Source organism: Clostridium neonatale, from assembly GCF_900465025.1.
Lineage (GTDB): Bacteria > Bacillota > Clostridia > Clostridiales > Clostridiaceae > Clostridium > Clostridium neonatale.
The window spans coordinates 980,414-1,095,756 of sequence record NZ_UICR01000002.1; the positions used below are offsets into that span (position 1 = coordinate 980,414).

121 protein-coding genes, 2 tRNA genes, 1 other RNA gene, 2 pseudogenes and 2 riboswitches (2 of these 128 running past the window's edge) are annotated in these 115,343 nt (G+C 29.1%); of the genes and pseudogenes, 18 read left to right on the forward strand and 108 right to left on the reverse strand.

From position 1 onward, the window contains the following. The 64 genes and pseudogenes from CNEONATNEC86_RS16025 to CNEONATNEC86_RS16320 all read right to left on the reverse strand — a co-directional run. Positions 1-136: the beginning of an ABC transporter ATP-binding protein gene (locus CNEONATNEC86_RS16025; RefSeq protein WP_125148485.1), read on the reverse strand. It extends 632 nt beyond the left edge of the window; the window shows 136 of its 768 coding nt (coding positions 1-136); the start codon lies at positions 134-136; the stop codon falls past the left edge of the window. Between the two features lie 36 nt (positions 137-172). Continuing rightward, a pseudogene (locus tag CNEONATNEC86_RS16030) lies at positions 173-745 on the reverse strand (ABC transporter substrate-binding protein); the annotation flags it as partial. 754 nt (positions 746-1,499) lie between these two features. Beyond that, on the reverse strand, positions 1,500-1,670 hold the full coding sequence (locus CNEONATNEC86_RS21335; protein ID WP_200848536.1) for a hypothetical protein: 171 nt from the start codon (positions 1,668-1,670) through the stop codon (positions 1,500-1,502). 1,119 nt (positions 1,671-2,789) lie between these two features. Next, on the reverse strand, positions 2,790-4,517 hold the full coding sequence (locus CNEONATNEC86_RS16035; RefSeq protein WP_159136373.1) for a GH25 family lysozyme: 1,728 nt from the start codon (positions 4,515-4,517) through the stop codon (positions 2,790-2,792). 65 nt (positions 4,518-4,582) lie between these two features. Further along, positions 4,583-5,020 (reverse strand): hypothetical protein, encoded by a 438-nt coding sequence (locus tag CNEONATNEC86_RS16040; RefSeq protein WP_125150215.1) that lies wholly within the window; start codon positions 5,018-5,020, stop codon positions 4,583-4,585. Between the two features lies 1 nt (position 5,021). Next, positions 5,022-5,255 (reverse strand): hypothetical protein, encoded by a 234-nt coding sequence (locus tag CNEONATNEC86_RS16045; RefSeq protein ID WP_125149986.1) that lies wholly within the window; start codon positions 5,253-5,255, stop codon positions 5,022-5,024. 102 nt (positions 5,256-5,357) lie between these two features. Further along, on the reverse strand, positions 5,358-6,113 hold the full coding sequence (locus tag CNEONATNEC86_RS16050) for a DNA adenine methylase (protein WP_159136374.1): 756 nt from the start codon (positions 6,111-6,113) through the stop codon (positions 5,358-5,360). A 184-nt stretch (positions 6,114-6,297) separates the two neighbouring features. Beyond that, positions 6,298-6,462, reverse strand: a complete 165-nt coding sequence (locus tag CNEONATNEC86_RS16055; RefSeq protein ID WP_243123038.1) for a hypothetical protein — start codon at positions 6,460-6,462, stop codon at positions 6,298-6,300. A gap of 1 nt (position 6,463) precedes the next feature. Continuing rightward, the gene (locus CNEONATNEC86_RS16060; RefSeq protein ID WP_159136375.1) at positions 6,464-6,745 is read right to left on the reverse strand and encodes a hypothetical protein; all 282 of its coding nucleotides are present in this window, start codon (positions 6,743-6,745) and stop codon (positions 6,464-6,466) included. A 23-nt stretch (positions 6,746-6,768) separates the two neighbouring features. Continuing rightward, entirely contained in the window at positions 6,769-8,184 is a 1,416-nt protein-coding gene (locus CNEONATNEC86_RS16065; protein ID WP_159136376.1) for a phage tail protein, read from the reverse strand. Positions 8,185-8,208: 24 nt separating this feature from the next. After that, on the reverse strand, positions 8,209-8,814 hold the full coding sequence (locus CNEONATNEC86_RS16070; protein WP_159136377.1) for a putative phage tail protein: 606 nt from the start codon (positions 8,812-8,814) through the stop codon (positions 8,209-8,211). Next, positions 8,804-9,850 carry a baseplate J/gp47 family protein gene (locus CNEONATNEC86_RS16075; protein WP_159116690.1) on the reverse strand — a complete coding sequence of 349 codons (1,047 nt, stop codon included), beginning with the start codon at positions 9,848-9,850 and terminating at the stop codon, positions 8,804-8,806. The genes CNEONATNEC86_RS16070 and CNEONATNEC86_RS16075 overlap by 11 nt, the downstream gene beginning before the upstream one ends. Beyond that, a complete protein-coding gene (locus CNEONATNEC86_RS16080; RefSeq protein ID WP_159136378.1) occupies positions 9,850-10,260 on the reverse strand; it encodes a DUF2634 domain-containing protein in 411 nt (136 codons plus the stop codon). The genes CNEONATNEC86_RS16075 and CNEONATNEC86_RS16080 overlap by 1 nt, the downstream gene beginning before the upstream one ends. Further along, positions 10,253-10,618 carry a DUF2577 domain-containing protein gene (locus CNEONATNEC86_RS16085; RefSeq protein ID WP_159136379.1) on the reverse strand — a complete coding sequence of 122 codons (366 nt, stop codon included), beginning with the start codon at positions 10,616-10,618 and terminating at the stop codon, positions 10,253-10,255. Before CNEONATNEC86_RS16085 ends, CNEONATNEC86_RS16080 begins: the two co-directional genes overlap by 8 nt. Before the next feature lie 2 nt (positions 10,619-10,620). After that, positions 10,621-11,592 (reverse strand): XkdQ/YqbQ family protein, encoded by a 972-nt coding sequence (locus CNEONATNEC86_RS16090; protein WP_159136380.1) that lies wholly within the window; start codon positions 11,590-11,592, stop codon positions 10,621-10,623. A gap of 9 nt (positions 11,593-11,601) precedes the next feature. Beyond that, positions 11,602-12,261, reverse strand: a complete 660-nt coding sequence (locus CNEONATNEC86_RS16095) for a LysM peptidoglycan-binding domain-containing protein (RefSeq protein WP_159136381.1) — start codon at positions 12,259-12,261, stop codon at positions 11,602-11,604. Next, positions 12,261-14,525: an autotransporter outer membrane beta-barrel domain-containing protein gene (locus CNEONATNEC86_RS16100; RefSeq protein ID WP_159136382.1), complete on the reverse strand. Its 2,265-nt coding sequence runs from the start codon at positions 14,523-14,525 to the stop codon at positions 12,261-12,263. The genes CNEONATNEC86_RS16095 and CNEONATNEC86_RS16100 overlap by 1 nt, the downstream gene beginning before the upstream one ends. A gap of 178 nt (positions 14,526-14,703) precedes the next feature. After that, positions 14,704-15,117 carry a phage tail assembly chaperone gene (locus tag CNEONATNEC86_RS16105; protein ID WP_159136383.1) on the reverse strand — a complete coding sequence of 138 codons (414 nt, stop codon included), beginning with the start codon at positions 15,115-15,117 and terminating at the stop codon, positions 14,704-14,706. A 22-nt stretch (positions 15,118-15,139) separates the two neighbouring features. Beyond that, on the reverse strand, positions 15,140-15,619 hold the full coding sequence (locus tag CNEONATNEC86_RS16110) for a phage tail tube protein (protein ID WP_159136384.1): 480 nt from the start codon (positions 15,617-15,619) through the stop codon (positions 15,140-15,142). A gap of 18 nt (positions 15,620-15,637) precedes the next feature. Next, positions 15,638-16,960, reverse strand: a complete 1,323-nt coding sequence (locus tag CNEONATNEC86_RS16115) for a phage tail sheath family protein (RefSeq protein ID WP_159116697.1) — start codon at positions 16,958-16,960, stop codon at positions 15,638-15,640. Continuing rightward, entirely contained in the window at positions 16,961-17,137 is a 177-nt protein-coding gene (locus CNEONATNEC86_RS21340) for a YqzN/YkzM domain-containing protein (protein ID WP_200847575.1), read from the reverse strand. It abuts the gene before it with no gap. Then, positions 17,127-17,552, reverse strand: coding sequence for a phage tail terminator family protein (locus CNEONATNEC86_RS16120; RefSeq protein ID WP_159116698.1), 426 nt, complete (start codon positions 17,550-17,552; stop codon positions 17,127-17,129). Before CNEONATNEC86_RS16120 ends, CNEONATNEC86_RS21340 begins: the two co-directional genes overlap by 11 nt. Further along, positions 17,553-18,080, reverse strand: a complete 528-nt coding sequence (locus tag CNEONATNEC86_RS16125) for an HK97 gp10 family phage protein (RefSeq protein WP_159136385.1) — start codon at positions 18,078-18,080, stop codon at positions 17,553-17,555. Further along, positions 18,080-18,469, reverse strand: a complete 390-nt coding sequence (locus CNEONATNEC86_RS16130) for a hypothetical protein (protein ID WP_159136386.1) — start codon at positions 18,467-18,469, stop codon at positions 18,080-18,082. The genes CNEONATNEC86_RS16125 and CNEONATNEC86_RS16130 overlap by 1 nt, the downstream gene beginning before the upstream one ends. Before the next feature lies 1 nt (position 18,470). Continuing rightward, entirely contained in the window at positions 18,471-18,815 is a 345-nt protein-coding gene (locus CNEONATNEC86_RS16135) for a phage head-tail connector protein (protein WP_159136387.1), read from the reverse strand. Between the two features lie 11 nt (positions 18,816-18,826). Next, positions 18,827-19,030: a hypothetical protein gene (locus CNEONATNEC86_RS16140; protein WP_159136388.1), complete on the reverse strand. Its 204-nt coding sequence runs from the start codon at positions 19,028-19,030 to the stop codon at positions 18,827-18,829. A 14-nt stretch (positions 19,031-19,044) separates the two neighbouring features. Then, positions 19,045-19,992 carry a major capsid protein gene (locus CNEONATNEC86_RS16145; RefSeq protein WP_159136389.1) on the reverse strand — a complete coding sequence of 316 codons (948 nt, stop codon included), beginning with the start codon at positions 19,990-19,992 and terminating at the stop codon, positions 19,045-19,047. Between the two features lie 20 nt (positions 19,993-20,012). Continuing rightward, the gene (locus CNEONATNEC86_RS16150; protein ID WP_159136390.1) at positions 20,013-20,621 is read right to left on the reverse strand and encodes a phage scaffolding protein; all 609 of its coding nucleotides are present in this window, start codon (positions 20,619-20,621) and stop codon (positions 20,013-20,015) included. A gap of 161 nt (positions 20,622-20,782) precedes the next feature. Continuing rightward, positions 20,783-21,106: a hypothetical protein gene (locus CNEONATNEC86_RS16155; protein WP_159136391.1), complete on the reverse strand. Its 324-nt coding sequence runs from the start codon at positions 21,104-21,106 to the stop codon at positions 20,783-20,785. Positions 21,107-21,144: 38 nt separating this feature from the next. Then, positions 21,145-21,414 carry a hypothetical protein gene (locus CNEONATNEC86_RS16160; protein ID WP_317051686.1) on the reverse strand — a complete coding sequence of 90 codons (270 nt, stop codon included), beginning with the start codon at positions 21,412-21,414 and terminating at the stop codon, positions 21,145-21,147. Beyond that, on the reverse strand, positions 21,414-21,788 hold the full coding sequence (locus CNEONATNEC86_RS16165) for an Acb2/Tad1 domain-containing protein (protein WP_159136392.1): 375 nt from the start codon (positions 21,786-21,788) through the stop codon (positions 21,414-21,416). Before CNEONATNEC86_RS16165 ends, CNEONATNEC86_RS16160 begins: the two co-directional genes overlap by 1 nt. A gap of 66 nt (positions 21,789-21,854) precedes the next feature. Next, a complete protein-coding gene (locus CNEONATNEC86_RS16170) occupies positions 21,855-22,103 on the reverse strand; it encodes a hypothetical protein (protein ID WP_159116703.1) in 249 nt (82 codons plus the stop codon). 1 nt (position 22,104) lies between these two features. After that, positions 22,105-23,619 carry a minor capsid protein gene (locus CNEONATNEC86_RS16175; protein ID WP_159136393.1) on the reverse strand — a complete coding sequence of 505 codons (1,515 nt, stop codon included), beginning with the start codon at positions 23,617-23,619 and terminating at the stop codon, positions 22,105-22,107. Then, a complete protein-coding gene (locus CNEONATNEC86_RS16180; RefSeq protein WP_159136394.1) occupies positions 23,612-25,018 on the reverse strand; it encodes a phage portal protein in 1,407 nt (468 codons plus the stop codon). Before CNEONATNEC86_RS16180 ends, CNEONATNEC86_RS16175 begins: the two co-directional genes overlap by 8 nt. A gap of 29 nt (positions 25,019-25,047) precedes the next feature. Then, positions 25,048-25,200, reverse strand: coding sequence for a hypothetical protein (locus tag CNEONATNEC86_RS16185; RefSeq protein WP_159136395.1), 153 nt, complete (start codon positions 25,198-25,200; stop codon positions 25,048-25,050). A 15-nt stretch (positions 25,201-25,215) separates the two neighbouring features. Next, the gene (gene terL / locus CNEONATNEC86_RS16190) at positions 25,216-26,616 is read right to left on the reverse strand and encodes a phage terminase large subunit (RefSeq protein ID WP_159136594.1); all 1,401 of its coding nucleotides are present in this window, start codon (positions 26,614-26,616) and stop codon (positions 25,216-25,218) included. Beyond that, on the reverse strand, positions 26,609-27,076 hold the full coding sequence (locus CNEONATNEC86_RS16195; RefSeq protein ID WP_159136396.1) for a transposase: 468 nt from the start codon (positions 27,074-27,076) through the stop codon (positions 26,609-26,611). The genes terL and CNEONATNEC86_RS16195 overlap by 8 nt, the downstream gene beginning before the upstream one ends. 158 nt (positions 27,077-27,234) lie before the next feature. Next, the gene (locus CNEONATNEC86_RS16200) at positions 27,235-27,687 is read right to left on the reverse strand and encodes a siderophore-interacting protein (protein WP_159136397.1); all 453 of its coding nucleotides are present in this window, start codon (positions 27,685-27,687) and stop codon (positions 27,235-27,237) included. A 105-nt stretch (positions 27,688-27,792) separates the two neighbouring features. Beyond that, on the reverse strand, positions 27,793-27,954 hold the full coding sequence (locus CNEONATNEC86_RS16205; RefSeq protein ID WP_159136398.1) for a hypothetical protein: 162 nt from the start codon (positions 27,952-27,954) through the stop codon (positions 27,793-27,795). Between the two features lie 378 nt (positions 27,955-28,332). Further along, on the reverse strand, positions 28,333-29,274 hold the full coding sequence (locus CNEONATNEC86_RS16210) for a hypothetical protein (RefSeq protein ID WP_159136399.1): 942 nt from the start codon (positions 29,272-29,274) through the stop codon (positions 28,333-28,335). Further along, complete coding sequence (locus CNEONATNEC86_RS16215; protein ID WP_159136595.1) at positions 29,271-29,528, reverse strand: sporulation transcriptional regulator SpoIIID; 258 nt, start codon at positions 29,526-29,528, stop codon at positions 29,271-29,273. Before CNEONATNEC86_RS16215 ends, CNEONATNEC86_RS16210 begins: the two co-directional genes overlap by 4 nt. Before the next feature lie 12 nt (positions 29,529-29,540). After that, positions 29,541-29,729, reverse strand: a complete 189-nt coding sequence (locus CNEONATNEC86_RS16220) for a hypothetical protein (RefSeq protein WP_159136400.1) — start codon at positions 29,727-29,729, stop codon at positions 29,541-29,543. Positions 29,730-29,763: 34 nt separating this feature from the next. Beyond that, entirely contained in the window at positions 29,764-29,976 is a 213-nt protein-coding gene (locus tag CNEONATNEC86_RS16225; RefSeq protein WP_159136401.1) for a hypothetical protein, read from the reverse strand. A gap of 95 nt (positions 29,977-30,071) precedes the next feature. After that, on the reverse strand, positions 30,072-30,746 hold the full coding sequence (locus CNEONATNEC86_RS21635; RefSeq protein WP_159136402.1) for an AbrB/MazE/SpoVT family DNA-binding domain-containing protein: 675 nt from the start codon (positions 30,744-30,746) through the stop codon (positions 30,072-30,074). Between the two features lies 1 nt (position 30,747). Beyond that, entirely contained in the window at positions 30,748-30,924 is a 177-nt protein-coding gene (locus tag CNEONATNEC86_RS16235) for a hypothetical protein (RefSeq protein WP_200848537.1), read from the reverse strand. A 193-nt stretch (positions 30,925-31,117) separates the two neighbouring features. Further along, positions 31,118-31,813 carry a DNA methyltransferase gene (locus CNEONATNEC86_RS16240; protein WP_230141569.1) on the reverse strand — a complete coding sequence of 232 codons (696 nt, stop codon included), beginning with the start codon at positions 31,811-31,813 and terminating at the stop codon, positions 31,118-31,120. A gap of 93 nt (positions 31,814-31,906) precedes the next feature. Further along, a complete protein-coding gene (locus CNEONATNEC86_RS21850) occupies positions 31,907-32,035 on the reverse strand; it encodes a hypothetical protein (RefSeq protein ID WP_268259266.1) in 129 nt (42 codons plus the stop codon). 38 nt (positions 32,036-32,073) lie between these two features. Further along, positions 32,074-34,671, reverse strand: a complete 2,598-nt coding sequence (locus CNEONATNEC86_RS16245) for a CHC2 zinc finger domain-containing protein (protein ID WP_159136403.1) — start codon at positions 34,669-34,671, stop codon at positions 32,074-32,076. Positions 34,672-34,684: 13 nt separating this feature from the next. Next, positions 34,685-34,936: a hypothetical protein gene (locus CNEONATNEC86_RS16250; RefSeq protein WP_058296212.1), complete on the reverse strand. Its 252-nt coding sequence runs from the start codon at positions 34,934-34,936 to the stop codon at positions 34,685-34,687. Further along, entirely contained in the window at positions 34,923-35,525 is a 603-nt protein-coding gene (locus CNEONATNEC86_RS16255) for an ERCC4 domain-containing protein (RefSeq protein ID WP_058296213.1), read from the reverse strand. The genes CNEONATNEC86_RS16250 and CNEONATNEC86_RS16255 overlap by 14 nt, the downstream gene beginning before the upstream one ends. Before the next feature lie 31 nt (positions 35,526-35,556). Beyond that, positions 35,557-36,528 (reverse strand): sigma-70 family RNA polymerase sigma factor, encoded by a 972-nt coding sequence (locus CNEONATNEC86_RS16260; protein WP_159136404.1) that lies wholly within the window; start codon positions 36,526-36,528, stop codon positions 35,557-35,559. Positions 36,529-36,615: 87 nt separating this feature from the next. Continuing rightward, positions 36,616-37,215: a hypothetical protein gene (locus tag CNEONATNEC86_RS16265; RefSeq protein ID WP_159136405.1), complete on the reverse strand. Its 600-nt coding sequence runs from the start codon at positions 37,213-37,215 to the stop codon at positions 36,616-36,618. A gap of 2 nt (positions 37,216-37,217) precedes the next feature. After that, complete coding sequence (locus CNEONATNEC86_RS21350) at positions 37,218-37,391, reverse strand: hypothetical protein (RefSeq protein ID WP_200848538.1); 174 nt, start codon at positions 37,389-37,391, stop codon at positions 37,218-37,220. 11 nt (positions 37,392-37,402) lie between these two features. Then, positions 37,403-38,044 (reverse strand): AAA family ATPase, encoded by a 642-nt coding sequence (locus tag CNEONATNEC86_RS16270; RefSeq protein ID WP_159136406.1) that lies wholly within the window; start codon positions 38,042-38,044, stop codon positions 37,403-37,405. Between the two features lie 11 nt (positions 38,045-38,055). Continuing rightward, positions 38,056-38,604: a hypothetical protein gene (locus CNEONATNEC86_RS16275; RefSeq protein WP_159136407.1), complete on the reverse strand. Its 549-nt coding sequence runs from the start codon at positions 38,602-38,604 to the stop codon at positions 38,056-38,058. A gap of 34 nt (positions 38,605-38,638) precedes the next feature. Next, the gene (locus CNEONATNEC86_RS16280; protein ID WP_159136408.1) at positions 38,639-38,785 is read right to left on the reverse strand and encodes a hypothetical protein; all 147 of its coding nucleotides are present in this window, start codon (positions 38,783-38,785) and stop codon (positions 38,639-38,641) included. A gap of 8 nt (positions 38,786-38,793) precedes the next feature. Continuing rightward, the gene (locus CNEONATNEC86_RS16285) at positions 38,794-39,306 is read right to left on the reverse strand and encodes a host-nuclease inhibitor Gam family protein (protein ID WP_159136409.1); all 513 of its coding nucleotides are present in this window, start codon (positions 39,304-39,306) and stop codon (positions 38,794-38,796) included. A 52-nt stretch (positions 39,307-39,358) separates the two neighbouring features. Next, a complete protein-coding gene (locus tag CNEONATNEC86_RS16290) occupies positions 39,359-39,499 on the reverse strand; it encodes a hypothetical protein (RefSeq protein WP_159136410.1) in 141 nt (46 codons plus the stop codon). A gap of 2 nt (positions 39,500-39,501) precedes the next feature. Beyond that, a complete protein-coding gene (locus CNEONATNEC86_RS16295; protein ID WP_159136411.1) occupies positions 39,502-39,657 on the reverse strand; it encodes a DUF6906 family protein in 156 nt (51 codons plus the stop codon). A gap of 118 nt (positions 39,658-39,775) precedes the next feature. Continuing rightward, positions 39,776-40,825, reverse strand: coding sequence for a BRO family protein (locus CNEONATNEC86_RS16300; protein WP_159136412.1), 1,050 nt, complete (start codon positions 40,823-40,825; stop codon positions 39,776-39,778). A 159-nt stretch (positions 40,826-40,984) separates the two neighbouring features. Continuing rightward, positions 40,985-41,149, reverse strand: a complete 165-nt coding sequence (locus CNEONATNEC86_RS16305) for a hypothetical protein (RefSeq protein ID WP_157065795.1) — start codon at positions 41,147-41,149, stop codon at positions 40,985-40,987. Positions 41,150-41,203: 54 nt separating this feature from the next. After that, the gene (locus tag CNEONATNEC86_RS16310; RefSeq protein ID WP_159136413.1) at positions 41,204-41,557 is read right to left on the reverse strand and encodes a hypothetical protein; all 354 of its coding nucleotides are present in this window, start codon (positions 41,555-41,557) and stop codon (positions 41,204-41,206) included. 20 nt (positions 41,558-41,577) lie between these two features. Continuing rightward, positions 41,578-42,273, reverse strand: coding sequence for a Rha family transcriptional regulator (locus CNEONATNEC86_RS16315; protein ID WP_159136414.1), 696 nt, complete (start codon positions 42,271-42,273; stop codon positions 41,578-41,580). Between the two features lie 34 nt (positions 42,274-42,307). Continuing rightward, the gene (locus CNEONATNEC86_RS16320; protein ID WP_157065796.1) at positions 42,308-42,478 is read right to left on the reverse strand and encodes a hypothetical protein; all 171 of its coding nucleotides are present in this window, start codon (positions 42,476-42,478) and stop codon (positions 42,308-42,310) included. A 164-nt stretch (positions 42,479-42,642) separates the two neighbouring features. On the opposite strand from CNEONATNEC86_RS16320, the gene CNEONATNEC86_RS16325 reads away from it, so the two are divergent. Together CNEONATNEC86_RS16325 and CNEONATNEC86_RS16330 are read left to right on the forward strand one after the other, a co-directional pair. Next, entirely contained in the window at positions 42,643-43,023 is a 381-nt protein-coding gene (locus CNEONATNEC86_RS16325) for a helix-turn-helix domain-containing protein (RefSeq protein ID WP_159136415.1), read from the forward strand. 363 nt (positions 43,024-43,386) lie between these two features. Next, positions 43,387-44,925, forward strand: coding sequence for a recombinase family protein (locus CNEONATNEC86_RS16330; protein WP_159136416.1), 1,539 nt, complete (start codon positions 43,387-43,389; stop codon positions 44,923-44,925). A gap of 18 nt (positions 44,926-44,943) precedes the next feature. Here the strand turns inward: CNEONATNEC86_RS16330 and CNEONATNEC86_RS16335 are convergent. The 5 genes and pseudogenes from CNEONATNEC86_RS16335 to CNEONATNEC86_RS16355 form a co-directional block, all read right to left on the reverse strand. Further along, a pseudogene (locus CNEONATNEC86_RS16335) lies at positions 44,944-45,351 on the reverse strand (ABC transporter substrate-binding protein); the annotation flags it as partial. A 277-nt stretch (positions 45,352-45,628) separates the two neighbouring features. Beyond that, positions 45,629-47,794, reverse strand: a complete 2,166-nt coding sequence (locus CNEONATNEC86_RS16340; RefSeq protein ID WP_125150150.1) for a type IA DNA topoisomerase — start codon at positions 47,792-47,794, stop codon at positions 45,629-45,631. Positions 47,795-47,966: 172 nt separating this feature from the next. Beyond that, positions 47,967-48,476, reverse strand: a complete 510-nt coding sequence (locus CNEONATNEC86_RS16345) for a TspO/MBR family protein (RefSeq protein ID WP_058296225.1) — start codon at positions 48,474-48,476, stop codon at positions 47,967-47,969. 116 nt (positions 48,477-48,592) lie between these two features. Beyond that, positions 48,593-50,341, reverse strand: coding sequence for an ABC transporter ATP-binding protein (locus CNEONATNEC86_RS16350; protein ID WP_159136417.1), 1,749 nt, complete (start codon positions 50,339-50,341; stop codon positions 48,593-48,595). Beyond that, positions 50,331-52,049, reverse strand: a complete 1,719-nt coding sequence (locus CNEONATNEC86_RS16355) for an ABC transporter ATP-binding protein (RefSeq protein WP_159136418.1) — start codon at positions 52,047-52,049, stop codon at positions 50,331-50,333. Before CNEONATNEC86_RS16355 ends, CNEONATNEC86_RS16350 begins: the two co-directional genes overlap by 11 nt. 379 nt (positions 52,050-52,428) lie before the next feature. Between CNEONATNEC86_RS16355 and CNEONATNEC86_RS16360 the strand changes: the two genes are divergently transcribed. Then, on the forward strand, positions 52,429-53,274 hold the full coding sequence (locus CNEONATNEC86_RS16360) for a Cof-type HAD-IIB family hydrolase (RefSeq protein WP_159136419.1): 846 nt from the start codon (positions 52,429-52,431) through the stop codon (positions 53,272-53,274). Positions 53,275-53,533: 259 nt separating this feature from the next. Here CNEONATNEC86_RS16360 and CNEONATNEC86_RS16365 read toward each other — a convergent pair. The 4 genes from CNEONATNEC86_RS16365 to polA all read right to left on the reverse strand — a co-directional run bounded on the left by CNEONATNEC86_RS16365 (position 53,534) and on the right by polA (position 57,739). Further along, positions 53,534-53,619 (reverse strand) — tRNA-Leu (locus CNEONATNEC86_RS16365). Between the two features lie 146 nt (positions 53,620-53,765). Then, a complete protein-coding gene (locus CNEONATNEC86_RS16370) occupies positions 53,766-54,395 on the reverse strand; it encodes a lytic transglycosylase domain-containing protein (RefSeq protein ID WP_058296229.1) in 630 nt (209 codons plus the stop codon). A 13-nt stretch (positions 54,396-54,408) separates the two neighbouring features. Continuing rightward, positions 54,409-55,008, reverse strand: coding sequence for a dephospho-CoA kinase (coaE, locus tag CNEONATNEC86_RS16375; protein WP_058296230.1), 600 nt, complete (start codon positions 55,006-55,008; stop codon positions 54,409-54,411). 127 nt (positions 55,009-55,135) lie between these two features. Then, positions 55,136-57,739, reverse strand: coding sequence for a DNA polymerase I (gene polA, locus CNEONATNEC86_RS16380; RefSeq protein ID WP_159136420.1), 2,604 nt, complete (start codon positions 57,737-57,739; stop codon positions 55,136-55,138). Positions 57,740-58,088: 349 nt separating this feature from the next. Between polA and CNEONATNEC86_RS16385 the strand changes: the two genes are divergently transcribed. Continuing rightward, positions 58,089-59,318, forward strand: a complete 1,230-nt coding sequence (locus CNEONATNEC86_RS16385) for an aminopeptidase (protein WP_058296232.1) — start codon at positions 58,089-58,091, stop codon at positions 59,316-59,318. 72 nt (positions 59,319-59,390) lie between these two features. Here the strand turns inward: CNEONATNEC86_RS16385 and CNEONATNEC86_RS16390 are convergent, their stop codons facing one another. Both CNEONATNEC86_RS16390 and CNEONATNEC86_RS16395 read right to left on the reverse strand, forming a co-directional pair. After that, entirely contained in the window at positions 59,391-59,858 is a 468-nt protein-coding gene (locus CNEONATNEC86_RS16390; RefSeq protein ID WP_125150145.1) for a DUF3284 domain-containing protein, read from the reverse strand. 416 nt (positions 59,859-60,274) lie between these two features. Then, positions 60,275-60,349 (reverse strand) — tRNA-Gln (locus CNEONATNEC86_RS16395). A 134-nt stretch (positions 60,350-60,483) separates the two neighbouring features. Between CNEONATNEC86_RS16395 and CNEONATNEC86_RS21855 the strand changes: the two genes are divergently transcribed. Both CNEONATNEC86_RS21855 and CNEONATNEC86_RS16400 read left to right on the forward strand, forming a co-directional pair. Continuing rightward, the gene (locus CNEONATNEC86_RS21855; protein WP_276508233.1) at positions 60,484-60,606 is read left to right on the forward strand and encodes a hypothetical protein; all 123 of its coding nucleotides are present in this window, start codon (positions 60,484-60,486) and stop codon (positions 60,604-60,606) included. Between the two features lie 18 nt (positions 60,607-60,624). After that, a complete protein-coding gene (locus CNEONATNEC86_RS16400) occupies positions 60,625-60,921 on the forward strand; it encodes a hypothetical protein (RefSeq protein ID WP_125150144.1) in 297 nt (98 codons plus the stop codon). Between the two features lie 665 nt (positions 60,922-61,586). On the opposite strand, the gene CNEONATNEC86_RS16405 is transcribed toward CNEONATNEC86_RS16400, so the two are convergent. Both CNEONATNEC86_RS16405 and CNEONATNEC86_RS16410 read right to left on the reverse strand, forming a co-directional pair. Next, the gene (locus CNEONATNEC86_RS16405; protein WP_125150143.1) at positions 61,587-62,795 is read right to left on the reverse strand and encodes an NADP-dependent isocitrate dehydrogenase; all 1,209 of its coding nucleotides are present in this window, start codon (positions 62,793-62,795) and stop codon (positions 61,587-61,589) included. A 206-nt stretch (positions 62,796-63,001) separates the two neighbouring features. Beyond that, positions 63,002-63,418 (reverse strand): GNAT family N-acetyltransferase, encoded by a 417-nt coding sequence (locus tag CNEONATNEC86_RS16410; RefSeq protein WP_058296236.1) that lies wholly within the window; start codon positions 63,416-63,418, stop codon positions 63,002-63,004. Between the two features lie 262 nt (positions 63,419-63,680). Here CNEONATNEC86_RS16410 and CNEONATNEC86_RS16415 point away from each other — a divergent pair. Further along, a protein-coding gene (locus tag CNEONATNEC86_RS16415) for an IS3 family transposase (RefSeq protein ID WP_230132317.1) occupies positions 63,681-65,104 on the forward strand; the annotation gives its coding sequence in 2 pieces (ribosomal slippage) (positions 63,681-64,170 and positions 64,170-65,104; 1,425 coding nt in all). Between the two features lie 109 nt (positions 65,105-65,213). Here the strand turns inward: CNEONATNEC86_RS16415 and CNEONATNEC86_RS16420 are convergent. From CNEONATNEC86_RS16420 to CNEONATNEC86_RS16450, 7 genes are all read right to left on the reverse strand, one after another. Continuing rightward, positions 65,214-65,507, reverse strand: coding sequence for a hypothetical protein (locus tag CNEONATNEC86_RS16420; RefSeq protein WP_058296237.1), 294 nt, complete (start codon positions 65,505-65,507; stop codon positions 65,214-65,216). Between the two features lie 215 nt (positions 65,508-65,722). Continuing rightward, positions 65,723-67,195 carry a glutamate synthase subunit beta gene (locus tag CNEONATNEC86_RS16425; RefSeq protein ID WP_125150142.1) on the reverse strand — a complete coding sequence of 491 codons (1,473 nt, stop codon included), beginning with the start codon at positions 67,193-67,195 and terminating at the stop codon, positions 65,723-65,725. A gap of 15 nt (positions 67,196-67,210) precedes the next feature. Next, the gene (gene gltB / locus CNEONATNEC86_RS16430; RefSeq protein ID WP_125150141.1) at positions 67,211-71,791 is read right to left on the reverse strand and encodes a glutamate synthase large subunit; all 4,581 of its coding nucleotides are present in this window, start codon (positions 71,789-71,791) and stop codon (positions 67,211-67,213) included. A 99-nt stretch (positions 71,792-71,890) separates the two neighbouring features. After that, a complete protein-coding gene (locus CNEONATNEC86_RS16435; protein ID WP_058296240.1) occupies positions 71,891-72,451 on the reverse strand; it encodes an ANTAR domain-containing response regulator in 561 nt (186 codons plus the stop codon). Positions 72,452-72,489: 38 nt separating this feature from the next. Next, positions 72,490-73,821: a type I glutamate--ammonia ligase gene (gene glnA / locus CNEONATNEC86_RS16440; RefSeq protein WP_058296241.1), complete on the reverse strand. Its 1,332-nt coding sequence runs from the start codon at positions 73,819-73,821 to the stop codon at positions 72,490-72,492. A 291-nt stretch (positions 73,822-74,112) separates the two neighbouring features. Further along, complete coding sequence (locus tag CNEONATNEC86_RS16445) at positions 74,113-74,472, reverse strand: P-II family nitrogen regulator (protein ID WP_058296242.1); 360 nt, start codon at positions 74,470-74,472, stop codon at positions 74,113-74,115. Positions 74,473-74,507: 35 nt separating this feature from the next. Then, positions 74,508-75,776, reverse strand: a complete 1,269-nt coding sequence (locus CNEONATNEC86_RS16450) for an ammonium transporter (protein WP_159136421.1) — start codon at positions 75,774-75,776, stop codon at positions 74,508-74,510. A gap of 436 nt (positions 75,777-76,212) precedes the next feature. Here CNEONATNEC86_RS16450 and CNEONATNEC86_RS16455 point away from each other — a divergent pair, with 436 nt between their 5' ends. Beyond that, complete coding sequence (locus tag CNEONATNEC86_RS16455; RefSeq protein WP_058296244.1) at positions 76,213-77,529, forward strand: aspartate kinase; 1,317 nt, start codon at positions 76,213-76,215, stop codon at positions 77,527-77,529. A gap of 88 nt (positions 77,530-77,617) precedes the next feature. Continuing rightward, positions 77,618-79,041 (forward strand): IS3 family transposase gene (locus tag CNEONATNEC86_RS16460; protein WP_230132317.1). Its coding sequence is split into 2 segments (ribosomal slippage): positions 77,618-78,107 and positions 78,107-79,041, totalling 1,425 coding nucleotides; the frame shifts between segments, so codons are not numbered across the junction. A 137-nt stretch (positions 79,042-79,178) separates the two neighbouring features. Here the strand turns inward: CNEONATNEC86_RS16460 and CNEONATNEC86_RS16465 are convergent. The 9 genes from CNEONATNEC86_RS16465 to hflX form a co-directional block, all read right to left on the reverse strand. Then, entirely contained in the window at positions 79,179-79,832 is a 654-nt protein-coding gene (locus tag CNEONATNEC86_RS16465; protein ID WP_058296245.1) for a DedA family protein, read from the reverse strand. Positions 79,833-79,981: 149 nt separating this feature from the next. Further along, positions 79,982-80,734, reverse strand: a complete 753-nt coding sequence (locus CNEONATNEC86_RS16470) for a prepilin peptidase (protein WP_125150139.1) — start codon at positions 80,732-80,734, stop codon at positions 79,982-79,984. A 53-nt stretch (positions 80,735-80,787) separates the two neighbouring features. Beyond that, positions 80,788-81,834: a type IV pilus twitching motility protein PilT gene (locus CNEONATNEC86_RS16475; protein ID WP_159136422.1), complete on the reverse strand. Its 1,047-nt coding sequence runs from the start codon at positions 81,832-81,834 to the stop codon at positions 80,788-80,790. 256 nt (positions 81,835-82,090) lie between these two features. After that, complete coding sequence (locus tag CNEONATNEC86_RS21640; protein WP_230131766.1) at positions 82,091-82,225, reverse strand: phage replisome organizer N-terminal domain-containing protein; 135 nt, start codon at positions 82,223-82,225, stop codon at positions 82,091-82,093. Between the two features lie 364 nt (positions 82,226-82,589). Further along, the gene (locus CNEONATNEC86_RS16485; protein WP_125150137.1) at positions 82,590-83,330 is read right to left on the reverse strand and encodes a YebC/PmpR family DNA-binding transcriptional regulator; all 741 of its coding nucleotides are present in this window, start codon (positions 83,328-83,330) and stop codon (positions 82,590-82,592) included. A 171-nt stretch (positions 83,331-83,501) separates the two neighbouring features. Beyond that, positions 83,502-84,152 (reverse strand): YigZ family protein, encoded by a 651-nt coding sequence (locus CNEONATNEC86_RS16490; protein WP_058296250.1) that lies wholly within the window; start codon positions 84,150-84,152, stop codon positions 83,502-83,504. 42 nt (positions 84,153-84,194) lie between these two features. Then, a complete protein-coding gene (locus CNEONATNEC86_RS16495) occupies positions 84,195-85,619 on the reverse strand; it encodes an aminotransferase-like domain-containing protein (protein ID WP_058296251.1) in 1,425 nt (474 codons plus the stop codon). A gap of 18 nt (positions 85,620-85,637) precedes the next feature. Continuing rightward, positions 85,638-86,537 carry a nucleotidyltransferase domain-containing protein gene (locus tag CNEONATNEC86_RS16500; RefSeq protein WP_058296252.1) on the reverse strand — a complete coding sequence of 300 codons (900 nt, stop codon included), beginning with the start codon at positions 86,535-86,537 and terminating at the stop codon, positions 85,638-85,640. A gap of 170 nt (positions 86,538-86,707) precedes the next feature. Next, the gene (gene hflX, locus CNEONATNEC86_RS16505) at positions 86,708-88,492 is read right to left on the reverse strand and encodes a GTPase HflX (RefSeq protein ID WP_058296253.1); all 1,785 of its coding nucleotides are present in this window, start codon (positions 88,490-88,492) and stop codon (positions 86,708-86,710) included. Positions 88,493-88,917: 425 nt separating this feature from the next. Here hflX and hpt point away from each other — a divergent pair, with 425 nt between their 5' ends. After that, entirely contained in the window at positions 88,918-89,442 is a 525-nt protein-coding gene (gene hpt, locus CNEONATNEC86_RS16510; RefSeq protein ID WP_058296254.1) for a hypoxanthine phosphoribosyltransferase, read from the forward strand. Between the two features lie 146 nt (positions 89,443-89,588). On the opposite strand, the gene yunB is transcribed toward hpt, so the two are convergent. Then, complete coding sequence (gene yunB / locus CNEONATNEC86_RS16515) at positions 89,589-90,245, reverse strand: sporulation protein YunB (RefSeq protein WP_058296255.1); 657 nt, start codon at positions 90,243-90,245, stop codon at positions 89,589-89,591. A gap of 110 nt (positions 90,246-90,355) precedes the next feature. Between yunB and CNEONATNEC86_RS16520 the strand changes: the two genes are divergently transcribed. Both CNEONATNEC86_RS16520 and CNEONATNEC86_RS16525 read left to right on the forward strand, forming a co-directional pair. Beyond that, positions 90,356-92,833 (forward strand): transglycosylase domain-containing protein, encoded by a 2,478-nt coding sequence (locus CNEONATNEC86_RS16520; RefSeq protein ID WP_058296256.1) that lies wholly within the window; start codon positions 90,356-90,358, stop codon positions 92,831-92,833. Positions 92,834-92,971: 138 nt separating this feature from the next. Then, positions 92,972-94,372 carry an alanine/glycine:cation symporter family protein gene (locus tag CNEONATNEC86_RS16525; RefSeq protein WP_058296257.1) on the forward strand — a complete coding sequence of 467 codons (1,401 nt, stop codon included), beginning with the start codon at positions 92,972-92,974 and terminating at the stop codon, positions 94,370-94,372. Positions 94,373-94,444: 72 nt separating this feature from the next. Here CNEONATNEC86_RS16525 and CNEONATNEC86_RS16530 read toward each other — a convergent pair whose 3' ends face one another. Continuing rightward, positions 94,445-95,305: a YcdB/YcdC domain-containing protein gene (locus CNEONATNEC86_RS16530; protein ID WP_125150136.1), complete on the reverse strand. Its 861-nt coding sequence runs from the start codon at positions 95,303-95,305 to the stop codon at positions 94,445-94,447. A 241-nt stretch (positions 95,306-95,546) separates the two neighbouring features. Between CNEONATNEC86_RS16530 and CNEONATNEC86_RS16535 the strand changes: the two genes are divergently transcribed. Genes CNEONATNEC86_RS16535 through CNEONATNEC86_RS16555 form a run of 5 tightly spaced genes read left to right on the forward strand, consistent with a single transcriptional unit; the run spans position 95,547 to position 99,848 of the window. Beyond that, positions 95,547-96,086, forward strand: a complete 540-nt coding sequence (locus CNEONATNEC86_RS16535) for a helix-turn-helix domain-containing protein (protein ID WP_058296259.1) — start codon at positions 95,547-95,549, stop codon at positions 96,084-96,086. 21 nt (positions 96,087-96,107) lie between these two features. Further along, on the forward strand, positions 96,108-97,157 hold the full coding sequence (potA, locus tag CNEONATNEC86_RS16540; RefSeq protein WP_058296260.1) for a spermidine/putrescine ABC transporter ATP-binding protein: 1,050 nt from the start codon (positions 96,108-96,110) through the stop codon (positions 97,155-97,157). Beyond that, the gene (locus CNEONATNEC86_RS16545; RefSeq protein WP_058296261.1) at positions 97,150-97,992 is read left to right on the forward strand and encodes an ABC transporter permease; all 843 of its coding nucleotides are present in this window, start codon (positions 97,150-97,152) and stop codon (positions 97,990-97,992) included. Before potA ends, CNEONATNEC86_RS16545 begins: the two co-directional genes overlap by 8 nt. Continuing rightward, a complete protein-coding gene (locus CNEONATNEC86_RS16550) occupies positions 97,986-98,768 on the forward strand; it encodes an ABC transporter permease (protein WP_125150135.1) in 783 nt (260 codons plus the stop codon). Before CNEONATNEC86_RS16545 ends, CNEONATNEC86_RS16550 begins: the two co-directional genes overlap by 7 nt. Before the next feature lie 24 nt (positions 98,769-98,792). Next, positions 98,793-99,848 (forward strand): ABC transporter substrate-binding protein, encoded by a 1,056-nt coding sequence (locus tag CNEONATNEC86_RS16555; RefSeq protein WP_058296263.1) that lies wholly within the window; start codon positions 98,793-98,795, stop codon positions 99,846-99,848. Positions 99,849-99,900: 52 nt separating this feature from the next. Here CNEONATNEC86_RS16555 and ndk read toward each other — a convergent pair whose 3' ends face one another. Continuing rightward, positions 99,901-100,311: a nucleoside-diphosphate kinase gene (gene ndk / locus CNEONATNEC86_RS16560; RefSeq protein ID WP_058296945.1), complete on the reverse strand. Its 411-nt coding sequence runs from the start codon at positions 100,309-100,311 to the stop codon at positions 99,901-99,903. A gap of 192 nt (positions 100,312-100,503) precedes the next feature. Here ndk and CNEONATNEC86_RS16565 point away from each other — a divergent pair, with 192 nt between their 5' ends. Next, complete coding sequence (locus tag CNEONATNEC86_RS16565) at positions 100,504-100,776, forward strand: acylphosphatase (protein WP_125150134.1); 273 nt, start codon at positions 100,504-100,506, stop codon at positions 100,774-100,776. 309 nt (positions 100,777-101,085) lie between these two features. On the opposite strand, the gene CNEONATNEC86_RS16570 is transcribed toward CNEONATNEC86_RS16565, so the two are convergent. The 12 genes from CNEONATNEC86_RS16570 to dnaG all read right to left on the reverse strand — a co-directional run. Next, the gene (locus tag CNEONATNEC86_RS16570; protein ID WP_058296265.1) at positions 101,086-102,525 is read right to left on the reverse strand and encodes an alanine/glycine:cation symporter family protein; all 1,440 of its coding nucleotides are present in this window, start codon (positions 102,523-102,525) and stop codon (positions 101,086-101,088) included. 197 nt (positions 102,526-102,722) lie between these two features. After that, a riboswitch (glycine riboswitch) is annotated at positions 102,723-102,848 on the reverse strand. Positions 102,849-102,850: 2 nt separating this feature from the next. After that, a riboswitch (glycine riboswitch) is annotated at positions 102,851-102,949 on the reverse strand. 261 nt (positions 102,950-103,210) lie between these two features. Continuing rightward, positions 103,211-103,942: a phosphatase gene (locus tag CNEONATNEC86_RS16575; protein ID WP_125150133.1), complete on the reverse strand. Its 732-nt coding sequence runs from the start codon at positions 103,940-103,942 to the stop codon at positions 103,211-103,213. 187 nt (positions 103,943-104,129) lie between these two features. Beyond that, the gene (locus tag CNEONATNEC86_RS16580; protein ID WP_125150132.1) at positions 104,130-105,089 is read right to left on the reverse strand and encodes a D-2-hydroxyacid dehydrogenase; all 960 of its coding nucleotides are present in this window, start codon (positions 105,087-105,089) and stop codon (positions 104,130-104,132) included. A gap of 420 nt (positions 105,090-105,509) precedes the next feature. Further along, positions 105,510-107,870: a glycogen/starch/alpha-glucan phosphorylase gene (locus CNEONATNEC86_RS16585; protein WP_125150131.1), complete on the reverse strand. Its 2,361-nt coding sequence runs from the start codon at positions 107,868-107,870 to the stop codon at positions 105,510-105,512. A gap of 433 nt (positions 107,871-108,303) precedes the next feature. Continuing rightward, positions 108,304-109,269 carry a PucR family transcriptional regulator gene (locus CNEONATNEC86_RS16590; RefSeq protein ID WP_125150130.1) on the reverse strand — a complete coding sequence of 322 codons (966 nt, stop codon included), beginning with the start codon at positions 109,267-109,269 and terminating at the stop codon, positions 108,304-108,306. A gap of 78 nt (positions 109,270-109,347) precedes the next feature. Continuing rightward, positions 109,348-110,457 (reverse strand): ABC transporter ATP-binding protein, encoded by a 1,110-nt coding sequence (locus CNEONATNEC86_RS16595; RefSeq protein WP_125150129.1) that lies wholly within the window; start codon positions 110,455-110,457, stop codon positions 109,348-109,350. Positions 110,458-111,222: 765 nt separating this feature from the next. After that, positions 111,223-111,564, reverse strand: an RNA gene (gene rnpB, locus CNEONATNEC86_RS16600) — RNase P RNA component class A. 67 nt (positions 111,565-111,631) lie between these two features. After that, positions 111,632-111,913 carry a hypothetical protein gene (locus tag CNEONATNEC86_RS16605; RefSeq protein ID WP_058296271.1) on the reverse strand — a complete coding sequence of 94 codons (282 nt, stop codon included), beginning with the start codon at positions 111,911-111,913 and terminating at the stop codon, positions 111,632-111,634. Positions 111,914-111,978: 65 nt separating this feature from the next. Next, positions 111,979-112,767, reverse strand: coding sequence for a Nif3-like dinuclear metal center hexameric protein (locus tag CNEONATNEC86_RS16610; protein WP_058296272.1), 789 nt, complete (start codon positions 112,765-112,767; stop codon positions 111,979-111,981). Positions 112,768-112,783: 16 nt separating this feature from the next. Then, a complete protein-coding gene (locus CNEONATNEC86_RS16615) occupies positions 112,784-113,476 on the reverse strand; it encodes a tRNA (adenine(22)-N(1))-methyltransferase (protein ID WP_125150128.1) in 693 nt (230 codons plus the stop codon). 73 nt (positions 113,477-113,549) lie between these two features. Beyond that, entirely contained in the window at positions 113,550-114,659 is a 1,110-nt protein-coding gene (gene rpoD, locus CNEONATNEC86_RS16620; RefSeq protein ID WP_058296274.1) for an RNA polymerase sigma factor RpoD, read from the reverse strand. Positions 114,660-114,696: 37 nt separating this feature from the next. Next, positions 114,697-115,343 carry the 3' end of a DNA primase gene (gene dnaG / locus CNEONATNEC86_RS16625; protein ID WP_058296275.1) on the reverse strand. 1,126 nt of this gene lie beyond the right edge of the window, so 647 of the gene's 1,773 nt are visible here — the last part of the coding sequence; its start codon lies off the right edge, out of view — the gene reads right to left on this strand; its stop codon occupies positions 114,697-114,699.

Sequence of the window (115,343 nt, forward strand, 5' to 3'; positions counted from 1 at the left end):
TCCCACATCCAGAAGGTCCTAAAATGGAAATAAACTGACCAAATTCAACATCAAAATTAACATTATCCAATGCTTTTGTTTCACCTTGAACTGTATGATAATTCATTGATATATTGGATATTTTTAATAATGTCATATATAATTCCACCACCTTATCATCTTTTTGTTTACACTATTTTATAGCTTTTTCTGCATAAGAGTTATCAACAATAGCGTTAAATGCTGGTTTTTGTGGAATTAAACTGCTGTCATATTCAATAATAATATCCATTAATCTATTTAAATCTTCTTCTTTAATTACTGGATTATGAGCCAAAGCATCGATTTTCTTATAATTATCTATAACTGTAACTATTGTATCTTTATCAGTACCAGGGAAATAGTCAATTATTTTATCTGCTATTTCTTCACTTGAATGAGAAAAATACCATTGTTGGCCTTTATAAATAGCATTTGTGAATTTCTGTATTACTTCTGGATTTTCTTTCATATATGAATTTGTAGCAAAGAAACAAGTATATGGTATGACACCTGATTCTTCACCTACAGAAGCAAGTATATGACCTGTTCCTTCTTTTTCAAGAACTGAAGCTGTTGGCTCAAATAAAGCAACGTAATCTCCAGTACCACCTTTAAATGCTCCTGCAGTAGCTGCAAAATCTATATTTGTAACCATATTTGCATCTGTCTTTGGAATGATTCCATTTTGCTTCATAGCATATTCTAGTGCCATAGCTGGAACTCCTGCAAGACTCTTCAAATACATATTAATTTTCCAATTGCTTGGATATTTGAATCTAATATAAAAAATGACAGTATAATTAACACCACCAAATAAATATAACATTCCCTAACAAACTAATAATAAAAGTGTAGTTACTATATCAATATTGACAGTAACTACGCCAAAAAATCGGCTCAGTCCAAAATTGGATTGAGCTTTTTCTTCCTTACCAGTAGGTGTCATAAGAACTGTAATAAAAATGTCGCAAAAACTAATTTAATTCTTGTTATCATCCTATTCCTCAACAGTTCTAGCTTTATAGCACTTTCTTTATTTTTGTAAAATTTTTCTTGTTACACTTTTTGTTACACCCTAAACCCTCTCTATTCCTTGCCTTTATATATATATTATATATATTGTAATAATAATATATAAATATATATATATAATAAGAGAGATACATATACATACATATATAATATAATATTATATATATAAAGATAAGCACGTGTAATTTCAACTCTTGTTACACCTAGTGGAATTATCTTTAAACCCTTGTAGTATCGGGACTTAAAGGCATTCAAAAGGGTGAAAATTCTTGTTACATAGGGGTGAAATTCTTGTTACTATATATAAAATAACTGTTTATTTTTATTAAATATTTGTTATAATATAAATAAGAAAAGCCTAGTGCGGGAACACTAAGCTTCTCCTAGAACGTTTTTAGTTTTAGGGCTATTAGATTCGAATATATTTTTTACAGAATTATGAACGCTTAGTCATTGCTAGATGGGGCGTTCTTTTCTGTTGTTTTAAAATTTATTTTAAAACCCTTTATGTTAACTTCTAAATTAAATTCGCAGCTCTTTGAACTGCTTCTTAAAGCTCTATTAATCAATATTACTAATAATACTAATATTGATAATATTAACATTCCAATTATCACAATCTAATACCACCCCCTTAGACTATTATTTTTAATAGCCCAAGGCGGAAAACGTACAACCACCGCACCCATCTTTGCGGAATATAGTGTTATTATATCATTATTTGTTTTTATGTGGAATATTTTTCTTTATATATGTCTATAATCTAAACAGACATGATATTAACCTACAAAAAAGGAGATAACTAAATTAATAGTTGTCTCCTTTTGATTATAAGTTTAATGTAATTATGTATAAGAAATTCCCTACGCAATTTAATTTCGACTTATTTTAAAATTACTTTAGCATACAGTAACTTTTTAATCTAATCTATCATAGTATTTTTTCATCTTTAGATATATTGGATAATAAAAAAATAAAAGAGATAGCACAAACAGGTAAATAAAGCTATCTCTTTTAAGGCTTTGGAAAAAGAGTTATTTCCAATTCATATTATACTATAACTTCCTTAATTTTTTCAATATTTTATATCATATTTTTTAAGTATTACTCAGTTAATGACTAAGTAAAAAGAGACAACTAAATTCATAGCTATCTCCTTTTTTGTTATGTAGTATATAGTAAATGTGAATATGTTATAAAGAGTGTCCCTCCCTACATATGTTATATCGGAATGTTTTAGAATAACTTTATTATTTCACTATAAAAGAGATGGTCAAAGGAGCTATCTTTAAACCATCTCTTTAGGGAATATTTGAACTAATTTGTATCTATTGCATATTTATAATATCATATTTTTTAACACTTTTCTACATAATGTCACATTTTTGTCACATTGCATTTATATAATAGCAGTATAGTGATAATAATTTTTTTCATTATTGTATCTCTCCATAATATAATTCAAAAAAGAGTAGCTTATACCCCCTTATAAGTTGCTCTTTTTTTGTATAAAAAAATGCAACACATAAGAAATTACTCTTACATGTTGCCTTTTATAATTGGTATTGGAATAACTATATTTTAACATATTTTACATAATGATAAAAGCCGATTAAAGAAATTAATCTCTAACCGGCTTTCATTGTTTTCTAACATTTATAGATATATAAAATTTTTGAATGGTATTATTATTTGTGAAAACATTATATCATACTATTAAATAATTTTTCAATTACTTAATTATAAATACTATTATTAAATTCATTTACATCTACAGAGCCTTGTATACCATTGACCTTTCCTTTCTCTGTATACTGGTGTCCAACTCTTGTATAAGAATTATTAGGTAATTTCCATGGAGTATTATTATAATTTGCTTCCCATAATAGGTACTCTGTAAATTTTCCTTTTAAATTACTTAAAAATCCTGTGTATGTGTAAATTCCTATTTTCATATTAGATAATTCTTTAAATTTCTTAATAAATCTTTCTGCATAATCTACTAATCCATTAAAATTAGTTTCTATATCTAACATAGGAATAAGATCATTGGATTTATTCTTAATAGCATTATAAAAATTAATTGCTTGTGTTTCGGGAGCACTTGTACCAACTAAAAAGTGATAGAATCCTGTTTTTAATCCTACAGAATGTGCATTATTATAGTTATAATCTAAATATCCATCTTTAAATGTAGTACCTTCTGTAGCCTTTATATAAATACACTCTACACCACTATTTTTTACTTTATTAAAGTTTATACTTCCATTGTTATTACTTACATCTATTCCCTTAAATATCTTTTTTTCTATCCATGCTCCAGAACTATCAAAAGAATAGTACTTTCCATCTATAAGAATAGTTGCAGAGCTATACATATACCCTTGGTCTAAATCTAGGTAATACCATTTACTATTAGAATCTTGGAACCAGCCTGTTAGCATAGAACCATCTTTCTCTAATCTATACCATTTGCCTTTATCTTTAACCCAGCAATTAGAAAGCATTTTACAAGTATCTTTTTCTAAGTAATACCACTTTTTACTTGTAGGAGATTGAATCCACTCACCATCTAAAGCATAACCTTTTTTATTGAAGTAGTAGTATTCTCCTTTTATTTGTTTCCATTCCTCTTTACAGTATGTTTCTCCATCTGTAGAGAACCACCAGCCTTTATTGTCTTTATTCCAGCCAACTTTATACTTTTTCTTTTCAGGCTCTTTTATTTGCTTTTTATCTTCTAAAGCCCAAAGTTCTTTTATAATGCTAGAATTAATATCTAAATAATATTTTCCTTTATCTCCATTATAATCTCCCCAGCTATTTATAAGAATAAGTGTATCTTCTTTATATCCTATACAAAACATAGAATGTCCACCCTTTTTACTTCCTGTAGGCTCTGCTGGTATAACTCCTTTATTAGTGTTTGCAGTATAAAAATTTTCGTAGATATTAACACTTACTAATATTGGTTTTTTATATTTAACTAAATATTCTTTAATATTTTCTGTCTCTAATTTAATGTAAGCCAAAGATTTGTGATCATCTGCCTCATCTATTAATTTGATTTTATCGTACTTATCTAACGTTTCTAATATATCTGGGTACTCCTGGTTTATTGGAAAAGAATATTTATAACAATCTCCATATTTAACAAGGTTTTTTAATGCTTCTCTTACAACCATTCCTGTACCTTGCCAATCATCTTCTTGTCTATTTGCATACAAAAAACCTACAGAATACATATTATTTATGCTTACACCATCTATATAAGACTTCATACAGCTTAATGCATGTGCTACGCATGAACCTATAAGTCCTTGATTAAGTATTGGATAATCATAATCTAATATAAATTCTTTGGGAATATCAACTTTATCTCCACTACATGAAATCATTGAATAGTCATAGTCTCTTAAATCTACTGGTGACTCTATTGCACCTAATACAAATTTATTTTCCATAAACAACTCCTCCTTAAATATAAAAAAATAAGCAGCCATTAAGACTGCTCTAAATTACTTTTAAATTAAACTGTTACTTGATTTTTTAATGTTCCTAAAGCCACCTCTATTTGTGCTTCTATATAACCACTTAAATCCTTTATTTCTAAGTTAATTAAATCCTGTGACTCTTTAGATAGCTGATTTAATACATTTTCCTTTACGGATTCAGCTATCTTCTGTAATTCCTCTTTCTTAATATCTCCATCCTCTGTTTTTTCCTTAATCTCTTTTACTAATGTTTGTTCCATTTTTACAACATTCTTAGTTACTAAGTCATTAGCTCTATCTATAGCTGAATTTATTAATAACTTTTGATTTTCATCTTTAACTTTATCTGTTTCTGCTTTGACCTTCTCTGTAAGCTTTTTAGTATAAAGTGTTACATAACCAGCTATTACACTTATAGCTCCACATGCAATAATAACAAATAATTCTGTTAAACTTTCTTTAATCATTTCCATTTTACATACCTTCTCTCTTATTATTTTCTTCAAGATCATCAATTCTGTTATTAGCAACCTTTTGTTTTTCTTCTATAACAGACAAATCTTTTTCAAGTTTATATGTTCTTTCCACTACATTGTTATGTTTATCTAGTTTCTGTTCAATGTAGTTTAATTTAGTTTTAATTATTCCTGCAGATACTCCAAAAGTAACTCCATAAATTATCATCTGAATCCAAAACTCTGTTGTCATATTTCACCTCCATTTCTCCAAGCGCTTGGAAATTTTAGATATATAAAAAAGTAAAGTATAAAGACTTTAAAAGTCTCAATTCATTACTTATCTTGTTTATAGTTAATAATTTGTGATTATTAATTCATTGTATTTTCCTCTTGCCTTCGCTTCTTTTGATACTGAATAATTAACTTGTACTTCTTTTAAGTTAAAATCCTTATACCATTCTCTAACTTTTTCATGAGCATTTATTGTTAATAAAAACTTCCCTTTCAAATTACTTAGCTTGTCTCTTAACAATAGTTGTTCATTTTCTCCGAATGTATTACCATATCCTGTTGTTTCAAAATATGGAGGATCACAAAAGAAAAAGCTATAATCTCTATCATACTTATCAATAATCTTTTCAAAGGACAGATTTTCAACATAAGTATTTCGCAATCTTTTTTTAAGTTCTCCTAATACATTTTTATAAAAAATTTGTTGTGATGGTTTTGTACTTGTTCCATATCCATATGCTCCACCTCGACCAGCAAAACTTTGTGTTATTAAATATAAAAACCTAACAGCTCTATGTATTTCTGTTAGGTATTCAATAGTACAATTCTTATATTCTTCAAAAACATCTCTTCCTGAAAACTCATACTCTAATTGTCTTTCAATTTCTGGGGAATGGTGTTTTATCATTCTAAATAGGTTAATAAGCTCTTTATCTATGTCATTTATCACTTCTACTTTGCTAGGTTCTTTTCCAAAGTACACCCAACCTGCTCCAAAGAATAACTCTATGTAACATGTATGGTCTGGTATCATTTCTATTATTGTCTTTCTTAATTTACTCTTTCCTCCCATACGACAAATAGGTGGTTTTAACATAAATATCACATCCTTTGTTAATCTCAAAAATTTTTAAAGTTCTAGGTTTATTTCTTTGTTTTAATTTTAGGTACTATTAGGCTTTTAAGATGTATCCATTTTAATTCACTCCTTCTTTCTTATCTAATATAAAAATAAGCAAAATAAAAACACCTTACTGGTGCTTAAATCTTGCTTTATAAAATTATGCTGCTATTAATTCGCTAAGTTCTGTATACTGTTCTACTGTTATTTTTCCTCCAGCTAGAAATATATCTAATGTACTAGATATTTCAGTAAATTCTCTTTCATTTTCCTCTTTCTTTAATTCTGCATTAATTCTGTTCTTTAAAATTTTGTATAGATTCATTTTACATTCCTCCATTTTCTATTTTATTTGATTCTATTTCTAAAATTGTATCTTCTACTTTAGAAATAGTACTATCATCTGTATTATTTAAATATTCTTGTATATCTGATACTCTAGTATCTTTTTCTTTTGTTATTACTTGTCCTGTAGATACATCTACAGATACTATCTCTTTATTTTCTTCTATGTCTGTTACTATACAAGAATAATTGTCTTTTATTTCTGTTCCTTGCATTGTAAATGCTAGATTTCCTTGCTCATCATGTAAAATCAATGTTTTCATATTAATATTTCCTTTCTATTCTCTTATTCATATGCACACCATGTAAGACCTGGAATTATACCTCCTTTTCCAGTGTTATATAATAAAAAACCATCATCTTTTAGTGAAATTGTAGCACAAACAGCCGCAGTTCTTACTGAGTATAATCCACCTCCTGCTGTTGAGCCAACTATGAAACTTAATACAGCCCATGAACCTGAATACCCAACAATAGCTGATGGTCTAAATCCAAAACTTGCTGTAACAGTTGCGTTGCTTGCAATTTCTCCGAACGACCCAGTTGCAAATTTCTTTCCGCCTAAACTTTGTACACTTGCGTTCCCATTAATTAAATTACCATTCACCCAAGCATTTCTTCCTGCTATTATTGTACTTGCATCTGCATTTGCTGGTGTTTGACTTGCTAAACTATTAGCTGTAATTCTTCCACCATTGGTATATCCTGCTGGGATATCTTTAGATTCTCCACAATTTAAGTTTGCATTTATTGCACCATTATTAGGTATATTCTGAGTTACTCTTCCATTACCATCATGATATCCTTTGGGTATAACCCACGTTTCATTTAATGCTAATGCTTTATTTGTTCCTGTATTATTTGACATAGCTCCAACTAAACCAGTATCATCATCTGTTGAAAAAATAGCGCCTGCTAGTACCTGCGCTACTGTTGCATCTCCTTCGGCACTAGCTTGCAAGAAAAAACAGTCTGACACACTATTGTACCAAACTGTATAAGCTTTTCCTGCTTTAATATTAGGCGCTGTTGTTGTTCCTGGTTTATAAAGTGGTTTACCATTTATAGTTGTTGCAGAGCCATTATTATTAGCTGTTGCTATAAATGTTTTTGAATATCCATTTTTTAATGTCAACATAGATAATGTTATAGCTGTTGCTGTTCCTCCTGCTTCTTGATATAGCGAATCATCTATATGCTTATTTAATTTATCTTCAATATCATTAACTATATTTTTCAATTCTTCAATTTCACTTTTTTTAGCAAAAATGATTGTTGGATCTATCTTTAGTGTGATATTTTCTGTATTAGAAACTGCTAATATCATTTTAATTAATAATTCTTTTGTACTTCCATCATCTGCAGTTGGCTTATATGTTTCAGCACATTTACTGATTGCAAGCATATTGCCTTCATCATCAAATGCACCGTATTCTCTAATTGTAAATCCTCCTACATTGGCAGGTACCATAACTTCAATAACAATCCAATTTGGATTTTTCTCATCTGTCCCTACATGAGTTATATTTCCTTCCCATTTTGTATTTACTAAATCTGTTTGTTTTTCAGTTGGATTATAATACGAGCCATTACCATCTCCTATTTTTAATTTAGTGAAATTGATCTTAGTTCCCATTACACCACTGTTTGCTATTTTTGCTTTTCCTATTTCAGTTAATATGGTATAAAATTGTGCTGCCATTAAAATATCATCTCCAATCTATGTCTATTTAGGATATGTTGTTATAGTTTCTAAATTTGAATAATTCACAATTGGTACATATATGTCTGCTTTACTCTCAATCTCAGTTTCCTGCCATGGGTATGTTGTTATAGTTTCACCAGTAAAAGATGTTGCTCCTATATAAAAATTAGATTTAGTTGTCGCAATTAATTTATACTTTACGCCTAAATGTGCTGGCTTTACTTCAGTTATTGTGTTATATAAAGATTCTATATCAGTTAAAAAACCATTATAACTTTCTAGCAATAATTCAAACCAATATTCTGATGTATGTTCAACAACTTCTGTATTATCTGCATAAGCATTGCAAATATTTTTTATGGCTTCTATTGTAGTTGTTCCTTGCCCTCTTATTTTTGCAAGCACTCTAGCTTTTCTTTCTTCTAAACTTTTAGATGAATCACTTAATATTCCTATAAATTTTTCCCATAATACTATTCCCCATGTACAAGTATTAACAGAAAATTGATTAAGTAAGTCGTGGATATCTACTTCAGATTTATCAAGTTGAACTTGTTGTGATTTATATATTTCTTCTATGTCCTTAATCTCAATAATTTCTCTTGGGACTAAATTTCTAAGTTGCAACCATAGCCACCACACTTTCTAGTATTGGGATATTATTCTCACCTAAATCTATATTTTCTTTATTTGAATTTACAGTTATTTCAGTATAATCAATAACCCCCTCAACTTCTAAAATACAGTTCACAACTCTGTTGTATCTTATAATAGTGGATTTTAGATTTATTTTATTAAAATAATTTTTAACATTAGCTGATATATTCTCTTTTATTGATTCAATATTATAATTTTTTTCTAAAAGCAAAGTACAACTAATTGTAATATTAGTTTCTTGAATTGGTGCAACTGTTACTGTCGCCCCTATTGGTCTATTTTCTTCTATAACATCCCTAACTTTTTTAACCAATTCATCTGTAGGAGCTCTATTTTCACTATTAGTTATAAGAACTTTTACTGTTCCATTCCCATTCCAAAGCGGCTTTACTAAAGCATTACCTACACCTTCAACACTTAATGCCCAGTTTAAATAATCATATACATTCCCACTAGTTGCAGGTGTCTGAACTTTTATCATTAATCTGTTAAATAAACTTAGATTATTTTCTATATCTGTTCCCTCTGAAATAACTTCTCCTATTGCTGCGCTAGCGAGCTTTTCTATATATTCAACTGGTAATAAATCTCCTATAGGACTATTACCTGTTATCCCTACAGTCTCACACTCCATCTTATATTTACCTTCTTCAATTTTTTCAATTGCTTTATAAAATAGTTTGTCTATTGAAAATCTAGAATTTAAAGGTATATCAATAAGATTACTATCTTCATCTTTAAAAGTTCCGAGTTTAATAGCATAGGTTGCCTTTTTTCTATTAATTCCAAAATCTCTACACTTATTATCTAAATATTCATCTGGAATATTGGGATCAGCAAAAGCATAGTTTAAAAATCTATCCATATCATATCTAAGTTTTGAAATTTGCATTGCTGTAGGAGCTAATGCATTATATACTAAGCTGCTATTTTCTCTTTTATCAATATCATTAGTAACTTGATTCATCATTTCTTTTAAAATATCTTTTTCGTCCTCATAAAACATTAGATCACTTCCTTCTCAATTTCTAAATCTCCATAAATACAAAAAACAGTGAATTTCACCAATACACTGTCTTCATCATAATTAAATATATAATTATCTGTACTCTCTATTCTATCATCTTGAATCAAAGCTTCATTGATTCTTCTTTTAAGTTCACTTTCTAATATATCTCTGTCTATATTAGGTACATTTTCAAATTCACTACCATAATTATCTGAATATATTAAATACTTGTATCTTTCAGTTGATAATATAAAAAATATAGTTTGTTCTAATGCTTCTTTACCATCACAAAACCCTATTACTTTTCCATCTTTGATTTTATACGTCTTAATTGCTTGTATTGTATTTTCTATTGTTTCTATATTACCTACTGTAGCACCTTGCGGCAAAATACTTACATTACTCATTAGAAATCACCTCATCTAATATTTCATTTGCTATCTTATCTAATATTAGATACTTTGAGCCTGCTTTTATTTTTAATAATACAACTCCATCACCATTTTTTAATCCTTCTCTTATAACTAATTTATCTAAACTATTTCCAGTAGAGCCATCTTTAGTTGAATGGATATGTTTTAAATCTACTTCATACCTAGTTAGACTTTCAGGAACTAAAAAGAATTCTTTAGGTAATGTTTTTTTCTGTTCTACTCTAATTGTTAAATTTTTTGAATCTATTACGGTTCCAAATTCAATATTTAATGGATTACTTGCATTGTATGCTCCCATACTAGCTTTTTTAATAGTTTGGATCATCCCCATAATTACACCACCTTTAAATCAAAATCCATAGTATGACCATCTTTAGAAAATTTGTGTGTAGCTTCTTCAATTAAATAGTACTGATTTATATTTCTTTTCTTTATAGATACATAAACGCCAAAACCACCTCTAAGGTTTAAATCTGAAGCAGTACCTGCTCCTAATACATCTTTTAATTTTAGTTTTTTACTTTCTTTGTTTTTAAGTTTAAGATTTCCATTAACCATTTCTTCAATTTGTGCTTTATTTAAATTATCATCAATTTTTTTAAATAATTGAAGCCTTCCCCATTTAGCAATACTATCACTATCCTGTGCAATATATACATCTCTGCCTTTACTATCTTCATTATCTTTTACGAATTTTATTCTATTGTAACTGTCTTCAATACTATTTTCCCAATCATAATCTCCTAGATTGTTATCATCACTAATAACAGTTTCTTGCTTTAAGTTGTTTATATCTCTTAAATTGATATACCCAAAATCATCATACAAAGTAAAAGTTCTGGTATTGGCAGTAACTGTTTTATTCAATGCACTATATATAATATCTAAATATTTTTTATCATCTTCTTGAAACGTTGGAATGACATATCCTGTATCTTCTATATTTCCAATTCTAAGTTCTAAATTATTTAGTATCTCATAAAGAATGTCACTTGCCTTTTTATTTACTCCAACATAAACATCATTATACATAAGATACTTAATCTGATCATAAGCTGTGAATTTTATTTCCGGCCCACTATCTCCACTATTTTTAAATACATAACCATAGAATACTTTATTTCCATTGACCCTAAAACTTATAACATCACCATTAGATATCGTTACTTGAGTATCTTCCAATAAACTCACCTCTAAGCTTGAAGGACTATCTTTCCTCTTTGTTTTCCAAGTAACTTCTTCAGTAAGTTCAGATAGATCATATACATTTCCTTTTTTATCATCAATTAATAATTGTATTTTCATATACTCTCCTTACTGTGGAATCTTTAAAACTTGACCAATAAATATTTTATCCGGATTAGAAATATTATTTAAATTTGCAATCTCAGTACATCTTTTACCATCCCCTAAAAATCTTTTAGCTATATACCAAAGAGTATCTCCACTAACTACTGTATAGTTTGTGATAGATTTCTTGTTGTCTTCCCTTGAACTATTTTGAGATATTGTAGTTACTGTTGCACCATTACCAGACGTTTGCACTATTACTTTTTTAGCTGCATATTGCTTATATCTTTTTAGTTCAATAGAAAAATATATATCTCCAACTTCTCCACCATTTTCATTATATTTAAAATTTTCAATAGAGAATAAATCATTAATCTCTATCGGACCACCAGTAAATATAAATCTAATCTTTTGTAAATTATTTCTCCACTCATTAATTTTCTTAATATAAAAGCTCGGATTAAATAATTGATCCGAGCTTACATATGGTCCATTATTTAAAGGGAAGTAACTTTCAAAAGATATATTGGTTAACTTAGGTAGTGCTATATTATTTACTTCCCCAAGATTTATAATATTATATGTTTTATTATCTCCATCTTCACTTATATCAATTTTTTCTGGCAATCTTGGTATAATAAAACCTTCTTCACCATTATTTATTCCTAAATACATCTTATACATTATGCATACAACCCTTCTGCACTATTCTGTAATTCATCTTCCATATAAGTTTCTATATCAGATATTATTTTATTTATATCAGCTTCTTGTCTTATATCCCCTGTAGTCACTTGTACTGTTGGAGTAAGTGTAACAAAATTAGATATACTTTTTTCACTAGCTAAATCTGTAAGCATTTCTAAATGTTCATTTGAAACGTCTATCTTATCATTAATATTCTTAAGATTCTTTTTATCATCATTTCCAAAAGCTAAATTTCCTGGTCCTTGTGCTTTATTCCATGAATCTAAATCTGCACCTAAACCACCACCATTTAAATTATCTAATGTTGATCCTAAGCTTCCAAACATTCCACCTACTTTACTATCAATACCAGCTCCAAAGTTATAACCAGTATTCCAAGAGTTACCATAATCAAATCTATCAAAGGTATAATTAGAAGCATCTAATTTCTCCATTACTGTAACAGTGCTATCTGCTGTTATGCCATTAACATAATCATCAACTTTCCCTTGGAATCCCGCTACTGCTCCACTTAAATCACTTCCTAGAACTGTGTCTATAAGGCTAGCTGCACTTTGAACTATTCCACATATTGTATCAAATAGTCCTACAAATAGATTAGCTATAGCTGCCACTGGATCATTAAATACTGTTGCAAAGAAATTAGCAAATGTAGCAATTAAATTATATAAAGTAATCCCAGATGTTATTATAAAATTAGCTATTCCAAGCACTGCATTTCCTATAAACGCTGCACCTGTAGCAATTATTCCACATATTATTCCAGTTGCTGACCATGTAGTACCTGCGAAGTGATTTACTGCTGCTACTGCTGCATAAAAAATAGCTATTACAGCAATTATTCCTATAATAATCCATGTAATAGGACATGCAAGCATTGCTGAATTTAAAGCCCATTGAGCAACTGTTAATTCTTTATCGGCTGCAACACTAGCTATTGTTGCTTCCGTTTTCACAGCTATAGCTATTGCTTGAATTGTCTGTAGTCCTGTGCTTATTCCTGTAACTATATTGAGAGCTAAAGTAACTGACTTCATCGTTAAAATTGCACCAATTACCCCAAATAATATTGGACTTATTATGCTCCAATTGTTCTTAACTCCAGTACCTATGCTTGTTATTATATTAAATAACCAAATTCCAGTATTTACTGCATTAGTTAATACTATAGATAGTGTATTAATACCATTTTGTACACTTCCATTTGAAAATGCTTGATTTAAACGAGTTATAACTGGATTTAGTGCTTCTAATGCTCCATTTCCAGCCTGCCCCATTGATGTAACTATATTAGATTTTAAGTTATCAAATTGAGCACTTGCTGATTGATTGTATTTAGCAAGCATATCTTCCGTAAAGCCTTTTTTGTTTAATAAACTATCAAATTGATCTAAGAATGAGCTCATATCTTTACTAGCTTTTAATATTTCTATGTCAGCTTTTCCAAATCCAAATCTTTCTTTAAGAGATGTCCCATCACCACTCAACATTTCTTTAAGGGCAAATCCTGCACCTTGTAACCCCTGTGTTGGATCAACTAATGTTAATCTTTCTGATAAGTTAGCAAGTTTATCAAGTGTATCAGTATTCTTTGTAAATTGCATATAGTTTCTAGCGTTTTGTGCAAAATCTTCAAATGCAAATACTGATTCATTAGCTTTTTTCTGCAAGTTATTAAAATAAGCTGTTCCTACTTCTGTATTACCCATGATACCTTGAATAGTAAACAATTGCTGTTGCATCTTCATAGCTTCACCTATAGTTGATGTAATACCATGTTTAATTACTTGAAAGCTTAAATAAGTTTTTAATAAATTACTTACTTTACTAGTTAATCCACTCATACTACTAGAGCCTTGATTAATAGTATTATTAAATCTTTCTTGTTGTTTGCTTGCCTTATCTAATGGTGGCTCTATATTTTTACCAGCATTAACTGTATTATTTAATGCATTTGCGGTTTTATACCCCATCTGTACTAATTCCTCTGTTGTATATATAGCCTCCATTGCAGACTTATCATAGTTTCCTATCTTATTAGTCCAGTTATCTATTTGATTGCTTAGATTACTTACTGAATTTGCCATATTATCTATAGAACTTGAATTAACATTCACCATATTTGCTGAATTCCCTAAATTATCAAAACTATTTGCTGCCTTTTCTGTAGCACTAACTGTTTTATTAATACCATTAGAAAAGTTATCAAAGAAACTAAGCATCACATTTATTCCATTCATTCTCAACATCCTCTCTTAGCTTTATCAGCATCTTTCTTTTCCTTTAGTGCTTGAAAATCAATTGAAGCATAAACAAATGCTCTTTCTTCTCTGGATAGATTCATTAATTCATGAGGAAATTTCTTAAGTCTATGGAGAGCATAGTGAGCATATACTGCTTCACTATCACCCCCCTTAATTAGTTTTTTGCTTCTTCCATAAGTTCATTCATGCTTTTATCATATCCATTAATTTCGCTTACAGTATTTGACCATTCTGAATATTCGCCATCTGTCATTTTAGCTTTCATAGCATTAAGCAATTCTATTCCACCAACTACTCCCCAAGCAGCTTGAAGTTCAGCATTCTTTAAATCTGGATAAGTAGTAGTTTCAACAATTAAATCTGCCAAATACTTATCTTGATCTGTTTCAACTATCTTTTGTCCTTTTACGAAAGATACTTTTCTATGTTTCTTTCTTATTTCATCACCCTTAGTAGCAGCCAAGGCCTTAAATTTCATTTTCTTTTTTCTACCACCAATAGTTAATTCTCTTTCAACCTCTGCATTATCATCAAAACTCTCCATTAAAAAATCTTCAAAATTATTCATTATATTAATCCTCCCTTGTATTCTACGATATTGTTGATTTATTAAATTTATCTAATAAGTCTACATCTTCAAAAGTAAATGCCATATCTTCTTCTAGTGCTTCACTATCTATATCAAACATAGCCATACTAACTTCGTCAAAATTGCATCTTTTTAATACTACTGTTTGTTTTCCAACGCTAGATGTTTCATCCTCATTGGTAACAGTAATATCGCAATAAACATCTTTACCTGTTTTCATATATTCAATCATCATTTCTCTGAATAATGATGTAACATAATAAACTGTTAGTGTCCCAGTACCTTCCCAGCCTGCTGCTTTATTTTGCTGTGCTCTATTGCCTAAAGTTTTTCCTGTTTTCTTAGTCTTTTTAGCTTTAGAATCTAATTTTTTAGCATAGAATAAATCTTCATTTCTACCATCTATAGTTATGAATCCTCTTGCTTCTGTTCCAGATATGGTGTCACTAAAATTAAAAAACTTTCTTGCTGTTTCACTCATACTTTAATTCCTCCATTCTTATATAAATACAGTCATATACAATTTTTCCATTGCATCTACTGGCTGAACTGCTACATTAGCAACTACTGATTCAATAGATTCACCTTCAAGTACCTCTATATCATCAATTGCTACGCTCTTTATAGCTCCATCAGATTGAAGTGTTTCTAAAATTTTTAATATATCTTTCTTAAATAAGTTTCTTCCATCTTCAGTATTATCTTCATTTCCAATATAAGCTTCTTCCCATCTAGCTTTAATACGATTATTGATTCCATCTAGAGTTCTTATAACTCTATTTTTCTTAAAGCTCTTATCTTTATCATCAGTAAAAGTCTTAAATGTATTTATATCCTGTTCTATTATTATCTTAGGTTGATTGTTTACTATGGTATTAACAAATACTATTTCACCATCATTAATAATTTCCTTAATTTCTTTATCAGTATATCTAGTATCAACATCAACAGCACCTTCATAAGATTTATAAGTATTTGATGTTGAATAGCTTGCACTTGCTGTTAATGCTGCAATATAAGCTGTCGCTTTTACTTTATCTATTTGAATATTATTTTCTATAAATACACCATTTTTAACGCTTATAATTCCTTCATAGTCGGCTTCTTTATAATTAGGTAATACTGCTTGAACTCTCTTTCCTTCATCTTCCCTAAGCCTTTTTATGAACTCTTTAACAACTAACTTAGTGCTACTATCATCAAAAGGTATTGCTACAGCATGGAAATTATATAATTCTAATTGCTTTAAGAAATCTGTATAGTCTTTTGCTGTAGCTGTTCCATCAGTACCACCTTCAAGATTAAATCCTGCTGTTAGTGTTGGTGCTCCTGTTCCTGAGAATTTAACAAATTCATTAGCTGCTAATTCATTAATAGTTTTAACTGTTTGAGTTTCAAATTTTGTATCACCTAAGTAAGTAATAACATCAAATGAACTAGGCTCGTCAACATTAGTTTGTATAACTACTTTAATACTATTTCCTTTAGTCCCACCCCAATTAGCGCTTACTGTTAAACTTTCTACTGTTTTAGTTGCCTTAGTACCTTCATTTAGCCTATACAATAGAACTTTTTGAGCTTTCTTTAAAGCTTCTTTAAGCATTAATACAGATTCATCTGCTTTTTCTAATCCTAGAGAAGCAAATAAGTCTGTATCATTATCAATCTCTATAATTTTCTTTTCAGGACCAAATGGTAATACTAATGGTAATCCTACAGTTCCTCTATCATTAACTAAATTAGTTTCTTTATTTTTGCTTTTAAAGTTAATATAAGCACCAGCTCTTACCTTATCTTGTTTACTCCAAGTACCTCCACTCATCTATTTCACTTCCTTTTTATAAAATGTTTCAATTACTGCCTTAGCTTCTTTTATGGAATACTGTTCAGTATCAAATAGCAAAGCATTAAGAATGTCCTTTTCATTCACATTGAAATGTTTCGAATTTACTAATTGATCTTTAGTAAACTTAGGCTCAATCTTATCTTTATTTCCCATTTACATTCACCTCTAATTCTTTCATCTTATTGTGTTCAATTACTTTCAAGATGTTATAGTTAAATTTCAGCATGAAGTGTAATACCCCATCTACAACTTTATGATTCATTTTTAGTGATCTATATTTATGCCCTTCAATTTCTACATACTCTAAGACCCTATACAAATTAACAGCTACATCTAAGCAGTCTTTATTTAAATCTTCTTCTTTATCGCTAAAGTAGTGTACATCAAAAAGTAATGATTGCTTATATCTATTATTTAATTGTTTATCTTGGTTGGAAGATATTAATTTAACAAAAAAACAAGGTACCTCAAAACCTTGTTCTATACTTTCACTGTATATTTCTATATTAGGATAGTCATTATCTAAAGCCTGCTGAATTGCTATTCTTATATCGTTAATAGATATCACCTACTTTCCAAACATCTGCTTTAATATATCTTCTTGTAGCTTTTTAACATAGATAGGTAATTCCTTTTCAATTTCTTCCATTGCAATTTCTACAAAGAATTTACCTTCAACCCATCCTAAGGTTCTTTTATTTTTATCAACTATTCTATGACCATTATTGACCCATCCTGCATATTCAGTATTATTTGCGAGTTCGATTACCCACTTATTGTTGACTTTTTTAACACTGACAATTCTCCAATTACGTCTTAAATTTCCGCCAACCTTGTTTTGAGCTGTTTCAAAATCCACATTAACATATTCACCTAAATTAAATCCATTACCTTTAGCTTTAACTTTAAAGGCTTTAAAATGAACACTATTAGAATAAACACCTACTGGAGTTTTCTCCTCCATCTTATCTAAAGCTCTATTAGCTATAAAATAAATAAAATCTTCTATCCTTTTATCAATATCTTTTTGTCCTAATTTTAACCCATTAAGAAATTTGCTAAATTCAGAATAATCAAATTCAATAAGCTTTGCCATTATGCTTTTTTATCCTTATTTTCTAAGACAACTTCTTGATGTGATGAATATATTGGAAGTGGTTCTCCTGCTATGTATTTAGTAATTGCACCAAATACATTTGTTTCTATTTCATCACCTTGATGTATTTCAATTTCAGGACTTATAAAAAGTTTAATCTCATAATCTTTATTATTAGTTGTGTCAGTTTGATTATTCTTTCCTAAACTACTCTTAGATACTTTACAAGGCTGATTTTCATATTTAGGTGATGGATTTAATCCAACCTTAGTTTCTTTAGTAATTGGATCTTTATATTTCCCATAACCTCTTATAGTGCAAGTATGTTCATAAAACATTTCTATAGCTTTTTTATGTGCTTTTCTTGCTTGTAAAATAGCTTTGTTCATATTACCACACCAACTTTCTATATCTATTCAGCTTAGATTTATATTCATTTAAAATACTATCCTTATAATCACTTTCTACACTTTCTCTAAAGCTAGTAGATGTATCTCCTTCGCTTATAGATGAAATAGAACCTATAGCAGTTTCTTCACTGCCTAGGTTCTCGTTTCTATACAATTTAACAGCCATTTTATAAGCGGTAGTTAGTAATCCTTTAGATATTTCTTCAATATGGCAATATTCTAATATTATATTAGTCACATCATCTATAATAAATTCAAGTATAGTATCTTTTAATGTATCATCTAATTCAATTCCTAAAAGAGCTTTAAGTTTATCTAACTCCATAAAATCACATCCTATTTATCTTGCACCATTTTTATTTTTTCTAATATACCAGATTGACTTGTAGCCTTCCCAATATCAATATTTCTTTTTTGTGCATATTCTTTAAGTTCATCAACTTTCATATCTGATAAGTCTTTTTCTGTCACTGAATTATTCTCTATTTTCTTTTTAAATGCTGCTTCTCTCCTCATTCTTTGAAATGCTGTAGCACTCATATAATCACCCTTTCCTATAGTTTATGAACAAACTTAACCATACGAATAGCTTTATCCTCATAAACTCTTGACCAATTAGTACCTGTTGCTAGTTCTGCATTTGTAGGTGATGAACCTGCTGCTGAACCAATCCATTTTACTCCTCTTGGATGTAAAATATAGTGTTTTCTATTTATTAAAATATCATCTCCAGCTAAGCTATCTCTATCTGTTTCAGTTGGAACTGGTGCTCCACCATTACCAAGACCAATTGCCCCTTCTCCAAATAAATATGTTGTATAATTACCAGTAGATACTGGGCAAGAATCATCAATTATTACTCTCTTCTCCATGAATAATGAAATTGGTTTATTATTAGAGTCAAGTTCTGTTTGAATTAAGTTATTCTTACGAAGTTGTGTTTCTGTAGCTGAATGCATTATAACACCAGTCAGTTTGTCTTTTGCATCTCCCATAAGTTGCAATGCATCAAGGAATGTTTCACCATTTATCTTAGCTTTATCATCTCCTAAGCTAGAAATATCTAGAACTTTATTTGTCATATTACTAGCAGCAAATGCTCCATCTAATAATTTTATAGCTGTAGCCTGCATACGTCTTGCCCAATATTCTGCAACTAAGTCACCAATTGCAGCCATAGGATCATCTCCAGATAATGCTTTTGCTAAATCATTTGCACTCCAAGCTTTACCTCTCATTAATAGAACAGCTATATCTTGACCAGCTGTAATTTTTGCTGGTGTTAATGCTCCATCATCTGAAAGTACTTCATCATCACCATTTAAATCTTCCCAATATGGCATATTAATTGTTGTTCCACCACTTGATGCTAGTCTATCTAATTCTGGATTATTTGATATAATCCCACTATTATATAATGCTGATAATTCCATTGTTCTTTGTACTACATAAGGATTAAATACCTCTGGTACAATTACATCACTAATCTTTGTTTTTGCCATTTTACATCACCTTTTCTTTCCTATAATTTAAATCCTGCTGCTGCCATTAATTCTTTAGCTAGTGCAGGATTCTCTTTTAATAATTTTCCTTGTTGTGTAAGATTGTAAGTTTCTTTTGCAAATGGATTAGCCCCTATTGGATCTCCTCCAGCTGCTGGATTATATTTTGGTTTTACTGTATCATTCTTAAAAACATGTGGAATTGATTCTTTATAGTGTTTAATAATATCTTCAACTCCTATTGGTTTGTTATCACCATCAAAATTAAATTTGTCAATACCACCATGCTTATAGATAAGATAATCTGCATCTGTTACACCTAAATCCTTAAGTTTATCTTTTAATGCATATTCTTTTTCAGTCTTAGTAGCATTATCTTTAAGAGTTTTAATGGTAGTTTCATGTTCCTTAATTGTTTGTTGTAATGCATCATTATCAACATTATTTTTCTTTAAATCTGTAATTGTTGAATTTGCAGTTTTAAGCTGTTCACTTACATCATTGTAAGTACTCTTAGGTACTGCATTCTTAGGAAATTCAGTATTAACTTGTTTCATTAAATCATCAATATCTATACTTCCATCTTCATTCTTTTTAGCACCTTCAATTAATTTTCTTAGCCATTCCATTTTACATTTCTCCTTTACTTCTAATAGATTTTTATACCTGCTCTCCAGGTACTGTAGAATTACCTTTGTTCTTTATGCCCTGCAAACCTGTAAAAAGGGCGAAAATAATAAGCCTTTTTACGCCTTGCTAATGGCAAAATAAAAAGCCTTATCACTAAGACTTAAATTTCAAATGTTTCTTTTAAACTTTCCTCTATCTTTTTCGCAAGTTCATCAATAACCCCATCTATGATATTTACTTCACTTTTTACTTTTATAGGTTTAACTGATTTAGTTGCCCTTTTAACTTCTTTCGTCACATCCATTATAAGTGAAACCTTTTTAGGATTTATCATTATTCTTCTATTATTAGTATCTGATATATCATTAATAAAACATCTATTTGAATAACTTGCATTTAAAATAAAATCCTGTAATGTTTCTGCTGTCTCTTTACAACCAAATACTATTTCTTTTCCATCACATATAATACAAATATAGTTCATCTTTCAATTCCTCCTAAAATAAGCCTTATTTCTAAGACTTATTCAACTAATTCATATGTTTTCTCAAATACATCTGGCTTACAAGCATAAAGCTCTCCTTTTACGCCCTTAATTATAAAATCGCCTATACTTGCCTTCATATCCCCTTCAAGAGTTTTAAGCTTAAGAATCGGACCATCAAAATATAATATTCCTTTCTTGTGAGCTTCAATTCCCCATTCAGGAATATAATAAGTACCTTCACTATTTTGAAAATCTCCATCATACTGAAATGCTTCAATTTCTACTGGCTTTTTTCTATACTTCATTATTTCTCATTCCTTCCTAATACATTTCTTTCAATTCTATCCTCAACTCTTCTATTAAGCCACATTAAAGCTTCTTCCACATGTTCAAGAGCCTTAGCATTGTACTCACTAGCAAATGGTCCATCTTGAAATGATTTTAATCTATCCCTTACTATTTCAAGTAAATCTTCGTTACCTACTCCATGTTGTGAATTTTTCTCTTTTATAGGTCCTTTTTGAAACTTAATAATAACAACATCATTAGCAATATCTTTTTCTTTTCCATCATTTATAACAATGTGATATTCATGATGTGCACCTCCTGGACCTATTTCATCTGCTACAAAAACTTGATTTAATTTTTCTCTCTTTTGGATTGTACTTAATTCTTTCATCTTTCAATTCCTCCTTAAATTTTTGCATAATAAAAGCACCTACTCTTTTTTCTAAGTAAGTGCTAATTACATTGAATATAATCCAATATCTTTCCATATATCTTTTAATAATTGACCATCTATTTTATGAGTGTTAACCATCTCTAAACCATTTCTATAATATACTGCATCTCCATTAGGACATTCACAGATAAAGTATTCATCATCTCCAGGAGATATATTATATCTAGTTCTGTAAAGATAAAATTCTATATCTAAGCCCATGTCAATTGAATCTATCAATTCTTGTAAGCTATTAAATTTTCCTAAATCCATACTAATCTCCTTTCAAAATCTCTTTATTAGCAATCATTTGAGCTTTAGTTAACGGTAAATCTTTAGGCCTTTTTATATCATCATGATTAGATTCATCTTTTAACCAATTGTGTTGGTGTGGAACTGTTTTATGTTGTGCAGCATTTCCATGATTAGTTAAATCAATATCTAATCGTGGCTTTCCAGTATTACCATAATATCTTCTAGACTCTAATTTTCCATTTTTATAATTATCAAAAACACTATTAGGTTCAGCATTAAAAGGTACTTTATGCTCGCTACCACTTACAATATTCGCTTGTGATTTAATCTGCCAATTAACATCTTTATATAATGTTCTTAAACCTTCATAATCTTTATTATTATTATACTTCAAATCTTGGAACTTATCAAAAGTTTTAGGAGCTTCATCTCCTAATATTTCTTTATATTTTTCATATTGGCTCTTATCACTAGATTTATTCTTAATCTTAAGTTCTGCTAATTCTTCTCTATGATTTCCTTTAACATACTTGTTATACCAGTCTTCATAACTCATATTCCTATCAACATAATAAGTTTTACCTTCACTATCTCTTGCAAGTCTTTCGCCAAACATCATGTCTTCAAAATATGCTACTGTTGTAGTTCTGCAATTAGGATGAAATGGAGGTGCTGTAACTCCTATTTCTTTATCTGATAGATTAAATATCTTAAGATCTAAACTCCTGCATAATTTACTTGTATGCAAATCCAATGTGGCAATAATTTGATACTGTTCAACTCCTGTAGCTTTATATCCATCAAAAGTAGCTTTCTGTGCTATATATGCACTTTCTGTATTAATAAGAGTTCTTGTCTTATTGAAGTCTGTTCCAAGTCTTCTTGCTACTGTTTTAGTGGTCTTATCAATGCTATCTCCACGAATAAAAGCTTGTGCAAGATTAGTCTGCAATTCTGTTAACAAAGATATTTTATCTTTCCATAACCTATCACTATAATTACTATCTAACCATTTTTCATTAATAACTTTATCTAAAGCAGTACTATCTGGCCTAGCAAAATCAACTCCTATGCCAGTGCCACTTTGAATATTATAAATATTTCTATAGTAAGTATCCTCATACGTATCTTTTAAAAGCTCTGTTCCTTCTTCTTGCTGATCTGTATATAATTGCTCTATTGCATTTCTTATTCTAATCTGTAAAGCTTCTAATCTGCTTATTCTAGTTTTTAAAGACACATTTACTAATTCTTTTTCCCAATCTGGATTAGCTTGTTTTGACATTCTTCTAAACTCTTCTAAATCCATTTTAAATTCTTCTAATTGGTCTGAATTTAGTAACTTTTTAGCTTCAAGTAATGAAATATCATTATTTTGTGCAAACCTTGCGTAAAAATTTTCTATATCCCTTTGTATACTTTTTAATGCATCCTTATACTCTAGCTGCATCTTTAGTTTATAATCCTCAACTTTTTTAAATTCTAAATCAGCAATTTCTTCAGCTCTCTTCTTCCAATACTCTTGACTATCCATTTAACTCACCATCTTTTGAGTTATCACCTAAATTATCTTTGTTGAAGTTTGGTGGATACACACTCTCTTTTTCTTCATCTTCTTTCTTCTTTTGCTCTGCTTCTTTGTCTGCATCCTCAACAAATGGATGATTCTTATATAAAGTCATATTACTTAAAAGACCAACACTTGAAGTACATATATCAGCTAATTCTGAATCATTCGTTATTGCTGTTCTGGTCCATGTTTGAATAATTGATTTACATTCAACATTTAGATATTTACATATCGCTCTAATAAACTCACCAAAACCTAATTTAAATTCTGTTTCTGTAAGTCCAGCTTTAAGCTCTAGTAAAGAATATAGGAACTTCAACGCAACACCTGAAGCATTTCCAAAGTCTTGTTGTTGTGGATCTACTCCTTGACCTTGTTCAAATATTGCTTTCCTTGTCATAGTCAAAAGTTTTTCTCTAGCTTCTATTGGAATATCTATTGTTAATGTCTGCAATCCACTTCTATCTCCAGCCCCACTATCATTCACCTTAACAGTCTTATATTTTTTAAGCTGAGACAAGAACTCTTTTGAGTCTTCTCCTTCATAATTAGTAAGTATGAATATTATTTCCTGGATATCCTCAAGATCATTAACAAAACCACTAAAGACTTTATCATACACGTCTATTAGTGGTTTTACATTATCTAAATCACTTGTCATTAAATTGTTATTTCCAAATGGTATAAATGGAACTCTTTCAAATCCATGGTTAAATTCATTACTTTGTTGATTTGCATTAGAATCTGCTATAAAATTACTAAACATTGTATAGATTTCTAATCCTTCCTCTATAGTAAGATCAGATTTCTTTCTAAATGCTTGACATTTAGTATCATTCCAGTATTCATAAATATCATAAGTTATACCTTTATCATCTGTATCATTGTAAACTCTTAATATTCCTAAAAGCTTTTTATTTAAACTACTAGACCATATAGGGATTATTTGCTTACTATCTACTACACCATATTCTAATTGTTTATCATCATTTAACCAATAATGTAACCATGCTATACCACTATTAGCAGCATTAATACATAAATCCTTACAAGCTTTAGCGTAGTTATCTCCTAATATGTCTGTAATTCTTTTATTAGACTCTTTATTTCCAACATCAAAAAGTGGTGGAGCCGTAAACATATATGATGCTTTTTGATTAACCAACAATCCATGAAAATTACTTGATATCCTATTATCTGCATTTCTTAATGGATTATCTGAATCATCATTTTTCTTTCTGTCATATATTAGAATATCATTCTTATTTCTGTAATAACTTTCTGCTTTAAGCGCCTTCCATACTATGTTAGTATGACATATTGTATGTTTCTTAATTAATTCTTTTATTACTTCTATTTCCAATTAATTCACCACCTCTTAAGTTATTAAATTTACTCACTAATAGATTTTCTTAATGCATCCAATGCTTTTAGTTTAGTTTCTTCATCTATAGCATCACAAAATATTCTTAAAATTTCTGTTATTATAAATCCTTCTGGACAATTATTATAACGTTCAATCATTTTCTCTAATGTTTCTTTCAAGTTAATTCACCACCTTTATTTAAGTACTGACATACCACTAGGTTTATTTATCATTTCTGCTATTCCAGTTGTAGCGTCTGGAGCATCATCATGTTTGTTCTTTCCTTCACGCTGATATTTAATCATGGCATTATAATATTCTGGCCATCTATCTTTCCAATTTGAAGGGAAATATATATGTTCCATTACCCAAGTTGAATTACTAAGTATCCTAGCTTCTTTATTCTTAGATTGATGAAATGGCTTAATAACTGTTTTATTGCTGCCAAACTTCTCTTTTAATATTCTTTTTACATTTCTTGCAAAACCTTCTCCACCATTGTTACTCTCAATATCTGCTTTGTTGACATTACCTTGATATAACATCTTAGCAGTCTCATTTTCAGTAACTGACATATCCTTTTGTGTATAAAGCACATCTAATATATAAGCTTCTTTATCATAAACACCATAGTTGATACTGCATAAGTAGTCTTCTCCCTTGTCTGCCGTATCTGTATAGTTCTTAATAGCTGTAAATAATAAATTACCATTACTATCTTTAGGTAATGATGTATAAGTCTTAAATGAGCTATATAAACGACCTTTTAAGTCTATAGGCTCTTGTTGATAATTGGCACTTGCTATATCTGCACCCATAGTCTTAATTTTATTTTCATATGACTTTCTACTTAATACTTCATCACAAAGCATTGTTCCATCATCTTGAAGAGCTTTCATAGATATATGCTTAATCTTTCTGTCTGCCATTTCTTCAAGTACTTTACCAGCTAAATCATCACTTGCCCATCTGGTCATTATGATTATTATTTTTCCACCTTCTTCGAGTCTTGAAAGCATGGTATTAGTAAACCACTCCCAATGCTTTTCTTTAACACCTTCGTTATTGGCTTCTTCTGCATTCTTGATTAAATCATCAATAATCATTAATGAACATCCAAATCCTGTTGCTGTTCCTGTTGGTGAAGTTGCTAAGTAATTATTATATCCGCCTTCTAAGCTCCATAAGTTCATAGCACCATCACCACGCTTTATGGCTACATTAGGAAATACATCACTGAATACTGGTTTATACTTATCTGCTTTTTCTTCCTGGATGCTATTTCTAACATTCTTAGAGAACATAGTTGAAAGAGTTTCATTATATGATCCAGTCATTATCTTTTCAGTTTGATTTTTACCAAGTACCCATTCAACAAATAATCCTGCTGTTCTTGATTTTCCATGTCTAGGAGGTTCATTTACTACAAGTATTTCATCTTCACCCTCATAGAACTCTTGAAGGTCATTGCATAGCTCTACTAGATATTTTCTATCTTTTTTATAAAAGTCAGGTGCTTTTAAATTGCAATAAAAAAAGAACTCACGTCTTGCAAGTTCACATTTAGCACCCAACTTAATTAGCTTTTTATCCATCATCAGCACCTGCTATCTTTAACAACTCTTCTTTTGTCAATCCTTCATATGGATTATTTATATTTCCACTATGTTCAACTTCTTTTCTATCTCTCCAGTCTTCTGGCTTTCTATTCTTTAACCAGAATATCTGTGCTGTAGTATCTGGTTGAACTTCTTTAGTAACTACCTTGGTAACTTCTAATTCTCCAGTATCCTCATTAAGCTCTTTTGTCACTTCATCATACTTATAGCCTAATGCTCTTTTTAATAAAGCATTTTCAACTTGTATGTCAACCACTTCTTTGCTCTTTTTAAGGAGTTCAGAAAGTTCGTTATGCTCAGATAAATATTTATAGAATGTTGTTTTACCTATTCCTAAATTCTTTGCTATCTGTTCATCGGTGAGCCCATTTCTAGCCCATGCTTCAATTAATATTAATTTATCTTTTACATGTGTTTCATATTTTGACTTTGCCATAGACTCACTTCCTTTCTGTTTTATTGCATAATAAAAGACACCCAACTGAGTGTCTCTTGATAAATTTCTATGATAGTATGATAATATATGCTTTCAGTTCTATACAAGTAAAAAATCCGTTTTTTTTCAGTAAATTTTACGTGATTTTTCCGTTCATTTTAAGTAATTTTTCTTCTCATCCAAATTAAATCAGATATTTTATTTACAGTGATTCTCTTTATCTTACCACAATAATCAGCATCTTTATTAATTACCATTCCAACTATGTTCCATGGTTTTCTTTCAAAACATCTTAATCTAATAATTTCTTTTTCTTCTGATTCTAATGTATCTAATGCATTATCTATTTTGGTTATCAATCTTTCCTTGGATCTCTTCTCCTTAAGCAACTTATTTATTTCTTTTTCTTTTTTAATAACTTCATTTTCAACACTACTGCTAAACTTATGAGTCGGACTTGATTTTTCATCATATGATATAGCTTTAATTCCGTCTCTTTCTTCTTCGAGCTCCTCTATGTCTAATTCTAAATTATATATCTCTGCTTTTATTAATTTATAATTAAAGAGTACTCCATCAGTTTTTTTATATAAATCTTTATCTTCATTCATACTTAATCACCCATCCTTTATGGTATAATTAGGATAGGTAGCTGCATTAGAGAAACTATATAAATTGCCGTTTATATTCTCTAATGCTTTTTTATATTAATTATTTTAGTTTCTTTTTTCTTCCATCTTTTGTATTTCTGATTTCAACTGTCTTCTCTCATTTAATAAATATCCATTAGGTTTATGATTACTCCTATATGCCTTTCTAATTTGAGATTCAACTTCTTTTAATCTATCTTTTTTAATTTCTAACATATTAAAACCCATCAAAATCACCTCACGTAACAAGAATTTAAGGCTCATGTAACAAGAATTTTTAGTCATTATTATGCCTTAAACCCTCACTATTTCTAAGGTTACATAAATTTCTACATCTGTAACAAGATTTAAAATTGTATGTGCTTATCTTTATATATAATATATAGTATCTATCTATGTATATATATTTCTCTTTATATATATATATATTTATTATTATTATTACATATATATATAATATATAAGGGAACATAGAAACGGTGAGGGTTTCGGCTGTAACAAAAAGTGTAACAAGAATTTTTTCCAATTTTTTAAAATTGCGTTCTATCCTTTACACCTTGAGCCTTTGCACTGTCATAAAAATTGTAATAATTCTGTAATAAGAATTTAGGCTTGCTTTTTATATATTCTATCCAATACTTCTTTGTCTTCTGTAATGACATCATAAACACCAACATCAACTCGTTTGATCCTATATGTTGTTTTATTATCAAATGTGTCCTGCTGCTTCAACTGATTTATAAATGGACCTTGATAATCTTTTATTAACTCATTTATAGTTAATTTTTGAATCACTTTTTCAGTACTGATAATATTTCCTTGTGAATCTGTAGTGGTATACACCATGGCTTCACCAAAAATATCTTCAAATACTTTGTCCATATCAGCCTTAGCCTTTGGATCACTGTTAATAACATCCCATACATAACTACTTACACATTCAAATAATGGCATTTCCCATCTAGGACAGGTTAAATAATCTTTTCCCCTTCCCTTTCTCCATCTATACTCAACATGATGCATAATTAGACTTTCTGTTAATAACATGTTTCCAGTTTCGTTTTTATCTCTCCATTCTTTTATTCTCTTAGCCTGTTCATATGATCCACCTATAATTTGAATTATTTCATGTTCCGTAAAGTATTTATCTAACATTGGCACAAATGAATCAATTATTGTAGCTCCACAATCCATTAAATAACTATTAGCACTATCTCTATATTGATTTAACTCTTCTAAATAGTTCTTATAATCTTCTTTAAAACGCCTAGATAGCTTTTTATCTTCTAATATTTTTCTTACTCTATTAATTTCTGGAATATAAAAATCGTCTAGTTCTTTATACACCTTTCTTATCCCAAATTTTAATTTAACAAGTCCATTACTTATATAAAGCCTATCATCCTTTAAATCTCCACATTTTAGTAACCTAATCAGTCTTTCTGTTTGCAATCCTGGACGTTCCTTTAACATTTCATCTATTTGCTTTTCAAGTTTAACTTTCTTTTCTTCAGCTAATTGCTCTTTGCTTTTAAATTCAGTTATCATAATGATTGCCCTCCCTTAAATTTACTTTTAGTAGAAATACCGCCTCGTATATTCATTTCTGACTTATGCGATTTTAATATCAGACTTATCTCAGCTTGCATCAATGGATTTATTTCCTTAAGCCTTTCAGTAATATCTAAATATATAGTATTTCTACCTACTCCAAATTTTTTAGCAGCTTCTCTAACAGTAGCATCAGTATCTATAATATATTGAGCTACTTCTTTGACCCTAGCTTCAATATAATCATTTATTTGCCCATCCTTTCACATCTCTGAAGTATCATTTGTTCTTATATCTGTCCTATCAAAATACTTAATTCCTTTTGCTCCAATTACTGTTTTACATATGATAACAACAATATTCTGCATTATGTCTCCAATCACATATATTAACATTACTGCTCCAGTAAATATCCATGGACTCGAAAATATATATTTTAATATTTCTAACATGCATATCCTCCTTTTTCTACATCCGATCTAAGTATTAATTTAAATTTGTTCGTATTCCTAACATTGATAAATCTAAATCTTTCTTTGTTTCTTTTGGAGTACAAATTGCTGTTATATATGTCTTTGTTAATTCGTTTGCAAGTTTTATATCAGCACCTTGCTTAATTAATTCTTTATTAAATTCAATACTACATTTAGCCATTAATATAGTTGAATCTATAAGTTCTTTTATATCCGTTTTCTTCATTCATTCTCTTTCCTTTCTGCTGACTTTTTTAGTATGACGTAGTATTTTAAACATAAAAACTGCACTACTCGAATATTGAATAGTGCAGTTTTAATTTACTTATTAGGTTTTATAATTATTTTACCATTTTCTATTTTAGCAATTACTTCTCTGTTTTCCTCTGTAATTCCTAATTCTCTTATCCAACTTATAGGAAGTGTTAATCTTGTAGTAACACCATTTCTACTAGAAGTCCCTCCGCTTTTATTAAAACTAACTTTTAATATACGTTCTTTAGCGTTTAAGCCTTCTTCTACTGTGTTTCTATCTATGTTATCAAATTCTTTATGCCTATGCAAATAATCCATTAATCCACCGAGACCATTATTTAAAAAATCTATATTAGTTAATTCTTCAAACTTGTCTTTATTGGCTTTTGTTAAAAGCCATTTTATCGCTTCTTCCCTTTTCTCTTTTACTTCCCATATATGTTTGGGTGCGGCTTTAAATTCCCACTCTTTAAACGTGTTGGGATATGCGTTATCTATTGCTTTAAATGGACTTCTTCCGAATGTAGATTCTAACATTCCACTTAATTTATTTTTTCTAAAGATTGCTTCACAAAGTTTTTCCCTAATATCGTCATGATTCCATTTTAGTATTTCTTCAACAAAATACTTAGTCACTTCTTTTGCATTTTCTTCTGCTCCTGGATCAACCCAAAAGCGGTTGGGGAATTGTTTAAGTTCCCCTTTTAAAATTTTTTTATAAATTTCAACCGCTATATGCATCTTAATAATTACTTTCTAGCTCTAACATTTCTTCGAATGTTATTTCTTCGTCTAATTCTGCATACTTTGTGAAATCTTCTCTTGCACTCTTTTCTCCACAATCCCATGTAAATGTTGCTTCTCCATCTTCACCTGCTGCTCTCCATTCTGCATAAACCTTTGTTAAATCTTTTTTCATAATTAACCACTCCTTATCTTTATCTTATGTATTTATTATATGCTATTCGTTACGAATAATCAATACCTTTTACAAAGTTTTTAATGAAAAATTTCAACATTTTGCACTATTCAATATTCAATTTTCAAAGAACAAATTTTTATTTTAAGTTTCTACGTCAAATATTCAACTTATCAAATTTTAGTATGACGTATTAAATTACATCAAACATATTTAACTGACTCATTACTTTTTCTAATCTTTCACTGGCTAAAATAAACATTTCTTTATCTTTTTCAAAACCTAAGAAATCAAATCCCATTTCATAGCAAGCAATTAAACTTGATGCACTTCCTACATGAGTATCTAAAATCTTATCTCCTTGCTTTGCATAATTCATTAATAGCCATTTATAAAGATTTACTGGCTTTTGTGTAGGGTGTATTCTTTTTTCATTTTTACTTTTATCGCCTCGCACAATCCAGCCTTCACTTATGCTTTTCCCTTGCATCATTCCATTCCACATATATCTAAATTGTCTTACAGAATCATGTAAGCTGCAGTAAGCTATTTCACAATCACTAAATGTACTATTTCCATTAACTTTGTCCCAAATTATTCTTCCTGGTCCTAAATTAATATCAAAATAATTTATTCCCCATACTATTTGATTTTCTGATATTCTCAGCAATTCCTTAAAATATTCCTCTCTCGGAACATCCCAACTTTTTATTTTAGGATACCAATGTCTTTTTATTTTAGTTGTACTCACACTTCTCCCATAATACTCTCTGGTATTAGGACCTTTAAAATATGGTGGATCTACTATCGCCAAATCAAAATATTTATCAGGAATTTCTTTCATGGCCAGCATACAATCCATGTTGTAAAACTTATTTACTTCAAACAATATATCACCTCACTTTACTGCAGACTTTCTTCAAATTCCGCATTAATTACTCCTCACAAAATGGTCCCCACATATCTTCACTTCCTTTTCACATTAATTAAACATTGCAAATACTTTAAAATATTTTAATAACCAAAGTATTCCTGCTATAAGTCCTAGCCAAAATACTAAATTAAAAACAACTCCCATCAATCCAGCTAAAAATAAATCTTTCTTAAACATGTTTTTACCCTCACTCTATATATTTAGAGAGATAGCGCCTACTTTTTAGGAAAAGCACTATCTAAAAATTTTTGTTCAGCCTTAGTGACTGCTTCCTCTATTAAGTCCGGCTCAACTATCCTAGTAACATTCAGTTCCTTCAATTTCTCTTTATCATACAAGTCATACCATACAGGATTATCTGTACCGATTCTTAGCTGCTTTGCATTCTTGATTAAAATATACCCTGCTTTAATGGCTTGTTTCCTAAAATCTTTCAATTTTAATGGTTTAATATCAGCAGATCCATACTCTTTTTGAAATCTAAATATTTCATTTAAAAGTTGCGATGTCCTTACATAGAATCCATCTTCTTTTCTATCCTGTATTATTGTTTCTTGAACACAAGTATTTTTATCTTCTATCATTTGGCTATATAGTATTAACATTTGTTCAACAGTACTTTTAGCTTCTTTTCCTCCATCCAATACCTCATCTTGAATATTCTTTATGATATGTTGTTCATAATTTTCAATTATGTTAAGTCCATGACGTTCCAATAGAATATTCAGTATTTCTATTCCGCAAGCTATATTTAATGCTGTATCGAAGGCTCTACCTTTTAATATGTCAAACTTAGTGCCTAAGCTTTTCCTTATATCCTTGTATTGTTCAACAGACATATTCAGCACTTCATCAATTAAGCTTCGGCCAAACTTATTTAAAATGTCTTTATGTTCAATTAACCAAAATGTAACTGTACTATTTTCTTCTGTACGTTCATTTTTAGAAATATAAACAATACAACTTCTAGTTATAAGTGCTGTTTCTTGATCCGGATAAGACTCTTCCCCAGCCATAATTATTGGTCTTTCAGGTATAAAATTTTTGATTTTAAAAGACTTATCACCTCTAGGCATTGGAGTTCTGTCATATGCATCTCTCATTGTGTTACATACTTCATCAGTTTTATATTGATTCCATTTACTTGGTTTAAATTCATCACATATTAACGGATAATTACCTAAACATAAACTTCCACTAAAACCAAAAGGTTTTGCTGATGAAACAGAAATCTTTTCTTTTGCTGGATAATTTAAAATAGGAGCTATGATCCTTTCTAAAATTGTAGATTTACCACTTTCTGATTCTCCTGTGATAAATAAATGATGTAATTTTTCATCAATAGCCATATTTTGATATACTGCTAGATCATTAATTATAGTTCCAACAATACTTATAGACTTTTCTGCTGATAAAAATCTAAATAATCTCTTTTTTAGTTCCAATAATTCAGATGTTTCAATTTTCTCAACCTCAGTTAGTTTTATTTTGGTTCCATCTGCAAATGCTGATGTATCTATTCCATCTATAAATATAGTTCCATCCGCACAAGTTAAAGCCATTTTCCCATTAATACAACTAAATCGTACTCCCTGGTATACTTCTTCATCTTCAAGGAAAAAGTAATTACTCAACCATTCTCTGAATGTATTTAAATCTTTCTTTTCACCTTTAAAATTTAGTTTTGCGCCTAAAAAATTTCTAAATGAACGCAAGTCATTCAATACTGTACTGGAATCTGTTTTAGGATATATTTTACCATCAATTCTAGATTTAACTGTTAAAGCTATATCTTCAAAGTCTGCCTCAACATTTATTAGTGTTTTTGCTTCTAATATTTGAAAATCGGTTATATAGACTTTTCTTGGATTTTCTCCGCTTTTATCATACTGAAATTTATACACACCACCGTAATCCTGTTGAAGTTGGCTCTTATCTCTTAAATCTAATGATCTATCAAATGCATTAAATAAATCATTTTTATTATGGCCAGCTTCTAACCAATCTGTAACGTCCTTATTATCACCAAGTGACTTTATTCCTGGTAAATTAATAATCTTAAACTTTGAACATTTATCAAAAAATTCTTTCTTTATATCCTGGATATATCTTTGACCAGCCTCTCCAGTATCACCTATCACATATATTTTCATGAATTCATTTGCTTTTAATTTTTCAAAGTTCTTTACACCCTTTAGAGAGCTTGCTACAAAGGTTTTATTTTTAAGAATGTTGTTTATCGTATTGGCATCCTTCTCGCCCTCTACGAAGATAATAGTCTTATCCTCGGCTATTCCTTTTAATAGATTATAATAATTGTATGGTACTTCATCTGCACCACGCTTATTAGCAACTTTTCCATTTTCAATACAGTAATATGGAGTCTCCTTTTTTCCGTCTGGTTTAAGAAATTTAGCTTTAGCATATATTGGCTTGTTATTTTCATCTACAAAAGTAAATATTCCAAGTAATGTATATCCTCGTCTTATATCCTGGAGCTGCCAGTCAATATAGCTTCGTATTTTATCTTCCCATAGCTCATTCTCTGCTTTTTCAACTTCTAATCCTAAATATGATCTTGCTTCCTTATAACTGCAGTTTTTATACTGCATAACAAAGTCTAGTGCATCACCTTGCTTGCCTGTACTAAAATCTTTAAACTTGTACTTATTGGAATTACTATCAAAATAGATTGTAAAAGATGGCGTATTTTCTTGTTTAAAAGGAGAATGTATTTTCTTTTCTCTGTTAAATCTCTCGCCAGTCAAATCCTCTATAACCTGTTTTAAGTCAATATCATTAATGTCTCTCACAGCTACACCTCCTCTATAATTTAAAACCATTTAATATTTCATACCTGGTCATTTTCTTACCCATATTTTTCTCTATTTCAATAATTAATTTGCTTAGATCTGCTGCAACTTCACTAAACAAATCAAACGTATCAAACGACTTGCCATAAACTATTTTTAATGGCTTTTCACATTCTTCAATTGTATGACTCATTAAATATTCTTCAGCTTTCTGATTCCTTTTTAAGCATTCATTATACTTTTTCTTTAGTTCAACTAATTCCATATAAATCACCTGTTTCATTCGGTTGAATTTCTCCAGCTTTTAGAAAGTTTCTTACAGAATAATAAAGCTTCCTATAAATGTGATATCCAGAGTTTAGATTGGATGTAAAAATAGTGTCTTGGATATATTTATCTTGTAATGATGATAATTTTCCTACAAAAGCCTTACTTCCATACTGACTCCTATAAGTTCCATTTTTTATAACTTCTAATCCATTTGGATCTTCAATTACTAAAAACATTTTTATACCTTTTGCTTTAGCTCTCATAAGCTCTCTTTCAAGCCTTATATCATCTCTAGTATCTGTTTTCTCAGCTAAATTTCCAGCTAATTCATCCACACTATTCTTACGTTCTACGCCAACCTTAAAATATAAATCTCTTGTTATTCCCATATCAGGTCTTGCTGTTATAATGGCTGTATAGTCACCTTCATCTATTTTTTGCCTTTTGTATTTGAGTCCAATATTATCAAAGTAACTTAATACATGATCGTTAACCTGCTCTCTTGTATCATAAAGAATCATGAAATTTTCTTTAAGTAATTTTTTAATTTCCGTATCTGTAAACCTAAATTTAAATTCTGCCATATCTTAATCACCTCTAAATTTCTAGATTTACTTAACTTATGATTCTGTTAAGTTCTGATAGCTCCATGACTAAATTCATGATATTTTCTTTTTCTATACTTACTATTGCATTTCCAAACTGTAAGTCAACATTATCACCATTAATTTGATATTGCCCAATAGAACCTCTATAGGTTTTTATCTCTTGAAGAAATGAAGGAGCTTCGACTTTGATTTCTTGTTTAGGTTCTGTTGTGTTTTTATCTATATTCTGAGTTTTTTTGCCTGCATAATTTTTGCTTGCACTTCTAACATCCATAATGTCATAATAACTTCTTATAGTTGCTGGCGATAAACCATATTTTTTAGCAATTAATTTTGTTGCTTCTTTACCTGTTCCATGTTCTTTTACTTCTGCAGCTAATTGCTCTCTAGTGATTTTCTTTTCTGGCATCTTATCATCACCCTCCATAATCTTTCTAAGTTTTACTAATAAGTTTTTATATTTTCTTGAAATGTATGATTGAGATAAATTAAATTTTTCTGCTATTTCTTTCTGACCTTTAAAATTTAATCCAAGCTCTTCTACTATCTCTCTATCTATAGGATTAAGTTTTCCAAGTGCATTCTTTAAGTTTTCATATTGAATATTCTTAAATGCTATTTCTTCATAATCTGTATCATCTGAAATAGTATCTATATACTCCATTTCATCATCTTTTAAAGAAAAAGTTTTATTTAAGCTAAAAACATCTTCATGCTTCTTATTTTTCCTATGATATATTCTTAATTCATTACTAATGGCCATTGCTGCATATGTTAAAAATTGAACATCCTTATCTACTTCATAACCCTCATAGGCCTTTTGTAGACCTATGAAAGCTACTTGTTGTAAATCATCAAATTCATATTTTCCTAACCAGGATTGACACTGTTTATATATAAAATTTTTAAATTGCTGATAAACTTCCTCAATAGACATATTCCTAATTTCATTTTTTAGTTTTATTGGCTTCCTATCCATATTCAGTCCTCATTTTGCTAGAAAAGTAACTCTCCATCATCATATTCAGGCATAAATTCAATATCATTTTCCCATATTTCTTTTTCACTAAAAGGGCATATCGTCATCATCTACTGGAGTTATATCTTCGTCAAAATTCATTCCACCATTATTGAAACTTTGATTATTATTTCCACTAGGATTAAGTAACTTATCCTTAGGTACCTCAACACCATTTTTAATATCTTCAACAGTCCTAAAGTTAAATAGCTTTACAGAAAACTTATTATTTCCATATGAGTCTTTATATTCTTCTTTTCCAAAAACACCACCTACAAGTTTTCCTTTTAAGCAGCCTGTGAAGTTATCATCCCATTGCACTTTAAATCCTGGATTAGAACCTTTTACCATCTCAATAAAAGTTTTAAATCCTCTATTGGTTTTATTATCTGAATCATAAACCAACTGGCGTATTGTTCCACCAATTCCCCAACGCTTTTGTTCTCTGCTATCATTTTTATATTGCTCTGAAAAATAACATGGTTGTTTGTCTGAAGGATCAGTATCTATATAAATTACAATCATATCTCTTCCAGCTTTACTCTTAGTTTCTTCTACACTCATTATTCTGCAAATATGACCTCCAACTTCTAATGGAGTATATTGTCCATACGCTTGTACTTCATCAAAATCCTTTGGTTTAATCATTGTTAATCTTCCTTTCCTTTTTTCATAATTCCATATTCTTGGCCAGTAATAGCATCATGTACTAACACCATGAGCTGACCTTTCTTTTCTCTTGCAATTAATGCAATTTGAGCTTCAACGCATAATTTTTGAATCATACTAACAACAAAATTAATTTCATTAAGTCTATCATCCATAAATTTTCCTCCTAAAACTCCTCTAAAGCTTTTAGAACATCAGCCATGTTATTATCTATCTCTTTACTTTCAAACGCTCCTAGTGGCGATTTAGCTGTACTAAAATTACTTTGTGTTTCAAATATGTGCTTTCCATCAACACACTTTGCTAATAGAACTGTATTAAATTTGCTTTCAAGAACTATCTTATCTAGCTTCTTCCCACTAGTCTTAATCCTAGTCCACAAGTAGCCGCTATCATTAATCTCAGTTTGACTATGACATATGAATACAACTGTTAAATCATCTCTGTAAGTAAGTGCATCATCAACTGTTTCCCATACACATTGGGCTAAATCCTGCCACTTATCGAAGCCTTTTTCCTTACTTCGTCTCATTTCATCAGCGACCATTACGCCATTAAGAGTATCAACTACAACTACCTTGACATGTGGAGCCTTATCATTAATGTTTTTAAGAATACTTCTTATAGTTGCTGGATTATCAGTAGCCATATAATTTCTGTTTTCATTGTTATACTGCTGCTTCCATCCTTTCCAGCTAAGTCCTTTCTTATCTGCATCTATAATATAAGTTGTTGCTGGGTCAAGTGTTCTAAGACTTGTAGTTTTACCAGCTCCGCTCTCGCCCATAATTCCGATTAACTTAGACATAGATTTCCCTCCTATTTCACTTTCCAACATTTTTTATTTTCATCATCAGCCATTTGTTTTATATCAACTACTCTTCCATAAGAATGACCGAACTTAGTATCACAGACTACCATATCGCCTACAGAAAGCGTTTCATCAGATATAAATGTATATTGTTTTCTGCCCTCTGTATGCTCTACTAGATAAATTGTTGCCATTGGTTTAATCTTGTCTTCTATTGGTTTAATATCCCAATAACAAGGACAATCACTTGTTAATTTATAAGATATAATGCAATTATTCCCTCCATCTACTCCAAATTCACATAAAGGGCAGCTCTTTTCTTCACAATATTTACTAATAACTTTTAGTGCATCAATAACCTTGTACTCTTCTGTTTTATCATCTTTAAACTTAATATTATTTTCTTCTATTACTTTCCTCCAGCATTCCGCACAACTATCAGAATCACTGCAGTATTCATAATATCCATACATTCCAGGACACCCGTCTCCAATTGTTAATTGTGAATTAATAAATTCTTCTTTAGTTACTTCCTTTCTAATCTTTTCAAAATCCATATATTAATCCTCCAATGCTTTTAAAATTCTTTTTCTAAAATGGATATTCCACTGCTTTAATATTGAATCTTTCTTCAATACTCCTAGCTTCCTTTTGACTTATATCAATGTTTATAATTTCATTATTTTTAATAAGAAATAGAAAATACTTGTTATCATATCTCCCTAGTTCCCATTCCATAAAATCACCTATTCCACCTTAACGGTAATAGTTTCAGTTTTTTCGATTCTTATACCAGGCAATACCTCTCCTGTTTCTTGATTTACACCATTTTTACAAATCTTTTTAAGACTTGTTTTATCAAGTTTCTCCTCAACCTTAATGGCATCAATTTGATTTACATTGCAGTAATCAATTATTGCCTGTTCATCATCATAAAACCACTTATCCGACTTCTTAGATACAACTTTTCCATAAGGTGTAGATAATTTAAATTTACTATCCTTAGCCTTTTCCTCTGCGTAATAGCTACTTAATAACCCTTCAAAATATTCTTTATTACTTTGATATTGATTGCATTGTTGCTTTTCCCATGCATCAATTCTCATTCTTTCATTTTCAGCTATTGATTTAATCTCAGCCTCTTTAGCTTCAATAGCTCTTAATTTTCTGAAAGCCCACGTAGCACCTTCCAAATTCTCTATTTTAAAATTTTCTTTAATTTCTTCCTGTAATTCTTGATTTAATAATGCATTTTCCATTTGCAAACTCCTCCTATAAGTTTTATAATTTACTTGAATTATTTTATTTCTGCTATCTTGGACTACTTTGGCGAGGGTCCTTGATAGCTTTTTCTTTAACCATTTTTATAGCTTCATTTACTCTATAGCCATCATTCATGGATAATCTAACTATTTCATCAGCTTTCTCTGCATAATCTAACAGCTTTCCCATAACTACCTCCTTATTGGATCCCAAACTACTTTAGTAACTTTGTTGTAGAATGTATAACTTTCAGCATCTTCTGTTACTATAAGAAAATCATCCGGATTACATCCATGTTTACTTAAAAATATCTTATGTTTTCTTTTAAGTCTCTTTGGATTTTTCAACTATTTCATCACCTTTCTTAAAATTCTTCTAATCATCTTAAAAAACTTACTTCTTTTCTTATACTTTGGCCCTACTAAATCTACATACAAATTAATATTGTCCATCTTTAATTTCCTCCTAAGCTTCATCAATTAAATTAATTATTTCAGTATTGGATTTTAATTCATGTTCAATCTTAGCCTTTTCAAGTCGTAACTCTTTGTTCTTATTTTCCAACTCATTTTTAATAATTTCTCTTGTATCTTCACTTAGATTACTAAAATAATTTTCTGTAAACTTTTCAGTGTTATTTACATAACCACCAGTTTTTCTTATGGTAGGTAGAACTTCATTAGTAACCCATTTTCTAAATGATTTGCATTTATCTGTTTTTGCTTCAAACATGAAATCATATAGCTGCGATTCAGTTAAATATTTGTGTACACCGTGTACACAACCAATAATTTCGGCATTCTCAACTACTTTATCAATTCTTGATTTATGCGGATATATTTTCCCCATACTATTTTTATTTACATACCCTAAAGCCATACCAGTTGAATATAATTCAAATAATGGTTCTCCATTTTTATCTGTAATAATTTCTACTGGTGTTCCTTCAAATATTTTAGATAGTGCATTTGAATTATCTGTTTTTATTCCTTCAAATTCTACTTGTGCACATTCCTCAGCCTGTATATTTTCATTAGATGGTTTTAATTCTTTTAGGAATTTATCCCAATCGATATTGAACGGACTTCTTTTGGAATATTCAACCACACCATCATAATTAACAAGACTAGTGCCCTTAGCATAAGTTTTAAATCCATAATATTTAGCTTCATCTACACCAATACATCTAGCATTATTATTACTTGCTCTTTCTACTAAATTTCTTGCTTTAATTAATCCAATCGCATCAGCAACATCTCTTGCAACATATTCATTAGTAGATTTAATTTTTCTGATTTTTCCTAGTGACGTTTCTACAACCTCAACTTTCTCTTTATCATAAACAAGGGCTTTAATGTATTGATTTTGAAATTTTTTCAATTCATTTGCTGAGATTCTTGTCACAGCTCCTATATTAGGTGCTTTATCAATCACACCTTCCCTAATTCTTTTATAAATTGTTTCCTTACTAACTTTATACTTTTTAGCAACTTCGCTTACTGTATAATATTTCATTTAATCATTCCTCCAAACTACTTTTAAATTGCTATGCTCTATCAAGATTCTTTTATAAGCTTTTATGAGCTGTCTTTCTGTTGCTTTTGTCATAAATACTTCCTCAACTTTTCAATTATTATGTTTTATTAATTTCTAAGGCTTTTCAGCCTATACATCTTATTGCTTCTCGATATTCTTTTCTTCTGTTAATGGAAATATTGATGGATTATTTTTATATATCCTATATAAATTAAGCCACATTCCAGTTACTATTTTTGATAGTTCTGGATCATCTATATCAACAATCCTTCCATCAATTTCAAGTTCATATTTATAGTGCATATTGATTCCCCCATAGAATTGCTTCATACATGATATGAAAATTAATCTATTGTGTTACAGTTTGATATATTTAATTTTTTCACCACAATTTCCACAAAATTTAGGTACTATGTCTTTATTTCTAGGTAAATCAATCTGATTTACTTTTCCGCAACATTGACATTCACCTATCCATGTACATAGACTTTTATGGTTCAAATCTAAATCATTAAAAGTTGATAGAGCAAATTCATTAACCCCTAATGGTCTATTAGCCAACATGTCTTTCGCTAAATCTAATGTCACATCAGCTTGATTAATTGAAAGATTATATTTTACAATCAAATCACATATCTCTCTTGCTATACCTCTTGCACCAATTTCATTAAAATTAATTTCTTTAAGTCTATTTTCAATAACTTTGTTCATTTATTTTTCCTCCTTAAAATTTACCTATTAATAACTATGCACCACATATTTTTACCATTAATTCTTACTTGCTTGTAGATTATCTTATTAAGTAATTCAAGCTTTATCTTAATGTCATGTTTGCTTATATTCAGCTTATTGGCTTCATTAAACAAAACTTCTTTATCAACAACATTTCCTTCATCTGTGACTCTTAATAGCCCTGTAGCAAGCGAATTAACTAATATTTGATTAATCATTTCATTGGTTATATTTTCAAGTCTTTTTTCTAAAGGTGGCTTTATCTTTAACCGATGTTTTTTACTTGCCAGTCTTTGCCTTTCTCTTTTGTTAAGCATTCCCTTAATCTCTTGTAGTTCTAAATTCATGCTTGCAATTTGATTGGTAAGTTGCTTTATTACTCCATTAGGATTTTCAAGCACCTTTTCCATAGCTTCAAACTTATCCATATACTTATCTGTGAATAAATTTCCTTTAGTTCCTGTTGTCTTATGGGCTAGGAACTCACATCCTTTCTTAGTAATTTGAAATTCTCTATTGGATTTTCCACTCCCATCTACATATGATGATTCAATCCAATATTTACTCACCACAATTTTGTGGGCAGTAAAATCTTTATTGATTGTATCAATCTTTTTTAATAAAACATCATGTCTAGTTTCCATCATTTCAGCAACTTCTCTTGATGAAATTCTGCTCTCTAATTGATTATTCATTGTAAATCCTCCTCTTCCACTAAATAAGTCAATACTAATTTCTAATTGCTGAAACAAACCTTTCTAAAGCTACTGGGCTATCATGAGCTTGTTGCATTGCTTGTACTACTAAACACGAATTAATTGCACTCATTACTAAGTCCAAATCATCATCACTTAGTTTTTGTAGTTTAGGAATTGCATTTAATATCTTTTCACTATTCATACTTTCTCACTCCTTTCAGTCATTCAAATGTTGCATAGCAACCTTACAAAACATATATTATCACCCTTTTTTCTTATTTGCAACACTTTTTGAAAAATATTTTTTATTTTGTGTTGCAAAGTAGAATTTTAGGGTATATTATAATAAGTGAAAGGAGAATTACTATGAAAGAAATAAAGGATAGACTTAAAGCTATTAGAATTGATGCTAATATGTCTCAAGATGAGTTTGGAAAAACAATAGGAATTTCAAGAAGTCAAATAAGTTGTTATGAAAAAGGCCTAAGAGATATTACAGAACGTTCTTTAAACGATATTTGTAGGGAATTTAATGTAAATAAAGAATGGTTACTTACTGGCAAAGGAGAAATGTATATTGTTTCTGAACAAGATGAGAAACTTGCTGAAGCTTTTGCAGAGATATCATTATCAGAAAATGAAAAACTAAAAGAAATAGTTCAAAACTTAACCAAGTTAGATGATAAAACAATTGATAAAATTAATGACCTAATCGACCTTTTACTAGAAAAAGAAAATAAAATTTAAGAAAGCAAGTCCTATTTAGAACTTGCTTTTAATAAACTCTTTATATATGCATAAATTAGACCTAGAATTTTTGGATTATCAATATCCTCTATTAATTTTATTATTTGTTTTTTCATATGTGACCAACCCCTTGATATGCTTATATAAATTTTATCATTTTTAACATTTTTTATAACAAACATTAGTTCGCATATGTTTTATAAATATATTATACTACAAGTACAATATATTTAAAAATAACTAAAAAATATTTTTTTACTTTTTACTACACCTATATATATTCTTCAGTTTACAAAAATATTCTTATTTTCAGTCTAAAAAAATAATTCTTTTTATAAAAAAAGGTAAAAAGGAGGAATTTACATGAAAGTAGTCGCAATATACTCACGTAAATCTAAAGAAAGCGATACAGGAGAATCTATAAAAAATCAAATAGAAATGTGCAAAGATTACTTTTTAAATCAAGGTAAAGAATTCACTTTTGAAATATTTCAAGATGAAGGATTTAGCGGTGGAAATACAAAAAGACCTGAATTCCAACGAATGATGTTGCTTGCTAAACATGGTAAATTTGATATTGTTGCATGTTATAAAGTTGATAGAATTGCAAGAAATATCATTGATTTTATGAATACTTTTGATATTTTAAAGAAAAATAAAGTATCTCTAGTCAGTGTTACTGAAGGATTTGATCCTAATACTCCAATAGGTATGATGTTAATGACTATGATTGCCGGCTTTGCTGAAATGGAAAGAATGAATATAGCTCAAAGAGTTAAGGACAATATGAATGCTCTTGCTAAAATGGGACGTTGGCTTGGAGGTACTCCACCTACTGGATATAGAGCTATAAAAGAAAATACACATAATGGTAAGTATGCAATGTATTTAGAATTAATACCAGAAATGAAAGAGAAATTAACTTTTATTTTTGAAAGTGCAGCAGCTGGATATACTAGCAGATATATAGGTAAATTAGTTGAGCTACACCCTAAGACAATCATAAATATAGTTTATAATCCAACCTATTGTCCTAGTGATGAACTAAGTAAATCATATTTAGAAAATCTAGGGTATAAAGTTTATGGTGAATTAAATGGGCGTGGTTATTTACCTTGGAATCGCAGACCAATAGACGTTAATGGAAAGAAAATGTATAGAAGCGAAGATAGATTTGTAACTGCTTCAAAACATGAAATTCCAACCAATTCAGCTACATGGATAAAGGCTAATGAAGAAATTAGAAAACGTGGTGATGAAGGCCGACCAAGAATATCACAATATTCTTTTCTTGCACATATGCTTACTTGTAAATGTGGATGTGGAATGAGTGTTGATAGTGGTTATAAGCGTAAAGACGGTAGCCGATCATACTATTTTAAGTGTTCTTCAAAGAAAGGTGGATATAATAGGAATTGTGATGCCAAACTTATTAGAGTGGATTACATCGAAAATGATATATTATCTTTATTGCAGAAAATATGCTTAAATAAAGAATTACTTAATGATGAAATATCAAAAACTGAAACTATAGTTATTGATAAGAATGAGATAAAAAACATATCCCAAAAGATAAAATCTAATGATATCGAAATGGAAAACCTCGTATCTCAATTAGGAAAATTAAAAGGATCTGCTGCTGATGCTGTTACCACTAAAATGAATAAATTATCTGAAGAAAATGACAATCTAAAACAAAAATTATTTTTACTAGAGCATGATAATATTTTAAATTCTATTAATCACTATGACATTGATTATTTGTATAACAAAATAGTCAATTTAATGTCTAGTTGGGAAAACTTAAGTTTAGAAGATAAACAATTTGGTATTCAATCAATAATAGACAAAATCAAGTGGGATGGCGAAAAATTCAAGATTTCTTTTATAAAAAAATCATAGGAATTAACAGAGTACTGCACCACCTGGTCTTCCGCCAATAATATCTTTACCTTTAAGACTCTTCCAATCGAAATTCTTTTCTTCAGTTCTTCCAACCAAAAATGATCCGTCTTTTTGAGTCAATTGTGCAAAAACTACAGGTTTATCTTCTCTTCCTTGAAGATTAATGTAAATTGTTTGTTCTGGTCCACAGAAACCAATGTCTGCACTTTTACTTAGTACCGCTTGCATAACTTTATCAGCACCTTGTCCTGTTTGAAGATCAATATCTAATCCATTTTCTTTAAAATAACCTTCACTCATTGCAATGTACATTGGTGCATAGAAAACTGAACGTGTTACTTCATTTAATCTAACTTTAGTCATAGTATTATCTTCTGATTTACCACATCCTACAAACATCATAGCTGTAAAGACTGATATCATTATTACAGATATAGCTGCTTTTAGCTTTCTTTTCATTTAAACATCTCCTATTAATACTTATGCTGTATAATATGATATTTTATAGGATTTGTTCTGATAATAAATCACTTATAATAAGTGTAATTTTTTTGTACAAAAATTTACTTTATTTAATTATAATTTGCTAATATAAATTTTATCTATAAGTAATTCTGTATTCTCTTAAGATTAAATAATATAAAAATCTATTTTAAAATGAAAAAAGAATCTGTGTACATAAATTATACACAGATTCTTTTTATCTATTATCTATAAATTCCATCTTCCAGTTAAAATATCCTGTTTCTTCATTCTTCTCATATTTAAAATATGCTGAGAAAGTATTACCTTTTTTGCTTTTTAAATTCCTAAATCCTACTTTTCCATTCTTAAGTAAAAGCTGAACCATTTCTTTAGAAACAGTTTTACCAAACGAAGTTATAAATTTATCATCTTTCCATATGGTAAATTTACATCCATTTTTCCAGTTACTACAACCAAAACCTCTATCCCCTTCAATTACAGGGTTCCCGCATATTGGACATGGGCCTATATTTTCTACATCTTTTGGAATTTCAACTTTAAACCTAGATAAAGCTTTATCATCTTTTTTTATTAAATCAACTGATTCCACTGTAAAGTCAGTTATAAGCTTCATAAAATCTTGCTTTGCAAACTTACCTTTTTCAATATCTGATAATGTTTTTTCAAGCTTACCTGTATACTCTAAATCAAGAAGATCTCTAACAGGAAAAGTTTCTACTATATTTCTTCCAAGGTCAGTTGCAATAAGGCTTTTCCCCTTAGTCTTTAAGTATCCTATATCTTTAAGTTTCTTAATTGTTTCTGCTCTTGTCGCTGGAGTACCTATACTGTATCCACTTAATATTGCCTGCATCATTTCTTCTGAATCTTCTTTTCCTTCAACACCTTTTCCACAAGTTTCCATAACCCTAAGTAGTGTTTTTTCAGTATGATGCTTAGGTGGTTTCTTAGTAACTGATGCAATCTTTGATTTAGTAATATCTACAACTTCTCCTACTTCTATCTTAGGCAAAATTATATCTTTACTTTCTATCTTCTCTACAACCTTCCAACCCTCAACAAGTTTTATTTTTCCTTTTGCAATAAATGTACCTTTAACTTCTGGATTCTTAACCTTTAAAGTAGCTTTTGTTTCTTCGAACTCAGCTATTGGCATAAACTGCATTATAAATCTATTCTTAATAGCATCATAAACAATCTGTTCATCATGACTAAGCCCAGTTGGCTTAATGTATGTAGGTGTTATTGCACTATGGCTTTCGACCTTTGAATTATCAAAAACTCTTTTTGATGTATGGAACTTAATATCTTTTTCATAAGGCAGACCAACTTTAAGCATATCTAAAACTTTTTTAGCTCTGTCTTTTAAACTTTCTTCTAATACTGAACTTGCCGTTCTTGGATATGTAGTAAATTTCTTTTCATAAAGTGACTGCGCAACTTTAAGTACTTTATCTGATGTCCATCCCTTATACTTACTTGTAATATATCCTTGTAAATTAGATAAATTAAAAAGATATGGTGGATATTCTTTTTTTAGCTCAGTCTGTTTATCAATTATTTCAGCAGTCTCACCATCAAGTAATGGTAATAATTTATTTAAGTCCTCTTTCTTTTCAAATTTTTCTGACTCATTTTCATAATATAATCCTTCAAATTCTTCATTATTAGAAGCTTTGAAATTTGAAGTTAGTTTATAATATGTAGTTGCTGTAAAGTTTTCTATTTCTTTATCTCTATCATAAATAATCTTTAATGTAGGAAGCAAAACTCTTCCTATGTTTATTGTCTTATTTTCTTCAAATTTATATTTTAATGTACTTACAGAAGTTAAATTAATTCCAATTATCCAGTCACTCCATTGGCGTCCTATACCCGCGTCCTGAAGAGATTGCATTTCTTTATTATCTTTTAGATTTTCCATTCCTTTTTTAACTTCATCTGGTGTCCATTCATTCAAAAGCAATCTGTATATAGGCTTTTTTACCTCAAAATAATTAAATATTTCATCTGCTATTACCTGACCTTCTCTATCATAGTCAGTTGCAGAAATTACACCATCAACATCTTCTCTGTCAATAAGTCCTTTAATTATTGACAGCTGCTTTTTAGCGCCCTTATCTTCTATTGTCCTGTCTACATTATCACATTTAACTTTATATTTAAAATCTTCAGGAATAAAAGGAAATTTCTCAAATTTCCATCCCTTCATATTCTCATCATAATCCTTTGCATCATAAAGTTGCAAAAGGTGCCCAAACGCCCAAGTTATATAATAGCCATTTCCTTCAAAGTAGCCATCTCTTCTTGTTTTGATTTTAAATGCATCTGCAATATTTTTTGCAACAGATGGCTTTTCTGCTATCACTACCTTTGCCATATCGGTACCTCACCGCCTTCTTCAATCTTTTCAGCACTTAATATATTAACACTAAAATTCACATAAAACCAGTAAAAATTGTCCACTAACAGCTGAATACATGAACTCTAATAATATAATATTGCCAAAAAATAAATAGCCTTGAATTAATCAAAGCTACTTATATTATACTCTACATTTCATTAAGCATCCATATAAAAAAGTTCAATACGCCTGCATAAACAAGCCATAAAATATATGGTACAAGTAATAAAAATGGTTTTAAACCTGCTTTTTTATAAAATCTTACTGATGTTAAAATTACAAATAAAAATAATATTACAAGTTCTAAGAACGCTAATCCATAAAGTCTAAAACCAAAGAAAATAAATGTCCAAAACAAATTCAATAATAACTGTATAACATATACAAATAAAGCTGACGATACGTCTATATCTACATCATCATATTTCTTTATATAAACCATATATGAAGCTATTCCCATAAGTATGTAAAGAATTGTCCATACTATTGGGAATACATAGGCTGGTGGTGCAAAAAAAGGCTTTTTTAAGCTTTCATATATAGATTGCATATTAGGTATAAGTAGTATTGGTATACTTCCTATAAGTAATGGAAATATTATAGACATTATTAATTTTAATATTTTAGGTTTCTTTTTTCTTTCAATTTCACTTCTCATAATTACTCCTTAACATATTTTAAATTAACAGACTATCATTAATATATTAATATGTTAAAGTAAATTTAATTATGTATTTTTTATCGCTATAAATCTTATTTTATCCTTATTTAAATCTATTGAAATTGCGAATTATAAAGCTCAGCATAAAACTCATTTAAATTCATAAGTTCTCTATGATTGCCTTGCTCAACTATCTTTCCATCTTTAATAACCAATATTAAATCTGCATTTCTTATTGTTGATAACCTATGTGCTATAACAAAACATGTTTTTTCTTTCATTAAATTTTTCATTGCCTCTTGAATTTGAATTTCTGTTCTTGTATCTACATTTGATGTTGCTTCATCCAGTATAAGCATTTTAGAATCTAAAAGCATGGCTCTTGCAATTGTTAATAATTGCTTTTGACCTTTTGATATATTCATTCCATCTTCATTTATCACTGTGTCATATTTATTAGGAAGCTGCATTATATATGAATGTATTTTAGCTGCTTTTGCTGCTTCTATTACTTCATCTATAGTTGCATCTTTTTTTCCATAAGCTATATTTTCAAAAATAGTTCCACTAAATAACCATGTATCCTGAAGAACCATAGAGTAAGATTTCCTTAAGCTGCTTCTTGTCACTTCATTAATTTTATTATTATCAATATAAATATCACCACTATATATATCATAAAACCTCATCAGTAAATTTATAATAGTTGTCTTACCAGCTCCAGTAGGTCCAACTATAGCAACAAGACTTCCCTTCTTTATATCTAAATTTAAGTTATCAATTATTTTTTTGTTTGGATCATATCCAAATGAAACATTATCCAGCTTAACATTTCCGTCTACTTCATCTAGTACCTTAGCACCAATTATATCTTCTTTTTCTATCTCTTCATCAAGAAGGTTAAATACTCTTTCTGCTGCAGCTAAAACTGACTGTATTTCACTCATAATATTTGCCGCTTCATTTATTGGCCCTGAAAATTTCCTTGAATATAATACAAAGGCAGATATATTTCCAAGACTAATCTCCTTAAACAAGTATAGTATTGCACCAAAAACACTCACTAATGATAATGATATATTATTTATAAAATTAATTGATGGTCCCATCATACTACCATAATAATCTGAATTATAGTATGAACTTACCGCTTCTTCATTTATTTTATTAAATTCATCTATTACTCTTTCTTCTTGATTATATGCTTTTATTGTATTTTGCCCTGTTATCATTTCTTCAACAAACCCATTTAAATTACCTGATGCATCAGATCTTTTTTTATATAACGGCTTAACTTTTTGTGACATAAACTTACTAAATAATAATGATACAGGTATAGTAATAACAAATATAAGCACAAGTGACCTTGATATTGTACACATCATTATAAATGACCCAACTACAGTTATAAAGCTTGTTGCTATTTGAATTAGATCAGTTGACAGTGAAGCATTAATTGTGTCTATATCATAGGAAATCCTGCTTATTATATCTCCAGTTTTATGATTATCAAAATAACTTATTGGCAGTTGTTCTATTTTCTCAAATACATCTTTTCTCATTTTAAAAACTATTTTTTGTGTTAATGAAATCATTAAAATAGATAATATATATGATAAAATTGATGACAATATGTAAAATAATATCATTAGAAAAACATAAAAAAACACTTTTTGAAATTCTACTTTTCCTATTCCAAATTGTATGTAATCTATTGCATATCCTGACAATAATGGACCTACAAGTGAAAATAAATTACTTACTATAGTTAAAAATATTGCAGTAAATAATAATAACTTATATTCATATAAATATTTTCCCAAACGTATAAGTGTATATTTTTTTATTGTGTTAGTTTTCACCAATATCACCTCCCATTTGAGAATCGCTTATTTCTTTATATACATAACAATCTTTTATCAGTTCATCATGGTTTCCATATCCAATAATTTTCCCCTCTTCCAAGACAATAATTTTATCTGCATTCTTAATGGAACTTATTCTTTGAGCAACTATAATTGTTGTTGTATCTTTAAAATTATCATTTATTGCTTTTCTTAAAAATGAATCTGTTTTATAATCCAATGCACTTGAAGAATCATCTAATATTAAAATTTCTGGCTTTTTTGCCAGAGCCCTTGAGATCAATACTCTTTGTTTTTGTCCTCCACTTAAGTTACTTCCTTTACTTGTTAAATGTTCATTATATTTTTCTCTTAAATTTTCTATAAACTCTTTAGCCTGTGCATACTCAGCAGCCCTAAAAATATCTTCTTTTCTTAAATCTCTGCCAAATTTTATATTTTCATATATAGTATTTTCAAATATCATATCATTTTGAAAAGCTACTCCAAATTTCTTATGAAGTTCATTTTTGTCTACTCCATTTATGCCATATCCATTTATTCTTATTTTACCTTCATCTACTTCATAAAACTTCATGAGTAACTTAATTATTGTCGACTTTCCACTACCTGTTGCTCCAATTATGCCTAATGTCTCTCCCCTTTTTAGCTTAAAATTAATATTGCTTATAGCATTAACATCTTTATTATAAGAAAAAGAAACATTATTAAATTCTATGTGATATTTACTTTCAATATAATCCTCATTCTTTATTACTATATCCTCATCTTCTTCAAGCACTTCACTAATACGCATAGCTGATGCACTTCCTTTAGAATAAAGAACAAACATCCTTGTAATAGAAAGCATAGCATTTAAAATAATAGTAAAGTATGTTAAAAATGCTACTATCTTTCCTGGTTCAGTAGTTCCTGAATTTACTCTAAAAGCTCCTACAATAATTACAATTGACAATCCAAGATTAAGTATTAAATTCATCATTGGACTGCTAATGCCCATTACTATACTTGCTTTTTTCTCTTTATCTGAAGTATCTTTATTTATTTTTTCAAATCTTGATTTTTCATATTCTGTTTTAGATAAAGCCTTTATTACTCTTATTCCAATTATATTTTCTCTCACTATTCTCACAAGCTTATCTACATACATTTGAAATTCACTATAATAAGGGACTCCTTTTTTTGAAACATAATAAACCATAATTCCTACAAAAGGTAATGTAGCAATTAAAACTAAGGATAATACAGGCTCCAATGTAAGGGTAACTATTACTCCTCCAATTAATAATATTGGTGCACGAACACCAAGTCTCTGCATAACTCCAATCAGCCTTTGAATGTTATATGTATCACTCGTCATTCTAGATATCAATGATGGAATTGTATATTTATCTATTTGTGTGTTTGAAAAATAAGATATCTTTACAAATAAATCATGACGTATTTCTCTAGTAACATCTCTAGCTACTCTTGATGCCATACGATTTGCAATTATATTATTAGTTACTGCAATAATTGAGCATATCACCATAATAACACCATATATGAATATTAAATTCACATTATTTTGGGGAATAATATCATCAATCATATATGCTAATATCCAAGGCAGGCATAAATCCATTATAGTTCCTGTAAATTTGATTATAAGACCTAAAACCATCTGTAAAATGTATGGCTTTATATATTTTAAAATTCCCTTCATTACTTTTATATACCTTTCTTATTCTTTCATAGTTATTATACTATTTGACTGTTTATCTATTCAATAGACCCCACTAGTATTCTTAATTTTAAAATTAAAAATTAACTTACTTTATTTTTAATATATATATGTTGCAATAATAAAACCTCATTTAAAATGTTTATAGGCTAAGTAAATACCAGCATACAAAATGTAGAAAAGTAATTGCAAAAAATATATTTAATCCTTTCAAAAAATAAATAAAACACTTCGTTTCATAAAAATACAAATAACAAAATCAATTTATTGTTACAAATGAAGATACTTGTGTTTAATTTACACAAATATCATGGTATATTTTTATTAACAATTTCTTATATTTAAAGAAGCGAGGTATTTTATGTTGGATAAAAAAATAATCTTTTTAGATGTTGATGGAACTTTGTGTAACGATAAGGGATTAGTTCCTGAATCTGCTGCTATAGCAGTAAAAAAGGCTAGAAAAAATGGACATTTAGTTTATTTATGTACAGGCAGGTCAAAAGCTGAAATATATGATTTTATTATGGATATAGGATTTGATGGAATAATAGGCGCTGGTGGTGGATTTGTTGAAGTTGAAGGCGAAATGCTGTTTCATAAAAAAGTTTCTTCTGAAAATGTAAAACATTTGGTAGATTTTTTTAATAAGAATAATGTTAACTTCTATATTGAATCTAATGGTGGACTATATGCCAGCAAAAATCTTATTCCTCAACTTGAAAGATGTATCTATGGTGATGTAGAAAATGATCCTGAAGCAATATACAGAAAGGAAAATGATCCTGATCATTTTATCAATGCTTTAATTATTGGTGAAGATCTTTATAGAGATGATGTTAATAAAGCATGTTTCTTAGAACCTGAAAATATTTCTTTCAATGAAATAAAAAAAGAATTTGAAAATGAATTTGAAATTATCCACTGTACTGTACCTATGTTTGGAGAAGATAGTGGAGAATTAGGTGTTCCTGGTGTACATAAAGCAACAGCCATTGAAGAACTACTTAATCATTTAAATATAGATAAAAGCCAAACTATTGCTTTTGGTGATGGTTTAAATGATATAGAAATGTTCAATTATTGTGAATTAGGTATTGCTATGGGAAATGCTAAGCAAGGTTTAAAAGATATTGCAGGCGAAATCACAGACACACATGATGAAGGTGGAATTTATAATAGTTTTAAAAAACATGGTCTAATCTAGATATATATTTCTCACCTCTAGTTTATGTACAATAATCCTATTAATAATTTAAATTATGTATATTTTATATAACTGTAGTTTTAGCACTACTATATTCGTTCTTTTATCCTCAATGGAACAAGTTTCTATAGAAACTTGTGATATAAAAGCTAGATAAGCACTTCCATCAAATTCAAAAGTTCAATTAATGAATTGTAATATATCAAAACAGGATATCTCAATATTGTATGATATTGAGATATCCTGTTTTGATTATTCTTGGTGCAGACGACGGGACTTGAACCCGTATGTCTTGAAGACACAGGCTCCTTAGACCTGCGTGTCTGCCAATTCCACCACGTCTGCTTATCTTTCTTTATAATACCCATTTATATTTATTTTGTCAATAAAATTTATTTCTTATCTCATATAAGAGCTATACAAATATCATTATCTTAAATATATGATTGATTCAAAATGAATAGAGGTATATTAAAAATACACCTCTATAATCACATAAAATATGAAATATGAACATTTATTACCTGTTTAAATAAATTAATGATTCTATTTATATCTAAAATATTTCCTCTTTCATTATAAAAAAAGTCATAAATATTGTAATATACATTTACCTTATCAATATACTTTTTAGTTTCTCCAAAAGGTATATAGTGAAGTGATTCTCCATTCAATGAATATTCTTCATTTTCAAGCCAATTACTAACATTAGTTGGGCCTGCGTTATATGCGGCTACTGCTAAATCTCTATTCCCATTAAACATATCTAAAAGTCTTCTTAGATACCAACATCCCATTTGTATATTTACTTCTTCATTATATAAGTCATCTTTTGAAAATCCTGTTAGCCCCATTTCACCAGCTATCCATTCACCAGTATCCCCTGTTATCTGCATTAAACCAACCGCATCTTTATGAGAATGAGCATCTTCTTTAAAGTTACTTTCAGTTTTCATTACAGATAATACAAAAAGAGGATCTAAATCATATTTTTCACTATAAGTATTAACATATTCAGGATATTTGTATGGGAAAGCTTTCTCTTTTATAACATATCTAGCCCCTAATGCAACTACCAATAAAATTACTACAAGCCAAAAAATTTTCTTTAGGAACTTCATTTTTTTCTCCCATCTAACATACTAATTTCAAAAATTTCATTAAGTCATCTACCTGTTTCTTAGTGTTTTCTAAATCGCCATTGTTATCTATAAGTATATTAGCATACTCTTTTTTTTCTTCCATAGACATTTGTGAATTTATTCTGCTTACTGCTTCTACTTTACTTAATTTATCTCTTTCCATGACCCTTCTTATTTGAACTGAGTTATCTGCACAAACTAAAATAACATAATCCATTTCTTCATGCATTTTATTTTCTATTAAAGTAGGCGCATCTAAGATAACTATTTTTTCTTTTTTCTTTCTATAATCCTCTAATTCCTCTTCAATATATTTTTTAATATATGGCATAATTATCTGTTCGTACTTAACTCTTTGCTTTGGAAATCTAAAAATATGATTTCCAAATTCTTTTCTCCTAAATTCACCTCTCCAATCAAAAAATCCTGCTCCAAATTCCACTCTAACCGTATCTAAAATCTGTGGATTTTTTTCAAGAACTTCTTTTGCAATATTATCTGCATCTATTATTTTAAATTTATTATTCTTTAAAATAGCGGAAACCGTACTCTTCCCACTACCTATTCCACCTGTTAAACCAACTTTAATCACTTTATAACCCACCTTACTTTTTAAGTTGACAGTTAACATTTGACAATTTACAGTTTATGATAAACTTACTACTTAAATTTATCTTTTTCTTTTCAATTGACAACAACTTATTTTATAAACTCCATTATTACTTTGCATCATACCATGTAGAACCACTATTAACATCCACATCTAAATCAACATGAAGCTTAATTGCATTTTCCATTTCATCTATTAAAAGAGCTTTAACTTCTTCAAACTCATCCTTCTTAACATTTAATATAAGTTCATCATGAACTTGAAGTATTAATTTACTTTTTAAATTCTTTTCATTTAATTTTTTATAAACATTCACCATTGCAAGCTTTATTATATCAGCTGCACTTCCTTGAATAGGTGCATTCATGGCTAATCTGTCTCCTAAAGCCTTAACTATCTTATTAGAAGATTTAATTTCTGGTATAAATCTTCTTCTATTCAAAATAGTCAACACATAACCTGTTTTTTTAGCATCTTCAACTACTTTTTCTAAATAGTCTTTGATTTTAGGATATCTGTCAAAATAAATTTCCATGTATTCTTCTGCTTCTTTTTTAGATATTTTTAAATCTTGTGCCAAACTAAATCCACTTATTCCATAAACTATACCGAAGTTTACTGCCTTTGCTCTACTTCTCATAAGAGATGTAACTTCCTCTACTGGTACTTTAAATACTTCTGATGCAGTCTTAGTATGAATATCACTATGATGTTTAAAAGCATCTATCATATTTTCATCACCTGCAATGTGAGCAAGGACTCTAAGTTCTATTTGAGAATAATCTCCTGAAACTAAAATATCATCTTTTTCAAATGGTATAAATACCTTTCTTATCTCTTTTCCCATTTCATGTCTTACAGGAATATTTTGAAGATTTGGCTCAGTACTTGATAGCCTACCTGTTGTTGTTACAGTTTGGTTAAAGTTTGAATGAATACGTCCATCTTCATCAATTACATTCTTTAGGCCTTCAACATAGGTTGAATTTATCTTTGTTATTTGTCTATAATACATTATTTTAGGTATTATTTCATGCTTATCCATAAGTTTTTCTAATACTTCTTGATTTGTTGAATAGCCGGTTTTAGTTTTCTTTATTACAGGCAGATCCAATTTCTCAAACAGTATTTTTCCAAGCTGTTTTGGAGAACTTACATTAAATTCTTCATCTGCCAACTTATATATTTCTGCTTGTGTTTCTTCTATTTCCTTTTTAAATTTAACTTGAAGCTCATCTAACATGTCTGCATTTATGTTAAATCCTATACTCTCCATTGATGAAAGCACAAATATCAAAGGATGCTCAATAGTGTAATAAAGTTCATCCATGTCCTCTTTGTGTAATCTCTCTTTTAACTCATTATATATATTTGGAATATAACTTGAAAGTGCACCTTTAAAATTAATACCTTCACCACTTGGATTATCTCCAATATAAATGTTAACTAATTCTTTTATATCATAATTACTTTTAGATGAATCAATTAAATATGCAGCAATAGCTGTATCAAAATCAAATCCCTTTATATTAATATTATTCTTTCTTAAAAATGTAACTAGATTTTTTCCATCATGTATTGTCTTTTTTATACTTTCATTTTCCATGCATTCTTTTAAAACAGCTAATGCTTCTTCATGATTTTCATCTGCTATTTTCTTAAAATCTATTACAATACCATGATTATCTTCTCCTAAAAATAGATTTTCTAATTCTATTTTAGAATACGTAGTTGCATCCTTTAATATATAATCTATATAAATTCTATCTTTAACTTCTAAAAGAACTTCTTTCATTTCTTTAATATTATCTATATTCTTTACTTCTGCTTTACATTCATCTGTTTCATCATCGCTTTTAAACTTAGATAATATTGATTTCATTTCAAGCTTCATAAGCTTTTTCTTAAGTTCTGGAATGTTTTCCTCATCCATGGAATCTATGTCTTCTATTTTTAACTCTATTGGAACATCTCTAATTATAGTAGCTAATTTCTTAGAAAATATTGCTTGCTCAGTATTATTTTCCAAATTTTCTTTTAACTTTTTGCCAGAAATGCTATCTATATTTCTTAACACTTCTTCAATTGATCCATAATCTTTTATAAGCTTAAATGCAGTTTTTTCTCCAACACCAGGAACCCCTGGAATATTATCAGATTTATCTCCCATAAGTCCTTTAACATCAATAAATTGACTTGGAGTAACTTCAAATTCATCTATAAATGTTTTTTCATCATATATTGCTGTTTCTGTAACTCCTTTTTTGGTTATTACAACTTTTGTACTTGTTGAAGCAAGTTGAAGTGCATCCTTGTCTCCTGTAACTATGAACACTTCTATTCCATTTTCCTCAGCAAATTTTGATACAGTACCTATTAAATCGTCTGCTTCAAAGCCTTCTATTTCAAATATTTTTATTCCCATAAGTTTAAGTATATCTTTAATTATTGGGAACTGTTCATAAAGCTCTGGTGCCATCTTTTTTCTTCCTGCTTTATAATCTGCATATTCTTTATGTCTAAAAGTAGGAGCTTTCAAGTCAAAAGTAGCTATTATACTATCTGGATTTATTTCATCTTTCATTTTAAACAACATATTCATAAAACCATAAATGGCATTAGTATTTATTCCGTCACTATTTGTAAGAGGAGGTAAGGCAAAAAATGCCCTATTCATAAGTGAGTTTGAATCTAATATTAATAATCTTTTCATTAAAATCCTCCGTTTATTTATAATTAAATTTCTATATTCAAATAAATTTAGTAGTGAGATATATCACTCCCCCTACTATAATACATACAAAAATATATTTATAAATAATTATACTATATTGTACAACCTAAAGTACATAAATTAAAACAAATTCAATATATATTTCTTATTATTGCCTATTTAATTTGAAAAAATTCTTTTCTAAAAACTCATGAAATAACTACGAATTTTCTATAATAATTTTAATATTTCTTATATCTTATTAAAATTAATTCTAATCTATTTGATATATATATAAAATAGTGACATAATCATACTATACTTAAATAATTATTAGCGAGGTGAAAAAATGTATAATAACTTATTATTAAAATATGCAAAATTAGCAGTAAAAAAAGGCGTAAATATCCAAAAGGATCAGCTATTAGTTATAAACAGTCCAATTGATTGTTCAGAATTTGCAAGAATGATTGCTGATGAAGCTTATAAATATGGTGCTTCTGATGTAGTTATTAATTATAGTGATGAAAAATTCAATAGAATAAGATTTATGAATTCAACTAAAGAAGTACTTTCCTTTACTCCAGAATTTGAACGTGATAAGTATGATTACTACGTTGATAAAGGTGCAGCATTTTTAAGTATTTCTGCTGCTGACCCTAATATCTTGCAAGGCATTGAACCAGAAAAGATATCTTCAGCACAAAAAAGCAGACGAGAAGCATTAAAAAAATATCACGAGGCTTGTACCGGAAATAAAAATTCATGGTGCATAGTATCTATACCTACTGAAGGCTGGGCAACAAAAGTTTTTAGTTCTATTCCATCTGAAGAAGCAGTAGAAAAATTATGGGATGCTATTTTTAATGTTATGAGAATTACAGAAGATAATCCTGTTAATGCTTGGGATAAACATGTTAAAACTCTTCATGAAAAAGTATCAAAATTAAACGAATTTGACTTTGATTATCTACACTTTACAAATTCTTTAGGTACTGATTTAAAAATCGAACTTGTAAATAATCATGTTTGGTGTGGCGGTGAAGATAAAACTGAATCTGGAGTAAACTTTATTGCTAATATGCCTACTGAAGAAGTGTATACAACACCAAAATTAGATGGAGTTAATGGAATAGTATATAGTTCAAAACCTTTAAGCTATATGGGTAACCTTATAAATAATTTTTCCGTTACATTTAAAGATGGTGCTGCTGTAGATTGCAACGCTGAAACTGGTTTAGAAATATTAAAAGAGCTAATAAATAGTGATGAAAATTCTAAATACTTAGGTGAAGTTGCTTTAGTTCCTTTTGATTCTCCTATTTCAAATTCTAATATCATTTTTTATAACACATTATATGATGAAAATGCCTCATGTCATTTAGCATTTGGTTCATCTTACCCATCATGTATAAAAAATGGTGAAAATATGAGTAAGGAAGACTTACTTAAAGCTAAAGCTAATAGTTCTATAACTCATGTAGATTTTATGATAGGAACTAGTGATACTAATATTACTGGTGTTAAAAAGGATGGAACTGAAATTCAAATATTCAGAGATGGTAATTGGGCTATTTAGTATTTTTCTATTATATAAAGGACATCTTTCACAAAAAGATGTCCTTTTATATATCTAAATATATTGCTTTTTCTAGTTATCTTGTATTTCTTCAGACTCTTTAGTACTTTTCTTAACATTATCAGTATATGTTTTTAATTGATTACTCAGCTCTTCTATAAGTCCGTTAAATCTAATTTTAAATTGTTTCTTTGCCATAATTCTTTGAAGCCATAATGTACCTGATGAGAAGAGCCCTTTAGTACCTTGATCTTCTTCAAAGTTTATTAAAGTAATTCCATCGCTTTTTTGAATAAATGAATATGTAGACTTACATGAAACATCTCCATATGTTGTTGTAATTTCATATTTAGCATTTTCTTCATAATCTGTTATCTCTACAGTACATTCCATAGGTCTAGAGCCGGAATATATTTTTTTTACTATCTTACAGCCTATTGGATCTTCTTTGTTAAAATCTTTAAAATCTCTTTTTGCTGCTTTAATAAATACTTTAAAAACTTCTTCCACTTTATAATTCAAACTTGCAGACGCTTTCATAATTCTCCTCCTAAAACTAAACAATAAAGTTTGATGTAATTTTCTTACCCAAATTATATTAATAATTTCTTATTTTAAGCATAATTAAATTATACTCTCATTATATATTATTGATTTTAAAAAGTCTATTTCTTAATAATTCACCATTTAGCATGCATAAAATTTATAATTATGATAATAATATATAATAATCCAAAGTGTAATCATATATTATAAAAATATACTGATTATATATAGGATATATAAATTACTATTATCTCTTAATAATTTAAGTAATTAACCATTTTCTTAAACTTCCGTATTTTTAATAGTAATTCAAAAATATCTTATTTATTAGGATATTTTACTTTCTATAATTAAATATAGAAAAATTAAAACACGAGGATTTAATGTTTTTTAATCCTCGTGTTTTATTATGGCTACCGTGGTAAGATTCGAACTTACAACATGCAGTTCCAGAGACTGCCGTTCTGCCATTGAACTACACGGTATTATTTGCTAACAATACTATTTTACATAATTTATAGAATAATTTCAACAATATTTATTATTAATTGTTAAAATAATGATAAAATAGTTATATAAAGTTAGTTTCAGTATTATTGACAGGATAGGATGTTGTGTAATGAATCGTTTAGAAAAAATACGTGAATATGTTGATAAAATCATAATGAATCAAGAAGACTTAAGAAAAAACTTAGTGGATTTGTTCATTTATATGATGTTTCAACTATGTGTACAATTTTAGCCAAAAGACGTAATCTAAATGTTGAAATATGCTCCATTTGTGGAATGCTTCATGACATCTATAAATCATGGAAAGCTTGGTTCAATTGATGCTCATAAAATACTTACAGAATTAAATTGTTTTACAAAAGAAGAAATAGATGTTATTTGTTCAGCAGTATATCATCATAGTGATAAAGATGTTATAGATGGTATATATGATGAACTTCTAAAAGATGCTGATGTTCTTCAGCATTATTTATATAATACAAGTGATCCAATTCAAGAAAATGAAGACATACGACTTACTCTTCTTTTAAAAGAACTCAATCTTTAAAATCGAATTATAAATTTACCTTTCCAAATACATATAGGATGTAGAATCATAGTTTAGTGGATAACAGCCGAAATTCAATATATGATAGGCTCGATTGTAAGAAAATTTGAAGTAAAAATTCTTAATACAATACTACGCCTATCATATATTGAATTTCTTTGTTTTTCTCTAAAATCATAGATACCAAATTTATTTTAGTTATGATTATTATTTTTAATCAATGTATATTAATTATTAAGTTGCTTACAAAAATTATCTTAATCTGAATAAAATAAGCAAATTAGTAAGAGTTTATACTCTGATATTTATGCATTTAAAAAAACGATAAAATACTAACTTTTTAAATCTTTAACATCTATAAATAACAATTCCTTAATTTAAAAATGTATTTATGTATATCAACAATAATGCTGATACTCTGAATTTAGATGAAACAAAGAAATAAAGATTTTATGTGTGCGGTGTCTTGCATTCAAAAATTAAGCTTTAGAATTCTTCATGTAGACTTGTTCCACAATTGTTTGTCCAATTTTACATTGGAGCAAACATTTGTGGATGCAAGTCTGCATGTTTGAATTCTTAGCTTCATTTTTGTAGCAAGCGAGCATCACATAAAATCTTTATTTCGGTTATTCACTCTAAACTCAGTACGTCCAATATTTATTTTATAGCATAGCTTCTAATGTTTTTCTTATTTCTTTTATAAAATCAAATGTATTTACAGTAGTAATATTATCATGAACAGCAATCAATGCTAAATCCTTAGTCATTATACCATCTTCTATTGTCTTTATTGATGCTTTTTCTAGCTTGTCTGAAAAGTTTACTAACGCATCATTATTATCTAATTCTCCTCTTTTTCTTAAAGCTCCACTCCATGCAAATATTGTTGCTATTGAATTTGTTGAAGTTTCTTCACCTTTTAAGTGCTTATAGTAATGCCTTTGAACTGTTCCATGTGCAGCTTCATATTCATAATTTCCTTCTGGTGAAACAAGTACTGAAGTCATCATTGCAAGTGAGCCAAATGCAGTTGCAACCATGTCGCTCATAACATCCCCATCATAGTTTTTACAAGCCCAAATCATTCCGCCTTCTGATTTTACAACTCTTGCAACAACATCATCTATTAATGTGTAGAAATATTCTATACCTGCTGCATCAAATTTTTCCTTATATTCTGCATCAAATATCTCTTGAAAGATATCTTTAAATGTATGGTCATATTTCTTAGAAATCGTATCTTTAGTTGCAAACCAAACATCTTGTTTTGTATCAAGTCCAAAATTAAAACAGCTTCTTGCAAAACTTTCAATAGATTTATTAAGATTATGCATTCCCATTACAACGCCATTACCATTAAAATTATGTATTAATTCTCTTTGTTCTGTACCATCTTCGCCTGTAAATACTAACTCACATTTGCCTTTTCCCTCAATTTTCATTTCAACATCTTTATAGATATCTCCATAAGCATGTCTAGCTATTGTTATTGGTTTTTTCCAACTTCTAACATAAGGCTTAACTGGTTCAACTATAATTGGTGCTCTAAATACTGTACCATCTAATATAGCTCTTATAGTTCCATTTGGACTCTTATACATTTCTTTTAAATCATACTCTTTAACTCTTGCTGCATTTGGAGTTATTGTTGCACATTTAACTCCCACCTTGTACTTCTTTATTGCATTAGCAGCATCTACAGTAACTTGATCATTTGTTTCATCTCTATATTTTAATCCTAAATCATAATATTCTGTATTTAATTCTATAAAAGGATTTAAAAGTTCGTCTTTAATCATGCTCCAAATTACTCTAGTCATTTCGTCTCCATCCATTTCAACTAATGGTGTTGACATCTTAATTTTCTCCATTTAAATTAGCCCCCTTCGATTTTTATACTAACCCTTCATATCCTAGATATATATGAATTATCTTAGTATTTTTTCTATTTTTAATTATACAATATTGTTATATTTTTATCAATTTATATCTTTATTTTATTAGTTATAAATGTAATAATAAATTATTTTTAAATATATAAAAAATTCACCTAAATATCTTGTTTTTTTATATTTTATTATAAATTCATAATCATTCCACACCCTTCATTATCATTAGGTCTTCTTCTAAATCCAAACTTCTCATAAAATTCTTCTGAACCTTTTGATGACATTAAAAGAATCATAACTGATGTATCAGGTATTTTATTTTCCTCTATATACTTTATTAAATTATCTATAATCATTCGTCCTATTCCTTTACCTTGATACTTAGGATCAACATTTATGTTCTGAAGATAATATACATATGCTCCATCACCAACAAGTCTTCCCATTCCAACTGCTTCTTCATTATGCCTTGCACAAACAGTATATAAACTGTTGCTTAAAGCTTTATATATTTGTTCCTCTAATAAACTTGATAAATTTACTGAACTTCTTAATTTGGAAAATTCAGCTATAGTTAAATCATTTGAAGTTAATTCTATGTTCAATTTTAATTCCCCCTAAAATATATTTCTAAATTAATATAAATATTATACTTTCCTAATTCTTCTTGAATAATTATTCATTTTTTTAAATTATTATACATATATATAACATATATTAGGGCATTGATTAAAATATGTCAAATAATAATTATATTTGCAGATTTAATTTTCTTTTATGAGAAAAGAGAAGGTATATTAAAATTATTAATTATGAACCGACCCCAAAAAGTTAGACCAAAAATCTAATGATTTGGAGGTCGGTTTTTTGGCAAAATATAGTTATGAATTCAAAAAAGAAGTTGTTCAAGCGTATTTGGATGGTAAAGGTGGTTATAAATTTCTTGCGAAAGAGTTTGGTATTCCTTCTCCAAGCAAGGTTAAATTATGGGTTGATAATTACCGTACATTAGGCGATGAAGCGTTGATGCGTTCAAGAAAAAATGAATCTTTTACTTTCGAATATAAACTTCATGTAGTAGAATTATATCTAACAAGTGAGGTCTCATATCAGGAGTTAGCCCTTCAAGAAAGGATACATAATCCAACGCAAATAGTTAAGTGGGTAAATGATTTTAGAATTGCTGGTCCTGATGCTTTGCGGCCGAAGAAGAAGGGACGAAAGATATCGTTGGAATCATCAAATAAATTGTCTAGTAAAACAGAATCCGCCGAAATTGTTTCAGTTGACACTACTGCTGAACATGTAAAACAGCTTGAAGATGAATTGCTCAAGCTCAAAATTGAGAACGCATATTTAAAAGAACTGAGGAGGCTGCGTTTAGAGGAGGAAGCTCTTCTGAAAAAACAGCGAGAATCATCCACAGCCTCCGAGGAGAATTCAAATTAAAAGATATTCTCGCAGTTGTAGGCTTTCCAAAAGCGACATACATGTATTGGCAAAAGCGATTTAATAGAGAAAATCCTAATAAAGAACTAGAAGAAAAGATCCTTGAAATACGTAGTATTAATAAAGATTGGGGTTATCGACGTGTATACGGAGCACTACGTAAACAAGGAATACTTATAAATAAAAAGAAAGTTCAGAGAATTATGCAAAAGCTTAATCTTCAGGTGACTTCCTTTACAAGAAAGAGTCGTAAGTATAGTTCATACAAGGGTAAAGTTGGAAAGGTTGCTCCTAACAGAATTCATAGACGTTTTGACACACAGATTCCTCATCAGAAAATCACAACAGATACTACTGAGTTTAAGTATTATGAGGTTGATGATAAGGGACGAATGATAATAAAGAAACTATACTTAGATCCATTCATGGATATGTGTAATAGAGAAATCTTAAGCTATGGAATATCTCAACATCCGTCAGCGGCCAATATCATGGGAGCACTAAACCAGGCAATTGAAATCACAGCTGATTGTCCATACAGAAGAACTTTTCATTCTGATCAAGGTTGGGCTTACCAAATGAAAGCTTATGTACACACTCTTAAAGAAAATCGAATTTTTCAAAGTATGTCCCGAAAGGGCAACTGCCATGACAATTCAGTAATGGAGAACTTCTTTGGAATAATGAAACAGGAAATGTACTACGGCGTTGTTTACTACAGTTATGATGAACTCAAAGAGGCAATAGAACAATACATCAAGTACTACAATGAACAAAGAATTAAAGAGAAACTAGGATGGATGAGTCCCGTAGAATACAGGCTCAACCTCTTGGCTGCATAAAAATAGCGTAGCAGCCATTAAAACTGCTACGCTTAAAAAGTCTAACTTTTTGGGGTCACCTCATTAATTTTAATATACCTTCTTTTATTATATTCAAATATTCAGTTTATTACTTATCATCTGTTTCTTCATAATCTACATCTATGATTTCTCCTGTATAATCATCATCACTAGGAGTATATGTATTTACATTATTATAATTATTTGATGTATCTGTATTCATTGTGTTTTTTTGTTTTTCTATTTTTTTATATCTAATAAAAGATTTAATTTTAAAAATAATATAAAGTATCACTCCAGCTAATATGAGCCATGGAAGAAGACGTATAAATAACACTCCAACTAAAAATATTATACATGTTGTTACAATAATATATATTAATCTTGTAAAATCCATATTCATAAAACTAACCTCTATACTTTTTTATTTCTATTCAATTATACTCTATAGTTCAATATTAGACAATGATAAAAATTATATTCCAAAATTGTCAATTTCATAAAATTATAATAAAAAAAGAGACATATCAAATCGATTTTTTAAATTTGATATATCTCTTGACTTAGATTTAAAATATTTTAAATCTTTTATTCTTAATTTATAAGAATAATTTTATGCTATTTTCTTAAAAATGAATTAACTGCCTTTGCTGCTGCAAGCCCTTCATTTATGGCTGTTACAACTAATGATTGACCTCGTCTAGCATCTCCTGTTGCAAATATTTTATGCATATTTGTTGAGAATTTACCATATTCAGCTTTGATATTACTTCTTACATCAGATTCAACACTGAATGCATCTTTTAAATATTCTTCTGAGCCCACAAATCCCATTGCTAGTAATAGCATATCTGATTTCCATGTTTTTTCAGATCCTTTGACTGGAATCGAACCAAATCTTCCATTTTCATCTTTCTTCCATTCAACATTAACAGTTTCAACACTTTCAAGATTTCCATCTTTATCACTGTTTACTTTAGTAACTGTAGTTAAATATTCTCTTGGATCTCTTCCATAAATATCTATGAATTCTTCTTGGCCATAATCCACTTTAAGAATCTTAGGCCACTCTGGCCATGGATTATTTTCTGTTCTTTCCTTTGGTGGTTCAGCCATTATTTCAAATTGAACAACTGACTTGCATCCATGTCTAAGTGCTGTAGCTACACAGTCAGTACCTGTATCACCACCACCTATGATTATTACATCTTTATCTTTTGCAGAAATATAATTTCCATCTTCATGGTTTGAATCTAAAAGACTCTTTGTATTTGCTTTTAAGAAATCTACTGCAAAGTGAATTCCTTTAGTATTTTCTCTCCCTTCTACAGCAAGATCTCTTGGCTTAGATGCACCTGTTGCTAAAACTACTGCATCAAAATTATCCAAAATTTCATTTGCATCATAGTTTTCACCGATATTTGCATTTGTAACAAATTTAATTCCGCTTTCAGCCATTATTTGAATTCTTCTAAGTATTACTTGTTTATCAAGCTTCATGTTAGGAATTCCATACATTAATAATCCGCCTGGCCTATCACTTCTTTCAAATACTGTAACTTTATGCCCACATGCATTTAATTCATAAGCAGCGGCAAGTCCTGCTGGACCTGATCCTATAACTGCAACTGTTTTTCCTGTTCTTTTTACAGGTGGATTTGCCTCAACAATTCCATTTTCAAAGGCAATATCTATTATTGCTCTTTCATTTTCTTTTATTGAAACAGCCGGACCATTTAATCCTGCTGTACATCCAGCTTCACACGGAGCTGGGCATACTCTTCCAGTAAACTCTGGAAATGGATTTGTCTTTATTAATCTATAATAAGCTAAATCAAACTTATTTCTATATACTAAATCATTCCATTCAGGTATTAAATTATGAAGAGGACATCCTGACACCATACCTGAAAATGTATCTCCTGATTGGCAGAATGGTACTCCACAATCCATACATCTTGCACCTTGAATACATTGCTTTTCTGAAGGAAGTCTTAAATGAAATTCATTATAATCTTTAATTCTTTCTTTTGGTTCTCTATTTTTACCTACTTCTCTTTCATATTCTAAAAATCCAGTTGGCTTACCCATAACTTTTTCGTCCTCCTATCTTCCTTTTTTCATTTCTTGGAATGCTTTTATTTCTGCTTCATCTTCAGTGCATCCAAGATTTATATACTTCTCAACAGTTTCTAAAACTTTCTTATAATCCTTAGGAATTATCTTAACAAATTTAGATTTTTCTGTTTCAAAATTATATAAAATTTTATTAGCTTTAGGAGAACGTGTTAATTCAACGTGCTCTGTTATTAAGTCTTTTAATTCTTGTTCTTCTTCAATATTTAATTCTTCAATTAATATCATTTCTTCATTTAAGTTGATTTTATAGTCCACATCTTCAACATAAAGATATGCTATTCCACCACTCATACCAGCTGCAAAGTTAATTCCAGTCGATCCAAGCACTACAACCTTACCACCAGTCATATACTCGCATCCATGAGCTCCTACACCTTCAACCACCGCTGTTACTCCAGAATTTCTTACACAGAATCTTTCTCCTGCTATACCATTTATAAAGACTTTACCAGAAGTTGCACCATATAAAGCAACATTACCTACTGCGATGTTATCTTCTGCAATAAACGTTGATTTCTTTGGAGGATATACAATAAGTTTACCGCCTGATAATCCCTTACCAAAGTAGTCATTTGCATCTCCTTCAACTTCCAAAGTCAATCCCTTAGGTATAAATGCTCCAAAGCTTTGCCCGGCAGCCCCATTACATTTTATTGAAATAGTATCTTCTGGTAGACCTTTTCCACCATTAACTCTTGTTATTTCTGATCCAAGAATTGTTCCAAGTGATCTATCAGTATTAGTTATATCTATTTCAAATCTTGTCTTTTCTCCATTTTCTATAGCATTTTTACATTTATCCAAAAATACTTTTTCATCTAATACTTTTTCAAGCTTAAAGTCATACTTCTTATGAGAATCAAATTTAATAACTTTACCTTTATATTTTTCTGGAGTATAAAGTACAGAACTTAAATCAACATTTTTAGCTTTCCAGCTATGTATGTTTTCTTTTTGTTTTAATCTATCTACTCTACCTACCATTTCATCTATTTTTCTAAATCCAAGCTTAGCCATGATTTCTCTTAATTCTTGTGCTATAAAATACATGAAATTAACTACATATTCTGGCTTACCCTTAAATCTTTTTCTTAATTCTTCATTTTGAGTTGCAACACCAACAGGACATGTATCTAAGTTACATACTCTCATCATTACGCAACCTAAAGTTACAAGTGGTGCAGTTGCAAATCCAAATTCTTCTGCTCCAAGAAGTGCAGCTACAGCAACGTCTCTTCCTGACATAAGCTTACCATCAACTTCAACTCTAACTCTTTCTCTTAAATCATTAAGTAAAAGTGTTTGATGTGCTTCAGCAAGACCTAATTCCCAAGGAAGACCTGCATTTTTAATAGAGTTTTTAGGTGATGCACCTGTACCTCCATCATAACCTGAAATTAATATAACTTCAGCTCCACCTTTAGCAACGCCAGCTGCTACAGTACCAACTCCACATTCAGAAACTAATTTAACAGAAACTCTAGCTCCAGTATTTGAATTCTTTAAATCATAGATTAATTGTGCTAAATCTTCTATTGAATAAATATCATGATGTGGTGGTGGTGATATTAAACCTACTCCAGTAGTTGAATGTCTAGTCTTAGCTATCCATGGATAAACCTTAGTTCCTGGTAATTGACCACCTTCACCTGGTTTTGCACCTTGTGCAAGCTTAATTTGAAGTTCATCTGCATTTACCAAGTATTCAGATGTTACACCAAATCTTCCTGATGCTACTTGCTTTATTGAAGATCTTCTACTATCTCCATTTGCATCTGGTACCCATCTGTCTGGATCTTCTCCGCCTTCACCAGTATTTGACTTACCGCCAATTCTATTCATTGCAATAGCTAAAGCTTCATGAGCTTCTTTAGAAATCGATCCATAAGACATAGCTCCTGTCTTAAATCTCTTAACTATTTCTTCTACTGGCTCAACTTCTTCTATTGGAACTGCCTTAGATGAATAATTGAAATCTAAAAGACCTCTTAAAGTTATTTCAGCTTCTTCATCATCTATTAAGTTAGTATATTCCTTAAATAATTCATAATTACCTGTCCTTGTAGCTTCTTGTAGTTTATGAATTGTAGTTGGATTATATAAATGTTGTTCTTGAATACCATCACCAGATCTTAATTTTTCATATCCAGGTGAATCTAATATGAAGTCAGCTGCATAAGTCTTATCTTTAAATCCATTTTCATGTTTAATTTCAGATTCTTTTTGTATTTCTTCAAGACCAATTCCGCCAATTCTACTTACTGTATTAGTAAAGTATCTGTCAATTACGTCTTTACCTATACCTATAGCTTCAAAGATTTGAGCTCCCATATAAGATTGAATTGTTGAAATTCCCATCTTAGAAAGTATCTTTGTAATTCCCTTAAGAACAGCTTTATTGTAATTATAAACTGCCGTATCATAATCTAATTCAAGTAATCCTTCTTCTCTTAATCCTCTTATAGCTTCATAAGCCATATATGGGTTAACTGCTGCAGCACCAAAACCAATTAAAGTTGCAAAATGATGTACTTCTCTTGGTTCTCCACTTTCAATAACCAATCCAACAGAAGTTCTTGTTCCTTTTTGTACTAAATATTGATGCATAGCTGAAACAGCTAATAATGAAGGTATTGCTATCTTATCAGCAGATACACTTCTATCTGATAATACTAATATTGTATATCCATTTTCATAGGCTTCTTGAGCTTTTTCAAACATATTATCTAAAGCGTCCTCAAGAGAAGTTCCTTTATCAAATACAATATCAATAACTTTTGTTCTTAAATTTCCTTGATTTAATGATTTTATCTTAGCTAATTCATCATTATTAATGATTGGGTTATCAATCTTTAATAATTCACAGTTTATAGATTTATCTTCTAATATATTTCCTTCTGGCCCTATATAAACATTAGATGCTGTAACTATTTCTTCTCTAATTGCATCTATTGGCGGATTAGTTACTTGTGCAAATAATTGCTTAAAATAATTAAATAATGGCTGAGCTTGTTTTGATAATACTGCAACTGGAGTATCAACTCCCATTGCTGCTAGTGGTTCTGCACCTGTTTCAGCCATTGGAAGCATTGTTGTTTTTACTTCTTCATAAGTATATCCAAATGCTTTTTCAAGTCTGTCTCTTGTTTCACTATCATATTCGATCTTAAATTTATTAGCATCTTTTATCTTATCTAATGTTACTAAATTTTCTTTTAACCATTCTTCATATGGATGTTGAGTTGCATATGTATGCTTTAATTCTTCATCACTTATAACTTCTTTTTTAACTGTATCAACAAGAAGCATTCTACCTGGCATTAATCTATCTTTCTTTTCAACCATTTCTGCTGGTATATCTAATGCCCCAACTTCTGATGAAAGAACTAATCTTCTGTCTTTAGTTATATAATATCTTGATGGTCTTAAACCATTTCTATCTAAAACTGCACCAACTTTTTCTCCATCTGTAAATACTATAGATGCTGGACCATCCCATGGCTCCATTAGTGTCGCATTGTATTCATAAAAAGCTTTCTTTTCTTTGCTCATAGTTCTGCTCTTATACCACGGCTCTGGAATAGCCATCATAACAGCTCTTGTTAGATCCATACCATTCATATATAAAAATTCTAAGTTATTATCAAAGATTGCAGAATCTGAACCTTCTTTATTTATTATAGGCAATACTCTTATTAAATCTTTACCAAGAACTCTTGATTTAAGATTTGTTTCTCTAGAATAAACCTTATTAACATTTCCTCTTAATGTATTTATTTCTCCATTATGGATCATAAATCTATTTGGATGTGCTCTTTCCCAGCTTGGGAATGTATTAGTACTATATCTTGAGTGTACTAATGCTAAAGATGTAGTTACTCTTTCATCCTCTAAATCTTTATAGAATACTCTAAGTTGAGTTGATAAAAGCATTCCTTTATACACAATTGTCTTGCTTGAAAAAGATGCTATATAGAAAGTTTCATTTAAGAACTTACTTATCCATCCAGCTCTCTTTTCAATATTTCTTCTAACAATGTATAACTTTCTTTCAAATGCTATTCCTCGTTTTACTGAGTTTGGTCTCTTAACAAATGCCTGCATGAAATAAGGCATAGCTTCAAGAGATGCTTTACCAAGTATTGATGGATTAGTTGGGACTTCTCTCCATCCTATTAATTCTAATCCTTCTTCCTTTGTAATATCTTCAAAAAGATGTATTGCTTCTTCTCTTGCTTTCTTCTCTTGTGGTAAAAATACCATAGCAACAGCATAATCCCCTTCGTGCTCAAGTGTTATGCCTTTTGATTTTAATTCCTCTTTAAAGAAATTATGAGGTATATTAAATAATACTCCAGCACCATCACCTGTTCTTTCATCAGCTCCAGTACCACCTCTGTGCTCTAATTTCTCAAGTATAGTTAAACAGTCTGATAGTACCTCATGAGACTTTTCACCATCAATATTTACTATCGTACCTATTCCACACGCATCATGCTCAAAACATGGATCATATAGTCCTTGTTTTATAGGATTATTATTTTCCATTAAAATTCCTCCTTGAAATAGTATGTATTGGTAAAGCAAACAATACGAGTAATAATATCCTTATTGATAAAATTACTCGCATATTTGCTAATTTTTAAATTATTCTGCTTCACTTAATAATAAACTAGCAATATCTCGCATTTTTTTCCCAGAATCCATGCTTATTTTTTGCATATATCTGAAAGCTTCATGTTCTGTTAGGCCTGAGTTTTGCATAAGTAGCCCTTTTGCTTTCTCAACAAGTTTTCTTTCTTCTAATGTATTCTCTAATTTTTCTACCTGATCCTTTAGCTTTTTAATTCTTCTTTTACTTTGAAAAATCAAATCAATGGCATTTGTAAGAAGTACATTAGAAATCTTGGTTCCTATACAATATATATCTGTATCTTCTTCTATATATGATCTATATGGCTCATTGACTATTGCTAAAAAGCTGGTAGCATCATAAAGAGTTTCATAAACATCTAGTAAACTCATATCTTTGAACTTATACCCAACCAAAACTAGGTCTGGAGAATATTGCAAGACTAATCTAATTAATTCATTACCCGAAGTGCACAACGATATAATATCATACCCCTCTTGTGTAAGCAAACTCTTTAATTTATTGGCAGTTTCTATATTGCTTAAAGCTATTACTATTCTTCCATTATGCGCCATTGCAACCCCACCTTACTAAGCTTTTAACAAGCATAAGACTAATATCTATCAAGATAATTTTCTAATTCCCAGTCATGGACTTTAGTTCTGTAATCATCCCATTCTGCTTCTTTGCCTTCTATATAGTTTGCATATATATGATCCCCTAAAGCTTTTTTAGCTAATTCACTTTCTTTCATAAAATTAACTGCTTCGTAAAGATTATTTGGTAAATTTTCAATCCCTGCATCTTTTCTCTCATCTTCTGTCATCTTGAATATATTAGCTACAATTTCTTTTGGTACTTCTAAATTATTCTTGATTCCATCTAATCCTGCTTGTAAAAGAACTGCTAAAACTAAGTATGGATTTGAACTTGGATCTGGACACCTAAGCTCAACTCTTGTTCCTGCCCCTCTTGAAGCTGGTACTCTGATTAATGCTGTTCTATTACTGCATGACCACGCTAAATAAACTGGTGCTTCATACCCTGGAACTAATCTCTTATAAGAATTAACAAGTGGGTTTGTTACTGCTGCTAATCCTTTTATATTCTTTAATAATCCAGCAATAAATTGGTAAGCTATTTTGCTTAACCCATTTTTATCACTTTCATCGTAAAATGCATTTTTTCCATCCTTAAATAATGACATATTTACATGCATTCCTGATCCGTTGATACCAAAGATTGGCTTAGGCATAAATGATGCATATAATCCATGTCTTTGAGCAATAGACTTAACAACTAATTTAAATGTCATAATACTATCAGCTGTTTCTAGTGCTGGTCCATATTTAAAGTCAATTTCATTTTGACCTTCAGCAACTTCGTGATGAGAAGCCTCTATTTCAAATCCCATTTCTTCTAATGCTAAAGTCATATCTCTTCTGGCATTTTCGCCTCTATCTGTAGGTGCTAAATCAAAGTATCCACCTTTATCTTGAGTATTTACCGTTGCATTTCCGTTTTCATCAGTTTCAAATAAGAAAAATTCACATTCTGGTCCCACATTCATTTCATATCCTAATGCTTCTGCATCAGCTATCGCTCTTCTTAATGCATATCTTGGGTCTCCTTCAAATGGAGTTCCATCTGGTCTGTAAATATCACAAATTAGCCTTGCAACTTTTCCTTGTTGAGGTCTCCATGGGAATATTACAAAACTATCAAAATTAGGTTTTAAATACATATCTGATTCTTCAATTCTAACAAATCCTTCAATAGATGATCCATCAAACATCATTTGACCATCTAAAGCTTTCTCTAATTGCCTTTCAGTTATTGCTACATTTTTTAACGCTCCGAAGATATCTGTAAATTGAAGTCTTATAAATCTAACTCCATTTTCTTTTACTAAATTAAGGATATCTTCCTTAGTATACTTTGCCATTTTAAATCCCCCTTAAAATTATATTTGTTAAAAAAAGGCGCACAACAGATAGGTTTAGCCATCTATTGAACGCCTTTGCTCAATTCATAATTTATTATGGTATTAATTATATAATATGACATTATATAAATCAAGCATCTTTTTAACAAAAAATAGTTTTTTTCTGATTTTTCTTTAAAATTTAAAGAGGTTATTATCATTTTCTTTATTATATAAAGTTCAATGATAATAACCTTCATTATATTTAATATATTTAATGCTTTTACCTACATATGATTTATAAAATATTAGTTATTCATTTAATAAAGCTTCCTTACCTCTCGCTCCAGTTCTTACTTTAATCACATCTGTAATATCTGAAACAAATATTTTACCATCTCCAATATTACCTGTTCTTAAAACTTTTTCTGCAACTTCTATAACTTTTTCAACAGGAACTTCGCATATAACTATCTCAACTTTTATTTTAGGTAACAACTTAAGCTCCATTGGAATTCCTCTATAATATTGTACATCACCTTTTTGAGTACCACATCCAAGAACCTGACTTACTGTCATTCCCATAACTCCTATTTCGTTTAGAGCATTTTTTAATTCTTCGAATTTATTCTTTCTTGTGACTATTTCAACTTTAGTAATCTTATCTGCCATAACCTATTCCCCCTTAAACTTAAAATAACAATTTTCTAGAGGCTAATATCAACGTTTTGGAAATCAGCATAACTGCTTTCAAGTCCATGTTCTTCTATATCAAGACCTCTAATTTCTTCTTCTCTAGAAACTCTTAATCCCACAGTAGCTTTTAATGCTTTAAATAGAATTAATGCACATCCAATTGACCAAACTGCTACTGATAAAACACCTAGACATTGAACTCCAAAGAATCCAAATCCGCCACCATATAATATACCAATTGTCCCTTCGCCATATGCACCAAACACACCAGTTAGTAAAGTACCAGTTACACCACAAATACAGTGAACTCCAACTGCTCCAACAGGATCATCAACTTTAAATTTCTTATCAACAATTTCTATACCAACTGTCATAACAATACCTGCAATCACACCAATTGCTAATGCACCTACTGGAGTAACAATATCACATCCTGCTGTTATTGCAACAAGCCCTCCAAGAACACCATTTAAAGTCATACTTACATCTGGTTTACCATATCTCATCCAAGTAAATATCATTGTTGTTGCTGCTGCTGCACATGCTGCAAGGTTTGTAGTAATGAATACTCTTGAAGTTACTTCTAAAGCACCTTCTCCAGTTATACCTAAACTTGAAGCTGGGTTAAATCCAAACCATCCCATCCAAAGTATAAATACTCCAAGTGCACCTAACGTTAAGCTATGTCCTAAAATTGCATTTGATTTTCCATCCTTAGTATACTTACCAATTCTAGGTCCTAAAATTATTGCACCAATTAATGCACACCATCCACCAATTGAGTGAACTGCTGTTGATCCTGCAAAATCATGGAATCCCAAATTAGCAAGCCATCCGCCACCCCAAATCCAGTGACCAGCAATTGGATAAATCACTGCGCTTATAACTGCACTATATATGCAGTAAGAAATAAATTTTGTTCTTTCTGCCATTGCTCCAGAAACTATTGTTGCTGCTGTTGCACAGAACACTGTTTGGAAAAATAGAAATGCATAATTATTAATACCAGTAGCTGCATTTTCTGCAGTTCCATCTGCAAAAAATGTAGGTAAGCCAATAAAACCACCAAGTTTATTAGCCCCGAACATTATTCCAAAGCCTAAAATCCAATAAATAATTGACCCAAAGACAAAATCTATTAAATTCTTCATTACGATATTAGCAGCATTCTTCGCTCTAGTAAATCCTGCTTCTACCATTGCAAAACCTGCCTGCATCCAAAAGACCAATATTGCTCCAAGTAATACCCACAAGGTATCTATAGCTACATTTATATCCATAATAAAAATCCCCCTTTAGTTAATATTCACTTTATCAATGAATATTTTAAAATAAAATATTATTCCTAAGACTAAATATTATTCAAAAATAATTTCTGCAGAAAATTCCTTGATAATAAAAAAACGAAGTCATTGAAGATAAACTTCTATGACTTCGTCGTCAAAACTTAATTAGTTTCTGTTTTAATTATACAAACTTGCCATTTTATTGTCAACGCTTTTATATGATATTTTTTACATCTTTATATAATTAACTGCACTTCTATAAATGATAAAATTTCATATCTCTAAATGATAAAAATTTATCCTTACAAAAAATATGAAATAAATTTATTTAAACTTTTTATAAAATCAATAATTTCCTTGAACATGTCTTAATAAATTGCTACAATTTTATATGTAATTTCATACAAACATATTGGGGGGGCTATTTTTCATGAGTAAAACAATAATAACAAAATTTGGCGGAAGCTCGCTTGCTGATGCTAATCAATTTAAAAAAGTTAAGGATATCATGCTGTCTGATTCTAACAGAAAATATGTTATTCCTTCTGCACCAGGTAAAAGACATTCTAAAGATTCCAAAATAACAGATCTTCTATATTTATGTCATGCACATGTTGAAACAGGTATTTCATTAGATGATGTTTTCAATCATATTAAAGAAAGATATTGTAACATTGTTAAAGATTTAAGCTTAGATTTTGATATTGAAAAACACTTAAATATTGTAAAAAAAGATTTAGAAGATGGTGCTTCAAAAGATTATGCTGCTAGTAGAGGTGAATACCTAAACGGATTAATTTTAGCTGATTATTTAGGATTTAAGTTTGTTGATGCAAAAGATGTAATTGTATTTAATGTCGATGGTTCATTAGATACTTATGCTACTCATGAAGCATTATCAGACAAGCTTTCTAAAGTATCTAATGCTGTCATTCCTGGTTTCTATGGAGCTGATAAAGATGGTAATATAGTTACTTTCTCTAGGGGAGGATCTGACGTTACTGGTGCATTAGTTGCAGAAAGCATAAATGCAGATTTATATGAAAACTGGACAGATGTTTCTGGTTTTCTAATGGCTGATCCTAGAATAATTGACAATCCAAAACCTATAAGTACAATTACATATTCTGAACTTAGAGAACTATCATATATGGGTGCTTCAGTCTTACATGAAGACTCAATATTCCCTGTAAGAAAAGCTGGTATTCCTATAAATATAAAGAATACAAATAGACCACAAGATAAAGGTACTTTTATTGTAAAAGATTGTGACTTATCAAGTAATCCAAATATCGTAACTGGTATTGCAGGTAAGAAAGATTTTACTGTAATCTCAATTTCAAAGGCTTCTATGAATTCAGAACTAGGTTTTTGTAGAAAACTTTTATCAATCCTTGAACAAAACGGTATATCTTTTGAAAATATGCCTTCAGGAATAGATACAGTTTGCTTAGTAATTTCTGATGCTGAATTAAAAAATAAACAAAAAGCTGTTATTGATGGAATAAAAGCTTCTTGTAATCCTGATTCAATAGTAGTACATCCTGGAATGGCTATGATTGCTACAGTTGGACGTGGTATGGCTCAGCAAACAGGTACTGCAGCCAAAATATTTGCTGCTTTATCAGACGCTAACATAAACATAAGAATGATTGACCAAGGTTCTTCTGAAATGAATATTTTAGTAGGTATTGAAAATAGTCATTTTGAAAAAGGTATTCAGGCTATATATAATGCATTCAATTAATTTAATTAGAAAAGGTATATAGATTTGTACATACTGAACCGACCCCAAAAAGTTAGACCAAAAATCTAATGATTTGGAGGTCGGTTTTTTGGCAAAATATAGTTATGAATTCAAAAAAGAAGTTGTTCAAGCGTATTTGGATGGTAAAGGTGGTTATAAATTTCTTGCGAAAGAGTTTGGTATTCCTTCTCCAAGCAAGGTTAAATTATGGGTTGATAATTACCGTACATTAGGCGATGAAGCGTTGATGCGTTCAAGAAAAAATGAATCTTTTACTTTCGAATATAAACTTCATGTAGTAGAATTATATCTAACAAGTGAGGTCTCATATCAGGAGTTAGCCCTTCAAGAAAGGATACATAATCCAACGCAAATAGTTAAGTGGGTAAATGATTTTAGAATTGCTGGTCCTGATGCTTTGCGGCCGAAGAAGAAGGGACGAAAGATATCGTTGGAATCATCAAATAAATTGTCTAGTAAAACAGAATCCGCCGAAATTGTTTCAGTTGACACTACTGCTGAACATGTAAAACAGCTTGAAGATGAATTGCTCAAGCTCAAAATTGAGAACGCATATTTAAAAGAACTGAGGAGGCTGCGTTTAGAGGAGGAAGCTCTTCTGAAAAAACAGCGAGAATCATCCACAGCCTCCGAGGAGAATTCAAATTAAAAGATATTCTCGCAGTTGTAGGCTTTCCAAAAGCGACATACATGTATTGGCAAAAGCGATTTAATAGAGAAAATCCTAATAAAGAACTAGAAGAAAAGATCCTTGAAATACGTAGTATTAATAAAGATTGGGGTTATCGACGTGTATACGGAGCACTACGTAAACAAGGAATACTTATAAATAAAAAGAAAGTTCAGAGAATTATGCAAAAGCTTAATCTTCAGGTGACTTCCTTTACAAGAAAGAGTCGTAAGTATAGTTCATACAAGGGTAAAGTTGGAAAGGTTGCTCCTAACAGAATTCATAGACGTTTTGACACACAGATTCCTCATCAGAAAATCACAACAGATACTACTGAGTTTAAGTATTATGAGGTTGATGATAAGGGACGAATGATAATAAAGAAACTATACTTAGATCCATTCATGGATATGTGTAATAGAGAAATCTTAAGCTATGGAATATCTCAACATCCGTCAGCGGCCAATATCATGGGAGCACTAAACCAGGCAATTGAAATCACAGCTGATTGTCCATACAGAAGAACTTTTCATTCTGATCAAGGTTGGGCTTACCAAATGAAAGCTTATGTACACACTCTTAAAGAAAATCGAATTTTTCAAAGTATGTCCCGAAAGGGCAACTGCCATGACAATTCAGTAATGGAGAACTTCTTTGGAATAATGAAACAGGAAATGTACTACGGCGTTGTTTACTACAGTTATGATGAACTCAAAGAGGCAATAGAACAATACATCAAGTACTACAATGAACAAAGAATTAAAGAGAAACTAGGATGGATGAGTCCCGTAGAATACAGGCTCAACCTCTTGGCTGCATAAAAATAGCGTAGCAGCCATTAAAACTGCTACGCTTAAAAAGTCTAACTTTTTGGGGTCACCTCATATACAAATCTATATACCTTTTCCTTAACCGCGAAAAATGACTTGTCTATTATTTGACAAGTCTTTTTTATCACTTAATTTAGTACTTCTTCATTACTTCTTTTATTTCTTAAGTATTCAATGACTGCAGGCATTATTGAAATTAAAACTATTGCAATCATTACAAGTGAGAAATTATTTTTTACAACTGGAATATTTCCAAAATAATATCCAAGTACTGAAGCTAATAAAACCCAGCTTACTCCGCCAACTGCATTAAAAGAAATAAATTTTTTATAGTTCATTTTACCTATTCCCGCAACAAATGGGGCCAATGTTCTTACTATTGGTACAAATCTAGCAAGTATTATTGTTTTACCACCATATTTTTCATAGAATTTATTTGTCTTCTCCAAATGCTCTTTCTTTATTAACTTTCCATTTTTAGAATTGATAAGTTTATTGCCTAATATTCTCCCGATTTCATAATTTGCTGTATCACCCAAAACTGCGGCGACTCCTAAAATTCCTAATAAAACATAAATATTAAGCATTCCCATGGCAGCAAACGCACCTGCAGCAAATATTAATGAATCTCCCGGAAGAAATGGTGTAACAACAAGACCTGTTTCAAAAAATATTATTAGAAATAATATTAAATATGTCTCAAAGCCATAATTATTTATTACCATGCCAAGATATCTATCTAAGTGTAAGAAAATATCTATTGCATAATTTATAGTATTCATTCTTATTTTCCCTTCTTTGTTTTATTTTATCTAGTTATTTACTGTAATTATATATTATAACCACTAAATTTTGAATAATAATATAATTAATTTTTTATTAAGTTTTATTTTTCTTTTCTAATGCATCAATAGTATTTTTTTATATGAATTTATAGAAATAACTTCATATACCACTCTAATATCCCATTTGCCCACATCATAGATATAAATGCTCCAATTGCTATAAATGGAGCAAATGCTATTTTATCTTTTAATTTTTTTAATCTTAATATAATAACTGCTATTCCTATTATTCCACCTATAATAATCCCTAAAAATAGCCCAATTAATATTCCCTTAATTCCTAAAAACAATCCACAAACTGCTGCTATTTCAGCATCTCCATCTCCCATGCCTTTTGTTATAACAACAATTATCTTAATAATAAAAAAACCAACAATACCGCCTATAATTGAATCAAACGCACCATTTTTATACACTATAAATTGAACTACCAAAAATAAAAATCCGCATATGGCTCCAAATATTGTAGTCGAACGATAGATATATTGCGTCTTATAATCTATAACTGAAATAACACTTAGAATAGAAGTAAAAATACAATATTTTAATGCAGCTATACTAATTCCATATTTAGAGAAAATTAGTATATAAAGAACACAATTTAATGCTTCAACAATTGGATATTGAAATGATATTTTTTCTTTACAATATCTACATTTTCTTCCTAAGAAAACAAAACTAAAAATTGGAATCATATCTAATGGCATTAGTCTGTGGTTACAATTAGTACAATGTGATGGTGGATACGAAATAGATTCTTCCTTTGGAATCCTGCATATGCAAACATTTAAAAAACTTCCTATAACCATTCCAAACATGACTAAAATAATATATTCCATCTCCATTTCCCCCTAGCTAATAACTATATTTTGAACCAATCCTTAGTAAAAATTTATACTGACTGCATGTTTTGATTAACCCAATTTCCATATTCTTCTTTTGATATAGTTCCCGAATTAACCAATCTTTTCAAATCCATTCCTATCGTCTGCATTCCATATTTACTTCCCATTTGAATAAAACTATTTATTTGTTCGTAATTTCCTTCTCTAATAAGGTTTTGTATACTTTGAGTACAAATCATGATTTCCATAGCGGCCGTTCTTCCTATCCCAATCTCATTTGATAAAAGAACCTGTGAAATAACTCCTCTTAAAAGTGACGATAATTGAATTCGCACTTCATTTTGATGGCTTGCTTCAAACGAATTAATTATTCTATATATACTAGCTACAGCCCCCATATTATGTAATGTAGAAAATACTAAATGTCCAGTTTGCGCTGCTCTTAATGCAATTTCAATCGTTTCTTTGTCTCTCATTTCTCCAAGCATTATTATGTCTGGATCCTGCCTAAGGGCTGCCTTTAATCCACTAGCATAACTTAAAGTATCCTCTCCAATTTCTCTTTGATTTATCATGCATTTCTTTGTTTCAAATATATATTCTATTGGTTCCTCTAAAGTTATTATATGTTTTTCTTTTGTATTGTTTATTTCATTAATCATAGCTGCAAGTGTTGTACTTTTTCCAGAACCTGTTGGTCCTGTAACTAATACTAAGCCATCTTTCAATTCTGTAAATTTCTTTAATACACTGGCATTAACATCTGTAATATCGCTTATCTTAGGTATATCACTTTTAATAACTCTCATTACAATACCATTACTTTTCCTGCACTTATAAGCATTAACTCTGAAGTTACCTATTTCAGGATTATTATATTTAAAATCAATTTCTCCTTTTTCTTTGAAAATTTGATATTTATCAGGTACTAAATCCTTTATATATTCTTCTACAATTTCAAAAGATATTGGATCCTCATTAACTTTAATAAGTTTTCCATCTTCCCTTGACATAGGTGGCAACCCTGATGTTATATGAATATCAGAAATAGATTCCATATCAATAGTTGCTAATAAATTATCAATCTTAGCCATTTTTATCACTCACTTATAAGTATTTTTATGCCTTCTCTTTTATACTTTTGCATATTATAAAATCATTACCCATTAAATATAATATTGTCCCATTTATTGTATATTATACTTATGATGTATTTTTCAATTTATTATTTTTCTGATTTGTTATTTATTCACAATTCTTAAATGATTTATATATTCCTCTTTGCATATTAATCCTTAAATTTATTAAGTATTGCAAGCAAGATTATATACCAATTTACTTCAAGCTATATCAAATCAGAATAGGTAAATATACGAATTCGTTCCCCTTTATTCCTTGATGTTTTACAAAATTCTTAACAGCAATAACATTATTATCCTTAATATCTACCATCTCGATTTCCATGAATACGTCTAAAGCTACCATTACTTCACTTTCTTCTCTATTAAATTCAACAGCTAAAGTTCTCACCGTATATTGGATAAATATAAATTTTCTTCTGTGTTAATCTTACTTGCAAGAGTCATCATTCTAAACTACACGTATTTAAATTTAATAAATTTTTATTGCAATATTTCATTAAATTTTCATTTAAAACATATTTATTAGTATAATCAAATCACTCAAAAAGAAGCCAGTTACGACTTCTTTTACTTATACTATTACTTATTCAATAAATCTTTGAGCAACAAAAAAACACCTCCAATATTGACACACTATGTATATCAATATTGAAAGTGTAAATTTTAATATAAAATGATTTTTTGAAGTTTATAGTACCTCTACATTCCTACTCTTCCCATCCTTCTGGGAATTCAGCATTGTGATAAACTTCTTGAACATCATCATCATCATCAAGTAAGTCTAACATCTTTTGGAACTTCTTAGCATCAGCTTCATCTATTGCTGTATATGTATCTGGAATCATCTTAACTGCGGCTTCTAAGAACTCTATTCCTTGTTCTTCTAAGGCTTCACGAACAGTACCGAAGTCTTCTGGTGTGGTTGTAACTACAAATACTTCTTCTTCATCAGCATTAAAATCTTCTGCACCAGCATCAAGAGCAAGCATCATCATTTCATCTTCATCTCTATCGCCCTTTTCTATAACAAGCTCACCTTTTTCTTGGAACATAAATCCTACACATCCTGTAGTTCCCATGTTTCCACCACCTTTTGTGAAAGCATTTCTTACATTACCTGCTGATCTATTTTTATTATCTGTAAGAGTTTCAACTATTACTGCAACTCCATTTGGACCATAACCTTCGTAAACTATGTTTTCATAATTTACATCTCCAAGTTCTCCTGAAGCTTTTTTAAGAGATCTAGTTATATTATCATTAGGCATATTTGCTGCTTTTGCTTTTGCTATAATATCTCTAAGTTTAGCATTTGTCTCCGGATTTGGCCCACCATTTTTAATTGCAACAGCCATTTCTTTACCTATTTTAGTAAATATTTTACCTCTTTTAGCATCTACTTTACCTTTTTTCTGTTGAATATTATGCCACTTTGAATGTCCTGACATATATTTTCCTCCTTTTATCATAACTAAAATATATAGTACAATAAAATCCTTATAAAATTTCACTGTACTATATACTGTATTTATTAAACAAAATTCACTTAAAAATTATACCACACTATGCTTGAATTGACAATTAACATAGATCTAGCATGTATTTGATATGCCCTGTATTTACTTTAAATTTTTATAAAGTCTATTTCCTTCTTTAAAATAAATACCCTCTTCACTTCTTAGTGATATTACTTTTCCATTTGTAGATTCAATTATTTCACTTTCTATAGTATCACTTATGCTTTCTTCGCATAGTATATGGACAACTACCTTATCAGTATATTCTGTATCTTCTATATGCCATGAATTCTGACCACAAATATACTGCACTTTTCCAAATAAATCGTAATCTAATTCAAAGCTCAGTTTTAATCCATTTACTTTTTCAACTATTCCTGCTGACTTTATTGCTATACTTGCCCCTTTAGTATATGCTCTAGTAAGTCCTCCAGCACCAAGAAGAATACCTCCAAAGTATCTTGTTACTACAATGGCACAATCTGTTACATTACTTTTTTTCATTACTTCCAATATTGGAATACCTGCCGTACCTTGTGGTTCTCCATCATCTGAATATCTTTGAATATTCATTTTTTCTCCTATTACGTATGCTGAACAATTATGTGTTGCTTGTTTATGCATAGATTTTATTTCATTTATAAATTCTTTTGCTTCTTCTTCGCTTTCAACTCTTTTAGCATATCCAATAAATTCAGATTTCTTCTCTTCAAATCTGTCTTCGCCAAAGTCTCTTATTGTTATATATGACATAATCGTCCCCCTTATATTTATTTTTACTATCTTTTTGTGTATTTAATTACTGTTATATTTCAAATTATCTAGTACGCTTTTTAAAATAGACATTCCTTTTTTTATCTTTTCTTTATCAGTCTGATAAAATCCTATTCTAAATGAATATTCTCCATCTTTTGAAGATATAAAAAATATCTCAGCTGGAGTAATATACACATCCTGTTTTCTTAATTCTTCAAATAATTTAATTATTGATATTGATTCATTTTTTAGTTTAACATAAAATGTTAATCCACCTTTAGGATCATTATAATCTAAAGTTTCATTAAAATCATTATCTAGTATGTTTTTCATAAGTGAATATCTTTCATGGTATTCTGTATTAAGATATTTAATATTATTTTTCCACTTTTCACTAGATATATATTCTTCTAAAGCTCTTTGCATTAAACTTGAGGTTGTTATATCCGTATTCAGCTTAGAAATCTCCATTATCTCTCTGAACCTAGGCGGTGCTACCAGATACCCAAGTCTTATTCCGGGTAAAAATATCTTAGAAAAACTTTTTATATATATTACTCTATTACATTTATCTAACCATTTAAAAGGTATATATTCTACTGAATCATTATAAATAAGCTCAGATAAGTAATCATCCTCTATAATATAAAAATCATATATTTTCGCAAGCTCTAATATTCTTTTCTTTTTTTCCAAACTATAGCTTATTCCAGTTGGATTTTGAAAATAGCTCATAGTATAAAAACATCTTATTTCATTCTTTTGAAGTATCTTTTCAAACTTATCTAAATCTATCCCATCATTTTCTATTGGGACTTGAAATATATTAGCTTTTCTCCACTTAAAAGCTGACAATGCTCCCATATATGTAGGCTTTTCAACAACTACATTATCATTTATATTAATTATACTTTTAGCTGCTATATCTATCCCCTGTTGAGCTCCAGATACAATCAGTATATCTCTTTCATTAAGCTTATCATTCCAAAATTCTCTATTTATTGTTGTAATTAAATTTCTATATCCACCTCGATTTTTTGATACTAGTGCTTTAGTACCATCTCTTTCTAAAACATCATTTATTATCTTTTTTAAATCATCTATTGGAAATAGTACTTCATCATTTGTTTCCCCTGTAAAGTCAATTACATTACTCAAGTCCTCTGTCGATAACTTTTTCAATATATTAGAATATCTTTTTCTAAATGTAGAAGTAACCTCTTTTCTTTTTGCAAAACTACCACTTCCCACTTTTTGATAAGCATACCCTTCATTTTTCAACTTATTATATGCACTAACTATAGTTACATTATTAACAGAAAGTTCTTTTGCCAAACTTCTTATTGTAGGTAGCTTATCTCCATCCCTTATAATCTTACTATCTATTAAATTCTTAATATAATCTGCAATTTGAACATATTTAGGACTTTCTTCATTAAAATATAAGCTTTTATAATTTTCCATTAAATCACCTTTTATAAATTACCTTCTTGAAGCATATACATTTTCATTAACAAGCTTTTCTCTTCCTTGTAAATCTAATTTTCTAGATTTTTTTACTATTATATTTCTCTTATATAGTTCTTTTAATATATCTTCTATCTTTATATCAAAATCTTTGAATTTTTCATCATTTTTTATTTCGTGTGAACTTACAAACTCTTCTCTATCATTTAAATATTCTAGAATTAATTTTGCAGCTACATTAATATTCATATCTAAAAAATCCTCTATATACATAATAGTATTATTAATATTTTCTTTCAATTCACCACTACTAAATAATTTTTCAATCAAAATATTGAATTGATTATTTAAGTTCATAGTCATTTTTACAGCATCTTTACTAACTGTGTATCCATTTAAATTTAAGTATAATTTAGAGAAACTATCCAATGCTCTTATTAAAACCTCATAAGAAGTAAATAAATTATTATTTTGTAAATACTTTTTAGATACTCTAAGGTTTTTAATTAAGCTTCCTAAATAAACCAAATTATATAATCCTATATGTTTATCTAAAGTGTACTTTGCCTTATTATAGATATTATCTATTTCTTCATCTTTAGATACTATTATCTTAGAGGATATTAATAAATTTCTTATAATACCTTTTTGTCCATTTGTATTATATAGCTCTAGAAATTTTTCTTTATTTAATATTTTCATATGTACAGGAATATCTAATATTTCTGAGTATACATCTCTAATCTCCTCGAAGTTATCTTTATACACAACAAATATATCAATATCTGATTCTTCCCAGAGATCTCCATTTACTATACTTCCAAATGCAAATACAGTTAAGACTTTTTTATTTGTTTTTAGAATTGTAATTAATTTTTGTGATGCCTTTTGATAATTTAATATAGACTGTAACATATAATACTTACCTCATTTGCTTTTAAAATATATCTTGGATTCAAAATTATACATAGATATTATATATCATTTGAATCTTCATTTACAAATTCTTAAAGAAAAAAGATCCTTAGATTATTTATACTTCTCTAAGAATCTCTTTTATCGAATAGTTATTTTCACAAATTATATTATAGCGAAAATTCTTTTGTTTTATTATAAACCTCATCATCAACTTCAGCCATAATATAAACTCCATTTTCCCTATAATCTTCTTCTAAAATTCTAGCATTACGGTGTAAAAAAGACTGAATATTAGTTTTATCATATGGTATAGTATATTCGACTTTTTTATAATTATATGGAAGTTTTTCTTCTATCAATTCTAAAAATTCATCTAGATTCGTTCCTTCTTTAGCTGATATTTCTATATACTCTTTACCTTGAATTATTTCCTTAATTGAATTTATATTTTCCTCACTAGCTTTATCTATTTTATTTAAAACTATTATTGTTTCCTTATCGATAGCACCAAGTTCTATTAATACTTCGTTAACTGCCATGTATTGTTCTATAGCAGTATCACTTGAAGCATCAATAACATGACATAACAAATCTGAAAAAACAACTTCTTCTAGTGTAGATTTAAATGCCTCTACTAAATCATGTGGAAGTTTTCTTACAAAACCTACTGTATCAGTTAATGTTATTACCCCTTTATTTTTTAGTGTTATGGCTCTTGTTGTAATATCCAAAGTAGCAAACAACATATCAGCCTCAAAAACTTTATCTTTATTTTGAGCTTCTTTTTTAGCTGCTAAATCACAAAGTGCATTTCTAAGAGTTGACTTTCCTGCATTAGTATAACCAACTAAAGATACCTTTGGTATATTTTCTTTATTTCTCTTTTCTCTTTGAACTTCTCTTGTCTTTTTTATTTTCTTAAGTTCACATTTTAAGTCATATATTGTTTCCATTATATGTCTTCTATCAGTTTCGAGTTTCTTTTCTCCTGGTCCTCTAGTACCAATACCTCCACCAGTTCTAGATAACACAGTTCCAAGACCTTGAAGTCTATTTAATCTGTATTTAAGCTGAGCAAGTTCAACTTGAATTTTAGCTTCCTTACTTCTAGCCCTTGTTGCAAATATTTCAAGAATTAATGTTGTCCTATCAATGACTTTTGCACCAATGGCAGCTTCTAAATTTCTAACTTGAGAGCCTGAAAGTTCATCATCAAAAATAATTACATTTGCATGTTCTATTTGTCTCATAGATGCAATTTCTAATACTTTTCCTCTTCCTATATAAAAAGCCGCATCTACTTTATTTCTACTTTGGAAGACAGTTTTAAGTACTTTTATATTGCAAGCTTCTGTTAATTCTTTTAGTTCCTCTAGACTTTCTTTTGTATCAGAACCAACTAATATTGCTTTTTCTTCGCTATCTTCTATAACATCATTAGTTTTTATTAAATTTTCAATATGTTTTATTTTATCTAATATATTTATAGATGTTATTTCTTCTAATGAAAGATTTTGTTTTTCTTCAAATTCCAATTTATTGTTATATAACGTTAGAATTCCTAATGAAAAATCTATTATTTCTCCTTCTCTTATTGCCACTGAAACTATAGCATCTAATTTTAATTTAAGCAATGCTGTTAAATCTAGAGCAGAGAGATTACAGTATGCATTAGGATGTGTATGTATTACTCTTATGCCTGATAATCTTTTTTCTTCTATATTTATTACAGGTACTTCTACAGAAGTCGAATCCCCAATTGCAACTGAAGTTACATTACCCTTTCTATTTATTCCAACACTTATTTCTCTCTCAATAAAGCTAGAAACTTTTGATATAATATTTAAAATATCAACATTACATATTTCATCTTTTAGAGTTTTAATAGAATAAATCTCTTCTAATTGATCTAATGTTGATTTTCTTATTCCTTCTATATTACCATAAATCATAAAATCACCTCATATAAGTTATATTGATAACTTTCACCTAATTTTATACTATTAAATTACTATTGTAAAGTTTATACATACCATAGTTCGCCATCAATATTATATATATTTGAATTAAAATTATATAATCGTATTGATCTTAAATTAAGAGATAATTAAACAATGTTTCATTTAATGTATAAGCCCTATACTTTTACAAATTATAAAACTAGAGGACTCTATTTTTTATAATCTATTTTTTACATTAATGATTCATATGAAACTTATAATATTTTAATAATAAATTATTATACTATAAACAATTTATAAAAATAGAGCTCATAAAATTCTACAAAATGGTTGAAAATATATTATAATAATGCAATAATATATGCTATATCACTTCGGTGAATTTTATTACTAAAATCAAAAGGAGAATATATATAATGGAAGATAAAAAGCGTAATATTCTTTTTTCTGAAGAGCAAATCAATACTAGAATCAAAGAACTTGGCAAAACAATAGCTGATGATTACAAAGGAAAAAAAATCTATCTTTTATCACTACTTAGAGGAAGTTTCATATATGCAGCCGATCTTGCTAGAGCCATAGATTTAGAAACTAAAATAGGATTTATGACTACTTCAAGTTACGGTCATAGCGAAACATCTTCTGGAACAGTTAAAGTTGTTAATGATATTCCAGACAACATTGAAGGCTGGGATGTTTTAATCGTAGATGATATTGTAGATACAGGCATAACAATGGATTTTGTTGTAAATCATGTAAAAAAACTCAATCCTGCCTCAGTAAAAACTTGTGTATTACTTGATAAACCATCAAGAAGAAAAGTTGAAATAACACCTGATTACTGCTGCTTTGAAATTGAAGATGTCTTTGTCGTTGGATATGGATTAAATTATGGTGATTTCTATAGAAATATACCATATGTATTTAACTGGGAAGAGTAAAACATAATTTTTTTCTTTATCAATTAAGTATCATATAGATTTAAATTGTAGTCTATTATGAGATTTTAATAATGTATTATTTTTACTCATTCTATGTTTGAATTATAATATAAAAATGTAGATATCCTTCATGGATATCTACATTTTTATTTAGATTCTTCATTTTCTTTTGGATATATTGCCATATTTGGCACCTCTCCAACAATAATAGTATCACATACCGGAACTTGCGTGTTTACATCAATTTCTGTACTTTTAATAGGTAATTTAATTCTAACTTTTCCATTAACGTTTAAATATATCTTATGTCTTGTTTGATTTATTCCAGCACTTTCAAATTTTGATTCATAAGTTACTACTACATTTCCTATAGGTTCAACTTCCATTGATATCTTTGGTCCTAAATTGTAAAATAAACTTTTTTCTGTAATCCATCCTAATGGAACCTTTATCTTATTATTACTCATATCAGCTAAAGATTTATTACATTCACTTGAAAGCCTTGAAGCGATATAATTCAGCTTTCCGGTATCTGATTGAATCAAAACTATCTTTCCATTGTCATCCTTTTCTACATTTATCATTTCATTATATTTAAATTCCTTATTTAATATACGTAAGCTTGTTTCATTAATTATGTTTAAAGTTTGAGTTTTTGCCATAACTTCTGATATTTGAATAACAGATGGCATAACTCTTTTATCAAAAAAAGCCAAAGTTGTATTTAAAATTATAATAATGATAATAATAAATAGAAGTAAAGGTAAATATTTTCTGCTCTTTCTTCTGGTATAATATTCCATATAATAACACCTTTATATTGAGTTATTCATCTACTCATACTATAATTATGCTATAATAATATAGGATATTATTAATATTTTTTAAACCTTATTAATTTTAGGAGGATGAAATGGCAATTAATAATTCACAAAAACCTGATAAATCTCCTCAGTCAAAGAAAAAAGCAAAGAAAAAAAAATCAAAAGCAAAAAAAAGAAAAAGAATCTTTAGAAATATTGGCTTAGGATTATTCTTTTGTTTTTTATCAGTTTTCGTTATCTTTGCAGGATATGCTTTTGCTATTATAAAAACTACACCACCACTAGATGTTAATGCTGTATTAACATTAAATCAACCGTCTAGTCTTTATGATAGTAATGGTGCTTTTATGGATAATCTTCATACTGAAGAAGAGCGTTACGTTATAGAATCTAGTGAAATACCACAAAATTTAAAAAATGCTTTCATCTCTATTGAAGATGAAAGATTCATGAAACATAACGGAATCGATATTCAAAGAATTGCTGGTGCTGCTATACATGATGTAAAGAAAATTTTGACTAAACAAAAGGGATTACACGGTGCTTCTACAATAACTCAACAATTAATCAAAAATACTATTTTAACCAATGATGTTTCAATAGAAAGAAAAGTTAGAGAAATTTATCTAGCGGTTAATTTAGAAAAAAAATTAACAAAAGATCAAATTTTAACTGCGTATTTAAATACAATACCATTGGGTGGCACTGCTTATGGTGTAGAAGCTGCTTCACTAATGTATTTTAGTAAAAGTGCTTCAGATTTATCATTAGTTGAATGTGCTTACTTGGCTGGAATTACTCAAGCTCCAACATATTATAGTGCGTATACTCAATCCGATCCTAATAATCCAACATATATAAATAGAACCAAAACCGTTTTAAGTATGATGCATCAACTTGGCTATATTACACAAGATGAGTATAACGATGCTATAAATCAAGTTAGTAATGGCGGATTGGTGTTCAAACGTAGCAAGGTAGACTATAAAATGAACTATGAGTGGTTTGTTTATCCTGCCGTATCTCAAGTAAAAAAAGATCTAAAAGAAAAATATAAATACACTGATGAAGAAGTTTCAAAACTTATTGTTAATGGCGGATTACAAATATATACAACAATGAATAGAGATCTTCAGGACTATACTCAGTCTACCTTAAATGAGTATAGCAATCTTGGTGTTTCTAATGCTGAAACATATGATGCTGATGGTGTTCCACTACTTCAGGCTTCTGCAACTATAGTAAATTATAGAACTGGTGAAGTTCTTGCCATGGTTGGTGGAAGAGGTGATCAAAAGCCTCAGTCAACTAACAGAGCTTATAACGCATTAAAACCTATAGGATCATCAACTAAACCACTTACTGTTTACGGTCCTGCTATAAATGAAGAAGTTATAACTGCTGCAACGGTTATAGATGATGCTCCTTTTGAAAAAAACACTTTGAATAATGGTCAGCACTATGATCCTAAAAATTCACCTAATGTGTATGCTGGATTAACTACTGCTAGGGAAGGTGTAAAGTACTCTAAAAACGTAGTATCTGTAAAAGTTGCAGACATGCTTGGCCTAAACACTGCCGTATCTTATGGTGAACAATTAGGATTAAAATACAACTCAGAATCTAAATCTTCTATTGCTTCTATAGCTCTTGGAGAATTTAATAACAATCCTAAGGATTTAGATGGTGGTAATACTTTTGTACTTGCAAATGCATTTGGAACATTTGGGAATAATGGATTATACACCGAGCCGGTTTTATACAGTAAGGTTGTTGATGCTAATGGGAAAACTATATTAGAAAATAAATCTCCTACTCATAAAGAAGTATTTTCACCACAAACAGCCTATATCATGTATGATGTTTTAAAAGGTCCTATTTCTTATAATGCATCTGCTGCAAAATGGGGAGATATGCCTGTAGCAGGTAAAACCGGTACTACAACTTCGTCTACAAATTTATGGTTTTCAGGACTTACTCCTTACCTATCTGCTTCTGTTTGGATTGGTTATGATAATCCAACTACTTTATATGGAAGTTCAAGTGGATGTGCTGCTCTTTGGGGTAAATTAATGCAAAAAGCTCATGAAAATTATAATGTTACTGAAATTGAAGCACCAACTGGATTAGTTACTGCAAATGTATGTAAGGATTCTGGATTATTACCTTCAAACTTATGTACCTCTGATCCTAGAGGCAGCAGAGTAATTACAGAATATTTTATTGAAGGTACAGAACCTACTGAAACTTGTAAAACTCATGTATCTGCTAATGTTAATCTCTTAAATGGTAAGCTTGCAACACCTGCAACGCCTAGCATTATTACAAGAAGCAAAGTATTTATAGCTAAAGATAATCCAAACCCTGTGACAGCAGATTATCCATATATATTACCATCGTTATATGATAACACAGTTGGTTATGATGAAAATAGTGGTCCTGTTGAATTTTATCCATCAGACAATGAAAATCAAGATGGAACGAATTCACCTACTCCACCTGTTAATGAACCTCAAGTAAATGAGCCACCAGTAACTGAATCACCTATTGAAAACAAACCAACTTAACTTAAACTTATAATAAATTAAATATATAAAAAGCAAATGTGATTAATAAAAATAATCACATTTGCTTTTTTTTTACGAATAATATACAATACTATAAACGCATATTTCGACATTTTTTTATTTTTAGGAGGTATATAAATGATTTTTTTTAATAATTTTATAGGAAAAGTAAATGATTTTTTATGGACATATGTTTTAATTGCTCCTTTAATAATTCTAGGAATATATTTTACATATAAAACCAAATTCGTACAATTTAGATTTTTTAAAGAAATGTTCATATTACTCGGAGATGGATTCAATTCATCTAGAGATAAAAACTCTATTTCATCTTTCCAGGCATTTTGTATTAGTACTGCTTCAAGAGTAGGTACTGGAAACCTAGCTGGTATTGCAATTGCTATTTCAGTTGGTGGACCAGGTGCAATATTTTGGATGTGGCTTATTGCCTTAATTGGATCTGCTTCAAGTTTTGTTGAATCAACCCTTGCGCAGATATATAAAGAAAAAGATAAAGAAGGTAACTTCATAGGCGGGCCTGCATATTACATGGAAAAAGCATTAGGTCAAAGATGGATGGGTGTAACATTTTCTATTTTAATTACTATATGTTTTGGATTAGTATTCAATTCTGTTCAATCAAATACTATTTCAATAGCTATGAATGAAGCTTTTGGAACAAGTAAATTGCTAATTGGAATTTTATTAACTGCTATTACATTATTTATAGTATTTGGTGGAATAAAAAGAATAGCTAAAGTGTCTGAAATAATTGTTCCAATAATGGCAACAGCATACATACTTATATCGTTATTTGTAGTATTTAAAAATATAACTGCTGTTCCTTCAGTAATAAAGTTAATCTTTACAAGTGCATTTAATCTTGAATCAATATTAGGTGGTACTACTGGTGCTCTTATTATCGGAATAAAAAGAGGTTTATTCTCAAATGAAGCAGGAATGGGAAGTGCTCCTAATGCTGCTGCTACAGCAGATGTTTCTCATCCAGTTAAACAAGGTTTAATTCAAACATTAGGTGTTTTTACTGATACAATCTTAATTTGTAGTTGTACTGCCTTTATTATATTACTTTCAGGAATAGATTACTCAGATAAAGGTCTTACAGGTATTCAATTAACTCAAAATGCTTTAAGCTCACAAATAGGTGAACTTGGTAGTATATTCATAGCCATATGTGTTCTACTTTTTGCTTTTAGTTCAATTGTTGGTAACTACTATTACGGAGAATCTAATATTGAATTCCTATCTGAAAAAAAGATCTATCTTATCATATATAGGCTTTTTGTCGCTGGAATGGTTTTATTTGGTTCTGTAGCAAGCTTACAAATAGTTTGGGATTTAGCCGATGTCTTTATGGCTTTAATGGCAATAATCAATCTTATTGCAATAATTCTTCTTGGTAAGTTTGCATTTAAAGCTTTAGATGATTACACTAAACAAAAAAAATCTGGAATATCTGATCCAGTTTTTAAATCATCATCTATTCCAGAATTAAAAAATGCAGATGAATGGAAATAAGTTTTTTATAGTAAAAATACAGGTATATATTTTTGTGTATACCTGTATTTTTATTATTTTAATAAAATACTATTATTGAGTTTTAACTTTTTTTTCTGTCCCATCTTTTAATGAATTAACTATACTTCCATCTTCTGAGCTTATAAATATCTTCCATCTTATTTCATTAGAATCAATATCTTTTCCTGTAATAATCACCATATAGCATAACTCAGATATTGTTCCTACTTTTTCTTCAATTTTATTATCTGCATAAACTAGGGATGTCCCAGCTTGAACAACTCCGTCATTATTATATTTCAAAAAAAATGCTTTTCCATACTCTTCAGCTTCTTTTTCTGAAATATTTATTTTAGCTTCTTTGCATTCTCTTTGCATTGTAGAGTTGGAATAACCATCTAGCATTCCATTTTGTTTATCTATATTTAATTTAATTTCATCGAAATAAAATGGATATCCGTCTTTTGCCCTTGTATATATAAATGAATAATATGGTAAATTGTTTTCATCATTATTTAATTGAATTGACTTCAGTACTATATCTTCACTATATATATTGGTTAAATATTTTTTTGATAATTTTTTTGCTTCATCTAATTCTATTTTAATTTCGTTTGCTTTTGGTATATCTTTTTTTATAAATCCTATTACATTATTATTTTTGTCTAGATCCAAAGCATACTCTTCACTAACAACACTCTTTTCTACCAAATCATTTTGACTAGTAATTCTATTGTCTCTTTTATATTTTGCATCGTTTACTTTTATCTTTACATCAATGGCATTAATAGATTGTAATTTACTTATAAAATTTTTACATGACTTAATATCCTCAGCTCCTGGTCCAACATACTTATAAGCTATTAATACAGTAATTAGTATAAGAAACAATAAAAAAATACTACTAAGAATGGTAACTTTTTTAAACTTCATAATGTACTCCTCTCAGAATTACTATGGACATAGTTAAATTATATCATATTATTATTTATGTTGAATATCCCACTGGTTTTATTTGCTTATAAATAGTTTAATTAATTTTCATTTTAAAAATCAAGTTTTTTTAAAAAAATATTGATTTTTAAATATAAAGTCTATATAATATGTTTGTTTAGTAATCTTAAACTTAATGTTTAGTAAAAGTTATAATATAGATGATTTAGTAGGTGAAATTATGCAAATTGGAGAGAAAATTCGTATCTTGAGAATGGAAAAACAATTAACTCAAGAAGAACTTGCAAATCGATGTGAATTATCCAAGGGATTTATATCACAAGTAGAAAATGATTTAACCTCACCATCAATTGCTACTTTAATAGATATACTTGAAATCCTTGGAACAAACTTACCAGACTTTTTTAGTGATACAAAAGAAGAAAAAGTTACATACTCTAAAGATGATATGTTTGAAACTGAAGACAGTGAACTTAAGTACTCTTTAAAATGGTTAATCCCAAATGCACAAAAGAATGCAATGGAACCAATCATGATAACTATTGAAGCAGGTGGTCAGTACATTGAGGAAGAACCACATGAAGGTGAAGAATTTGGATATGTTTTATCTGGTTCAATAACGCTTCACTTAGGTAAAAAGAAATATAAAGTGAAAAAAGGTGAGAGCTTCTACTACAAAGCTAAAGTTACGCACTATATTTCTAACAATAGTAAAGTACCTGCTAAGGTAATTTGGATTAGTACTCCACCATCATTTTAATTTTTAGAAAGAGGTGTTCTTGTGAGCGAAAATATTTTAGAACTAAAAAACCTTAACAAATCTTATGGTGAACAAAAAGTATTAGATAATTTATCTTTAAATATAAAAAAGAATGAATTTTTAACATTACTTGGACCAAGTGGATGTGGTAAAACAACTACCCTTAAAATAATTGCTGGATTTGAAAATGCAGATTCTGGAGAGCTAATATTTAAGAACAATGATATTTCAACATTGCCTCCATACAAAAGAAAAGTGAATACTGTATTTCAAAAATATGCATTATTTCCTCATATGAATATATTTGATAATATTGCTTTCGGACTAAAGCTTAAGAAGCTTCCAAAAGATGAAATAAAAAATAAAGTAGAAGAAATGCTTTCTTTAGTTGCTCTAAAGGGATTTGAAAAAAGAAGTGTTGATTCATTAAGTGGTGGACAACAGCAAAGAGTTGCTATAGCAAGAGCATTAATTAACAAACCTGAAATACTACTTCTTGATGAACCTCTAGGTGCATTGGATTTGAAGCTTAGAAAAGAAATGCAAATTGAATTAAAAAAAATTCAACAAGAAGTTGGAATAACATTTGTTTTTGTAACACATGATCAAGAAGAAGCTCTTACAATGTCAGATACTATTATAGTTATGAATAAAGGAATTATTCAACAAATGGGAACACCACAGGACATTTATAATGAACCTGCTAATGCTTTTGTTGCAGATTTTATTGGTGAAAGTAATATACTTAACGGAACTATGATAGATAATTTTAAAGTAGAATTTTGTAATAAAACTTTTGAATGTGTTGATGAAGGCTTTGAAAAAATGGAGCCTATTGATGTGGTTATAAGACCTGAAGATATAAAAATGGTAGATGCTGATAATGGAATGCTTAAAGGAACTGTAACTTCTCAAATCTTCAAAGGAGTTCACTATGAAATGATTGTTTCAACTGAAGAATTTGATTTTATACTTCATAATACTAAATGCGCTGAAGTAGGCAGTATCATAGGTCTTGATATTTATCCTGAAGACATTCATATTATGAGAAAGAGTGGGCAAAATGAATAAGAAAAAAACTTCATTAATTGCTTATCCTTATTTTGTTTGGAGCGCATTATTTATAGTAATTCCATTAATCATAGTTTTATTTTTCAGCTTTACAAAAGAAACTTCTTCAGGATATGCATTTTCATTAGAAAACTATACTAGATTGTTATCTCCTCAATATTTTAGTGTATTTAAGAGATCAATATGGCTAGCTTTTATATCTACTATAGCTTGCTTAATAATAGGATATCCTATAGCATACATAATTTCTCAAATGAAATCTAGTACTAGAAATCTTTTAATAATGTTATTTATTCTTCCAATGTGGATGAATTTTTTACTTAGAACTTATGCTTGGTTACCTATCTTAGGAAAAACAGGTATTATAAATACGCTACTTAGAAAGATTGGAGTTGCACCAATTCAATTTTTATATAATGATGGCGCAGTGCTACTCGGAATGGTTTACAATTTTCTACCTTTCATGGTATTACCATTATATACTATATTAATTAAAATGGATAAAGATTTAATTAATGCTGCTGCTGATCTGGGTGCCAATAAGTTTAAAGTATTTATGAAAATTATACTCCCATTAAGCGTTCCTGGAATCTTCTCAGGTATCACAATGGTATTTATGCCTGCCGTTTCTACATTTGTAATTTCTAGATTACTTGGCGGCGGACAATATATGTTAGTCGGAAATTTAATTGAACAACAATACACAACAATGGGAGACTGGAATTTTGGTTCTGCTATTTCAATATTTATGATGATTATAATTCTAATATTTATGGCTATAACCTCAAAATTTGACAGCAGTGACAGTAAGGAAGGCGGTGGACAATTATGGTAGCTAAATTAGAGCGATTTATAAAAAGATTTTATTTAATTATCATTTTTTTGTTCTTATACACACCTATCTTTACGCTCATGGTATTTTCATTTAATGAATCTAAAACTATGGGTAAATGGACAGGATTCACTTTTAAATGGTATTTAGAATTATTTAATAATAACAGACTTATGTCTGCACTTTATTATACTATACTAATTGCTTTATTAGCTTCAGTAATATCAACTATAGTTGGAACAATAGCAGCAATAGCTATATCTAAAATGGGTGGCAAATTAAAAGCATTAATTTTAAATATTAACTATCTGCCTGTTTTAAATCCAGATATAGTAACTGGTATTGCTCTTATGAGTTTGTTTATATTTTTAAAGTTTGATTTTGGATTCACTACAATGCTGCTTGCACATATAACATTTGATATACCATATGTTATTTTATCTGTATTGCCAAAATTAAAGCAATTACCCGAAAACACGTTAGAGGCTGCAGCTGATCTTGGTGCTACTCCAATATATGCTATAAGAAAAGTAGTTATTCCTCAAATAAAACCTGGAATATTTGCTGGATTTTTAATGGCTTTTACAATGTCAATTGATGACTTTGTAATTAGTTTCTTTACTACTGGACCTGGAGTAACAAACTTATCTATTGAAATATATTCAATGGCTAGAAGGGGCATAAAACCAGAAATTAATGCACTTTCTACATTAATGTTTATTACCGTATTAGCTTTATTAATAATTGTTAATAAAAAACAAAGTTTAACTGAAAAATAATTAATATAATAAGAGGTGATAGTTTTGAAAAAATTCAAGCTTTTAGGCGCATTAGCTTTATCTTCACTAATATCTATAGGACTTTTATCTGGATGTGGAAGTTCAAACAATACTGCTGATAATGGAACTGTATATTTCTATAACTGTGGAGATTATATCGATGAAGATTTATTGGCTAAATTCACCAAAGAAACCGGGATAAAAGTAGATTATTCTACTTACGATACTAATGAAATCATGTATCAAAAATTAAAAAGTACTCCTGGAAGTTATGATTTAGTCATTCCATCAGATTATATGATTGAAAAAATGATTAAAGAAGATATGGTTGAAAAATTAGATTTTAATAATATACCCAATTATGAATATATAGATGATACGTATAAAAACTTATCATATGACCCTAATAATGAATATTCTGTACCTTACATGTGGGGAACAATAGGAATAATTTATGATCCTGCTGTAGTAACTGAGCCTGTTACTAGTTGGGATATTTTATGGAATACTAAATATAGTGGAAAACAAGTAATTATGTTTGATTCTATGCGAGATACCATAGCTATAGGGTTGGATAAATTAGGATATTCTATAAATAGTACTAATCCAGATGAAATAGCTGCCGCTACAGATGAATTGGTTAAACAAAAACAAACTATGGATCCACTTTATTATGTTGATGAAGTTAAAGATAAGATGATTAATGGAGAAGCTGCTTTAGCTACTGTTTGGTCTGGAGATGCTGCATATATTATGTCTGAAAATCCAGAGCTTAAATATGTAATTCCAGAAGAAGGATCAAATAAGTGGTTTGATGCGATGGTAATACCTAAAGGTTCTAAAAACAAGGAAAATGCTGAAAAACTAATTAATTTTTTAACTGATCCAGAAAATTCAAAACAAAATGTTGATTATATTGGTTATTCAACTCCAAATAAAGCTACATATGAGATGTTAGATGATGAAGTTAAAAAATCTTATCCATCTAAAGATGTTCTTGATAAATGTGAAATATTCGTTGATTTAGGTGATAATCTAAAATTATATGATGATGCATGGATGAATATAAAAACTAAATAACTAACTTATAAATGATACCCACTATCCGAAAATCTCAAATAGTGGGTATTATTTATTTTAATTCTGAAAACCATAAATTGATTTCTTCTTCTGCACTTTCTACTGTATCAGATGCATGTACGCAATTTTCTGTTTTACTTCTAGCATATCTATGTCTTATTGTTCCTTCAGCAGCATCATCTGGACTAGTTGCACCATTTATTGCTCTTACTCTATTTACTGCCTCTTCTCCTATTAATATAATTGCTACTAATGGACTTCTTGTTATAAACGTTATTAATTCCTCATAAAAATCTTTACCTTTATGTTGAGAATAATGTTTTTCTGCAATTTCTCTTGTTGCTTTCATCATTTTTAATTCTTTTATCTTTAAACCATTAGCTTCATAACAACTTATAATATTTCCTATTATATTTCTTTCTACTCCATCAGGCTTAATTAGCACCATAGTTCTTTCCATAATAAAGTCATCCTTTCTATAAACACTCACGTTGAAATTATTCCCTAGTTTACATATATTATACTCAATTTTCAGAAAATTAGAAACACTTTTATATGTATATTATTATTTTTTTTAGAATATGCTATAATTTAAGTATTAATTCATGCTATAAGTTTCAATATATAAATAAATTACTTATACTTAGGAGGATTTATGATTAGATATTCAATAATTGTTGATGGTAAAGTTCAAGGTGTAGGATTTAGATATTTCACTCAAATGAAAGCTATGCAGTTTAATTTAACAGGTTTTTGTAAAAATCTATATGATGGTAAAGTATCCATAGAAGTTCAAGGCTTAGAGCAAGATGTCCTTTCCTTTATTGCTGCTATAAAAAAAGGAAATGGCTTTTGTCGAGTTGATGATTTAGTTTTAGATAAACTTTCTATTATAGATAATGAAAAAAAATATTCTATCAAATATTAAAACATGTTGCATCATAAAATAAATAAAGAACGTACTGAGTTTAGTGTGAATAATCGAAATAAAACTCTTATGTGGTTCTCTGCTTATGTGTAGTATTGCATTAAATATTTTAGCCTTTAAATTCTTTGAAAGAGGCTGAAGGCCGTTCCAAAATTGTTTGTCCAACACTTGTTGTCGGAGCAAACTTTTTTTGGAGCAACCTCTTTCATTAGAATTTTGGGCTGAAATATTTACGCAATCGAGCATATCATATATTGAATTTCGGTTGTTATCCACTAAACCATGATTATACGTCCTTTATTTATGTTATTATGCAAGGTCATATTCTTTATTACCTAGCTTTTCATTTTCCAAGCTATTAAAGTAGTCTTCTGTTTCTTTTATAACAACCTTTCTAAGCCCTATAAGTCCAACTAGGTTAGGAAATGCCATGCATCCATTAACTATATCTGCAATTATAAATATTAATTCCAATGGCAAGAAAGGTCCTATTGCAACAAGTACTATATATATTATTCTATATGGCATTATAGACTTAGTTCCGCATAAATATTGCATACACTTTTCACCATAATAGTTCCATCCAAGTATGGTAGTAAATGCAAAGAAAACTAATCCTATATTAACAATGTATTTTCCAATAGTGGCTATAGGTAAACCAATTTCAAAAGCTGCTGATGTAAGTCCTGCTCCTTCAATTGTTGCTCCAACTTCAAACACACCAGTGCTTCCACTTGTTAATACTATTACAAGTCCTGTCATTGTACAAATTAGTATTGTATCAAAAAATGTTCCTGTCATAGAAATCAAGCCTTGTCTTGCTGGAAAATTTGTTTTTGCTGCTGCTGCTGCTATTGGTGCACTTCCAAGTCCTGATTCATTTGAAAATACCCCTCTTGCAATCCCATTTCTAAGTGCTACAGAAACAGTTACACCTGCAATTGCACCACCTACAGCTTTAGGATTAAAAGCACTAGTTATTATTAAACCTAAAGCTTGTGGTATTGCTCTAAAATTACATGCAAGTACTATAACAGCTCCAATAATATATGCTACTGCCATAAATGGAACTATTGCTTCAGATACTTTTGATATTCTTTTAATTCCACCTAATGTTACTAAAGCTACTAATGCTGTTATGACTACAGCCGTTGCAATTTTAGGTATATTAAAATTTTGTGCTGCTGCTGCTATTGAATTAACTTGACCAAATGTTCCTATTCCAAAGAAAGCAACTCCAACACCAAACAATGCAAATAATTTAGCTAACCATTTCATACCTAACCCATTTTGTATATAGTACATAGGTCCACCACACATTTGTCCGTTTTCATCTACTTCTCTATATTTTATTGCGAGTACACCTTCTGCATACTTAGTTGCCATTCCAAAGAAAGCCGCAATCCACATCCAAAATAGTGCTCCTGGCCCTCCTGCTTTTACTGCTGTCGCAACACCTACTATATTTCCTGTTCCAATTGTTGCTGATAACGCTGTACATAGTGCTCCAAAACTTGATACATCTCCATGTGCATCATCATTTTGAGCTTCTTCATCTTTTCCAAATACATATTTTAATGCTAACGGTAATTTAAAGACTTGTAATAATTTTAAGCGAAGTGTTAGATATATTCCAGTCCCAACCAAAAGTATTAATAAAGGTGGCCCCCATATAATATCATCGATTTTTTGAAATACATTTTGAATTGTAGATGTATTCCCTGCTAATAAGAAATTTGAAAATAACATAAAAAAATTCCCCCTAATATTTTTTATCATTGGAGGAGAATAAGAGACTATACAATTCATAATTCAAAGTTTACAATTTACAATTTAGGTAGAAAACTTTCAGTTTTCTTAATTTAAATTTATCAAAAATAGCAAAGCTATTTTTATCCTCAATTATACATTGTGAATTATACATTGTGAATTGTCATGCTTCCTATCCTCTGTCCTTTTACCTGAGAGTTTCAATACTAAAAAAATTTACTACTTTAAATAATAAATGTAATAATATTTTCTTCAATATTTTGCTCCTTCGGTGCTCATTCATAAATGAGTCTCTCCAGAGGCTCGTCCAGCAACGGTCCTAATACCTGAAAGATTTGCTTCTTCGGTGTATTATAATAAATCAAAAAGAAATTATAAATAATAACTCTCCCACTGCCTTCATCCGAACATTTACATTTAATTTACCCTTAAAATTATATAGTTATTATTAACTTATTTCAAGTATTTTTAATCCCTTCTTGATAATTTTATATTTTTTTCAAAATTTGCATATAAATTAACAGACTTTTTAGTAGTTTTTTAAGCAATTACACTATTCTTTGAATATATTTAAATTCTTTTTTCTGCAAAATTATTATAAATAAAAACTGCTTTCATATAGAAAACAGTTTTTAATAAAATCGATTTTTAAATTTGAATAATTTTATATATTTAAATCAGTTAATTTTCCTTTTATTTTTAACTTTTTAAGTAACTTTTCAGGGTCAGAATTTATAATAAGTTCTTCCGGAAAATCTATAGAAGCAAGCATATCTATTGCTTCTTTAAATTCTCCTATTTTTGTACAAAAATGAGCATCACTATTCATAACTATTGTAACATTATATTTCTTACATAATTCAGCTATCTTAGTGCAATTACCCAAGCTACCAAGTCGAGAAGTAGTAAAAGAACTATTGTTAATCTCTATTAACACATCATTTTCTAAAGCACATTTCACTATTTCTTCATAATTTACGGGAATCATAGGATTCCCTAGATGCCCTACAATATCAATCTTTCCACTTTTTATTGCATTAATATATGCTCTTGTATTTTCTTCAACCGATCCCATATTGTATATCGGTTCATGTATACTTCCAATTACTATATCAACCTTCTCTAAAGTTTTATCATCCATATCCATCTTACCATCATGGTTCAATATATTAGCCTCAACTCCATAAAGCATAGTTACACCATACATTTCTCTAGGTAACACTTTGTAGTTATTAAAATACCAAATATGTGGTGCATTTGGCATCATACATCCATGTTCAGTAGTTCCAAGAACTTTGATACCTTTTTCTGATGCCGCCTTCGCATTTTCCATTAAAGTTGAATAAGCATGACCGCTAACTATTGTATGAGTATGTACATCTAATGCATATTTCATCAAAACATTCCTCTTTTCATTAAGTTTATAATTCTATATTTATATTATCATAGTAGAAATTTAAATTAAACCTAATATTCTTGTTAAATATTAGTAAAATACTGATATATTAAATTAAAATATCCTTGCCTATCTAAACTTTATAAAACAATAGAACTATGCCAATGACATAGTCTTATTATACATATTAAATATCTACTCTATTCCTTTTTTGTCCTCTATTATAAGCTCTTATATTTTCCAATAAATCTGTAAATAGTCTATCTCTAGCTTCTTCACTTGCCCATGCTATATGAGGCGTCATAATTAATTTTTCAGTGTTTTTTATACTAAGTAAAGGATTATTATTTGGTATTGGCTCTGCTTCAAATACATCCAAAGCTGCTCCACCAATTATTTCTTCATCTATAGCTTGTGCTAAATCTTCATCTACAACAATAGGACCTCTTCCCACATTAATTAATATTGCATCTTTCTTCATCATAGTTAAAGCTTTATAATTGATTAATCCTTTTGTTTTCTCATTTAAAGGTGCATGAATTGATATAACATCACATGTTTTTAACAGTTCTTCCAATTCAACTCTCACAAAATTAGAATCTGAATTTTTACCTGATGTAGAATAATAAACTACTCTTGCACCAAAAGCTTGCGCAATTTTGGCCACTTTTTTCCCTATATTGCCCAAACCTATTATTCCCCAAACTTTTCCTGATAGATCATTATAAGTTCTTTCTAAGTTCGTAAACATTCCACTCTTTGAGTATTCTCCACTTTTTACGAAATCATCAAAATACCTTATGTTATCATATAAAGTAAGTAATAACGCAAAAGTATGTTGAGCAACAGTTCCAGTTGAATATCCTGCAACATTTGTAACCGCTATCCCATTTTCTTTTGCATATTCAATGTCTATATTATTATACCCTGTAGCCATTTCACATATTAATTCTACATTATTTGCAGATTTTAAATTGTTTCTATCTAAAACAACTTTATTTGTTAAAATGATATTTGCATCCTTTATTCTCTCTTCAACATCATCCTTTTCTGTTTTATCATAATAAGCAACTTGTCCAAATTCATTTAGTTTAATATAATCAACATTTCCTAATGTTTTTCCATCTAAAACAACTATGTTTCTCATAATTATTTGCTATTTTATAAGTTATTCACCCTATAAAATAACCTTCGCCTCCAATCACATATTAAATTTATAATACTTTATAATAAATCATATCTCAAATATAATTGAATGTAAATACATAGAAATTTATTAGTACAATTAGTTTTATATCACAAGAAATTACTAAACATATACTAAATAAATAATCATTTATACATATCATAGATTATAAAAAATTAGTATTCTATTCTTATTAAAGGTATCAACTTATAAAGAGAAAAATATAAAAAATATATACTTATATAAAAATAAAGAAATGCAATATATGAATATGCGTAGTATTTATATTAACCTCTGCTAAGTCAAATTTTTCTACACTCTATCATATATTGAATTTCGATTATTTTTCACTAAACTTTGATATTACATCATTTTTATATTTTATTGTACCTTAGCTGGTTCTATATGCCAAATCTCATCGCAATATTGCTTTATAGTTCTATCACTTGAAAATTCACCTGAATTACTTAGGTTAGCTAAGCACTTTTGAGCCCATTTCTTTTTATCTTTATAATCTTCAAATACCTTATCTTGAGCTTTCTTAAACAAATCAAAATCTGCAAGCAAAAAGTATTGATCACCTTCTTCTAATAGTGCATTATATATATCTTCAAAATAACCTGTTCCACCATCATTTAGCATTCCATTAATTAATGTATCAATAACTCTCTTGATACATGGATTATTTCTATAGTATTCTTTTGGATTATAGTTATTCTTTAATTTTTCAATATCCTCAACTCTTAATCCAAAGATATAGTTATTTTCTTCACCACTTGCATTTACTATCTCAATATTAGCTCCATCATATGTTCCAAATGTTGGTGTGGCATTTAACATGAACTTCATATTTCCAGTTCCGGATGCTTCTTTACCAGCTGTAGAGATTTGTTTTGATAAATCTGATCCTGGGAATAATTTCTGAGCATATGATACTCTATAATTATGAACAAAAACAACTTTAATTCTTCCAACTGAAATTGGATCACCATCTATAAGTTTTGCTATTTCATTTATAAGCTTAACTATACCTTTTGCTCTTCTATATCCCGGAAATGCTTTAGCGCCAAATATAAATGTAGTTTTTGGTATCTCAATATTAGGATTTTCTTTAATTCTATAGTATAGATCTAAAATATACAATGCATTTAATAATTGTCTCTTATATTCATGTAGTCTCTTTATTTGAATATCAAAGAATGAATCAGGATCAACTTCTACACCTTCTTCTTGTCTTATATAAGCAGATAATTGTGCCTTCTTTTCTCTCTTAATTTTCATAAGATTGTTCAATACTTCATCATTATCTTTAAATTTATCTAATCCTTTTAAAATACTTAAATCTTTTACCCACTCCTCAGTACCTAATAATTCTGTAATAAATTCAGATAATTCTGGATTACAGAGTCTAAGCCATCTTCTTGGAGTTATACCGTTAGTTTTATTTTGAAATTTTTCTGGATATAAATTGTACCAATTATTAAGTTCTTTATTCTTAAGAATTTCTGTATGAAGGGCCGCTACTCCGTTTACTGCACTTCCAACATAAATAGCTAAATTAGCCATTCTTATTTGATCATTTGTAACAATTCTAAAGTTCCAAATGGCACCTTCATCATATCCCTTTTGTCTTAATTCATTAATTAATGCGTCATTAATTTGATATGCAATTTGTAATATTCTTGGGAATAATCGTTCTATTAACCTTATATCCCATTTTTCTAAAGCTTCTGCAAGTATTGTATGATTAGTATAATTAAAGAATTTTTTTGCAATATCTAAAGCTGTATTAAATTCTACCTTTTCTTCATCAACTAGTATTCTCATAAACTCAAGTATAGATATAGTTGGATGCGTATCATTTAGCTGAGCTACATTGTATTTTGCAAAGTCAGAAAAATCATTTCCATAAGTAGCTTTATATTTCTTTATTATATCTTTCATAGATGCACTAGAAAAGAAGTATTGTTGTCTAAGTCTTAATATCTTTCCTGCTTCTGCAGTATCATTAGGATATAAAACCCTTGATATATCTTCTGCTTTATTTCTTGCTGATACTGCCTCAATATATTGTTGATTATTAAATAAATTGAAATCAAATTCTCTTAATGCTTCACACTGCCATAATCTTAATGTATTTATATTTTTAGTGTCATATCCTATTATAGGAACATCATATGGAACAGCTTTTACCTTCATGTCTGAAAAAGTTATTATTTGAACTTCATCATCTTTTCTTATACTCCAGCAGTCTCCATATTTTAACCAATTATCTTCACATTCAGTTTGAAAGCCATTCTCTATATTTTGCTTAAACAACCCATTGCTATATCTAATTCCATAACCAACCAAAGGCATTTCCATTGTTGCTGCTGATTCAATAAAGCATGCTGCAAGTCTTCCAAGTCCACCATTTCCGAGTCCAGCATCTTCTTCAACTTCTTCAATCTTATTTAAATCTAAATTTAGTTCATTAAATACTTCTTTAACTTCATCATATAAACCTAAATTAATTAAGTTATTTCCTAAAGCTCTACCCATTAAATATTCAGCGGAAAGATAATAAGCCATTCTGCCTTGATTATACCTTTTGCTTGTTTCATTCCAATTATCAACAATTTCCTCCATGATAGTTAATGAGATTGCATTAAAAATTTCATAGTCTTTTGCCTCTTCTAGTGTTACTCCATGTTTTACCTTTAAGTAACGCTTTACCCCTTCTTTTATTGATTGCTTATCCATTTTTTTCACACCTTTCATGAATTTCTCAAACTTAATATTCCATAGCTACCACAGCTACCATAACTGTAAATAAGTTATCATTAGATTATATATAGTTTTTCTTTGATAGTATTATAATAAATTATTTTATATGATATTATCAATTTTACATTTAGATATCAAGAATACCAATAAACATTATATTAAAATACCTATTTAATATTGCACAATTCTATTCATAAAATTTTCTTATCATTATTGTTTTGATTAAAACAACATATTTAAATCTATTATATTTTATCAACATATAACTTAATTTATCTAATTATGAATTTTTTTATTTAATTTACAAATTATAGTATATATTATATCAAAGTTTATCTAAATAAAAAAGTCATAATCTATTCATATTATATAGATTATGACTACCATTATTATTATTTAGTTAAATCATCTAATTTTGTTTAAGATAATTTTTATTTGTGTTTATTTTTTGTTTCCAAACATAAAATGCTATTTTAAATAGACATGCATCATTGAATTTTCTAATATCGCATCCTGTATACTTCTGAATTTTATCCAAACGGTATATTAATGTATTTCTGTGGACATATAGTTGCTTTGCCGCTTCACTTAAATTAAGATCAAGCTTCATAAATGTTTCTATTGTTTTGATTATATCTTCATCCATTTGTGAAAATGCTTCCTCAAATTTTTCATTAATCTTGACCTTAATATCATCATTTAGCCCCTCAAGCATTTCTTCAAAAAGCAAATCTTCCTGACTATATATATTATTTAATATCTTATATTTTTTTCCTAGCTCTATTTTATTCATACATTTTAAATATATAGACATCAGATTTTCATAATCATCTATTTTGCTATAACTGATATAACATTTTTTATAAACAGAAGTATTTATTGTTTCATTTATACTTGATACATGCTCTTCAATATCTTCAAATACACCAATTAAATTTATACTTTCATTATACTTTAATATTATTACTTCAGTATTATCATAAATATTTTTAAGAGCTTCTATGGCCTCTTCTAATTTTTCTCTTATATTTATAGAAATTAAATATGTAATATTCTCAGAATAAGGTAAATCGTCAATTTTTTCTTTAGTAACAAAATTATTATTTAATAAATCTACTACTACTTTTTCTTTGTTACTATATTTATCTTTATATTTTGTTTTAATACAAAACTCAATAAATTTTAGTGCATCTTTATGATTTTTTTCTATCTCTATAACGATTTTATTTTTTCCCATAAAAAATGTATGCTCGCTGAAGTCTTTGGAAGACTCTACAGGATTAGTTTCAAAAACACTTTCTCCGTCTACATATACATTAAATGGCAGTTTACAATTATCATATATTTCATTAAGATATCCTACTAATCCCTCCATAAAATCACCTCTACCTATTAAATATGCTACCAAATATTATTATTTAGTAGCATATTAAAAATTATTTATATTTTTATTTTAACATATTCTTAATTCTGATTCTTTATCAAATACATGAATATTTTCTTTTTCTACAAATAATTTTATAGAATCTTTTGGTTCAAATTTAGTGCTTCCATCAACTCTTGCAGTCATGCTATTTTCACCACATTTGAAGTAAATATAACTTTCTGATCCCATACGTTCTACAACTTCAACATTTCCGCCAATAGTTACTGTAGGATTATCTTTAACAAGAGCTTCATTGTCATCTAAGTGCTCAGGTCTTATTCCAAATACAACTTCTTTTCCAACATAACCTTTATCTTTCAATATTTTAGCTTTTTCTTCTACTATTTCTATGTTGTCACCTTCAATACTTGCAAATAATTTTCCATCCTTTTCAGCAACTGTTCCATTGAGTAAATTCATTTGTGGACTTCCTATAAATCCAGCAACAAATAAATTATTTGGTGTATTGTATATATTTAAAGGTGTATCTACTTGTTGAATTACACCATCTTTCATAACAACTATTCTAGTACCCATTGTTAATGCTTCTATTTGGTCATGTGTTACATATATAAATGTTGTTGCTAAATCTTGATAAAGTTTAGAAATTACAGTTCTCATTTGAACTCTTAATTTTGCATCAAGGTTTGATAATGGTTCGTCCATTAAGAATACCTTTGGTTCTCTTACAATAGCACGTCCAAGTGCAACCCTTTGTCTTTGACCTCCTGATAATGCTTTTGGTTTTCTATCTAATAAATGTTCTATATCTAATTTTTTAGCTGCATCTCTAACTTTTCTGTCTATTTCATCTTTAGGTGCCTTTCTTAATTTTAATGCGAATGCCATATTGTCATATACTGTCATATGTGGATATAATGCATAGTTTTGGAAAACCATCGCTATATCTCTTTCTTTAGGTTCTACATCATTAACTAGCTTTCCGCCTATATATAATTCACCTTTTGATATTTCTTCAAGCCCTGCTATCATTCTTAAAGTTGTTGATTTACCACATCCAGATGGTCCAACAAAAACTATAAACTCTTTATCTGCTATTTCTAAATTAAAATCTTTTACCGCAGTTACATCTCCTGAATATATTTTGTAAATATGTCTTAATGATAAATCTGCCATATTTATTTCCTCCCTTTATTTCAATGACTTTTTATTTTAAATTTTATTTCTTGTTCTTTCTACAAGTTTATTTTACTACATGTAATCCTTTAAATTCTATATTCAAATATTACAAAAGTAATAATGCTTTTTTGTAAGATGATATAAAGGGTTATTTGAAATTACATTATTAACTATTTTATCTTAGTTTATATTACTTTATAAATACTAGAATATTATCAGAAAAAAATATTCTAAAACTAAATATTTTTTACTTGACAATTTTAATCATATAAGTTATTATCTTATTGAGAATGATTTTCATATCTAACTTTTACTTGTTAGATGATGTTTAATTCGTTAATTTTTTATGAAATGCATAACAAATTATCCATGTAAAATAACATACGAGCATAGAACTCATCAATAGCTTTATGTTAACAAAAGACTCCTTTTTAGAAAATATATATAATGCTCCAAAGTAATATATATTTATATTAAATATCTTTTAATATTTTGTAATTAACCAAATAACCTATTCTTAAATATTCCACACTATTTAAGAATATCAAATCAAATTTATAATTTAGACATGCACACACCTAGATTATAAATTATATACATTTCATAAAATTGTTAAAACTGTGTAGATTAAATATATAATCTATGCAGTTTCTTTTTATTCTTTTTATTCTTTGTAAATTTTATTACCTCTAATGCTTCTGAATTTAATAAAATAAAAATCCAATAAGAAAAACACTAGGCGTTAACCTAGTGTTTTCCATGTATGCAAGATAAGCCATAAGCCGAGTTCTGTATTAAGCAATCATCTATCTAGGCTCATTGTTGCCAATAAGCTCAAGCGACACACCCAGAGGCGGGACGGGCAGCCCCTATATGCCTCTCTATTCGGTCTTGCTCCAAGTGGGGTTTACATAGCCGTGAAGTCGCCATCACGCTGGTGAGCTCTTACCTCGCCTTTCCACCCTTACCTATATAATAGGCGGTATATCTCTGTTGCACTATCCTTCAAGTCACCTTGACTGGACGTTATCCAGCACCCTGCCCTACGGAGCTCGGACTTTCCTCTCCTAGATCTAGTCTAGCAGCGATTGCACGTCTCACTTGCAAAGTATATATTATCATAAATTTAATAAGTATACAAACATTTTTTCAATGTAATTTTTTCCAATTATTATATTAATAAAAATATTATCATTAACAAAACAATAATTATTAACCCATATAAACTAACACCACAAAATAATAATGTCAATAATATTATACATCCTACAATTATCTTAGGATAAAAAAGTATCATCCATGGTGATCTAAAAGGTACAAATGGTGGAATACCTCCTAATGGTCTTCTTCCACACCCACCATTCTTACCTCTAAATAAGCCTCTTACAGCTTCTTTACCATGTTTGAACATATTCCTAAAGTCTTTTTTTAAATGATCTCCTGAGTCCCCCATGTTCTCCTCCAAACATATAATTGCTATAATAATTATATGCTTTTTGACATTAATTAATTCTAAATTTAAAAAATTTCATATGGATCTTTATTTGTTTCTGATTTTATAAATTCTATATCTTTAAATTTTTCTTTTAAGAAATCTAAGGTTTTTAAAAATGCTAAATATTCAGTTTTAAAATGTCCAGCATCTATTATGCTTATATTCATTTCCTTAAAATCTGAAACAAAATGATATGTTGTATCTCCTGTTATTATACAGTCTGCACCTAACTTTTTTGCTTCATAAAAATAATCTTGTCCGCTACCATTTATTACTGCTATTGTATTTACTTTATCGCTACCTTTAGCTACACGTAGTCCCTTTATATCTAGCTTATTTTTAATTATAGAAACTAAATCATCCAACGACATAGGTTCTTCTAATCTTATTAATCTTCCTATTCCACATTTTCCATTTTCAGATTCTTTTTCATCTATTATTAAGCTTGATTTAAATCCTAATAAGTTTACAAGCACATCATTTATTCCGTTTTTCGTACTGTCTAAATTAGTATGGCAAGAATATAAGCTAATATCTTCTTTAATAAGAGATATTATTTTATTTCCCAAAAGATCATTTGTAGTTATGCTTTTAGGCTTTTTGAATAGTAACGGATGATGACTTATTATCATATCAGCATTATTCTCTATAGCTTCTCTAATAACATCATTTGTACAATCTAAAGCTAATAATACCTTACTAACATGTTTGTCATCTCTTCCAACCATCAATCCTACATTGTCATAATCCTCCATAAGATATTTTGGTGCAAATTTTTCAATTTCCTTTGATATATCTTTTACAGTATTCATCTTTACTACCTTTCATTTAAAAATCTTCTAAAAATTTTTCTAGGATTTCATTCTTTCTTATAAGCTGTTTCTTTCTTTCTTTAGCATGCTCAGTGTCATCATTAATAAAGTTTAATATTTTATTATTCTTTTCAACTTTATCTTCTATGTAACTTTTTAATGTTTCTGTTCTTTTCTTTAACATAACAGGACTTATTTCATAAAATACATCTTCAAGCTTAGTAATATTATTTTTTTTATATTTTACTTTAAATAGCTCATAATATTTTCCTTCATCTAAACAAATATCTTCATCTATTATTTCATATTCATGAGTATATAAATATTCTCTAAGCACTTCGGGATTTTGTGCTGGCTGTAATACTAAGTAATCTACATCCTTAACCTTATCTAAATCAGCCTCTAGTATATCTCTAATTAAATTCCCTCCCATTCCTGCAATAATTATCCCCTGAACTTCTTTGCTCTTTAATGTCTTTAAGCCTCCACCTAGCCTTAAATCTACTTTTTCTATGACTCCATCTAAACTTGCATTTATTCTAGCTTTTTCTAGTGGTTCCTTATTTATATCCGATGCAATAACCCTGCTTGCAATATTATCTTTAATTAATTTTATTGGTATATATCCATGATCTGTTCCAACATCTATTATAGTTTCACATTTATCTACTTTTTCTAATATCCAATTTAATCTTTTACTTAATTCCATATTGTTCACCATTCTTCATATTTTTTTATTTCTAATAATTATAGTTGAAAGAAGCACCTTCTTTCAAAGGTGCTTAATCTAAATAATCTTTTAACTTTTTACTTCTTGATGGATGTCTTAGCTTTCTTAATGCTTTTGCTTCAATTTGTCTTATTCTTTCTCTTGTTACATTAAATTCTTTACCTACTTCTTCAAGAGTTCTTGCTCTTCCATCATCAAGACCAAATCTTAATCTTAATACTTTTTCTTCTCTAGGAGTTAGTGTATCTAACACATTTATTAATTGTTCTTTAAGCATTGTAAATGCTGCTGCTTCAGCTGGTGCTGGTGCTTCATCATCTGGAATAAAGTCTCCTAAATGAGAATCTTCTTCTTCACCTATAGGAGTTTCTAGTGAAACTGGTTCTTGTGCTATTTTTTGAATTTCACGAACCTTATCTACTGGTAAATCCATAACTTTTGATATTTCTTCTGGGAATGGATCTCTACCAAGTTCTTGCAATAATTGTCTTTGTACTCTTATAAGCTTATTTATAGTTTCAACCATATGAACTGGAATTCTAATTGTTCTTGCTTGGTCTGCAATAGCTCTTGTTATCGCCTGTCTAATCCACCATGTAGCATAAGTTGAGAATTTATATCCTTTTCTATAATCAAACTTCTCTACAGCTTTTATAAGACCTAAGTTACCTTCTTGAATTAAATCCAGAAATAGCATTCCTCTTCCAACATATCTTTTGGCTATACTTACAACCAATCTCAAGTTTGCTTCAGCTAGTTTCTTTTTAGCTTTTGGATTACCTTCTTCAATTTGTTTTGCATATTCTATTTCTTGTTCAGAAGATAATAATGGCACCTTTCCGATTTCTTTCAAATACATTCTAACCGGATCATCAATTGCTATCCCTTCTGGAACTGATAAATCTAAATCTTCATTTAATTCTTCTGCCTCATTAACATCATCACCAATTATCTCTACACTCATTGCTTCTAATGCTTCATATATCTTTTCTATTTGTTCTGGAGTTAAATCAATATGATCCATTGCCTCCATTATTTCTTTATATGTTAATGAACCATTCTTTTTACCTCTTTCAAGAAGTTCTCTTACTTCATTCATTTTTGCATTTTTATCTTTTTCTGACTTTCCCTTTATTGCTTCACCTTTAACTTTTTGTTCCATTAAATTTGCCTCCTTCCGCTACAACCTATTAACCTCATCATTTTACTTTAAGTTGTTTGGACAATCTAATTAATTCCATCGCAATCTCTATAGATTCCTCAATATTCCCTTTTTTTTCTAATTCACTTTGTTTCTTTTTCAAATCATCAATTTGAATTTTCAATTTAAAACTTTTGATTTGCTCTATGTAATCTTTGATTTGTTTATCAGAATTACCTAAATTTAATATATTTTCTTCTTTTATCTTTGTATATTCTTTAGAGCTTTCAATATCATCACATCTACTCTCTATATAAGAAGAGATATTATTAGTATTGTTCTTTTTAGCTTCTATTATTAATGAATATATCTTATTATGTGAATCCAATATAAAATTATTTTCATCTAAGTTATCAACTATTTCATCATAAAATTCATAATCTATCATAAGTTTAAGTAATGCTCTTTCTGCTTTTAAATATGCAGGTTCTACATATAATTTTGTTCCAAAATATCCCTTTTTATTCAAAAAGTCATTTTCTTTTTGATTTTTTGACATTACCTGTGAAAGTAAGTCATATAATGCCTGTTCTTTAATAGATGTCTCTTCTGAAATCTTTTTAATATACACATCTTTTTCTATAGGATTTACACTTGCCAAAATCTCAGCAAATTTTTCTCCAAAAGTTATGAGTTCATTTCCAT

Bases quoted from the DNA above. Each gene is read 5' to 3' on its own strand.
- CNEONATNEC86_RS16035 (WP_159136373.1), bottom strand. From the start codon at position 4,517: ATGGAAAATAAATTTGTATTAGGTGCAATAGAGTCACCAGTAGATTTA.
- CNEONATNEC86_RS16040 (WP_125150215.1), bottom strand. From the start codon at position 5,020: ATGGAAATGATTAAAGAAAGTTTAACAGAATTATTTGTTATTATTGCA.
- CNEONATNEC86_RS16045 (WP_125149986.1), bottom strand. From the start codon at position 5,255: ATGACAACAGAGTTTTGGATTCAGATGATAATTTATGGAGTTACTTTT.
- CNEONATNEC86_RS16050 (WP_159136374.1), bottom strand. From the start codon at position 6,113: ATGTTAAAACCACCTATTTGTCGTATGGGAGGAAAGAGTAAATTAAGA.
- CNEONATNEC86_RS16055 (WP_243123038.1), bottom strand. From the start codon at position 6,462: ATGAATCTATACAAAATTTTAAAGAACAGAATTAATGCAGAATTAAAG.
- CNEONATNEC86_RS16060 (WP_159136375.1), bottom strand. From the start codon at position 6,745: ATGAAAACATTGATTTTACATGATGAGCAAGGAAATCTAGCATTTACA.
- CNEONATNEC86_RS16065 (WP_159136376.1), bottom strand. From the start codon at position 8,184: ATGGCAGCACAATTTTATACCATATTAACTGAAATAGGAAAAGCAAAA.
- CNEONATNEC86_RS16075 (WP_159116690.1), bottom strand. From the start codon at position 9,850: ATGTTTTATGAGGACGAAAAAGATATTTTAAAAGAAATGATGAATCAA.
- CNEONATNEC86_RS16080 (WP_159136378.1), bottom strand. From the start codon at position 10,260: ATGAGTAATGTAAGTATTTTGCCGCAAGGTGCTACAGTAGGTAATATA.
- CNEONATNEC86_RS16085 (WP_159136379.1), bottom strand. From the start codon at position 10,618: ATGGGGATGATCCAAACTATTAAAAAAGCTAGTATGGGAGCATACAAT.
- CNEONATNEC86_RS16090 (WP_159136380.1), bottom strand. From the start codon at position 11,592: ATGAAAATACAATTATTAATTGATGATAAAAAAGGAAATGTATATGAT.
- CNEONATNEC86_RS16095 (WP_159136381.1), bottom strand. From the start codon at position 12,261: ATGTATAAGATGTATTTAGGAATAAATAATGGTGAAGAAGGTTTTATT.
- CNEONATNEC86_RS16100 (WP_159136382.1), bottom strand. From the start codon at position 14,525: ATGAATGGAATAAATGTGATGCTTAGTTTCTTTGATAACTTTTCTAAT.
- CNEONATNEC86_RS16105 (WP_159136383.1), bottom strand. From the start codon at position 15,117: ATGAATAATTTTGAAGATTTTTTAATGGAGAGTTTTGATGATAATGCA.
- CNEONATNEC86_RS16110 (WP_159136384.1), bottom strand. From the start codon at position 15,619: ATGAGTGAAACAGCAAGAAAGTTTTTTAATTTTAGTGACACCATATCT.
- CNEONATNEC86_RS16115 (WP_159116697.1), bottom strand. From the start codon at position 16,960: ATGAGTGGAGGTACTTGGAGTAAACAAGATAAGGTAAGAGCTGGTGCT.
- CNEONATNEC86_RS21340 (WP_200847575.1), bottom strand. From the start codon at position 17,137: ATGGGAAATAAAGATAAGATTGAGCCTAAGTTTACTAAAGATCAATTA.
- CNEONATNEC86_RS16125 (WP_159136385.1), bottom strand. From the start codon at position 18,080: ATGGCAAAGCTTATTGAATTTGATTATTCTGAATTTAGCAAATTTCTT.
- CNEONATNEC86_RS16130 (WP_159136386.1), bottom strand. From the start codon at position 18,469: ATGAACAAAGCTATTTTACAAGCAAGAAAAGCACATAAAAAAGCTATA.
- CNEONATNEC86_RS16135 (WP_159136387.1), bottom strand. From the start codon at position 18,815: ATGGAGTTAGATAAACTTAAAGCTCTTTTAGGAATTGAATTAGATGAT.
- CNEONATNEC86_RS16140 (WP_159136388.1), bottom strand. From the start codon at position 19,030: ATGAGTGCTACAGCATTTCAAAGAATGAGGAGAGAAGCAGCATTTAAA.
- CNEONATNEC86_RS16145 (WP_159136389.1), bottom strand. From the start codon at position 19,992: ATGGCAAAAACAAAGATTAGTGATGTAATTGTACCAGAGGTATTTAAT.
- CNEONATNEC86_RS16150 (WP_159136390.1), bottom strand. From the start codon at position 20,621: ATGGAATGGCTAAGAAAATTAATTGAAGGTGCTAAAAAGAATGAAGAT.
- CNEONATNEC86_RS16155 (WP_159136391.1), bottom strand. From the start codon at position 21,106: ATGAACTATATTTGTATTATATGTGATGGAAAAGAAATAGTATTTGGT.
- CNEONATNEC86_RS16160 (WP_317051686.1), bottom strand. From the start codon at position 21,414: ATGAAGTATAGAAAAAAGCCAGTAGAAATTGAAGCATTTCAGTATGAT.
- CNEONATNEC86_RS16165 (WP_159136392.1), bottom strand. From the start codon at position 21,788: ATGAAAGAATTAAGTACAATCCAAAAGAGAGAAAAATTAAATCAAGTT.
- CNEONATNEC86_RS16170 (WP_159116703.1), bottom strand. From the start codon at position 22,103: ATGGATTTAGGAAAATTTAATAGCTTACAAGAATTGATAGATTCAATT.
- CNEONATNEC86_RS16175 (WP_159136393.1), bottom strand. From the start codon at position 23,619: ATGGATAGTCAAGAGTATTGGAAGAAGAGAGCTGAAGAAATTGCTGAT.
- terL (WP_159136594.1), bottom strand. From the start codon at position 26,616: ATGGATAAAAAGCTAATTAAGTTGGGTGCTAAATGTGAACTTGCAAGA.
- CNEONATNEC86_RS16195 (WP_159136396.1), bottom strand. From the start codon at position 27,076: ATGGCAAAGTCAAAATATGAAACACATGTAAAAGATAAATTAATATTA.
- CNEONATNEC86_RS16200 (WP_159136397.1), bottom strand. From the start codon at position 27,687: ATGAATGAAGATAAAGATTTATATAAAAAAACTGATGGAGTACTCTTT.
- CNEONATNEC86_RS16205 (WP_159136398.1), bottom strand. From the start codon at position 27,954: ATGGGTTTTAATATGTTAGAAATTAAAAAAGATAGATTAAAAGAAGTT.
- CNEONATNEC86_RS16210 (WP_159136399.1), bottom strand. From the start codon at position 29,274: ATGATAACTGAATTTAAAAGCAAAGAGCAATTAGCTGAAGAAAAGAAA.
- CNEONATNEC86_RS16220 (WP_159136400.1), bottom strand. From the start codon at position 29,729: ATGTTAGAAATATTAAAATATATATTTTCGAGTCCATGGATATTTACT.
- CNEONATNEC86_RS16225 (WP_159136401.1), bottom strand. From the start codon at position 29,976: ATGAAGAAAACGGATATAAAAGAACTTATAGATTCAACTATATTAATG.
- CNEONATNEC86_RS21635 (WP_159136402.1), bottom strand. From the start codon at position 30,746: ATGCATATAGCGGTTGAAATTTATAAAAAAATTTTAAAAGGGGAACTT.
- CNEONATNEC86_RS16235 (WP_200848537.1), bottom strand. From the start codon at position 30,924: ATGAAAAAAGATTTAACAAAGGTTTATGCAGAATGGAGAGCAGCAGGT.
- CNEONATNEC86_RS21850 (WP_268259266.1), bottom strand. From the start codon at position 32,035: ATGTTTAAGAAAGATTTATTTTTAGCTGGATTGATGGGAGTTGTTTTT.
- CNEONATNEC86_RS16250 (WP_058296212.1), bottom strand. From the start codon at position 34,936: ATGGAATTAGTTGAACTAAAGAAAAAGTATAATGAATGCTTAAAAAGG.
- CNEONATNEC86_RS16255 (WP_058296213.1), bottom strand. From the start codon at position 35,525: ATGGCAGAATTTAAATTTAGGTTTACAGATACGGAAATTAAAAAATTA.
- CNEONATNEC86_RS16260 (WP_159136404.1), bottom strand. From the start codon at position 36,528: ATGGATAGGAAGCCAATAAAACTAAAAAATGAAATTAGGAATATGTCT.
- CNEONATNEC86_RS16265 (WP_159136405.1), bottom strand. From the start codon at position 37,215: ATGATTAAACCAAAGGATTTTGATGAAGTACAAGCGTATGGACAATAT.
- CNEONATNEC86_RS21350 (WP_200848538.1), bottom strand. From the start codon at position 37,391: ATGGATGATAGACTTAATGAAATTAATTTTGTTGTTAGTATGATTCAA.
- CNEONATNEC86_RS16270 (WP_159136406.1), bottom strand. From the start codon at position 38,044: ATGTCTAAGTTAATCGGAATTATGGGCGAGAGCGGAGCTGGTAAAACT.
- CNEONATNEC86_RS16275 (WP_159136407.1), bottom strand. From the start codon at position 38,604: ATGGATTTTGAAAAGATTAGAAAGGAAGTAACTAAAGAAGAATTTATT.
- CNEONATNEC86_RS16280 (WP_159136408.1), bottom strand. From the start codon at position 38,785: ATGGAATGGGAACTAGGGAGATATGATAACAAGTATTTTCTATTTCTT.
- CNEONATNEC86_RS16285 (WP_159136409.1), bottom strand. From the start codon at position 39,306: ATGGAAAATGCATTATTAAATCAAGAATTACAGGAAGAAATTAAAGAA.
- CNEONATNEC86_RS16290 (WP_159136410.1), bottom strand. From the start codon at position 39,499: ATGGGAAAGCTGTTAGATTATGCAGAGAAAGCTGATGAAATAGTTAGA.
- CNEONATNEC86_RS16300 (WP_159136412.1), bottom strand. From the start codon at position 40,825: ATGAAATATTATACAGTAAGCGAAGTTGCTAAAAAGTATAAAGTTAGT.
- CNEONATNEC86_RS16305 (WP_157065795.1), bottom strand. From the start codon at position 41,149: ATGCACTATAAATATGAACTTGAAATTGATGGAAGGATTGTTGATATA.
- CNEONATNEC86_RS16310 (WP_159136413.1), bottom strand. From the start codon at position 41,557: ATGAACAAAGTTATTGAAAATAGACTTAAAGAAATTAATTTTAATGAA.
- CNEONATNEC86_RS16315 (WP_159136414.1), bottom strand. From the start codon at position 42,273: ATGAATAATCAATTAGAGAGCAGAATTTCATCAAGAGAAGTTGCTGAA.
- CNEONATNEC86_RS16320 (WP_157065796.1), bottom strand. From the start codon at position 42,478: ATGAATAGTGAAAAGATATTAAATGCAATTCCTAAACTACAAAAACTA.
- CNEONATNEC86_RS16325 (WP_159136415.1), top strand. From the start codon at position 42,643: ATGAAAGAAATAAAGGATAGACTTAAAGCTATTAGAATTGATGCTAAT.
- CNEONATNEC86_RS16330 (WP_159136416.1), top strand. From the start codon at position 43,387: ATGAAAGTAGTCGCAATATACTCACGTAAATCTAAAGAAAGCGATACA.
- CNEONATNEC86_RS16340 (WP_125150150.1), bottom strand. From the start codon at position 47,794: ATGGCAAAGGTAGTGATAGCAGAAAAGCCATCTGTTGCAAAAAATATT.
- CNEONATNEC86_RS16345 (WP_058296225.1), bottom strand. From the start codon at position 48,476: ATGAGAAGTGAAATTGAAAGAAAAAAGAAACCTAAAATATTAAAATTA.
- CNEONATNEC86_RS16355 (WP_159136418.1), bottom strand. From the start codon at position 52,049: ATGAAGGGAATTTTAAAATATATAAAGCCATACATTTTACAGATGGTT.
- CNEONATNEC86_RS16360 (WP_159136419.1), top strand. From the start codon at position 52,429: ATGTTGGATAAAAAAATAATCTTTTTAGATGTTGATGGAACTTTGTGT.
- CNEONATNEC86_RS16370 (WP_058296229.1), bottom strand. From the start codon at position 54,395: ATGAAGTTCCTAAAGAAAATTTTTTGGCTTGTAGTAATTTTATTGGTA.
- polA (WP_159136420.1), bottom strand. From the start codon at position 57,739: ATGAAAAGATTATTAATATTAGATTCAAACTCACTTATGAATAGGGCA.
- CNEONATNEC86_RS16385 (WP_058296232.1), top strand. From the start codon at position 58,089: ATGTATAATAACTTATTATTAAAATATGCAAAATTAGCAGTAAAAAAA.
- CNEONATNEC86_RS16390 (WP_125150145.1), bottom strand. From the start codon at position 59,858: ATGAAAGCGTCTGCAAGTTTGAATTATAAAGTGGAAGAAGTTTTTAAA.
- CNEONATNEC86_RS21855 (WP_276508233.1), top strand. From the start codon at position 60,484: ATGAATCGTTTAGAAAAAATACGTGAATATGTTGATAAAATCATAATG.
- CNEONATNEC86_RS16400 (WP_125150144.1), top strand. From the start codon at position 60,625: ATGTTGAAATATGCTCCATTTGTGGAATGCTTCATGACATCTATAAAT.
- CNEONATNEC86_RS16405 (WP_125150143.1), bottom strand. From the start codon at position 62,795: ATGGAGAAAATTAAGATGTCAACACCATTAGTTGAAATGGATGGAGAC.
- CNEONATNEC86_RS16420 (WP_058296237.1), bottom strand. From the start codon at position 65,507: ATGAATATGGATTTTACAAGATTAATATATATTATTGTAACAACATGT.
- CNEONATNEC86_RS16425 (WP_125150142.1), bottom strand. From the start codon at position 67,195: ATGGGTAAGCCAACTGGATTTTTAGAATATGAAAGAGAAGTAGGTAAA.
- gltB (WP_125150141.1), bottom strand. From the start codon at position 71,791: ATGGAAAATAATAATCCTATAAAACAAGGACTATATGATCCATGTTTT.
- CNEONATNEC86_RS16435 (WP_058296240.1), bottom strand. From the start codon at position 72,451: ATGGCGCATAATGGAAGAATAGTAATAGCTTTAAGCAATATAGAAACT.
- glnA (WP_058296241.1), bottom strand. From the start codon at position 73,821: ATGGCAAAGTATACTAAGGAAGATATCCTTAATTTAGTAAAAGAAAAT.
- CNEONATNEC86_RS16445 (WP_058296242.1), bottom strand. From the start codon at position 74,472: ATGGCAGATAAGATTACTAAAGTTGAAATAGTCACAAGAAAGAATAAA.
- CNEONATNEC86_RS16450 (WP_159136421.1), bottom strand. From the start codon at position 75,776: ATGGATATAAATGTAGCTATAGATACCTTGTGGGTATTACTTGGAGCA.
- CNEONATNEC86_RS16455 (WP_058296244.1), top strand. From the start codon at position 76,213: ATGAGTAAAACAATAATAACAAAATTTGGCGGAAGCTCGCTTGCTGAT.
- CNEONATNEC86_RS16465 (WP_058296245.1), bottom strand. From the start codon at position 79,832: ATGAATACTATAAATTATGCAATAGATATTTTCTTACACTTAGATAGA.
- CNEONATNEC86_RS16470 (WP_125150139.1), bottom strand. From the start codon at position 80,734: ATGGAATATATTATTTTAGTCATGTTTGGAATGGTTATAGGAAGTTTT.
- CNEONATNEC86_RS16475 (WP_159136422.1), bottom strand. From the start codon at position 81,834: ATGGCTAAGATTGATAATTTATTAGCAACTATTGATATGGAATCTATT.
- CNEONATNEC86_RS21640 (WP_230131766.1), bottom strand. From the start codon at position 82,225: ATGGTAGCTTTAGACGTATTCATGGAAATCGAGATGGTAGATATTAAG.
- CNEONATNEC86_RS16485 (WP_125150137.1), bottom strand. From the start codon at position 83,330: ATGTCAGGACATTCAAAGTGGCATAATATTCAACAGAAAAAAGGTAAA.
- CNEONATNEC86_RS16490 (WP_058296250.1), bottom strand. From the start codon at position 84,152: ATGTCATATATAACAATAAGAGACTTTGGCGAAGACAGATTTGAAGAG.
- CNEONATNEC86_RS16495 (WP_058296251.1), bottom strand. From the start codon at position 85,619: ATGGAAAATTATAAAAGCTTATATTTTAATGAAGAAAGTCCTAAATAT.
- CNEONATNEC86_RS16500 (WP_058296252.1), bottom strand. From the start codon at position 86,537: ATGTTACAGTCTATATTAAATTATCAAAAGGCATCACAAAAATTAATT.
- hflX (WP_058296253.1), bottom strand. From the start codon at position 88,492: ATGATTTATGGTAATATAGAAGGAATAAGAAAATCAACATTAGATCAA.
- hpt (WP_058296254.1), top strand. From the start codon at position 88,918: ATGGAAGATAAAAAGCGTAATATTCTTTTTTCTGAAGAGCAAATCAAT.
- yunB (WP_058296255.1), bottom strand. From the start codon at position 90,245: ATGGAATATTATACCAGAAGAAAGAGCAGAAAATATTTACCTTTACTT.
- CNEONATNEC86_RS16520 (WP_058296256.1), top strand. From the start codon at position 90,356: ATGGCAATTAATAATTCACAAAAACCTGATAAATCTCCTCAGTCAAAG.
- CNEONATNEC86_RS16525 (WP_058296257.1), top strand. From the start codon at position 92,972: ATGATTTTTTTTAATAATTTTATAGGAAAAGTAAATGATTTTTTATGG.
- CNEONATNEC86_RS16530 (WP_125150136.1), bottom strand. From the start codon at position 95,305: ATGAAGTTTAAAAAAGTTACCATTCTTAGTAGTATTTTTTTATTGTTT.
- CNEONATNEC86_RS16535 (WP_058296259.1), top strand. From the start codon at position 95,547: ATGCAAATTGGAGAGAAAATTCGTATCTTGAGAATGGAAAAACAATTA.
- CNEONATNEC86_RS16545 (WP_058296261.1), top strand. From the start codon at position 97,150: ATGAATAAGAAAAAAACTTCATTAATTGCTTATCCTTATTTTGTTTGG.
- CNEONATNEC86_RS16550 (WP_125150135.1), top strand. From the start codon at position 97,986: ATGGTAGCTAAATTAGAGCGATTTATAAAAAGATTTTATTTAATTATC.
- CNEONATNEC86_RS16565 (WP_125150134.1), top strand. From the start codon at position 100,504: ATGATTAGATATTCAATAATTGTTGATGGTAAAGTTCAAGGTGTAGGA.
- CNEONATNEC86_RS16570 (WP_058296265.1), bottom strand. From the start codon at position 102,525: ATGTTATTTTCAAATTTCTTATTAGCAGGGAATACATCTACAATTCAA.
- CNEONATNEC86_RS16575 (WP_125150133.1), bottom strand. From the start codon at position 103,942: ATGAAATATGCATTAGATGTACATACTCATACAATAGTTAGCGGTCAT.
- CNEONATNEC86_RS16580 (WP_125150132.1), bottom strand. From the start codon at position 105,089: ATGAGAAACATAGTTGTTTTAGATGGAAAAACATTAGGAAATGTTGAT.
- CNEONATNEC86_RS16585 (WP_125150131.1), bottom strand. From the start codon at position 107,870: ATGGATAAGCAATCAATAAAAGAAGGGGTAAAGCGTTACTTAAAGGTA.
- CNEONATNEC86_RS16590 (WP_125150130.1), bottom strand. From the start codon at position 109,269: ATGGAGGGATTAGTAGGATATCTTAATGAAATATATGATAATTGTAAA.
- CNEONATNEC86_RS16595 (WP_125150129.1), bottom strand. From the start codon at position 110,457: ATGGCAGATTTATCATTAAGACATATTTACAAAATATATTCAGGAGAT.
- CNEONATNEC86_RS16605 (WP_058296271.1), bottom strand. From the start codon at position 111,913: ATGGGGGACTCAGGAGATCATTTAAAAAAAGACTTTAGGAATATGTTC.
- CNEONATNEC86_RS16610 (WP_058296272.1), bottom strand. From the start codon at position 112,767: ATGAATACTGTAAAAGATATATCAAAGGAAATTGAAAAATTTGCACCA.
- CNEONATNEC86_RS16615 (WP_125150128.1), bottom strand. From the start codon at position 113,476: ATGGAATTAAGTAAAAGATTAAATTGGATATTAGAAAAAGTAGATAAA.
- rpoD (WP_058296274.1), bottom strand. From the start codon at position 114,659: ATGGAACAAAAAGTTAAAGGTGAAGCAATAAAGGGAAAGTCAGAAAAA.